The sequence below is a fragment of the Caballeronia sp. LZ028 genome (genome assembly GCF_031451415.1).
GTDB classification, from domain to species: domain Bacteria; phylum Pseudomonadota; class Gammaproteobacteria; order Burkholderiales; family Burkholderiaceae; genus Caballeronia; species Caballeronia zhejiangensis.
The window spans coordinates 1342537-1453538 of sequence record NZ_JARUXN010000001.1; the positions used below are offsets into that span (position 1 = coordinate 1342537).

General features: G+C 63.5%; 115 protein-coding genes and 4 tRNA genes (2 of these 119 only partly in view). 67 read left to right on the forward strand and 52 right to left on the reverse strand.

Annotated elements, in window-relative coordinates; all coding sequences use genetic code 11:
* Positions 1-599: the 5' portion of an IclR family transcriptional regulator gene (locus tag QCE58_RS06250; protein WP_008350464.1), read on the reverse strand. Its footprint begins 211 nt before the window's first position; only the first 599 of its 810 coding nucleotides appear in the window; the start codon lies at positions 597-599; its stop codon lies beyond the left edge, outside the window.
* A 190-nt stretch (positions 600-789) separates the two neighbouring features.
* On the opposite strand from QCE58_RS06250, the gene QCE58_RS06255 reads away from it, so the two are divergent.
* Complete coding sequence (locus QCE58_RS06255; RefSeq protein ID WP_034472139.1) at positions 790-1524, forward strand: (Fe-S)-binding protein; 735 nt, start codon at positions 790-792, stop codon at positions 1522-1524.
* A 13-nt stretch (positions 1525-1537) separates the two neighbouring features.
* Positions 1538-2950, forward strand: a complete 1413-nt coding sequence (locus tag QCE58_RS06260) for a lactate utilization protein B (protein ID WP_250521044.1) — start codon at positions 1538-1540, stop codon at positions 2948-2950.
* 55 nt (positions 2951-3005) lie between these two features.
* On the opposite strand, the gene QCE58_RS06265 is transcribed toward QCE58_RS06260, so the two are convergent.
* A complete protein-coding gene (locus tag QCE58_RS06265) occupies positions 3006-3536 on the reverse strand; it encodes a hypothetical protein (RefSeq protein ID WP_309779305.1) in 531 nt (176 codons plus the stop codon).
* Positions 3537-3809: 273 nt separating this feature from the next.
* On the opposite strand from QCE58_RS06265, the gene QCE58_RS06270 reads away from it, so the two are divergent.
* Positions 3810-4028: a hypothetical protein gene (locus QCE58_RS06270; protein ID WP_244807888.1), complete on the forward strand. Its 219-nt coding sequence runs from the start codon at positions 3810-3812 to the stop codon at positions 4026-4028.
* Positions 4029-4103: 75 nt separating this feature from the next.
* Here QCE58_RS06270 and QCE58_RS06275 read toward each other — a convergent pair whose 3' ends face one another.
* Positions 4104-5303, reverse strand: coding sequence for an amino acid aminotransferase (locus QCE58_RS06275; RefSeq protein WP_250521045.1), 1200 nt, complete (start codon positions 5301-5303; stop codon positions 4104-4106).
* Positions 5304-5635: 332 nt separating this feature from the next.
* Here QCE58_RS06275 and uvrB point away from each other — a divergent pair, with 332 nt between their 5' ends.
* From uvrB to QCE58_RS06305, 6 genes are all read left to right on the forward strand, one after another.
* Positions 5636-7732 carry an excinuclease ABC subunit UvrB gene (gene uvrB / locus QCE58_RS06280; protein ID WP_008350451.1) on the forward strand — a complete coding sequence of 699 codons (2097 nt, stop codon included), beginning with the start codon at positions 5636-5638 and terminating at the stop codon, positions 7730-7732.
* Between the two features lie 302 nt (positions 7733-8034).
* Positions 8035-8580: an iron transporter gene (locus QCE58_RS06285; protein ID WP_372492533.1), complete on the forward strand. Its 546-nt coding sequence runs from the start codon at positions 8035-8037 to the stop codon at positions 8578-8580.
* Positions 8581-8668: 88 nt separating this feature from the next.
* A complete protein-coding gene (locus tag QCE58_RS06290) occupies positions 8669-8977 on the forward strand; it encodes a cupredoxin domain-containing protein (protein ID WP_372492535.1) in 309 nt (102 codons plus the stop codon).
* Positions 8978-9043: 66 nt separating this feature from the next.
* A complete protein-coding gene (locus tag QCE58_RS06295; protein ID WP_008350446.1) occupies positions 9044-9895 on the forward strand; it encodes an FTR1 family protein in 852 nt (283 codons plus the stop codon).
* Complete coding sequence (locus QCE58_RS06300) at positions 9892-11295, forward strand: 4Fe-4S binding protein (protein ID WP_174447730.1); 1404 nt, start codon at positions 9892-9894, stop codon at positions 11293-11295. Before QCE58_RS06295 ends, QCE58_RS06300 begins: the two co-directional genes overlap by 4 nt.
* A gap of 38 nt (positions 11296-11333) precedes the next feature.
* Positions 11334-11747: a heme-binding protein gene (locus tag QCE58_RS06305; RefSeq protein ID WP_008350442.1), complete on the forward strand. Its 414-nt coding sequence runs from the start codon at positions 11334-11336 to the stop codon at positions 11745-11747.
* Between the two features lie 260 nt (positions 11748-12007).
* Here the strand turns inward: QCE58_RS06305 and hemP are convergent, their stop codons facing one another.
* From hemP to QCE58_RS06325, 4 genes are all read right to left on the reverse strand, one after another.
* Positions 12008-12256, reverse strand: coding sequence for a hemin uptake protein HemP (hemP, locus tag QCE58_RS06310; RefSeq protein ID WP_008350441.1), 249 nt, complete (start codon positions 12254-12256; stop codon positions 12008-12010).
* Positions 12257-12404: 148 nt separating this feature from the next.
* The gene (locus QCE58_RS06315; protein WP_008350440.1) at positions 12405-12893 is read right to left on the reverse strand and encodes an SRPBCC family protein; all 489 of its coding nucleotides are present in this window, start codon (positions 12891-12893) and stop codon (positions 12405-12407) included.
* A 40-nt stretch (positions 12894-12933) separates the two neighbouring features.
* Entirely contained in the window at positions 12934-13332 is a 399-nt protein-coding gene (locus QCE58_RS06320; RefSeq protein WP_034472128.1) for an OsmC family protein, read from the reverse strand.
* A 128-nt stretch (positions 13333-13460) separates the two neighbouring features.
* Positions 13461-14333: a pirin family protein gene (locus QCE58_RS06325; protein WP_008350438.1), complete on the reverse strand. Its 873-nt coding sequence runs from the start codon at positions 14331-14333 to the stop codon at positions 13461-13463.
* A gap of 172 nt (positions 14334-14505) precedes the next feature.
* Here QCE58_RS06325 and QCE58_RS06330 point away from each other — a divergent pair, with 172 nt between their 5' ends.
* Positions 14506-15468, forward strand: coding sequence for a LysR family transcriptional regulator (locus tag QCE58_RS06330; protein WP_008350437.1), 963 nt, complete (start codon positions 14506-14508; stop codon positions 15466-15468).
* A gap of 338 nt (positions 15469-15806) precedes the next feature.
* Here the strand turns inward: QCE58_RS06330 and QCE58_RS06335 are convergent, their stop codons facing one another.
* From QCE58_RS06335 to QCE58_RS06375, 9 genes are all read right to left on the reverse strand, one after another.
* A complete protein-coding gene (locus QCE58_RS06335) occupies positions 15807-16229 on the reverse strand; it encodes a biopolymer transporter ExbD (RefSeq protein ID WP_008350436.1) in 423 nt (140 codons plus the stop codon).
* Positions 16230-16247: 18 nt separating this feature from the next.
* Positions 16248-16994 carry a MotA/TolQ/ExbB proton channel family protein gene (locus tag QCE58_RS06340; RefSeq protein ID WP_008350435.1) on the reverse strand — a complete coding sequence of 249 codons (747 nt, stop codon included), beginning with the start codon at positions 16992-16994 and terminating at the stop codon, positions 16248-16250.
* Positions 16995-17026: 32 nt separating this feature from the next.
* On the reverse strand, positions 17027-17758 hold the full coding sequence (locus tag QCE58_RS06345) for an energy transducer TonB (protein WP_034472124.1): 732 nt from the start codon (positions 17756-17758) through the stop codon (positions 17027-17029).
* Positions 17759-18078: 320 nt separating this feature from the next.
* Positions 18079-18315 (reverse strand): bacterioferritin-associated ferredoxin, encoded by a 237-nt coding sequence (locus tag QCE58_RS06350; RefSeq protein ID WP_008350432.1) that lies wholly within the window; start codon positions 18313-18315, stop codon positions 18079-18081.
* A 175-nt stretch (positions 18316-18490) separates the two neighbouring features.
* On the reverse strand, positions 18491-19372 hold the full coding sequence (gene murI / locus QCE58_RS06355; protein ID WP_250521046.1) for a glutamate racemase: 882 nt from the start codon (positions 19370-19372) through the stop codon (positions 18491-18493).
* Positions 19373-19376: 4 nt separating this feature from the next.
* Positions 19377-19853, reverse strand: coding sequence for a bacterioferritin (gene bfr, locus QCE58_RS06360; RefSeq protein WP_008350427.1), 477 nt, complete (start codon positions 19851-19853; stop codon positions 19377-19379).
* 205 nt (positions 19854-20058) lie between these two features.
* A complete protein-coding gene (locus tag QCE58_RS06365; protein WP_008350426.1) occupies positions 20059-21582 on the reverse strand; it encodes a fumarate hydratase in 1524 nt (507 codons plus the stop codon).
* A gap of 54 nt (positions 21583-21636) precedes the next feature.
* Positions 21637-22227 (reverse strand): TIGR00645 family protein, encoded by a 591-nt coding sequence (locus tag QCE58_RS06370; RefSeq protein WP_033537207.1) that lies wholly within the window; start codon positions 22225-22227, stop codon positions 21637-21639.
* Between the two features lie 203 nt (positions 22228-22430).
* Positions 22431-23330, reverse strand: a complete 900-nt coding sequence (locus tag QCE58_RS06375) for a DMT family transporter (RefSeq protein ID WP_033537208.1) — start codon at positions 23328-23330, stop codon at positions 22431-22433.
* 333 nt (positions 23331-23663) lie between these two features.
* Here QCE58_RS06375 and acs point away from each other — a divergent pair, with 333 nt between their 5' ends.
* The 4 genes from acs to QCE58_RS06395 all read left to right on the forward strand — a co-directional run bounded on the left by acs (position 23664) and on the right by QCE58_RS06395 (position 28203).
* Positions 23664-25646, forward strand: a complete 1983-nt coding sequence (acs, locus tag QCE58_RS06380) for an acetate--CoA ligase (protein ID WP_250521047.1) — start codon at positions 23664-23666, stop codon at positions 25644-25646.
* Positions 25647-25722: 76 nt separating this feature from the next.
* Positions 25723-26049 carry a DUF4212 domain-containing protein gene (locus tag QCE58_RS06385; RefSeq protein WP_008350418.1) on the forward strand — a complete coding sequence of 109 codons (327 nt, stop codon included), beginning with the start codon at positions 25723-25725 and terminating at the stop codon, positions 26047-26049.
* Positions 26046-28070 carry a sodium:solute symporter family protein gene (locus QCE58_RS06390; RefSeq protein ID WP_250496785.1) on the forward strand — a complete coding sequence of 675 codons (2025 nt, stop codon included), beginning with the start codon at positions 26046-26048 and terminating at the stop codon, positions 28068-28070. The genes QCE58_RS06385 and QCE58_RS06390 overlap by 4 nt, the downstream gene beginning before the upstream one ends.
* Positions 28071-28113: 43 nt before the next feature.
* Positions 28114-28203: transfer RNA gene (locus QCE58_RS06395), tRNA-Ser, on the forward strand.
* Between the two features lie 635 nt (positions 28204-28838).
* Here the strand turns inward: QCE58_RS06395 and QCE58_RS06400 are convergent.
* Together QCE58_RS06400 and QCE58_RS06405 are read right to left on the reverse strand one after the other, a co-directional pair.
* Positions 28839-29213, reverse strand: a complete 375-nt coding sequence (locus QCE58_RS06400) for a hypothetical protein (protein ID WP_144403848.1) — start codon at positions 29211-29213, stop codon at positions 28839-28841.
* A gap of 121 nt (positions 29214-29334) precedes the next feature.
* Complete coding sequence (locus tag QCE58_RS06405; RefSeq protein ID WP_160172896.1) at positions 29335-29475, reverse strand: hypothetical protein; 141 nt, start codon at positions 29473-29475, stop codon at positions 29335-29337.
* 262 nt (positions 29476-29737) lie between these two features.
* Between QCE58_RS06405 and QCE58_RS06410 the strand changes: the two genes are divergently transcribed.
* Positions 29738-31324: an inorganic phosphate transporter gene (locus tag QCE58_RS06410; protein ID WP_250521048.1), complete on the forward strand. Its 1587-nt coding sequence runs from the start codon at positions 29738-29740 to the stop codon at positions 31322-31324.
* A gap of 11 nt (positions 31325-31335) precedes the next feature.
* Here the strand turns inward: QCE58_RS06410 and QCE58_RS06415 are convergent, their stop codons facing one another.
* The 3 genes from QCE58_RS06415 to QCE58_RS06425 all read right to left on the reverse strand — a co-directional run bounded on the left by QCE58_RS06415 (position 31336) and on the right by QCE58_RS06425 (position 33935).
* The gene (locus QCE58_RS06415; RefSeq protein ID WP_250521049.1) at positions 31336-31860 is read right to left on the reverse strand and encodes a hypothetical protein; all 525 of its coding nucleotides are present in this window, start codon (positions 31858-31860) and stop codon (positions 31336-31338) included.
* Between the two features lie 172 nt (positions 31861-32032).
* Entirely contained in the window at positions 32033-33490 is a 1458-nt protein-coding gene (locus QCE58_RS06420) for an esterase-like activity of phytase family protein (RefSeq protein ID WP_250521050.1), read from the reverse strand.
* 169 nt (positions 33491-33659) lie between these two features.
* The gene (locus tag QCE58_RS06425; protein ID WP_008350405.1) at positions 33660-33935 is read right to left on the reverse strand and encodes a hypothetical protein; all 276 of its coding nucleotides are present in this window, start codon (positions 33933-33935) and stop codon (positions 33660-33662) included.
* A 237-nt stretch (positions 33936-34172) separates the two neighbouring features.
* Here QCE58_RS06425 and QCE58_RS06430 point away from each other — a divergent pair, with 237 nt between their 5' ends.
* Both QCE58_RS06430 and QCE58_RS06435 read left to right on the forward strand, forming a co-directional pair.
* A complete protein-coding gene (locus tag QCE58_RS06430; RefSeq protein WP_175979936.1) occupies positions 34173-34748 on the forward strand; it encodes a hypothetical protein in 576 nt (191 codons plus the stop codon).
* A gap of 328 nt (positions 34749-35076) precedes the next feature.
* Positions 35077-35784, forward strand: coding sequence for a DUF2968 domain-containing protein (locus tag QCE58_RS06435; protein ID WP_250521051.1), 708 nt, complete (start codon positions 35077-35079; stop codon positions 35782-35784).
* A gap of 62 nt (positions 35785-35846) precedes the next feature.
* On the opposite strand, the gene QCE58_RS06440 is transcribed toward QCE58_RS06435, so the two are convergent.
* Entirely contained in the window at positions 35847-36158 is a 312-nt protein-coding gene (locus QCE58_RS06440; RefSeq protein WP_372492530.1) for a hypothetical protein, read from the reverse strand.
* Between QCE58_RS06440 and QCE58_RS06445 the strand changes: the two genes are divergently transcribed.
* Complete coding sequence (locus QCE58_RS06445; protein ID WP_008350396.1) at positions 36157-36399, forward strand: hypothetical protein; 243 nt, start codon at positions 36157-36159, stop codon at positions 36397-36399. The genes QCE58_RS06440 and QCE58_RS06445 overlap by 2 nt on opposite strands.
* A 51-nt stretch (positions 36400-36450) precedes the next feature.
* On the opposite strand, the gene QCE58_RS06450 is transcribed toward QCE58_RS06445, so the two are convergent.
* Complete coding sequence (locus QCE58_RS06450; protein ID WP_008350394.1) at positions 36451-36957, reverse strand: PRC-barrel domain-containing protein; 507 nt, start codon at positions 36955-36957, stop codon at positions 36451-36453.
* 110 nt (positions 36958-37067) lie between these two features.
* Between QCE58_RS06450 and QCE58_RS06455 the strand changes: the two genes are divergently transcribed.
* A complete protein-coding gene (locus QCE58_RS06455; protein ID WP_250521052.1) occupies positions 37068-37739 on the forward strand; it encodes a reverse transcriptase-like protein in 672 nt (223 codons plus the stop codon).
* A gap of 12 nt (positions 37740-37751) precedes the next feature.
* On the opposite strand, the gene QCE58_RS06460 is transcribed toward QCE58_RS06455, so the two are convergent.
* Positions 37752-38492 (reverse strand): SDR family oxidoreductase, encoded by a 741-nt coding sequence (locus tag QCE58_RS06460; RefSeq protein ID WP_250521053.1) that lies wholly within the window; start codon positions 38490-38492, stop codon positions 37752-37754.
* 217 nt (positions 38493-38709) lie between these two features.
* Here QCE58_RS06460 and QCE58_RS06465 point away from each other — a divergent pair, with 217 nt between their 5' ends.
* From QCE58_RS06465 to QCE58_RS06480, 4 genes are all read left to right on the forward strand, one after another.
* Positions 38710-39879 (forward strand): porin, encoded by a 1170-nt coding sequence (locus tag QCE58_RS06465; RefSeq protein WP_241484860.1) that lies wholly within the window; start codon positions 38710-38712, stop codon positions 39877-39879.
* A 66-nt stretch (positions 39880-39945) separates the two neighbouring features.
* Complete coding sequence (locus QCE58_RS06470) at positions 39946-40578, forward strand: LysE family translocator (protein WP_250521054.1); 633 nt, start codon at positions 39946-39948, stop codon at positions 40576-40578.
* A 421-nt stretch (positions 40579-40999) separates the two neighbouring features.
* A complete protein-coding gene (locus tag QCE58_RS06475) occupies positions 41000-42544 on the forward strand; it encodes a peptide MFS transporter (RefSeq protein ID WP_008350387.1) in 1545 nt (514 codons plus the stop codon).
* 39 nt (positions 42545-42583) lie between these two features.
* Positions 42584-42660 (forward strand) — tRNA-Met (locus QCE58_RS06480).
* 329 nt (positions 42661-42989) lie between these two features.
* On the opposite strand, the gene rpsU is transcribed toward QCE58_RS06480, so the two are convergent.
* From rpsU to QCE58_RS06500, 4 genes are all read right to left on the reverse strand, one after another.
* A complete protein-coding gene (rpsU, locus tag QCE58_RS06485; protein WP_006999077.1) occupies positions 42990-43202 on the reverse strand; it encodes a 30S ribosomal protein S21 in 213 nt (70 codons plus the stop codon).
* Between the two features lie 164 nt (positions 43203-43366).
* Positions 43367-43675 (reverse strand): 2Fe-2S iron-sulfur cluster-binding protein, encoded by a 309-nt coding sequence (locus QCE58_RS06490; protein WP_033537218.1) that lies wholly within the window; start codon positions 43673-43675, stop codon positions 43367-43369.
* A 26-nt stretch (positions 43676-43701) separates the two neighbouring features.
* Complete coding sequence (locus tag QCE58_RS06495; RefSeq protein ID WP_250501926.1) at positions 43702-44295, reverse strand: YigZ family protein; 594 nt, start codon at positions 44293-44295, stop codon at positions 43702-43704.
* 54 nt (positions 44296-44349) lie between these two features.
* A complete protein-coding gene (locus QCE58_RS06500; protein WP_250521055.1) occupies positions 44350-44889 on the reverse strand; it encodes a GNAT family N-acetyltransferase in 540 nt (179 codons plus the stop codon).
* Between the two features lie 270 nt (positions 44890-45159).
* Between QCE58_RS06500 and QCE58_RS06505 the strand changes: the two genes are divergently transcribed.
* The 13 genes from QCE58_RS06505 to QCE58_RS06565 all read left to right on the forward strand — a co-directional run bounded on the left by QCE58_RS06505 (position 45160) and on the right by QCE58_RS06565 (position 58992).
* Positions 45160-46746 (forward strand): EAL domain-containing protein, encoded by a 1587-nt coding sequence (locus QCE58_RS06505; protein ID WP_008350376.1) that lies wholly within the window; start codon positions 45160-45162, stop codon positions 46744-46746.
* A 61-nt stretch (positions 46747-46807) separates the two neighbouring features.
* Positions 46808-47206, forward strand: a complete 399-nt coding sequence (locus QCE58_RS06510) for a hypothetical protein (RefSeq protein ID WP_033537211.1) — start codon at positions 46808-46810, stop codon at positions 47204-47206.
* 281 nt (positions 47207-47487) lie between these two features.
* On the forward strand, positions 47488-48177 hold the full coding sequence (locus QCE58_RS06515; protein ID WP_309779310.1) for a histidine ABC transporter permease HisQ: 690 nt from the start codon (positions 47488-47490) through the stop codon (positions 48175-48177).
* Positions 48178-48200: 23 nt separating this feature from the next.
* Positions 48201-48932: an ABC transporter permease gene (locus tag QCE58_RS06520; protein ID WP_008350370.1), complete on the forward strand. Its 732-nt coding sequence runs from the start codon at positions 48201-48203 to the stop codon at positions 48930-48932.
* Positions 48933-48953: 21 nt separating this feature from the next.
* Positions 48954-49781, forward strand: a complete 828-nt coding sequence (locus tag QCE58_RS06525; RefSeq protein WP_250521056.1) for an ATP-binding cassette domain-containing protein — start codon at positions 48954-48956, stop codon at positions 49779-49781.
* Between the two features lie 43 nt (positions 49782-49824).
* Complete coding sequence (locus QCE58_RS06530) at positions 49825-50796, forward strand: GlxA family transcriptional regulator (RefSeq protein ID WP_235366349.1); 972 nt, start codon at positions 49825-49827, stop codon at positions 50794-50796.
* A gap of 110 nt (positions 50797-50906) precedes the next feature.
* A complete protein-coding gene (locus tag QCE58_RS06535) occupies positions 50907-52133 on the forward strand; it encodes an aspartate aminotransferase family protein (RefSeq protein ID WP_250434487.1) in 1227 nt (408 codons plus the stop codon).
* A gap of 16 nt (positions 52134-52149) precedes the next feature.
* Positions 52150-53196, forward strand: a complete 1047-nt coding sequence (gene aruF, locus QCE58_RS06540) for an arginine/ornithine succinyltransferase subunit alpha (RefSeq protein WP_250521079.1) — start codon at positions 52150-52152, stop codon at positions 53194-53196.
* Entirely contained in the window at positions 53193-54224 is a 1032-nt protein-coding gene (gene astA / locus QCE58_RS06545) for an arginine N-succinyltransferase (RefSeq protein WP_250507348.1), read from the forward strand. Before aruF ends, astA begins: the two co-directional genes overlap by 4 nt.
* 12 nt (positions 54225-54236) lie before the next feature.
* Positions 54237-55709 carry a succinylglutamate-semialdehyde dehydrogenase gene (gene astD / locus QCE58_RS06550; RefSeq protein WP_250521057.1) on the forward strand — a complete coding sequence of 491 codons (1473 nt, stop codon included), beginning with the start codon at positions 54237-54239 and terminating at the stop codon, positions 55707-55709.
* Positions 55710-55724: 15 nt separating this feature from the next.
* Positions 55725-57065, forward strand: coding sequence for an N-succinylarginine dihydrolase (gene astB, locus QCE58_RS06555; RefSeq protein WP_250521058.1), 1341 nt, complete (start codon positions 55725-55727; stop codon positions 57063-57065).
* Positions 57049-58065, forward strand: a complete 1017-nt coding sequence (gene astE / locus QCE58_RS06560) for a succinylglutamate desuccinylase (protein ID WP_175979944.1) — start codon at positions 57049-57051, stop codon at positions 58063-58065. The genes astB and astE overlap by 17 nt, the downstream gene beginning before the upstream one ends.
* Before the next feature lie 123 nt (positions 58066-58188).
* Positions 58189-58992, forward strand: a complete 804-nt coding sequence (locus tag QCE58_RS06565) for an ABC transporter substrate-binding protein (protein ID WP_250519392.1) — start codon at positions 58189-58191, stop codon at positions 58990-58992.
* Between the two features lie 65 nt (positions 58993-59057).
* On the opposite strand, the gene QCE58_RS06570 is transcribed toward QCE58_RS06565, so the two are convergent.
* The 4 genes from QCE58_RS06570 to QCE58_RS06585 are packed head-to-tail and all read right to left on the reverse strand — an operon-like array spanning position 59058 to position 63868.
* Positions 59058-59921 (reverse strand): HlyD family secretion protein, encoded by an 864-nt coding sequence (locus QCE58_RS06570; protein WP_008350358.1) that lies wholly within the window; start codon positions 59919-59921, stop codon positions 59058-59060.
* Between the two features lie 41 nt (positions 59922-59962).
* Positions 59963-60166: a DUF1656 domain-containing protein gene (locus tag QCE58_RS06575; RefSeq protein ID WP_008350357.1), complete on the reverse strand. Its 204-nt coding sequence runs from the start codon at positions 60164-60166 to the stop codon at positions 59963-59965.
* On the reverse strand, positions 60153-62354 hold the full coding sequence (locus tag QCE58_RS06580) for an FUSC family protein (protein WP_239294952.1): 2202 nt from the start codon (positions 62352-62354) through the stop codon (positions 60153-60155). Before QCE58_RS06580 ends, QCE58_RS06575 begins: the two co-directional genes overlap by 14 nt.
* 2 nt (positions 62355-62356) lie before the next feature.
* The gene (locus QCE58_RS06585) at positions 62357-63868 is read right to left on the reverse strand and encodes an efflux transporter outer membrane subunit (RefSeq protein ID WP_008350355.1); all 1512 of its coding nucleotides are present in this window, start codon (positions 63866-63868) and stop codon (positions 62357-62359) included.
* A gap of 167 nt (positions 63869-64035) precedes the next feature.
* On the opposite strand from QCE58_RS06585, the gene QCE58_RS06590 reads away from it, so the two are divergent.
* Positions 64036-64974: a LysR family transcriptional regulator gene (locus QCE58_RS06590; RefSeq protein WP_008350353.1), complete on the forward strand. Its 939-nt coding sequence runs from the start codon at positions 64036-64038 to the stop codon at positions 64972-64974.
* Positions 64975-65099: 125 nt separating this feature from the next.
* The gene (locus QCE58_RS06595; protein ID WP_244807928.1) at positions 65100-65258 is read left to right on the forward strand and encodes a hypothetical protein; all 159 of its coding nucleotides are present in this window, start codon (positions 65100-65102) and stop codon (positions 65256-65258) included.
* 18 nt (positions 65259-65276) lie between these two features.
* On the opposite strand, the gene QCE58_RS06600 is transcribed toward QCE58_RS06595, so the two are convergent.
* From QCE58_RS06600 to wrbA, 5 genes are all read right to left on the reverse strand, one after another.
* Entirely contained in the window at positions 65277-65987 is a 711-nt protein-coding gene (locus tag QCE58_RS06600) for an SOS response-associated peptidase (RefSeq protein WP_034472073.1), read from the reverse strand.
* 28 nt (positions 65988-66015) lie between these two features.
* Positions 66016-66819: a metallophosphoesterase gene (locus QCE58_RS06605; RefSeq protein ID WP_008350349.1), complete on the reverse strand. Its 804-nt coding sequence runs from the start codon at positions 66817-66819 to the stop codon at positions 66016-66018.
* Complete coding sequence (locus tag QCE58_RS06610) at positions 66816-68270, reverse strand: FAD-binding oxidoreductase (RefSeq protein ID WP_008350347.1); 1455 nt, start codon at positions 68268-68270, stop codon at positions 66816-66818. The genes QCE58_RS06605 and QCE58_RS06610 overlap by 4 nt, the downstream gene beginning before the upstream one ends.
* A gap of 160 nt (positions 68271-68430) precedes the next feature.
* The gene (locus tag QCE58_RS06615; protein WP_008350344.1) at positions 68431-68826 is read right to left on the reverse strand and encodes a DUF2069 domain-containing protein; all 396 of its coding nucleotides are present in this window, start codon (positions 68824-68826) and stop codon (positions 68431-68433) included.
* Positions 68823-69443 (reverse strand): NAD(P)H:quinone oxidoreductase, encoded by a 621-nt coding sequence (gene wrbA, locus QCE58_RS06620; protein WP_008350342.1) that lies wholly within the window; start codon positions 69441-69443, stop codon positions 68823-68825. The genes QCE58_RS06615 and wrbA overlap by 4 nt, the downstream gene beginning before the upstream one ends.
* A 94-nt stretch (positions 69444-69537) precedes the next feature.
* Here wrbA and QCE58_RS06625 point away from each other — a divergent pair, with 94 nt between their 5' ends.
* Positions 69538-70845, forward strand: coding sequence for a YihY family inner membrane protein (locus QCE58_RS06625; RefSeq protein ID WP_175979951.1), 1308 nt, complete (start codon positions 69538-69540; stop codon positions 70843-70845).
* A gap of 18 nt (positions 70846-70863) precedes the next feature.
* Here QCE58_RS06625 and QCE58_RS06630 read toward each other — a convergent pair whose 3' ends face one another.
* From QCE58_RS06630 to QCE58_RS06640, 3 genes are all read right to left on the reverse strand, one after another.
* Complete coding sequence (locus tag QCE58_RS06630; protein ID WP_008350338.1) at positions 70864-71184, reverse strand: Mpo1-like protein; 321 nt, start codon at positions 71182-71184, stop codon at positions 70864-70866.
* 123 nt (positions 71185-71307) lie between these two features.
* On the reverse strand, positions 71308-72150 hold the full coding sequence (locus QCE58_RS06635) for an alpha/beta fold hydrolase (protein WP_250521059.1): 843 nt from the start codon (positions 72148-72150) through the stop codon (positions 71308-71310).
* Entirely contained in the window at positions 72147-73484 is a 1338-nt protein-coding gene (locus QCE58_RS06640) for an O-acetylhomoserine aminocarboxypropyltransferase (protein WP_033537221.1), read from the reverse strand. Before QCE58_RS06640 ends, QCE58_RS06635 begins: the two co-directional genes overlap by 4 nt.
* Positions 73485-73733: 249 nt before the next feature.
* On the opposite strand from QCE58_RS06640, the gene QCE58_RS06645 reads away from it, so the two are divergent.
* From QCE58_RS06645 to aroC, 3 genes are all read left to right on the forward strand, one after another.
* On the forward strand, positions 73734-74186 hold the full coding sequence (locus tag QCE58_RS06645) for a CBS domain-containing protein (protein ID WP_008350333.1): 453 nt from the start codon (positions 73734-73736) through the stop codon (positions 74184-74186).
* Between the two features lie 183 nt (positions 74187-74369).
* Positions 74370-76310: an MFS transporter gene (locus tag QCE58_RS06650; RefSeq protein ID WP_250439579.1), complete on the forward strand. Its 1941-nt coding sequence runs from the start codon at positions 74370-74372 to the stop codon at positions 76308-76310.
* Positions 76311-76363: 53 nt separating this feature from the next.
* Positions 76364-77470 (forward strand): chorismate synthase, encoded by a 1107-nt coding sequence (gene aroC / locus QCE58_RS06655; RefSeq protein WP_250521060.1) that lies wholly within the window; start codon positions 76364-76366, stop codon positions 77468-77470.
* Positions 77471-77512: 42 nt separating this feature from the next.
* Here the strand turns inward: aroC and QCE58_RS06660 are convergent, their stop codons facing one another.
* Positions 77513-79186, reverse strand: a complete 1674-nt coding sequence (locus tag QCE58_RS06660; protein ID WP_250456430.1) for an electron transfer flavoprotein-ubiquinone oxidoreductase — start codon at positions 79184-79186, stop codon at positions 77513-77515.
* Between the two features lie 203 nt (positions 79187-79389).
* Between QCE58_RS06660 and QCE58_RS06665 the strand changes: the two genes are divergently transcribed.
* Positions 79390-80169 (forward strand): SDR family oxidoreductase, encoded by a 780-nt coding sequence (locus QCE58_RS06665; protein WP_008350325.1) that lies wholly within the window; start codon positions 79390-79392, stop codon positions 80167-80169.
* Positions 80170-80186: 17 nt separating this feature from the next.
* A complete protein-coding gene (locus QCE58_RS06670) occupies positions 80187-80624 on the forward strand; it encodes a thioesterase family protein (RefSeq protein ID WP_008350323.1) in 438 nt (145 codons plus the stop codon).
* A 10-nt stretch (positions 80625-80634) separates the two neighbouring features.
* Here the strand turns inward: QCE58_RS06670 and QCE58_RS06675 are convergent, their stop codons facing one another.
* Complete coding sequence (locus QCE58_RS06675) at positions 80635-81180, reverse strand: LuxR C-terminal-related transcriptional regulator (RefSeq protein WP_250521061.1); 546 nt, start codon at positions 81178-81180, stop codon at positions 80635-80637.
* 217 nt (positions 81181-81397) lie between these two features.
* On the opposite strand from QCE58_RS06675, the gene QCE58_RS06680 reads away from it, so the two are divergent.
* The 14 genes from QCE58_RS06680 (at position 81398) to QCE58_RS06745 (ending at position 94988) form a co-directional block, all read left to right on the forward strand.
* Complete coding sequence (locus QCE58_RS06680; protein WP_008350318.1) at positions 81398-82102, forward strand: CoA transferase subunit A; 705 nt, start codon at positions 81398-81400, stop codon at positions 82100-82102.
* 2 nt (positions 82103-82104) lie between these two features.
* The gene (locus tag QCE58_RS06685) at positions 82105-82746 is read left to right on the forward strand and encodes a CoA transferase subunit B (RefSeq protein WP_250521062.1); all 642 of its coding nucleotides are present in this window, start codon (positions 82105-82107) and stop codon (positions 82744-82746) included.
* A 202-nt stretch (positions 82747-82948) separates the two neighbouring features.
* Complete coding sequence (locus QCE58_RS06690) at positions 82949-83869, forward strand: alpha/beta fold hydrolase (RefSeq protein WP_250507355.1); 921 nt, start codon at positions 82949-82951, stop codon at positions 83867-83869.
* 73 nt (positions 83870-83942) lie between these two features.
* A complete protein-coding gene (locus QCE58_RS06695) occupies positions 83943-84296 on the forward strand; it encodes a RidA family protein (protein WP_008350311.1) in 354 nt (117 codons plus the stop codon).
* A gap of 32 nt (positions 84297-84328) precedes the next feature.
* Positions 84329-86551: a bifunctional (p)ppGpp synthetase/guanosine-3',5'-bis(diphosphate) 3'-pyrophosphohydrolase gene (locus QCE58_RS06700; RefSeq protein WP_034472050.1), complete on the forward strand. Its 2223-nt coding sequence runs from the start codon at positions 84329-84331 to the stop codon at positions 86549-86551.
* A gap of 99 nt (positions 86552-86650) precedes the next feature.
* Positions 86651-86727 (forward strand) — tRNA-Val (locus QCE58_RS06705).
* A gap of 294 nt (positions 86728-87021) precedes the next feature.
* On the forward strand, positions 87022-88929 hold the full coding sequence (thrS, locus tag QCE58_RS06710; RefSeq protein ID WP_008350308.1) for a threonine--tRNA ligase: 1908 nt from the start codon (positions 87022-87024) through the stop codon (positions 88927-88929).
* Between the two features lie 47 nt (positions 88930-88976).
* The gene (gene infC / locus QCE58_RS06715; RefSeq protein ID WP_075583511.1) at positions 88977-89504 is read left to right on the forward strand and encodes a translation initiation factor IF-3; all 528 of its coding nucleotides are present in this window, start codon (positions 88977-88979) and stop codon (positions 89502-89504) included.
* A gap of 234 nt (positions 89505-89738) precedes the next feature.
* Positions 89739-89936, forward strand: coding sequence for a 50S ribosomal protein L35 (rpmI, locus tag QCE58_RS06720; protein ID WP_004191477.1), 198 nt, complete (start codon positions 89739-89741; stop codon positions 89934-89936).
* A gap of 25 nt (positions 89937-89961) precedes the next feature.
* A complete protein-coding gene (rplT, locus tag QCE58_RS06725) occupies positions 89962-90321 on the forward strand; it encodes a 50S ribosomal protein L20 (protein ID WP_008350196.1) in 360 nt (119 codons plus the stop codon).
* A gap of 203 nt (positions 90322-90524) precedes the next feature.
* Positions 90525-91538 carry a phenylalanine--tRNA ligase subunit alpha gene (gene pheS / locus QCE58_RS06730; RefSeq protein ID WP_033537244.1) on the forward strand — a complete coding sequence of 338 codons (1014 nt, stop codon included), beginning with the start codon at positions 90525-90527 and terminating at the stop codon, positions 91536-91538.
* A gap of 77 nt (positions 91539-91615) precedes the next feature.
* Complete coding sequence (gene pheT, locus QCE58_RS06735) at positions 91616-94048, forward strand: phenylalanine--tRNA ligase subunit beta (protein ID WP_250521063.1); 2433 nt, start codon at positions 91616-91618, stop codon at positions 94046-94048.
* A gap of 65 nt (positions 94049-94113) precedes the next feature.
* On the forward strand, positions 94114-94518 hold the full coding sequence (locus QCE58_RS06740; RefSeq protein WP_008350190.1) for an integration host factor subunit alpha: 405 nt from the start codon (positions 94114-94116) through the stop codon (positions 94516-94518).
* A gap of 89 nt (positions 94519-94607) precedes the next feature.
* Positions 94608-94988 (forward strand): MerR family transcriptional regulator, encoded by a 381-nt coding sequence (locus QCE58_RS06745; protein WP_008350188.1) that lies wholly within the window; start codon positions 94608-94610, stop codon positions 94986-94988.
* 166 nt (positions 94989-95154) lie between these two features.
* Here QCE58_RS06745 and QCE58_RS06750 read toward each other — a convergent pair whose 3' ends face one another.
* The 4 genes from QCE58_RS06750 to QCE58_RS06765 all read right to left on the reverse strand — a co-directional run bounded on the left by QCE58_RS06750 (position 95155) and on the right by QCE58_RS06765 (position 97454).
* Positions 95155-95502 (reverse strand): hypothetical protein, encoded by a 348-nt coding sequence (locus tag QCE58_RS06750; protein WP_034472044.1) that lies wholly within the window; start codon positions 95500-95502, stop codon positions 95155-95157.
* 343 nt (positions 95503-95845) lie between these two features.
* Positions 95846-95922 (reverse strand) — tRNA-Pro (locus QCE58_RS06755).
* An 89-nt stretch (positions 95923-96011) separates the two neighbouring features.
* On the reverse strand, positions 96012-96422 hold the full coding sequence (locus QCE58_RS06760; protein WP_008350183.1) for a hypothetical protein: 411 nt from the start codon (positions 96420-96422) through the stop codon (positions 96012-96014).
* A 141-nt stretch (positions 96423-96563) separates the two neighbouring features.
* Positions 96564-97454, reverse strand: a complete 891-nt coding sequence (locus QCE58_RS06765) for a LysR family transcriptional regulator (protein WP_250434526.1) — start codon at positions 97452-97454, stop codon at positions 96564-96566.
* Positions 97455-97557: 103 nt separating this feature from the next.
* On the opposite strand from QCE58_RS06765, the gene QCE58_RS06770 reads away from it, so the two are divergent.
* Positions 97558-97974 (forward strand): DoxX family protein, encoded by a 417-nt coding sequence (locus QCE58_RS06770; RefSeq protein ID WP_250521064.1) that lies wholly within the window; start codon positions 97558-97560, stop codon positions 97972-97974.
* A 3-nt stretch (positions 97975-97977) separates the two neighbouring features.
* Here QCE58_RS06770 and QCE58_RS06775 read toward each other — a convergent pair whose 3' ends face one another.
* Together QCE58_RS06775 and QCE58_RS06780 are read right to left on the reverse strand one after the other, a co-directional pair.
* Positions 97978-98901: a LysR family transcriptional regulator gene (locus QCE58_RS06775; protein ID WP_250456421.1), complete on the reverse strand. Its 924-nt coding sequence runs from the start codon at positions 98899-98901 to the stop codon at positions 97978-97980.
* A gap of 34 nt (positions 98902-98935) precedes the next feature.
* Positions 98936-99754, reverse strand: coding sequence for an IclR family transcriptional regulator (locus tag QCE58_RS06780; RefSeq protein ID WP_250519401.1), 819 nt, complete (start codon positions 99752-99754; stop codon positions 98936-98938).
* 211 nt (positions 99755-99965) lie between these two features.
* On the opposite strand from QCE58_RS06780, the gene QCE58_RS06785 reads away from it, so the two are divergent.
* From QCE58_RS06785 to pcaC, 6 genes are read left to right on the forward strand one after another with little or no spacing between them, the layout of a single operon-like run.
* On the forward strand, positions 99966-100658 hold the full coding sequence (locus tag QCE58_RS06785) for a 3-oxoacid CoA-transferase subunit A (protein ID WP_008350174.1): 693 nt from the start codon (positions 99966-99968) through the stop codon (positions 100656-100658).
* A gap of 16 nt (positions 100659-100674) precedes the next feature.
* Entirely contained in the window at positions 100675-101331 is a 657-nt protein-coding gene (locus QCE58_RS06790; protein WP_008350173.1) for a 3-oxoacid CoA-transferase subunit B, read from the forward strand.
* 22 nt (positions 101332-101353) lie between these two features.
* Positions 101354-102556 carry a 3-oxoadipyl-CoA thiolase gene (gene pcaF, locus QCE58_RS06795; RefSeq protein ID WP_175979962.1) on the forward strand — a complete coding sequence of 401 codons (1203 nt, stop codon included), beginning with the start codon at positions 101354-101356 and terminating at the stop codon, positions 102554-102556.
* A gap of 4 nt (positions 102557-102560) precedes the next feature.
* A complete protein-coding gene (locus QCE58_RS06800; RefSeq protein WP_250521065.1) occupies positions 102561-103916 on the forward strand; it encodes a 3-carboxy-cis,cis-muconate cycloisomerase in 1356 nt (451 codons plus the stop codon).
* Positions 103917-103943: 27 nt separating this feature from the next.
* Positions 103944-104732 (forward strand): 3-oxoadipate enol-lactonase, encoded by a 789-nt coding sequence (pcaD, locus tag QCE58_RS06805; RefSeq protein WP_034472027.1) that lies wholly within the window; start codon positions 103944-103946, stop codon positions 104730-104732.
* Between the two features lie 2 nt (positions 104733-104734).
* Positions 104735-105118, forward strand: a complete 384-nt coding sequence (pcaC, locus tag QCE58_RS06810; protein ID WP_008350165.1) for a 4-carboxymuconolactone decarboxylase — start codon at positions 104735-104737, stop codon at positions 105116-105118.
* Between the two features lie 64 nt (positions 105119-105182).
* Here the strand turns inward: pcaC and QCE58_RS06815 are convergent, their stop codons facing one another.
* Entirely contained in the window at positions 105183-106469 is a 1287-nt protein-coding gene (locus tag QCE58_RS06815; RefSeq protein ID WP_250521066.1) for a DUF3443 domain-containing protein, read from the reverse strand.
* 10 nt (positions 106470-106479) lie between these two features.
* The gene (locus QCE58_RS06820; protein ID WP_008350161.1) at positions 106480-106941 is read right to left on the reverse strand and encodes a DUF2844 domain-containing protein; all 462 of its coding nucleotides are present in this window, start codon (positions 106939-106941) and stop codon (positions 106480-106482) included.
* Positions 106942-107356: 415 nt separating this feature from the next.
* On the opposite strand from QCE58_RS06820, the gene bamC reads away from it, so the two are divergent.
* Both bamC and QCE58_RS06830 read left to right on the forward strand, forming a co-directional pair.
* Positions 107357-108565: an outer membrane protein assembly factor BamC gene (gene bamC, locus QCE58_RS06825; RefSeq protein WP_034472024.1), complete on the forward strand. Its 1209-nt coding sequence runs from the start codon at positions 107357-107359 to the stop codon at positions 108563-108565.
* Positions 108566-109025: 460 nt separating this feature from the next.
* Entirely contained in the window at positions 109026-109316 is a 291-nt protein-coding gene (locus QCE58_RS06830; RefSeq protein WP_008350158.1) for a putative quinol monooxygenase, read from the forward strand.
* A gap of 17 nt (positions 109317-109333) precedes the next feature.
* Here QCE58_RS06830 and QCE58_RS06835 read toward each other — a convergent pair whose 3' ends face one another.
* Both QCE58_RS06835 and aceB read right to left on the reverse strand, forming a co-directional pair.
* A complete protein-coding gene (locus QCE58_RS06835; RefSeq protein WP_008350156.1) occupies positions 109334-109594 on the reverse strand; it encodes a hypothetical protein in 261 nt (86 codons plus the stop codon).
* A gap of 153 nt (positions 109595-109747) precedes the next feature.
* A protein-coding gene (aceB, locus tag QCE58_RS06840; protein ID WP_034472023.1) for a malate synthase A crosses the window boundary here: on the reverse strand, positions 109748-111002 show its 3' portion. Its footprint extends 356 nt past the window's final position; 1255 of the gene's 1611 nt are visible here — the last part of the coding sequence; its start codon lies off the right edge, out of view; it ends in the stop codon at positions 109748-109750.

Sequence of the window (111002 nt, forward strand, 5' to 3'; positions counted from 1 at the left end):
TCGTTGTCGCGCGCGCACGCCTGCTGGCGCACCAGCGACAGTTCGCGCTCGAGTTTCGAGAGATCGGTGATGCTGTTCTGCGTGTGGCCGGAGAGACCGGTTCGCATCGCATACGCGCGTACGCGCGCGGCTTCGTCGGCGGCGAGAAACAGCTTTCCGACCGAAGTCAGATGCAACGGCGCGCGGCCGCCGATCGCACGCACGACCTGCATGCCCGAGCGCTCCGAGTACGCGCGCTCGATATAGACGATCTCGTCGCCTTGCCGCACGGAAAGATTGACGGTCTGCCCGGTCTGCCGATGCAACTCGCGCATCGGCGGCATCGCGGCTTCACGCACCGAAAGACGCGCCTTGACGAGATTGCCGAGCTCCAGCAAGCGCATGCCGAGGCGATACGTGCCGGGGTCCGACCGGTCCACGAGCCGGCATAGCACCATGTCGTTCAGAATGCGATGCGCCGTGGATGGGTGCAGATCGGTGCTCTGGGCGAGTTCTTTCAGGCTGACGGGGTCAGTGTGATCGGCGAGGGCGTCGAGAAGACGCATCATGCGCTCGATCACCTGAATGGAGGTTTTGGATTCCGGGTTCGTATCGCTCATCGTGAAAAATCGGTTGATGCGTCAAACAGCGGAATGGGGATTGTATCTCATAATGTGAAAAAAGCGAACGCTTCGCCAAAACAATGCGCTCGTCGATGACATCGATGGCCAGCGAGAAGCCCGTCGCGCGGGACTTATCAAGGATAATCGGCGCTGCGTTCACATCACTCCACGAACAGGAAACGCCCCAATGCGAGTCGGATTATTCGTGACATGTCTCATCGACATGATGCGCCCGGAAATCGGCTTCTCGGTCATCAAGCTGATCGAGCAGGCTGGTTTCGAAGTCGTCGTGCCGCCGTCGCAGACCTGTTGCGGCCAGCCTGCCTACAACTCGGGCGATCGGCCGCTCGCCCGCGATCTCGCCGAAAAAACGCTGCGCGAATTCGAGCAGTTCGACTATGTCGTGGTGCCGTCCGGTTCGTGCGGCGGCATGATCCGCGCGCACTACGGCGATCTCTTTCGCGACGATCCGCAATTGATGAGCCGCTTCGCGCGCCTTCAGCCGCGCGTGTTCGAACTGACCGATTTTCTCGTGAACGTCGCGAAGGCGCGCATGGAGCCGGGCGTGTTCGACGGCATGGTGACGTATCACGATTCCTGCTCGGGTCTGCGCGAACTCGGCGTGAAATCGCAGCCGCGCGAGCTGCTCGCCCAGGCAGGCGTGCCCGTGACCGAGATGGCCGGATGCGAGCATTGCTGCGGCTTCGGCGGCACCTTCGCGGTGAAGTACGGCGACATTTCGACGGCGATCGTCGATGAGAAATGCGCGAACATCAAGGCGAGCGGCGCGGATACCGTCGTGCTCGGCGACCTCGGCTGCATGCTGAACATCGAAGGGCGCCTGCGCCGCACCGGCGATACGTCGACGCGCGTGCTGCATATCGCGCAAGTGCTCGCGGGCGACGCGGCGCGTCGCGCCTGAAGGAGACAAACGGATGCAAGTCCAGACGATGCACTTTAAGGCGCGCGCGGGAAGCAAGCTCGCCGACGAGCGCCTGCAGCAGAATCTCACCAAGCTCTCGACCAAGTTCGTCAGCGCGCGTGCGAGCGCGGTGCGCGACATCGACTTCGAGGCAACGCGCGCCGCGTTGAAGGAGCGCCGCAATCGCGCGCTCGAGAATCTCGACGTGTGGCTCGAAACCTTCGAGCGCGAGGCGACGCGTCGCGGCGCGACCGTGCTTTACGCCGAAACGACGCAGGCCGCGGCGAAGCTCGTCGCGGACATCGCGCGCAAACACGATGTCAAGAAGGTCATCAAGACCAAGTCGATGGTCTCGGAAGAGATGCAGCTGAATCGCGTGCTCGGCGAGATGGGCGTGCAGTCGATCGAGACCGATCTCGGCGAATACATTCTGCAGATCAACGACAACGAGCCGCCGAGCCATATCATCGCGCCGGTCGTGCATAAGGATAAGGAGCAGATCGCGGATCTCTTCGCGAAGACGCACAACAAGCCACGCCTCACCGACATCCCGGAGATGACGCGCGAGGCGCGGGAAGTGTTGCGGCCGCATTTCATGTCGGCGGACATGGGCGTGACGGGCGGCAATTTCCTGATCGCGGAGACGGGGTCGGTGGCGGTCGTCACGAACGAGGGCAACGAAGGCATGTGCACCGTGATGCCCCGCGTGCATGTCGCGGTGACGGGCATCGAAAAAGTGCTGCCGACGCTCGAAGATCTCGCGACCGCGATGCGCCTCCTGCCGCGCTCGGCGACCGGCCAGACGATCTCGAATTACTTTTCGCTCTTGACCGGACCGCGCTCGGCCGACGAGACGGACGGGCCCGATCATATGTACTTCGTGCTCGTCGATGGCGGCCGCACCGGGCTTATCGGCGGCGAGTTTCAGGAGATGCTGCGCTGTATCCGCTGCGGCGCGTGCATGAATCATTGCCCGGTCTATCAGAAGATCGGCGGACATGCGTATGGATGGGTGTATCCGGGACCGATGGGCTCGGTGCTGACGCCGGCTTATGTCGGCATCGACAAGGCGCTCGATCTGCCGCAAGCCGCAACGCTTTGCGGCGAGTGCAACAGTGTTTGTCCGGTCGGCATTCCGTTGTCGGATCTGCTGCGCAAGCTGCGCGAGAAGCAGATGGAGCGTCGGCTGCGTCCGTGGAACGAGCGCGCCGCGCTCGCGGCGTGGGGCTATCTCGCGAAGCGGCCGCTCGCCTATGCCCTTTTCACGAAGCTCGCGGTGCGCGTGCTCGAACGCATCGGCGGCAACAAGAAGACGATTTCACGACTGCCGTTCGGCGCCGGATGGACCGACACGCGTGACATGCCCGCGCCAGTCGGGCGCACATTCCGGGAGCTGTACAAGGCGCAGCATTCGCATCTCGGATAAAACAAGGCCGCGCCGGATCTTTCGATCGGGCGCGGCCTTTGTCGTCGAAGCGCTTTTATCCGCCGTACCGTCCCAGGAAGCCGCGCGAATTGCCGCCCTGCGAATTGCCCCGACCGCCATTCGCGGATGGTGGCGGGGCGCGATTCGGTCCCGGCGGCCGACCGCCCACGGACTGAGGCGCCGGCGAGTTGCCTGCTTGCGGGGGCTGCGCTGCCGGAGGACGGCCGCCGCCTGCTTGCGGTGGCGGACCGTTCGGATGTCCGCCGCCCGCCTGCGGAGGCGGGCCGCCCGGACCCCGGTCGCGCGGCGGATGCCCGCCGCGCCATCCGCCCGGCGGCGGACGACGCCAGCCGGGACCATCGTCCCAATATCGGTTAGGCGGACCGTAGTAAATCGGGCCCGGCCCGGAGTAGTAACCGCCGCCTACGACGACGCCCGGCGGCGGGCCACCGTAGTATCCGTAGCCCGGGTCGTCGTAGACAGCAGGGTAGCCGCCGCCATAGGCCGACGCATCGGGATACGCCGCGCAACCACCGAGAAGTGCGGCAGACGAAGCAAGCAAGACACCAGCGACTGCGGATTTCATGATCGTGGGAAATTCTGTAGAACCATTACTGAATAAGACATCATCGGCGCGTGGATGTCGCGAACAACTTTGTAAGCCTTTATGACGGCAAGCTGTCATAAAGGCGCGAGCGGTCGCGACCGTTCATCAAAACGGCTTGTTGTCCCGGGCGCAACAATCCTTTGCTTTTCAACGGCTTTTTAAGGTCGGGACAAGTCCGTAAAATTCGAAATGTCCATCAGTGGGTTCCCTTGATCCGATGCCCACTGCGACACATCGACCAAAGGCAGTCCCATGAGAAAGACAATATCGACCTACTGGCCCGTCGCCATCCTGCTTCCGATCGCGCTCGCGTTCTGCATGCACGCCGGCGAGGGCAGCGACGCGGCAATGCGCCATGAAGAAACCAGCGTCGCGGGCGTGAGCGCAGAACTGGCGCGCGCGATTTCGCTCGGCTTCGTCGACGACGAAGACGCACAACCCGCTGCCGTCTCGGCGGAAAAGACGCTCTGATTCGCCGGTTTTCGACGCACACAAAAAATGGCGCCCGCAAAGGGCGCCATTTTCATTTGGACGCGGCCGAACTGCTTACTTGAGCACGGCGGCGACCGCGTTCGCGACGGCGTCGAGGTTGCGCATGTTCAGCGCGGCCACGCAGATGCGGCCCGTGCTCACGGCGTAGATGCCGAATTCTTCACGCAGACGATCGACTTGCGCAGCCGTCAGACCCGAGTACGAGAACATGCCGCGCTGCTTGTTGACGAACGAGAAGTCCCGATCGACGCCGCTCGCCTTCAGTCGCTCGACGAGACCGTTGCGCATTGCGCGGATACGATCGCGCATTTCGCCCAGCTCCTGCTCCCAGGTCGCGCGCAGTTCCGGCGACGCCAGCACGGCCGCGACGATCGAGCCGCCGTGCGTCGGCGGGTTCGAATAGTTCGTGCGGATCACGCGCTTCAGTTGCGAGAGCACGCGTGCCGATTCTTCCTTGCTCGTCGTGATGATCGACAGTGCACCGACGCGCTCGCCGTACAGCGAGAACGACTTCGAGAACGACGACGACACGAACACGTTCAGTTCCGATGCCGCGAAGAGACGCACGGCGGCGGAGTCCGCGTCGATGTTCTCCGCGAAGCCTTGATACGCCATATCGAGGAACGGCACGAGGTTCTTCGCCTTCACGACCTCGACGATCTGCTTCCACTGCTCGTCCGACAGATCGACGCCCGTCGGGTTATGGCAGCACGCGTGCAGCACGACGACGGTGCCCGCCGCGTAGCTGTTCAGCGCGGCGAGCATGCCGTCGAAGTTCACGCCGTGCGTGGAGGCTTCGTAGTACGGGTAGTGGACCACTTCGAAACCGGCGCCTTCGAAGAGCGCGCGATGGTTTTCCCAGCTCGGATCGCTGATCGCGACGACTGCGTTCGGGTTCAGGCGCTTCAAAAAGTCCGCGCCGATCTTGAGCGCGCCCGTGCCGCCAAGCGCCTGCGCCGTCACGACGCGGCCCGCGGCGATCAGCGGCGAATCGTTGCCGAGGAGCAGCTTCTGCACGGCGGCGTCGTAGGCGGCGATGCCGTCGATCGGCAGATAACCGCGCGGCAGCGCGGCATCGACGCGCGCTTTCTCGGCTTCGCGCACGGCGCGCAGGAGCGGAATCTTGCCTTCTTCGTTCGTGTACACACCGACGCCCAGATTGACTTTGGTCGTGCGCGTATCGGCGTTGAAGGCTTCGTTGAGGCCCAGGATCGGGTCGCGGGGAGCGAGTTCGACGGCAGAGAAAAGAGACATGATCTATCGGCAGTGGAGGAAAGACGTGCGGCGGGGAAGCGTGGCGACGACGGCATCATGCCGTCGAGCCCAGTCGCACATTGTAGCGAATCCGGCGCGGCTTTTCGGCCGAATATGGCGCGAATGCGCGTGCTTTTTGGCCCTTAATTCCGCGAACACGCCAAAAGCGCGCGATAAAAAAGGGCGTGAGCCGGTGCGCTTGAGATCGGCGAACCATGCCCAATCTGATGGAGACTACGCTTCCACATCCCGGTCACGTCCAGGCGAGCGCGCGCATCGCGTACGACGCTAGAATGATTGTTTGCCTCAGGCGCTGACTTTCTCGATTTCTCATGTCCGACACTCTCATCGCATCCCCGGAAGAACTGGACGAATCGAAGTTCGTCACGTTCGAAGGCTCGCCGTTTCAGTTGTATCAGCCGTATCCGCCCGCGGGCGATCAGCCCGATGCCATCGCGAAGCTCGTCGAAGGCGTCGAGGACGGTCTCTCGTTTCAGACGCTGCTCGGCGTGACCGGCTCGGGCAAGACCTTCACGATGGCGAACGTCATCGCGCGGCTCGGCCGTCCGGCGATCGTCTTCGCGCCGAACAAGACGCTCGCCGCGCAGCTCTACGCGGAATTCCGCGAGTTCTTTCCGCGCAACGCCGTCGAGTATTTCGTCTCGTACTACGACTATTACCAGCCGGAAGCGTACGTGCCGCAGCGCGATCTCTTCATCGAGAAGGACTCGTCGATCAACGAGCACATCGAGCAGATGCGGCTTTCGGCCACGAAAAGCCTGCTCGAACGGCGCGACGTGGTGATCGTCGCGACGGTGTCCGCGATTTACGGTATCGGCAATCCGTCCGAATATCACAAGATGATTCTCACGCTGCGCACGGGTGACAAGCTCGGCCAGCGCGACGTCATCGCGCGCCTGATCGCGATGCAGTACACGCGCAACGAAGCCGATTTTCAGCGCGGTTCGTTTCGCGTGCGCGGCGACACCATCGATATCTTTCCGGCCGAGCACGCGGAAATGGCGGTGCGCGTCGAGCTCTTCGACGACGAAATCGAATCGATGATGCTCTTCGATCCGCTCACCGGACGCGTGCGCAACAAGATTCCGCGCTTCACCGTGTATCCGTCGTCGCATTACGTGACGCCGCGCGACACCGTCATGCGCGCGATCGAAACCATCAAGCTCGAATTGCGCGAGCGGCTCGAATTCTTCCACAGCGAGGGCAAGCTCGTCGAAGCACAGCGGCTGGAGCAGCGCACGCGCTTCGATCTGGAAATGCTGCAGGAGCTCGGTTTCTGCAAGGGCATCGAGAACTACTCGCGGCACTTCTCGGGCGCGGCGCCTGGCGAGCCGCCGCCGACGCTCGTCGACTATCTGCCGCCCGATGCGCTGATGTTGCTCGACGAGTCGCACGTATTGATCGGCCAGTTGAACGGCATGTACAACGGCGACCGCGCGCGCAAGGAAAATCTCGTCGACTACGGTTTCCGGATGCCGTCCGCGCTCGATAACCGGCCGCTCAAGTTCAACGAGTTCGAGCGCAAGATGCGCCAGGCGATCTTCGTTTCCGCGACGCCCGCCGACTACGAGCAGCAGAAGGCAGGGCAGGTGGCCGAGCAGCTCGTGCGGCCGACGGGTCTCGTCGATCCGGAAATCGAAGTGCGTCCGGCGCGCTCGCAGGTCGACGACGTGCTCTCGGAAATCAACGCGCGCGTGGCGGTGCAGGAGCGCGTGCTTGTCACGACGCTGACCAAGCGCATGGCCGAGCAGCTGACCGAGTTTCTCGCCGATCACGGCGTGAAGGTGCGCTATCTGCACAGCGATATCGACACGGTCGAGCGCGTGGAAATCATCCGCGATCTGCGGCTCGGCACGTTCGACGTGCTCGTCGGCATCAACTTGCTGCGCGAGGGTCTCGATATTCCCGAAGTCTCGCTCGTCGCGATTCTCGACGCCGACAAGGAAGGCTTCCTGCGCGCCGAGCGCTCGCTGATCCAGACCATCGGGCGCGCGGCGCGTAATGTGAACGGCAAGGCGATTCTCTACGCCGACAACATGACCGACTCGATGAAGCGCGCCATCGGCGAAACCGAGCGGCGCCGCGCCAAGCAGATGGCGCACAACGAGAAGATGGGCATCACGCCGCGCGGGGTGGAGAAGCGCATCAAGGACATCATCGATGGCGTCTACAACGCCGACGACGCCCGCGCCGAGCTGAAGGAAGCGCAGGCGCGCGCGAAGTTCGAAGACATGTCCGAGAAGCAGATCGCGAAGGAAATCAAGCGCCTCGAGAAGCAGATGATGGATCACGCCAAGAATCTCGAATTCGAAAAAGCGGCGCAGACCCGCGACCAATTGGCGCTCCTGCGGCAGCGCGTGTTCGGGGCGAACGTGGGCGATCACGTGAGCGGAATCGGCGGTAAGTAAGCAATATGTAAGTGATTTTCAAGGCTTAATTCGAAAGGCGCGGCGAATCGGACGGTTCGCCGCGCCTTTTTTATGCCCGCCGCGATCGTGCGAGTCGGCGAAAAGCCTTACTGCGCCTAGGTCTGTAAGCTCGCTCAAATTGTTGCGGGAATCGAACGATGCTAAACTGACGAACATTGAGAATGGTTCGTATTAACGTTCACAGAGTTGTGCTAACGCCGCCGACCGAGCGGCGCTCCGGTATCTCAGTGGCAAGGCTCGCGTGGCACGCGTGCCAATCGATAACAACAAGGAGTTTTCTGATGGGTTCAACGTTGATGCGCGGCCTTGTCGCCGCCGCAGGTCTCACGGCGGTGATGGCAGCGTCGGCAGCCGAATATCCGATCGGCAAGCAGCACATCGAGGCGGGCATGGAAACGGGCGCCGTGTATCTGCAGCCGATCACGATGTCGCCGGAAGGCATGATGCGCAAGGCGTCGGATTCGGATATCCACCTGGAGGCGGATATCCACGCGGTCAAGAACAACCCGACCGGTTTCGCCGAAGGCGACTGGATGCCGTATCTGCAAGTCACGTATGAACTCACGAAGGTCGGCACGACGCAGACCATCAAGGGCGACCTGATGCCGATGGTCGCGAGCGACGGCCCGCACTACGGCGACAACGTCAAGCTCTTCGGGCCGGGCAAGTATCACCTGAAGCTGCATATTTCGCCGCCGTCGCAGGAAGGCCACATGGCGTTCGGCCGTCACACCGACAAGGAAACGGGCGTCGGTCCGTGGTTCAAGCCGTTCACGATCGAGTACGACTTCCCGTTCGCGGGCATCGGAAAGAAGGGCGGTTACTGATCGTCCGTGGCGCCCGGCATCCCGGACCGGGCGCATTCACTCTCAGGAAGTACGCATGAAGCTGAAAAATCAGGTGGCCGCGCTCGCGATGTCCGCGTTTGCCTTTGCCGGGATGAACATGGCGCACGCCGCCGACCTGCCGACGTTCAAGCTCGAAATGAACGACGGCAAGCTCAATCCGGCGCGCATCGAAGTGCCGGCGGGGCAGCGCATCAAGATCGAAGTGCATAACGTCGGCAAGGGCGCCGCCGAGTTCGAAAGCGTGCAGTTGCGCAAGGAAAAAGTGCTCGCGCCGGGGGCGGATTCGTTCGTGGTGATCGCACCGCTGGATCCGGGTGAATACAAGTTCTTCGACGATTTTCATCAGTCCGCGCAAGGCGTGATCGTCGCGAAGTAACGGAATGTGCCGCGCAATGTTCGCACCGCGCGCGGCCGCTTGAAGTGGAATTGCTGGAGGTCGGGTATGGGGCAGGTACTTTTCATCGTGTGGCGAGAGAGCGTCGAGGCGTTGCTCGTCGTCGGCATTCTCTACGCGTGGCTGAAGAACGGCGATCATCAGGCGCGCCGGGGCCTGCCTTATCTGTGGGCCGGCGTCGTCATCGGCCTGCTTGCGGCGGTGGCGCTGGGCGCCGCGCTCATCGGCTTCACGGAAGTGCTGTCGGGCGATGCACAGGATTACTTCCAGACCGCGATGGTGCTGATCGCCTGCGTGCTGATCGTGCAGATGGTCCTGTGGATGAAGCGCCACGGACGCACGCTCAAGCGCGACATGGAAACATCGCTGCAAAAGAGCACGCAGGACGGACACTGGTGGGGCATCGCGGTGCTCGTCGCGCTGGCGATCGCGCGCGAAGGCAGCGAGACGGCCGTGTTTCTCTACGGCGTCGGCTTCGGTCAGTCGGGGCACGTCGACGCGTCGCAGTACATCGCGATCATTCTCGGCTTCGGTCTCGCGCTGCTGACGTTCTATATCCTGCAGCTCGGCGGCAAGATCTTCTCGTGGCGCTCGTTCTTTCGCGTCACCGAAATCATGCTGCTGTTCCTGGCGGCCGGCCTCTTCGAAACGGGCGTCGACAAGCTGATCGACATGGAAGTGCTGCCGGTCATCGTCAATCAGGTGTGGAACACGTCGTGGCTGCTCGATGATTCGAGTACGTTCGGATCGCTCGTTGCTACGCTCACCGGTTATCGCGCGCATCCCGCGGGCATGAATCTCGTCGCGTATGCGGTGTACTGGGTCGTCATCTATCTTCTGCTGCGCCGTTCGAACACCCAGATGGCGCAAAAACAAAAGGCGGCAAGCCGTCCAGCATGAGTTCCGTAATGCGTAGACCGGGCCGGCTTCAACAAGCCGGCCACTGGATGCAACGTCACGGCAGCACGATCCGCATGATTCAGTGGGTCGTCGTTGCCGTGTATGCATTTCTGATCATCGTTCCCGCCGTGATGCCGCTGCCGGACGGCGCCGCGCATCTGTGGAGCAATCTCACGCTCGCCGCGCAGTTCGTGTTCTGGGGCATCTGGTGGCCATTCGTGCTGCTGTCGATGGTCATGCTCGGGCGCGTCTGGTGCGGCGTGTTGTGTCCCGAAGGCGCGCTGTCGGAGTTCGCGAGCAAGTTCGGCCGCGGCTGGGCGATTCCGCGCTGGATGCGCTGGGGCGGCTGGCCCTTCGTCGCATTCGGGCTCACGACGATCTACGGGCAGATGGTCAGCGTCTATCAGTATCCGAAGGCGGTGCTGCTCGTGCTCGGCGGCTCGACCGTCGGCGCGATGATCATCGGCGTGCTGTATGGCCGCGAGAAGCGCGTGTGGTGCAAGTATCTGTGCCCGGTCAACGGCGTGTTCTCGCTGCTCGCGCGCCTCGCGCCGTTTCACTACAAGGTCGACGAAGAAGCGTGGCGCCGTTCGTACACGAAGGGCGAGCACGGCCATCGCGTGATTCCGATCAACTGCGCGCCGCTCGTCCCGCTGCGCAACATGAAGGGCGCACAGGACTGCCACATGTGTGGCCGATGCAGCGGCCATCGCGACGCCATCGCGCTCACGTGGCGCTCGCCGTCCGAGGAAGTCGTGAAGCTCGGCGACAAGGCCGCGAATCCGTGGGACACCGCGCTCATTCTCTACGGCCTGCTCGGCATCGCGATCGGCGCGTTCCACTGGACCGTGAGCACCTGGTTCGTCGATCTGAAGCAATTTCTCGCCGCCTGGCTGATCGATCACGACATCCTCTGGCCGCTCGACACCAACGCGCCGTGGTTCCTGTTCACGCATTACCCGGAACAGAACGACGTCTTCTCGTGGCTCGACGGCACCATGGTCATCGGCTATATCGTCGCGACTGGGCTCGTGTACGGCACGGCGCTGCTCGGGCTGCTCGCCATCGGCACGCGCATGCTCGGCAAGATGAACGCGACGCGCCTGCATCACCTGACGCTCGCCCTGATCCCGATTGCGGGCGTCGGCGTGTTCCTGGGCCTGTCCGCGACGACGGTATCGCTGCTGCGCGCCGAGCATCTGCCGTTGTGGTGGGTGCCGGGTCTGCGGCTCGGCTTGCTCGCGGCCGCGAATCTCTGGAGCGCGTGGCTTGCGTGGCGCGTGACGGGGCGCCATGCATCGTCACTTGTTCCGCGCCTTCTTGCGATGGTATGGTTTGTCGCTGCGCTGGCCGTTGCGGACAGCGCGTGGTACCTGATGTTCTGGGGCTTCAGCCGATAAACCGTCCACGCCGTCAAGCGCGGCAACGAGAGCGAGAAGTGAGAACCAAACCCGTACTGACCGACGAAGACGTCAAGGCGATGGCCGCGGCCGCCGAGACGCATGCGAGAGAACACAACTGGAACGTGACGATTGCGATCGTCGACGATGGCGGACATCTGCTGCATCTGCATCGTCTCGACGGCGCAGGCGCGAGCACCGCCGAAATGGCGACGGGCAAGGCGCGCACCGCCGTGCTCGGCCGTCGCGAAACCAAGGTCTACGAAGACACCATCAAGCAGGGCCGCACGGCGTTCCTCTCCGCGCCGATGACCGCAATGCTCGAAGGCGGCGTGCCGATCTTCGTGGGCACGGACATCGTCGGTGCCGTCGGCGTGTCGGGCGTGAAATCGGATCAGGATGCGCAGATCGCGAAGGCGGGCATCGCGGCGCTCGGCATCGAGAACGTCTGAAGCATTCGCGCAATAAAAATGGCACGTCCTCGTAACGAAGACGTGCCATTCTGTTTTCGGATGCAGCGCTCGTCGGCGCGCATCGTGACCCAAGCAGGAACCAAAAAAAAGCGGCTTCGCTTGCTATCGACGACTGGCTGGTGTTTGCACGAAGGGGTCTAATTTCTCGCGTGCAAGTCGTCCTCGCTGGCTAAGGCCAAACACCTCTTGGCGAGGTGGTCCCCACAATACCCGGTACTACGGCTGTTCTTGCCTGCGCGTCATTTCGTCAGGATCAGTTTGCCCAAACGCGTCGCACGCAACTGGTACGTCTCTCCGTTATGCACGATGCTCACGTGACTGCGTCCCTGCAGCAGCGCGTCGCTTTTCAGCGATCGCTCGCCGGTGCTGTCCCCCGCGTGCGCGACGTGAACCGTGGTCACGGTCGTCGCCTTCGGGCGGGTGATCGCGGCGTCGCGGACAGCCGGGCGGCGCAGCCTGAGCGTGGAGGATCGCGGCGTATCGGTCATGTCGGAAAATGTGCGTTCGTTGATTCGATGGGTCTATAGTAAATGATAACTATTCCTATTTGCAACTAGACTTTCCGATTGAAGCGCCTCTTTCGATAGCCAGTCTCGATGCGGCCGCGAAACATTCGCCACCGCATCCGTCAGAGGCTCAATGCAGCGGACTCTCGTCCCTGCGGCCGTGCGCGAACTGGCGAATGAGCCGCACGGTGTCGATGTCCGACTCGCGATACGCCGACTTCACGATTTCCTGCGTCTGACGCTCATCGGGCGTGGCGTTTTCGTTCTCGGGCAGCGTCGTGGCGTAAGTGAAGCGCAGGAAGAGCTGGACCGCATCGGGCTGCTCGATCGCCATCGTGAGCGAGCCGCCGACGTAATCGGCGGTCGGCAGAATGTCGTAGCGCACGCTGGTGCCGGGCGTGAGCGTCACGCGGTCGCGCACGGTCGCCTGGCCGTAGTGGAGTTCGCGTTCCATCGTGTCGCCATCGCGCGCGAGGATGTCGCAGCTATCCAGGCCGATCACGAATAGTTGCGGCTGCTCGGCGCGCAGGACGAGGCCTTCCCAGAGCTGCTCGCGCGTCAGCGATTCGAGAAGCGGATTGAGCGGATCGTTGATCTGGATCAGGTGTTCGAAATTCAAGACGACGTTTCCCTTGGACGTTCGTGGTGCCCGCGATGCGTCACTGCGGCGCGAGTCCGGATTCGATGCGAATCGCGCCGGACAGGACCTTGTGCATCGGGCACGCATTGGCAATTTGCAAGAGCCGTTCCCGCTGCTCATCGGACAGCGCGCCCGTGAGCGCGATGCGCCGGTCGATGTTCGTGCCGTCGGCGGTGCTTGTCATCGACAACTCGACGTGTACGCCTTCGAGCGGCCACTCCTTGCGCTTCGCGTACATCTTCAACGTGATCGACGTGCATGCGCCGAGGCTCGCGAGCAGCAGCGACGCGGGTTCCGGTCCGGTATCGCCGCCGCCGATGCCCGCCGGCTCGTCCGCGACCCACGAATGCGTCCCGTCGCCGAGACGGACCTGATAGTCGATGTTGCCGATGCTGGCGGTCACGGAAGGTCCGGCCATGCGTGCTCCTGGTTGAAGTTGAGACTGCAAGATTGACGACAAAGCCGAAACGGCGCGGCAAGAACGGTCATTGTGACGCAATGTGTCCGTTCGTGCCGCACCGTTTCGCGGTTTTCGCTGTGACCAGATCAATGCGCGATGGCGCCCATCCGGCCCGCCTGATAGTCGATCACGGCCTGGCGGATCTCGTCCTCGGTGTTCATCACGAACGGGCCGTAGCGCACGACCGGCTCCTTCAGCGGCACGCCGCCGATCAGCAGCAGCTCGACGGGCTCATCGCCGGCGGCGAGCGCGATCGTATCGCTGTCGTCGCGGAAAATCACCATCTGCTGCGCGCGCACCGGCTGGCTTTGCGGACCGTACAGCGCGGTGCCCGACAGCGGATAGGCGAACACGCGGTAATCGCGCGGCACGGCGAGTTCGATCTTCGCGCCCGGCTTGAGCGAAAAGTGCTGATACAGAATCGGCGTGCGCGTCTCGATCGCGGCCTTCACGCCGAGCGCCTCGCCCGCGATGACCTTCACGCTGACCTTGCCGTCCTCGCTCGTCGCGACCGGAATCTGCACGGACGGAATCTCCTGATAGTGCGGCGCGATCATCTTGTCGCGCTGCGGCAGGTTGACCCAAAGCTGCAGGCCGTGCACGCGGCCGCCGCGTTGCGTGAATTCCTCGGCGGGCATCTCGCTATGCACGACGCCCGCGCCCGCGGTCATCCATTGCACGTCGCCGGGACGCAGCGTGCCGGAATGCCCGGCCGAATCCTTGTGACCGAACTCGCCTTCGAGCATGTACGTGACGGTTTCGAAGCCGCGATGCGGATGGTCCGGCGCGCCTTTAGCCTCGCCGGGTGCGTAGTCGGCTGGGCCCATCTCGTCGAGAAGGAGGAACGGATCGAAATCCATCAGAAGACGGGTCGGGAAAGGGCGATGCACGACGAATCCGCCGCCTTCGACAGTGCGGGTCGCCGGAATGATGCGTTCGATGCTGCGGCTGGTGGACATTATTGCCTCGCGTCGGGAATACGGAAAAGAGGGGAATAGCGATAAATTTGAAACACAGAGCTATTATATGGGCCGCATTTCGCGGTAAAAGCCGTCGCGGCGCAATGGATTGTCCCGCTGGGGATAACGAACCGCGTCGATGTTCATCTCTTCCAGTCCCACCGGGCGACTCATGAAAGCCGACTCGCATGACCTGAACGATCTGATGTACTTCTCGCACGTCGTCGAGCACGGCGGGTTTTCCGCCGCCGAGCGCGTGCTCGGCATCTCGAAGTCGCGGCTGTCGCGGCGCGTGTCGGAGCTGGAAGCGTCGCTCGGCGTGCGTCTGTTGCAGCGCTCGACGCGCAAGCTCGCGCTGACCGAGGCCGGGCAGCTTTTCTATCAGCATTGTCAGGCGATGCTCGCCGAGGCACAGGCGGCCGTCAACGTCGTGCAAAGCCTGCGCGATTCGCCGCGCGGCACGGTGCGCGTGAGCGTTCCGGTCACGATCGCGCAGACGTTCCTGTCCGCCGTGATGCCGGATTTCATGCACCGCTATCCGGAAGTGCGCGTCGTCATGCGCGTGACGAACCGTGTCGTCGATCTGTTCGAAGATGCCGTCGATGTCGCGCTGCGCGTGCGCTCGGAGCCGCCCGCGAGCTCGAACGTCGTCGCGCGGCCGCTGTGGCGCACGGAGCAGATGCTGGTCGCGGCGCCATCGCTGCTGAAGTCGAATGCGCCGCCGATGACACCCGCCGAACTCGCCCAGTACGACACGATCGACACGCCGTCGGCGGACGGCCGCCACGTCTACCGCCTGATCGCGCCGGACGGCACGCGCCATGAGTTCGAGCACGAGCCGCGCCTCGTCACAGCCGATCTGTCGATGATCCGCGAGGCCGTCATGCGCGGCGTCGGCATCGCGGCGCTGCCCGAGATGATGTACGGCGCGCCGCTGCGCTCCGGGCAGCTATCGCCGGTGATGCCCGGCTGGACGTTTCCGTCGCCGCAACTCTACGCGGTGTTTTTGTCGCGTCAGGGCATGGTCCCGGCCGTCCGCGCATTCGTCGATTTTCTCGTCGAGTCGATCGGTAGCGGCCAGCGCTTTCCGGGAGAATGTCCTGTTCACGAACAGCCGGAACGGGAAACAGTTTGACCGCATCGGCGTTTGTCATTGGTTTATGGCATTGAAGCGCGCGCTTGCGATGGACAGATTCAATTGATCGTCACAATTTGTGGCGGTATATTGAAGCCTCCTTCGCTAAGGAGCTCCTTATGCGAAAACTGACGGCTGCTCTGATAGTTAGCCTGATAGGGTTGATTGCACTGTCCGTGTCGACCACGGCTGCTGCATGCGACGGAACTTCCGGTTCTGGCTATTCGAACCCAAAGTGACCGCCTCACCCGAATGCGCCGAGCGCGCACGAAAAAAGGCCTTCATCCGACGATGAAGGCCTTTTACTTTGTGCGCCCGGAAGAGGGCGCGTCGAGCTGTTACTTGCCGCTCTTCGGCTCGGTGACGAAACCGATCTTCGTCAATCCGCCTGCCTGCGCCGCCGACATCAGATCGGCGACCTTTTCGTACGCCACCTGACGATCGGCGCGCAGATGAATCTCCGGCTGCGGGTTCTGCTGCGCCGCCTGCGCGATGCGCGCGTTGAGCGCCGCTTCGTCGATCGGCTGATCGTCCCACAGCGTGGTGCCGTCAGCCTTGATCGCGATGTTCACGTGCGCGGGCTTTTCGTCCTGCGGCTGGCTGCTCGCGTGCGGCAGGTCGATCTTGACCGCGTGATGCATGGCCGGAATCGTGACGAGGAAGATGATCAGCAGAACCAGCATGACGTCGACGAGCGGCGTCATGTTGATCTCGCTCATCATGCCGTCGTCTTCGTCTCCGGCGAAAGGGCTCATGGCCATGATGCGGACCTCCCCGGCTTACGACGCGCGCGTCGCGAGACGCAGGTTGTCCGACGCGGCGTTCGTCGCGCGCTTGGTCGACGAAAGCTTCGAGCCCGTGACGAAGAACGCGTGCAGGCCGTGCGCGAAGCGGTTCAGCTTCGTGACGATGCCCTTGTTCGCGCGGGTGAGCGCGTTATAGCCGAGCACGGCGGGAATCGCGACGAACAGGCCGAACGCGGTCATGATGAGCGATTCGCCGACCGGACCGGCGACCTGATCGATCGACGTCTGTCCCGTCGCGCCGATGGTCAAGAGCGCGTGATAGATGCCCCAGACCGTACCGAAGAGGCCGACGAACGGCGACGTGGAACCGATCGACGCGAGGATCGCGAGGCCCGCCTGCATGCGGCCGACGCCTTCGTCCATGACGTCTTTCAGGCAGCGCGTGATCCAGTCGGACACGTCCATGCGGTCGTGCAGATGCGGCTGCGTCTGATGATGATGGTCGGCGGCTTCCTGGCCGGCGAGCGCGAGCGCGAGAAACGGGTTGTCCGCCGGGCTCGACGACTGGCTGCCGAGCTTCTTGATGCCGTCGTTGAAGTCGTCGGAGTGCCAGAACGCCTGTTCGGCGTTCTTGGTGAGGCGCTTCAGGCGCACGACGTTCCACGCCTTTACGACGATCACCGTCCACGAAAGCACCGACATGATGACGAGCGCGAGCGCGATGCCCCGCGTCACGAAGTCGCCTTGCGCCCAGACGTGCGCAATCCCGTAGTTTTCCATTTCTGTTTCCTTCCTTGTATCTAAATAAACGATCAGTCGTTCAGACTGAAAACGAATGGCACCGTGGCGCTAGCACGAATCGCTTCGCCATTTTCCTTGTAAGGGCTGCACGCGCTGCCGCGCACCGCGTCGAGCGCCGCGTCATCGAGGCGCGACGAGCCGCTGCTCTTTTGCAGCGTGACGTTTTCGATCTTGCCCGACAGGCCTACCGTCAGACGGATGACGGCCGTGCCCGTTTCGCCGCGGCGCTTGGACATCGCCGGATAGTCGGGCTGCGCGATGTTGCAACTCAGGTGCGCGACGTTCTTCGGCGCGGCGAGATCCATGCTCGGCTTGCCGATCGCGGGCGCGGCCGGCGGCGGCGCAGGCTGAGCCGGAGCGGGCGGCGTGGGTTCCGGCGCGGGCGCGGCGATCTGCGAAGGCGCTTCCGTGACCGGCATCGGCGTCGGCTTCGGCTCGACTTTCGGTTTCACCTTCGGCTTGGGCTGCGGCTTCGGAACGGGCTGCGGCACGGGCTTGGGCGGCGGCGGCGTTTCGACGGCGACCGGCTGCGGCGCGGGCTGCGGTGTCTCGCTGATCAGTTGCGCGGTGATGGATTTGGCTTCGATCGGGCGGGGCGGCGGCTCGTTCTTCATCGTCAGCGCGACGCCCAGCAACGCAGCGTGAATGGCGACGACGGCGACGCACGCCGCGATCACGCGCGGATTCGCATTTGCTGTCGGCGCGGTCTGGAATGCGGCGGGAGAAGTGGTCGGGGACTGCATCGTTATTGGCTGCTTGTGATGCTGCGTGAATGCTTGCTGATAACGCTGCCTTCGAGTTCGCTGTCCAACGAGCGCACAGGCACGGTGCGGAAGAAACCAGACGACGTCATTTTCGGAAAATCAGCAGGGAGATGAACAAGGTAGTCACGAAACCAATCAGCAATTCCATCTTTCCCTCCAGGGGTAAGGGTTGCGCGGCTGGCTGAAAGTGACCGGAAATACGAAGGTAACCTGGCTTGCTGGAGGCGATAAAACGACTGGGCGGCGCATCCGGAGCATCGGCGTCGCCGGTTGAGCGCGGCGACGCCGCGCGAATTGCTTCAGGCAGCCTGGCGCTCGTAGAACGTCAGCGGCGCAACGTGCTCGCGCTGCTGAACGCCGCATCGCGACGCGCAGACGCCGCTTTGTGCCATTACGTCGCGAACGCTTTCTTCACACTTGCCGCAGCACAGCGCGACGCCGAGTTCGAACTGCAGTTCATCAAAGGAGTCCACCCCTTCGGCGATGGCGCTTCGAATCTTTCGGTCGGACACTGATTTGCAGACGCAGACAATCATGATCGTTCGCAATAGTTAGCGTTAATGCGAATTATTATCATTCGGTATTGGCGCCTTTGCAAGCGCAGGACCGTGTTTTTTGTAACAGCGGGCGAAAGTTAGCGGGTTTATTGCTAGGAGCCTTGTCTGACGGGGCAAAGCGCGCGATGGAACTGCCAACGCGCGTGAGAAACCCTCAGACGATGTCGGGTTCGGCGAGGCGCGTTCGGCGCGAGGGGATGTCGACGTGCTCGACTTTGGCATCGAGCTGAAGGAGCGCGGCGGCGAGTTGACGCTGCGATTCGCCGTCGGCGGTGGAGCAGAAGCGCGGCATATCGTCGGACGGCGCGCCGAGATTTTTGAGCGCGTGCGCGTCGAGCAGACGATCGAGCTGCCGCGCGATGGCGACGCTCGTGTCGACGATCTGCAGCCGCTCGCCCGCGATGTCGCGGATCGCGCGATCGAGAAAAGGGTAGTGCGTGCAGCCGAGCACGAGCGTGTCGGCGCCGGCATCGAGCATCGGTGCGATATAGCTTTCGAGCAGCGCCATCAGCGTGGGCGACGAGGTGTCGCAGCGCTCGACAGCCTGCACCAGCCCATGTCCCGCCTGACAAATGAAGCGGCAGTCGCCGGCGTAGCGGTCGAGCAGCGACTGAAAGCGCGCGGAGCGCAGCGTGACGGCGGTCGCCAGCACCCCGACCACGCGCGACTTCGAGACCGCCGCCGCCGGCTTCACGCCCGGTTCCACGCCGACGAGCGGAATCGGCAGACGCTCGCGCACGAGCGCGATCGACTGCGCGGTGGCCGTGTTGCACGCGACGACGAGCGCCTTCGCGCCCTGACCGACGAGCCACTCGCCGATTGCCATCGTGCGGTCGACGATGAAATCGTCGTCGCGTTCGCCGTAGGGCGCATGCAGTGAATCGGCGACGTAGATCAGACGCTCGTGCGGCAGAATCGCGCGCACGGCGCGCAGCACCGACAATCCGCCGAGGCCGGAATCGAAAATGCCGACCGGCGCGCTCGCGTCAGACGCGGCACGCTCGTTCGGCATCGGGAAGGGCGCTACGCGGGACATCCGATTATTCGTGATCGCCCATCATGGTCTGCTGGTAATTCTGGATGCCGACCTTGTCGATCAGATCCAGCTGCGTTTCCAGCCAGTCGATGTGCTCTTCGGTGTCGTGCAGGATCTTTTCGAAGATTTCGCGCGAGACGAAATCACGCACCGACTCGCAATACGCGATGGCTTCCTTGCAGGTCGACTGGGAAATCTGCTCGAGCTTCAGGTCACATTCGAGGATTTCCTTGGTCTCTTCGCCGATCAGCAGCTTGTGCAGGTCTTGCAGGTTCGGCAGGCCGTCGAGCATGAACACGCGCTGAATGAGCCAGTCGGCGTGCTTCATCTCACCGATGGATTCGTCGTATTCGTGCTTGTTGAGCTTTTCGAGGCCCCAGTGCTGGTACATCCGCGCGTGCAGGAAGTATTGGTTGATCGCGGTCAGTTCGTTTTTCAACTGCGCGTTCAGATATTCGATGACTTTCGCGTCGCCTTGCATGATTTTGTTTCCTGTTCGTAACGTGGGGCTGTTGGAAAGATAAACCTTGAGTGTGCCGATGCCAAGGTTAGGTAGAAATTTTTTGTTTCAGACGAAACTGAGAATGAAAACGCTTCTCGACTGGCGGCGGTTCAAAGAAAAGAGCCGGGCGCATCGCCCGGCTCTCGTCGTTCAGTCACGGTGATAAACCGCCATTAAGCGGCGATCAAGCCGTCGCGACCGGAATCTTGCCGATTTTCGCCTGCCATTCGGCCGGGCCCGTCTTGTGAACCGACGTGCCGCTCGAATCGACTGCCACCGTCACGGGCATGTCCTGCACATCGAACTCGTAGATCGCTTCCATGCCGAGGTCTTCGAACGCGAGCACCTTCGCCTCGCGGATCGCCTTCGACACGAGATACGCCGCGCCGCCGACCGCCATCAGATACGCCGCCTTGTGGTTCTTGATCGCCTCGATCGCGACCGGGCCGCGCTCGGCCTTGCCGATCATCGAGATGAGGCCGGTTTGCGCGAGCATCATCTCGGTGAACTTGTCCATGCGCGTGGCCGTGGTCGGGCCAGCCGGACCGACCGCTTCGTCGCGAACCGGATCGACCGGGCCGACGTAATAGATCACGCGATTGGTGAAATCGACCGGCAGCTTCTCGCCCTTCGCCAGCATGTCGGCAATGCGCTTGTGCGCGGCGTCGCGGCCCGTCAGCATCTTGCCCGACAAGAGCAGCGTCTGGCCCGGCTTCCACGATGCGACTTCTTCCGGCGTCAACGTGTTCAGGTCGACGCGCTTGCTCGTCTCCGTGTTCGGCTGCCATGTGACCTTCGGCCATGCGTCGAGCGGCGGGGCTTCGAGCTTCGCCGCGCCCGAGCCGTCGAGCGTGAAGTGCGCGTGGCGCGTCGCCGCGCAATTCGGGATGATCGCGACCGGCTTCGATGCCGCGTGCGTCGGCGCGGCCATGATTTTCACGTCGAGCACGGTCGAAAGACCGCCGAGACCTTGCGCGCCGATGCCGAGCGCGTTCACCTTCTCGTGCAGTTCCACGCGCAGTTCTTCGATCCAGTCCTGCGGGCCGCGCGCGATGACATCCTGAATGTCGATCGGGTCCATCAGCGATTCCTTCGCCATGACCATCGCCTTTTCGGCCGTGCCCCCGATGCCGATGCCGAGCATGCCCGGCGGACACCAGCCCGCGCCCATCGTCGGGACGGTCTTGAGAATCCAGTCGACGATCGAATCGGACGGGTTCAGCATCGCGAACTTCGACTTGTTTTCCGAGCCGCCGCCCTTGGCCGCGACCTGAACGTCGACCTTGTCGCCCGGCACGATCTCGTAGTGGATCACGGCCGGCGTGTTGTCCTTCGTGTTCTTGCGGCCGCCTTCGGGCGGGCTCACGATCGATGCGCGCAATACGTTGTCCGGGTTCAGATAACCGCGGCGCACGCCTTCGTTGATCATGTCGGTGACCGACATCGTCGCGCCGTCCCAGCGCACGTCCATGCCGACCTTCACGAACACCGTGACGATGCCCGTGTCCTGGCAGATCGGACGCTTGCCTTCCGCGCACATGCGGCTGTTGGTCAGGATCTGCGCGATCGCGTCCTTCGCGGCCGGGCTTTCTTCCAGCTCGTAGGCGCGGCCGAGCGCCTGGATATAGTCGAGCGGATGGTAGTAGCTGATGTACTGCAGCGAATCAGCGATGCTCTGAATCAGGTCTTCCTGCTTGATGACTGTCATGGCTTTGGGCTCTGGGGGACTGAATTTTTTCCTGCGGGCGTTCTGAAGGACGCTTCACTCGACTGCGTTTTTCGGCGGCGCAAAGGACTCGTCGTGGAAATGGCGCGGATGCGTATGCGTGGTCAGCCGGTCGACATACGCCATGATGAGCGCGGAAACGAGGAACGCGACGTGGATGATCACCTGCCACAACACGGTGTGAAACGTGTGCTGGTCGGGGTTGATGAAGGTTTTCAGCAGATGGATCGACGAGATGCTGATGAGCGCCATCGACAGCTTCACCTTCAGCACGCCCGCGTTGACGTGATCGAGCCACTCGGGCTCGTCGGGATGGCCTTCCACGCCGAGCTTCGACACGAACGTCTCGTATCCGCCGACGATCACCATGATGAGCAGATTCGAGATCATCACCACGTCGATCAGGCCGAGTACGACGAGCATGATATTGGTTTCGTCGAGCGTCATCGCGTGCGTGACGAGATGCCAGACTTCCTTCAGAAACAGGACGACGTACACGGCTTGCGCGACGATCAGGCCCAGATAGAGCGGCACCTGGAGCCAGCGGCTCATGAAGATGACTTTCGGCAGCAGTTTCATCGAGCCGGGCTGCTTGGGCGAGGCGGGAGAATGCTTGGGAGCGGACATGGGCGGCTTTTCAGTCGGGGCGGGTCGAACCGGAATGATGACTGGCGAATATGACGAACCGGAACGTTCAAAGTGCGTGCGGAGCGTTTGCAATCCGCCGGCGAGCGGCGGGTATTGGCGCATTCGCGGTGTCGGGAAGCCCGCTATTGTAGCGTGTCGTCGCGCGGACTTCCCAAATGCTTTCAGAATCCGCTGAACCCGTCCTAGGCGCCGGTTTCGCCCGAAACGGAAGCCCGGGCGCGCGCCTTCAAGCTTGCGAGCGCGATGCCCGTCACGACGCACGCGAGCGCGATGCCGTGCGCGAGCGTCGGACGTTCGTCGAGAAAGGCGATGCCGTAGAGCGCCGCCGCGACCGGCAGCACGGCGCAGAAGACGCCGGCGAGACTGCCGTCGACGTGACGGATGCCCTTCATCCACAGCCAGAACGAGAAGATGCTCGCCGAAAGCCCGTACCACAGGACGAGCGCCCACGTGTTCCAGGCGACGCTCGTCCAGTCGAAGTGCGCGAGCGATGTTGCGCCGAGCGGGAGCATGAGCAACAGGCCGATCGCGTGCGTGTACGCGCAGATGTCGATGGCGGGCAGCGTCTGCGTGAGACGGCGCGAGAGGATCACATAGAGCGATTCGCAGCACACGGCGCCGAGCACCATCAGATTGCCGGGCAGGGAGCTCGCGCCCGCATCCCCGGCCTGCGCGACGTTGATGACGAGCACGCCCGCGATCGCCAGTCCGATCGACGCGAGCGCGCGCGGACCCGGCTTCTCCTTGAGCAAGATCCACGCGAAGAGCGCGACCACGGCCGGAATGGTGCTCGTGATGACGCCCGCCGCGACGGCGCTCGTGCGCGCGACGCCGTTCAACATCAGCAAGGTGAAGCCGAACGTGCCGAAGAATGCCTGCAGGAAAAGGTTGAGCCATTCACCGCGCGCGACGCGCTTCATCTTCGACCAGCGCAAGAGCGGCCAGAGCACCGCGAGCGCGATCACGAAGCGCAGCAGCGCGAAGAGCGGAACGGGAACGAATGCGACGATCGATTTGCCGATGCCGACGTTGCTTCCGACGAGCAGCATCGCTGCAATCAAAAGAAGGGCGTAGCGATTCAAGCTGGATACCGCGCTGGGAGTTCAGTTACGATTGTGGGGACGCATTGTAGAAGCCGCGCGGACTCCGTGTATACCCCGTGCCTGTTGGCCCGGCCACGTAAGAAGCGGGTAAGTTGAGCGGCTTATCTTGAATTCAATGCAGGATGTCGCCGGCATGCGAATGTGCCGTGACATTGTTCCGTGCCGCTCCGGTACGGTAGAAAGGAGACAAGGTCGAAGCCGGGAACGCCGCGCGTTCTCCGCTTTCGAACCTCATAAACATGCGGCGCGCGCAACCCATTCAGCGATGCGCGCGCCGCCGGATTTCGGAAACACCATCAGGAGAGGTTGTCGATGTCTGCGATCGAATCGGTTCTTCAGGAAAAACGTGTGTTCCCGCCGTCAGCCAAGGCAAGCGCGGGTGCGGCAATCTCCGGCATGGACGCCTACAAGGCGCTTGTAGCGGAAGCGGAACGTGACTACGAAGGCTTCTGGGCGCGCATTGCGCGCGAGACGCTCACGTGGCACAAGCCCTTCACGCAGGTGCTGGACGAATCGAAGGCGCCTTTCTACAAGTGGTTCGAGGACGGCGAGCTCAACGCGTCGTACAACTGTCTCGACCGTCATGTGGAAGCGGGCCGCGGCAACGACAACGCGATCATCTTCGAAGCCGACGACGGCACCGTCACCAACGTCACCTATCAGGATCTGCTGGACCGCGTCTCGCGTCTCGCCAATGCGCTCAAGAAGCGCGGCGTGAAAAAGGGCGACCGCGTCGTGATCTATCTGCCGATGTCGGTGGAAGGCGTCGTCGCGATGCAGGCGTGCGTGCGTATCGGCGCGACGCATTCGGTCGTGTTCGGCGGCTTCTCGTCGAAGTCGCTCAACGAACGTCTCGTCGATGTCGGCGCGGTCGCGCTCATCACCGCCGACGAACAGATGCGCGGCGGCAAGGCGCTGCCGCTGAAAAGCATCGCCGATGAAGCGCTCGCCGCGGGCGGCTGCGAGAAGGTGAAGAACGTCATCGTGTATCGGCGCACGGGCGGCAAGGTCGCATGGACCGAAGGCCGCGACGCGTGGCTGCATGAAATCGTCGAGAACGAATCGGCGAAGTGCGAGCCGGAATGGGTGAGCGCGGAGCATCCGCTTTTCATCCTTTACACGTCCGGCTCGACGGGCAAGCCGAAGGGCGTGCAGCACAGCACGGCCGGCACGCTGCTGTGGGCCGCGCAGACCATGAAGTGGACCTTCGACATGAAGCCGGGCGACATCTTCTGGTGCACGGCGGATATCGGCTGGATCACGGGGCATAGCTATATCGCGTACGGGCCGCTCGCCATCGGCGCGACGCAGGTCATGTTCGAAGGCGTGCCGACGTATCCGCACGCGGGCCGCTTCTGGGAGATGATCGCGCGCCACAAGGTCACGATCTTCTACACGGCGCCCACGGCGATCCGCTCGCTCATCAAGGCATCGGAAGCGGACGCGAAGGTTCATCCGAAGAGTTTCGATCTGTCGACGCTGCGCATCCTCGGCACGGTCGGCGAACCGATCAATCCGGAAGCGTGGATGTGGTATCACGAGAACGTCGGCCGTGGGCAATGTCCGATCGTCGATACGTGGTGGCAGACCGAAACCGGCGGCCACATGATCACGCCGCTGCCGGGCGCGACGCCGCTCGTGCCGGGTTCCTGCACGCTGCCGCTGCCGGGCATCATGGCCGCGATCGTCGATGAAACCGGCCAGGACGTGCCGAACGGGCAAGGCGGCATTCTGGTCGTGAAGCGCCCGTGGCCGTCGATGCTGCGCAACGTCTGGGGCGACCCCAAGCGCTATCAGACGAGCTATTTCCCGGAAGAACTCGGCGGCAAGCTGTATCTCGCCGGCGACGGCGCGGTGCGCGACAAGGAAACCGGCTACTTCACGATCATGGGCCGCATCGACGACGTGCTGAATGTCTCCGGCCACCGCCTCGGCACGATGGAAATCGAGTCGGCGCTGGTCGCGAATCCGATCGTCGCGGAAGCCGCGGTCGTCGGCCGTCCGGACGATACGACGGGTGAAGCCGTGGTCGCGTTCGTCGTGCTGAAGCGCGCGCGCCCGGAAGGCGACGAAGCGAAGCAGATCGCCACCGAACTGCGCAACTGGGTCGGCAAGGAAATCGGTCCGATCGCGAAGCCGAAGGACATCCGTTTCGGCGAGAACCTGCCGAAGACGCGCTCCGGCAAGATCATGCGGCGGCTCTTGCGCTCGCTCGCGAAGGGCGAGGAGATCACGCAGGACGTCTCCACGCTGGAAAATCCCGCGATTCTGGATCAGCTCGGCGAAGCGCGCTGATCGTCCGCGACCGCTGCCTCGCGCGGCAGCGGTCGATCCTTATTGCCGATGACATGCGGTTTTGTTAAAAAACCGCATGTCCGATTCTTCCAACCCGACGCCTGCCTCGCCGCCGCCCGTATCGGCGGCGATGGCGCGCGCGCATCGGCGCTACTGGCGCTTCAATATCGCGCTGATCGGCGTGCTGATGACCATCGGCTTCGTCGTCTCCTTCGGCCTGCCGCTCTTCGCGCAACGCTTCCAACATGCCCGCGTCGCCGGCTTTCCGCTGCCGTTCTACTTCGGCGCGCAGGGCGCGATTCTCGTCTACATCGCGCTGATCCTCATCTATATCGTGCTGATGCAGATGGCCGATGCGCGTCTTGCCCGCGCCGCCCGCGCCGAACAGGGCGACGCCGCATGAAGCTCACGAACCGGCTGATCCTCTCCTACGCGCTCTATACGGCCGGCTTCCTGCTGTTCATCTTTCTGATGGAGCGCATCGAGCGCACGACGGGGCCGGGAACGTGGATCGGCTATGTGTTCCTGTTCGTGCCCATCGCGGTGTACGCGGTGATCGGTCTTTTGTCGCGCACGTCGGATCTCGTCGAATACTACGTGGCAGGACGGCGCGTGCCGTCCGCGTTCAACGGCATGGCGACGGCCGCCGACTGGCTTTCGGCGGCATCGTTCATCGGGCTTGCCGGGTCGATCTACGCAAGTGGTTACGACGGCCTCGCGTACGTGATGGGTTGGACCGGCGGCTATTGCCTCGTCGCGTTCCTGCTCGCGCCGTACGTGCGCAAACTCGCGCGCTACACGATTCCGGATTTTCTCGGCACGCGCTTCTCCAGCAACCTCGTGCGCGGGCTCGCGGCGTTCGCGGCGATCCTCTGTTCGTTCGTCTATCTCGTCGCGCAGATCCAGGGCATCGGGCTGATCGCGTCGAGGTTCATCGGCATCGAGTTTTCGATCGGCATCTTCTGCGGTCTCGCGGGCATTCTCGTGTGCTCGTTTCTCGGCGGCATGCGCGCGGTGACGTGGACGCAGGTCGCGCAATACATCATCCTCATCAGCGCGATGCTGATTCCCGTGTCGATGATCGCGCATCGCGAAGGGCTCGGGTGGTTCCCGCAATTCAACTACGGGCGCGTGATGGAGCGCGTCGAATCGCTCGAACGCGCGGTCGCCGTGTCGCCCGACGAAGCGCGCGTGCGCGCCGATTATCAGCGGCAGGCCGCGCTGATTCAGCAACGCATCGACGCGCTGCCGCAGTCGTTCCATGCCGAGCACGCGCGCCTCGCCGCGGAGATCGCGGAACTGCGCCGGCACAACGGGCCGCTGCGCGAGATCAACGAGCGCGAGCGCGAACTCGCGGCTTTTCCACGCGATGCCGCCGATGCGCACGCCAAATGGTCGCGCGAACGCGATGCGTTGATCGAGCGCGTCGCCGCGCCCGTGCCGATGGCCGAAGCGTTCGCTCCCGGCTCGGCCGGGGACGAGAGCCCGCGCGTGCATCAGATCAACTTTCTGTCGCTGCTCCTGTGCCTGTCGATCGGCACGGCGAGCCTGCCGCACATCCTCACGCGCTACAACACGACGACGTCGGTGTCGTCGGCGCGGCGCTCGGTCGGCTGGACGCTGTTCTTCGTCGCGTTGTTCTATTTGACGGTGCCGGTGCTCGCGGTGCTCATCAAGCATGAAATATTGACGGGGCTCGTCGGGCATCGCTTTGCCGATCTGCCGCAGTGGGTCACGCAATGGCGGCGCGTGGAGCCGTATCTGATCCGCATCGGCGATGTGAACGGCGACGGCATCGTGCGCTGGGCCGGCATTCAGATGCAGCCCGACATGGTCGTGCTGGCGGCGCCTGAAATCGCGGGATTGCCGTATGTGATTTCCGGGCTGATTGCCGCCGGCGCGCTCGCGGCGGCTTTGTCGACGGCGGACGGGCTCCTGCTGACGATCGCGAATGCGCTCTCGCACGACGTGTATTACTGCATGGTCGATCGCCGCGCGACGAGCCAGCGGCGCGTGACGATCTCGAAGATTCTGTTGCTCGGCGTGGCGCTGCTCGCGTCGTATGTGGCGTCGCTGAATGCGGGCAACATTCTGTTTCTGGTCGGCGCGGCGTTTTCGCTTGCAGCGTCGAGTCTCTTTCCGGCGCTCGTACTCGGCGTGTTCTGGAAGCGCACGACGCAGCGGGGTGTCGTCGCGGGCATGATCGCGGGGCTCGTCGTGTGCGTGTATTACATCGTGTCGACGTATCCGTTCTTCGTGCAGTTGACGGGTTTCGCCGGGCCGCGCTGGTTCGGCATCGAGCCGATCAGCTCGGGCGTGTTCGGGGTGCCGGCCGGATTCGCGGTGGCGATCGTTGTGAGTCTGTTCGATCGGAAGCCGGATGCGTACACGCGCGCGCTCGTCGATTACATTCGCCATCCGTAGGGGCTGGCGCAGGCGCGGGAACTTGGTATAATCGCGGTCTTCCGGAGAGATGGATGAGTGGTTTAAGTCGCACGCCTGGAAAGCGTGTATAGGGTAAAACCTATCGGGGGTTCGAATCCCCCTCTCTCCGCCAGAACCTCAAGCCCTTGATCTTCAAGGGCTTTTCTTTTTTGTTCTCAGAATTGACGCGGGCGCTGTAAAAGGCCCGTATGCCGAAAAAATCCGAAACGCGGCCCGTCGTTGTTTCGAATCTCAAGTGGTTCAAACCGAAAATGAGGAAGCTTCGTCCTTTTCCTCGCGCTTCGACATCATAGATTCGGATAACTGATTGAACATGGCCGCGCGCAATCGATCGAGCGTCGAGCATGCGGACAACAAGTGGAGGGGAGCGAGAAGAGTTGTCGTAAGAGTCATGAGCGCTGGTACGGTTGCGCCTCTAATAATGCTCGATGAACTCTCGCACATGGCAGGGCGCAGCGGCCCATGCAGCCCATCTCTTACGACATTCAGAAGGATAGACGATGCGGCCAGGAAAGAAATCGGATTAATCGCGTTATGTAAGCGGCAATCGTTCAACGATGCGCCGGCTTGCCGGCAAACGCTGCAATTCGATCCGTTTCCGTCGTGGTGACTGCGGATTGTGCCGCCGCTTCGCGCGTCGCCTTCTTGCTTTGCGGCGGTGCAACGGACTTTGGACGGTTGCGCGCGGCGGCCGATCCGCCGAGAAAGAAACGCCCCGAGTAAGACACGGGGCATCGCATTGCAAGCTCAGTGCGTGAGAATCATCTGAGCGGCGTGATTCTCGGCGTCGTAGTGCAGCGCCGAGTTCGCCGCCTGCTGTTCCTGAATGAGCACTTCGCGCGCCGCCTGAGCACCTCGCTCATAACCGGCCTTCGTCGCGTGCTCCTCGAGTGCGGCGATAAGCGGCAATTGCTCCTCTGCCACCGAGCGCAGCAAATTCAGGATGTCGCGCCGCATCGCTTCGGGATAAGCGCAGAAGTGCTCGAAGCCACCCGGCGCAGCGACGATGTTCACGAGCGACGTAAGCAGTCGCGCGCGATTGTTGCAATGTTCGCTGATCTGCACCGACTGCGAGAGCGTCGCGTGGCCGTTCGGATCGACGGAAATATGCAGGTCATTCATCTTGAAAAGCCTCTTGTAATAACGGAAGGCCTGCATTTAAGCCGCTCCGGCGCTTGGAAACGCTCGGACGAATCCTATTACCTCGGGTGCGCGACGATCCTTTACTTTCGGATGTTTCCGCTCACGCGAAGCATCGTGCGAGCCAGCGCCAGAACGCGCGGCAACGGCCGGCCGTGACGACGCGCGATGCATCCATGTCGCGCTGCCAGGTCGCATTTTCCTGATCGTCGCGCGACCGAGCGACGAGTGTCCCGAAGTACATGGCAGCCCCCTTTGCGGATATCGATGGCGAACGGCGTCACGTGAGCGACTCCGATGCGTTCAGGATGCCGATGCTTCCGCGAGCGCAAAACCCGCATGACGCGGGGAGCGCGCTTTGCATGCGGACATGGGCGAAAGGAGGGGCACGCGCGTCAGCATGCGCGCAGCGAAAGTTTTACATGAACTGTTGACACAAAAGATTCACAGTCGGAAAGGTCTACGGACCGTATCCTTTGCTCCGCTACGGTGAACGCGAGGCAACCATGCCGGACATCGCATTTCCTCAGCAGGGCGGCGTGAGCGAACGCACACGCCGGACCGGTCTCATCGTTTTCGGTCTCATACTTCTCGGCGGTATCGGTTATGTCGGATTGCATCTGGCTAACGATCTCGAATCCGTCCGGCTGAGTTCCGCACTGCCTTATTTCCTGCTCGCCGTCGCGCTGCTGATCGCACTCGGATTCGAGTTCGTCAACGGCTTCCACGACACCGCCAACGCGGTCGCGACCGTCATCTACACGCACTCGCTGACGCCGAACCTCGCGGTGGTCTGGTCCGGGACGTGGAATTTCATCGGCGTGCTGGTTTCGAGCGGCGCGGTCGCGTTCGGCATCCTGCAACTGCTGCCCGTCGAGCTGATACTTCAGGTCGGCAGCAGCGCAGGCTTCGCGATGGTCTTCGCGTTGCTCATCGCCGCGATCATCTGGAACCTCGCGACATGGTATTTCGGCCTGCCGTCGTCGAGCTCGCATACGCTGATCGGCTCGATCATCGGCGTCGGTCTCATGAATCAGCTATTGCGCGGGCCGAACGGCACGAGCGGCGTCGACTGGTCGCAGGCGGCGGGCGTCGGCAAGTCGCTGCTGTTTTCGCCGATCGTCGGCTTCATCTGCGCGGGACTCCTCTTGCTTTTGCTGAAGGCGCTCGTGCGCGTGCCGGCGCTCTATAAGGAACCGAAGAAAAATCATCCGCCGCCATTCTGGATTCGCGCACTGCTGATTCTGACGTGCACCGGCGTATCTTTCGCGCACGGCTCAAACGACGGGCAGAAAGGCATGGGTCTCATCATGCTGATTCTGATCGGCACGGTGCCGACTGCCTACGCGCTCAACAAGGCGGTGAGCCCCGCCGAAACGCAGAACTTCGTAGCCGTGGCGCACGAGGCATCGGCGAGCTTCGCGAAATATCTGAACGATGCGCCACCATCCGCCGATGCACGCGAAGACGTTCAATCCTACGTGCGTACGCGCCAGCTTTCGCCCGCGACGCTGCCCGCGCTGAAGCAACTGACCGACATCATCGCGAACCAGGTCGGCGCGTCCGGATCGCTCGCGGCGGTGCCACGGAACCTTGTCGATAACGTGCGCAACAACATGTATCTCGCGTCCGAAGCGATCCGCCTGATGGAGAAGGCGAACGCGCCCGCGTTCGCGCCCGCGGACCGCGCCGTGATCGACAACTACAAGAAGCAGCTCGATCACGCGACGAAGTTTATCCCGACGTGGGTGAAGGTCGCGGTGGCGATCGCGCTCGGGCTCGGCACGATGGTCGGCTGGAAGCGCATCGTCGTGACCGTGGGCGAGAAGATCGGCAAGCAGCATCTGACGTACGGGCAGGGCGCGTCGGCGGAGCTGATCGCGATGCTGACCATCGGTGCGGCGGATGCCTACGGCCTGCCGGTCTCGACGACGCACGTGCTGTCTTCGGGCGTCGCCGGAACGATGGCCGCCAACGGCTCGGGGCTGCAATGGAACACCGTGCGCAGCCTCGTGCTCGCGTGGGTGCTGACGTTGCCGGCGTCGATCGCGCTCGCCGCCGGTCTCTACTGGGCGTTCAGAAATCTCTTCTGAGTGCGTGACGTTCAGGCGTTCGCCGGGCGGCCGGTCTTGACCGTTTCGAGCGCCTTGATCGCTTCGACGAGGCGTTTCTCGGGCGCGGCGTCGAGCATCGCGAGCGCGGCCCGCAGCAGTTCGCTCTTCTTCACGCGCACGCCGTTCTTCTGGCACTTCTCCTTGAGCGCGGCGATCTTCGCGTAGTCGGACTTGGGCATCGTGAAGCTGTCGCGCACGACTTTTTCCTTCTTCACGCGGCGGGCTTTCGCGTCGGCGTTCGGCTGGCTCGCGACGGTCTTTTCCGTTTTCTTCGCGGCAGCGGCTTCGACTGTCGGCGTCTTCCCGGCTTTCTTTGCGACGGGCGCTTTCGCGGCCGGCTTCTTCGCGGTCTTCGGCGTCGTGGCCGCGGCCTTGGTCTGCTCTGCTGGTTTAGCCGTCTTCTTGCTGGCCTTGGCCCCGCGCTTCGCGGGAGCGGGCGCGGGCGCGGCTTCCGTTGCGCCCTTGGGGAAATGAAACGCCTTCTTCGTCGGCGCCTTGACTTGCGGTGTGCTCATCCCGTTCTCTCCCGTCGTATGTGGAGAAAACAGTATATACGGTTTAAGGAGGCGCGCGTTCGCCGGACGCATCCGCGAAACGCGTGTCGCATCAACGGGATAGACGCGCGGCCCTCGACTTATCTACACGCTTGTCCACCGAAACTGTGGATAAGCGCGCGAAGGGGCCGCGTCAATCGTCATGACGGCGATGGCCGTGATCGTCGTCGTGGCGGGAGCGGCAAGCCTTGTCGTCGAGACGTTGCGCGACATAGCCCGGCAGATCGGCATCGTCGATCGCGAAGACGAAGAACTGGTTCGGATTATCGATGCCGTCCGGATGGTTCGTGTCCGTCACGGTGCCGACGAAGTCGTTGTCGTTCGCGATGAACAACGTGTGCTTGAGCGCGCCGCCGACGCGCACGTCCGGCCCGAACGCGAGGCTTTCGAGCTTCGCCGGAATGTCGGTCGACGCGATGCCGTGCGCGTTCAGCGCCTTGACGACATCGAGGAACAGCGTCTTCTGCAGCGCGAAAGGCGCGAGGCCGCTCGCGCCGCTCGTCTGGCTCACGTCCTGCGCGCCCGAAATATCGACGTGATACACGCGCTTGACGGCCGCGCTCGAATCGTCGCCGAGGCCCTTGCCGTCGCGCTCGTCGAGCAGAAGCTCGTGGTCGTTCACGGCGACGATATCGCTGATCGTCGGATAGTTCGGTTTGTCGGCCGTGCCCATGTTGGTGAGCGGATAGGCGAACTGCGTCGACTTGCCGGTGCGCAGATCGATGCGCAGGATGCGCGTGTACGCGCCATTGGTGCCGCCGTCCTGCAGCAGCGGACTTTGCATCGCGCCGAAGAGCGCGTCGCCGTCCGGCGAGATCGCGAGGCCTTCCATGCCTTTGTTCGCGACGCGGCCCGACGCGTTCGCGCCGATCTCGTCGCTGCCGACGGGCGAGAGCGCCGTCACGGCGAACGACGCCGGCACCGCGTACGCCGCGATGCGCTCGCCGCTCTGCCGGTCGAAGCGATAGATGTACGGGCCGTATTCGTCGGAGATGAAGACGCTCGCGCCGTCGCGCGCCACGCGGATGCTTTCCGGATCGAAGCGCGCGTCGCGCGGATACGTCGACGGCCGCGTCGGCGCGAAGTTGTCGGAGCGGCCGGTGAAGTAGTGCGTGTGCTTCTTCGCGTTGAACGCGGGCGCGCCGTTGCCGACGTTCGCCGCGGCGCCGTCGCCGTACACGAGCGGCTCGCGCGTATGGAGGAGCGTCGTGTCGACGAGTGTCGGATCGAGCGTGTAGGGCAACGTGCCGCCTTTCCCGCCGGCTTGGAGGCGCAGGATCAGCGTCTGGAAACGGTTGATGTACGACGCGGTGTCGTCGATGGCCTTGTTGTACGAGATCGCGTTCGGGCCGCGATCGGGCACGGCGAGAAACGTGTCGCAGCCGGCATACGCGAGTCCGGAGCCGAGCCCGCCGAGCAGATTGCCCGGCGCGCCGTTTTCGAGCGGCGCGGCCGTCGCCTTCGAGCGATCGACGGCGTTGCCGCTCAACTGACCGATCGCGATGAGATCGACGCTCGCCCACGCGGACGAACCCGCGATGGTCAACGCTAAAAAACCGAACGACAAGGCACATGCACGCGCTAGAACCATGAACGTCTCCTTTCTATGGAATTGCCCGCGCATTATTACGAGCGGCAAGTGACGTTCGTATGACTAAGGAAGCGATCCTTTACTTTGAGCCTTATCCGACCGATGCGAGCGCGCGATCCCGAAACGACAACGCCGGCGCAAGGCCGGCGTCGTGGACGAAAGTGCGCGGCTACTGCTTGATCGTCCCGGTCGATTTGGAGTCACCCGGCTGAGCCGGCGACATCCCTTGCTCGCGCTGCTGCATCAGCGTGCCGCCGCCGGAGGTGCCGGACTGCACGCCGCCTTGCGACGAGTCGCCCGTGCGCGGGGCGGGCATCGGTTCATTCTTGCCCGGCTGCATCTGCTGCTGACGCTGCATCAACTGATCGCGCGACATTTCCTCCGAAAGCGCGCTGGTGCTGGCCAGCGCGAGGAGCGCGCCAGCGATCGCGGTAGTGGTTTTCATATCTGTCTCCTTGAGCCGGCGCCAGGCGCGCCGCTTACAGAACCGTCAGCATCGAACGTGCCGCGTGCGCCGCGATTAGGACTGTCCTTATTTATGTCTTAAGCGACGCTAAATGGCCGATAAACGGATAGGATATTTGACAGGCGATCCAGGGCGCGGGGCTATTACAATTCGCGATCCAAACAATATCGAATTGCCTGTTTCCCGTTCGAAAGTCTGCACGCCACGGAGTACTTCATGTCGATCATCGCACTGAGCGAATTATTGAAATGGCGCGATCAATTGCCCGAGGAGTCGGGCGAGGAAGCGCACATGCTGAACGCATTGATTGCGCGTCGCGAAGCGGAAATGCGCGCGCGTATCGCGGATTCGATCGCGGCAGTCAGTCAGCGCGAAAACTGGAAACTGCAACGCTGCGCGGCGATTGCACGGCGTGTCGAAGAAACGCCGGTTCGTTATTTGGAATCGATTGACGAATTTTTTCAGAATCGAAACGAAGGCGCGCCTCATGTCGAAACGCCAGAGGTTCTGTCAGATTTCTTCGCGGACGATCGGCGCGAAGCCGCACTGACGCACGCGCCGCTGCACAGGCCCGCGACGCAGATCGGCATGCCCGACTTGCCGACGCCTGTCGTCAATCTGCATGGCGTCATGGGTTCGCTCGAGTCGCGCGTCGCTGAGACGCCGGGCATTGCGTGCGGTCTTCAGGGCATCAGGATCATGCGTATGGTCGCCTTGATGTCGAAAGCGCGCTCCGCTCAAATCGCCAGGATGAGGATGAACGGGACGCAAGCGTTTTATCGCCACTCTTGATTTTCGATCGTTGCATTCGGCGCATTCCGATTTTTTCATCGCGTTACATTTTTATCCTCTTTCTCACGGAATCCGCGCACTGCGTCGGCGGCATTTTCTGCATCGTTTGAATCGCCGGACGTCTCGCCTATACTTGATCCGATAGCTTATTCGAGCGAAAGAAAGCAGATTCCGTTCGTCATGCAGAATGGTTGCGCCGGTATTCATTCGAATCGAATAACGCGTGTCGCGGTACCGAATTTAAACCAACCTCAATGCATGACGGCCAGTGCTGGAAAAGACTGGCCAGGGAGCCATCGTGAAAAGCCTGCTGAGCAGAAGAGGGAGCTTGCTCGACAACGCACCATCGTTTCTCGTGCGTCAAAAAGCCAACATTCCACGCGGCTTCACCGCGCCGGAGATCCACGCCGAAGACCTGTCCGAGGGGGAGTCCGTCCCGGTTCAGCTTTCGACGCGCGTCACGCCGCTGCGGCCCGGGGTCGTTCCCGCCACCCAGCAATCCGGCAAGGAAGCCGTGCAGGCCGCGCATCTCGCGGAAGTCGAATGGCTCGTTCAGCAAGGCGCGCTCTCGACGTTTCGCACGTTTCAGAGCTTCGCCTATTCCGCGACCCTGCTGTTTTATCCGCGCGATCTGATCTATTACGCCGTGCTCCATCATGAGGATGCGGTCTGGCGCGTGCTCAAGGCCGGCGACCTCGGCGCGGCGGAATCGGCGTTCCGTCATTTCGTCGAACAGGCGATGCGGCTTGCCGACGCCGAAATGCGGCGCGCGCATCTCGAAGCGCAGAACGAGCAGATCGAACGTCTCACCGCGGAATCGGACGCCCAGATCGAGCGCGTGCGCGTCGATTTGCAGCGAGGCGGGCGGCACGATCAGGAGGTTGCGCTCAAGCAGCAGGAAATCCGCAAGGAGCTGGCGCAACTCGAAGGACGGCGCGCCGCGGCCCAGGCGCAACTCAACAAGCTGCAGCGCCAGCTTCACCAACTCAACACGGCGGTCAACGAGAACGTGCCGAATCTGCCTGTCGTTCGATGACGCCACATTCAATCGTCCGAAGAAAACTTCCCGATCTCGCGTAGAATCGCCCCTTCGGGCAGCTAGTCGATTCTTTCGGCATACTCCCCACCGAACTTCGCAATGTATGTGCTGAGCCCGCGTCCGGCGCGGGCCAGTTGCTTCATTTCCTCGACGCGCGCGCGACCGGGCACGCGATAGTCATACAGGTATGTCCCGCCGTTGACGAAGCGCACTTTGATGCCGTCGTGCAGGATGTCGAATGCTTCGACGCCCGAATTGCCGGCAATATTTCGATAAGGCTGCATGGTGTCTTCAAACTCGAACGTACGCAAACGATTGCGCGCTCGTAGCAGGCCTAAAGTTTCGTCGGCGGGGACCGTTAAGGATGTCATGGATAAAGACCAATTCCCGTTCCTCGACTCGGACGATCCGCACTTTCAGCACGCTCGCGCGCTGAGCCTCTCGGTCGGTGCGATTCGCCGTGCACAAGGCAAGTGCAGCCCCAACGACTTCCCGGTCGGCTCGCTCGAATGGCACTTCGCCATCGAGGATTTCGCAGGCGATGTCCTGCGCGCGCTGATGGGCGAAACCGAAGGCGTCAACATTCAGGTCGGAGAGCGGCCGCTCGACTGACCGCGCGCCGCGCGTCTTCAATGCCGCCCATCGGCGGCGATTTCCCCTTTGCTATAGCTTCACGCCGCCCGCTTCGGGCGCATCCACGCCGCCGGGCGGGATCGCGCCGCCCGGGCCGACGTCGCTCGTCCGGTCGCTCGACCAGTACGGCTCGCGTCCGTAGTGCTGATGCACGGTGCTCGCCCAGACGCGATCCGCCATCGAAGGCCAGGAATCCTTGTCGAAGCCCGGCGAGTTGCGCACCTGCTCGGCCGTCGCGTCGATCCGGAAGCAGTGGTTGTCCGTATCGAGCGTGAGTGCGCTCCACGGCACAGCGAGCAGTTTGTCGCCGATGCCCAGAAAGCCGCCGCTCGACAGCACCGCATAAGCGATCCGTCCGCTCGTCACGTCGAGCATGATTTCCTTCAGCGATCCGACATCCTGGCCGTCGCTGCTTCTGACCGAATTGCCGTCGAGCGTGCTCGCCGCCATGACATCGGGTCCGGGGCCGGCGGCCGTCGCCGCGCCCTTGCCGACGATCTTCGCGCCCGCGGAAGCCGGTTCCATCGATTGACTCATGATCCGCTCCTTTGACCATCGTGAGACACGTTATGGTGAGCAACGGCCGTACCCATGGCGTGTCATCGCGCTCTGCTAAGCTCGGAATTCGTTCATTCCGTCCGCTGCCCATGATCGCTTTCGAGGAATTGCTGGCCGTCGCCTACAAGAAGGAGCGCATGCAGAGCCGCCGTCTCGCCAAAGGCGCGGCGCTCACCGAGCACGCGGCGCTCGTCAGGACGTTGCAGAAGGCGGCGGGCGAGCAATCCTTGCGAGATTTCGTCGATGCGCGCCGCGCCGAGCAAATCCGAAACGCCGATGCGCTGCGCTCACGCGACGCCCGGCGCGCCGAACGGAGCAGGCCGCGTAGGACCGAGCCCGAAGCGACAGGATGGCGCGGCTGGTTCGACGGCTCCGCGCTGCCGAATCCCGGGCGGCTGGGAATGGGAGGGGTGCTCGTCGGTCCGCTCGGGGAGACGGTCGAGATCAGCATCGCCGCGGGCATCGGCGACAGCAGCGCGGCGGAATATCTCGCGCTGATCGCGCTTCTCGAAGCGGCGCTGCGCGAAGGTGCAGCGGAAGTGGTGATCTACGGCGACAGCCGCGTCGTCATCGACGACGTCAGCGCATCGGAGAACGCCGGCATCCGCTCGCTCGCGCATCACGCCGCGCGCGTGCGCTCGCTCATCGCGCAGATCGGCGATGTGCGTCTGCAGTGGATTCCGCGTGCGCGCAACGCCCGCGCCGATGCGCTGTCGCGTCAGGCGCGCGACGCGGCGCGCGCGTCGGTCGAAGCGGCCTGACTTGCGGAATCATTACAAATCGCGGACGTCCGCCGTCGGGGTGTCGCCGAATGCGTCGCTCAGGAGATAATCGACGACCTTGCGCGCCGACGCCTCGGGCGTTGCGAGATGGCCGTCGCGCTTGAGCGCGTCGAAGCGCTCGCGCATCGGGAAGCGTTCGAGCGCGGTGCCGCGGATTTCGGCCTGCATGTCGGTGTCGACGACGCCCGGCGCGACGCTGCAGATGCGCAGCGCGCGATTGCCGTCGAGCGCGACCGCGCGCGCGTGATGATCGAGCGCCGCCTTGGTCGCGCAGTAGATGCTCCAGCCGGGGTAAGCGTTGCGCGCCGCGCCGCTCGAAATATGCACGATGCGCGTGTCGATCGATGGCCCGGCCGCCTGCGCCACCGCCGACGCAAGCATCAGCGGTGCGGCGACGTTCACACTGACCGCGCGCGCGACGTCGGCCGGCTTCTGATCCGCGAGACTGCCGACCGGCGCGAGCAGGCCCGCGTTGTTGACGAGCACCACGCGTTGCGCGCCGGACACGAAGCGGGACAGGGCGTCGCCCGACAGCCATTCGGTGAGCTTCGGGAGATCGGCGAGATCGAGCTCGACTTCGTGCAACTGACCGGGATGGCGCACGGCGAGTTCGTCGTTGCGCTTTCGGGAAATCGCGAGCACTTGCGCGCCTTGCTCGAGCAGCAGCGAAGCGAGCGCGGCGCCGAGTCCGCGGGTGTGGCCGGTGAGGATGACGCGAATCGGTTCGGACATGAGCGTGGTCGGGTTGGCTGAAGTCGTCCGATTCTATCGACAAGCGCGGCGGGGCGCCGGCTACGCCAAAACGCGTCATCCCCGCAACAGGAGCGAGCGGGGAATACGGTCGTTCGTTGGTTCCTGGACACAGATGCGATCGGGCATCTTCTTTTGACTGACAAGCTTCTTCACAAAATTGACAATCGATCTCAAACAAGAATCATCGGAGCCTGCCATGCCGAATCGCCGCAAAGCATCCCGAGCTGCGTCGTCGATCTCCGAGTCCGATCGCCTTGCCGCGCGCAACAATCGCTCGCTGACTTGCTGCATCGCGGCTTGCGCGACCTTCATCGGCTTGCCTGCGGCGTCGTGGGCTCAGAGCTCGGTGCAGCTCTACGGTGAACTCGACGCGGGCATCGCTTATACGAACAACGTCGGCGGCCACTCGCAATATCGCCTGACGAGCGGCACCATCGACGGCAGTTACTGGGGACTGCAAGGCACCGAGGATCTCGGTGGCGGCGCGCGCGCGATCTTCCGGCTCGAGCGCGGCTTGTCCGTCGCGACGGGCGAGGGGCTGAACGATCATCCGATGTATGTCGGCATCGGCACCGATACGCTCGGCACGCTCACCTTCGGCCATCAATACGACTCGATCCACGATTACTTCCAGACCTTCACGCTGACCGGCAACACGGGCGGCACGGCGTTCGCGCATCTGCTCGACAACGACAACGCGAACAACTCGTTCCTCGCGGCGAACTCCGTCAAATACACCAGTGGAAACTATGGCGGCCTGAGTTTCGGCGGTCTCTACGCGTTCTCGAATCAAGCGGGCGGATTTTCGGACAATCGCGCGTACAGCGTCGGGGCCAACTATTCGGCGGGCTCCTTCAACGCGGGCGCCGCCTATCTGCACAACAACGGGCGCGGCAACACGACGAGCGGCGCATACGATTCGCTCGCGCTGCCCGGCCCGGGCAACACGATATTCAACGCCAACGTGCAGCGGCAGAACACGTTCGGCGTCGGCATGAGCTACGAGATCGGCGAATTCACGTTGGGCGGCGCATTTTCCCGCGCGATCAATTCCGGCGTCACCGATGCCGACACCGGCGAGCTGATGCCATCGCTCGCGCTCAACAATTACGAGATCAACGGCATCTACAAGCTGACGCCGGCGATTCAGATCTCCGGAATGTACGTGTACACCAACGGCGGCGGCGCGCACTGGCACGAGGGCGCGCTGCAGGTGGACTATCTGCTCTCCAAGCGCACGGACGTGTATCTGGAGTCGATCTATCAGCGCGCTTCGTCGGGCGCGCCGGCGGTGATCAACACCAACGATCCGTCGAGCGGCCGCAATCAGCTGATGTTGAGCACGGGCATCCGTCATCGTTTCTGACCATTCTGCGGGCGTCGCGCGCGTGCTAATTTTGCGGTTTAGTTTGCGCCGATCCGCAGGTGTCCCATGTCGCTCCAGACTTTCTCGCTGTTCCTGCCCGCGTGCTTCGCCATCAACATGGCCTTCGGGCCGAACAACGTGCTGTCGCTGTCGAACGGCGCGCGCGATGGCGTTCGCGCGTCGGTGCTGGCGTCGTCCGGGCGGATCGTCGCTTTCGCGATCATGATCGCCATCGCCGGGCTCGGGCTCGGCGCGCTTTTGCTCGCATCGCAGACGCTCTTCACGGCGATCAAGTTCGCCGGCGCGGCGTACCTCGTGTGGATCGGCGTGAAGCTGATCCGCTCCGGACCGTCGCTCGTCGTCAAGGAAGAGGGCGCGGCGCGCGGTCCGATGAATCTCGCGCGGCTTACCAAACAGGAATTCTGGGTCGCGGCGGGCAATCCGAAGGCGATCCTCGTATTCACGGCCTTCTTCCCGCAATTCGTCGATCGCAGCGCGTACGCGACGAGCTTCGCCATTCTCGGCGCGACGTTCCTGCTGCTCGAACTGGTGGCGATCTTTATTTACGCCGCGCTGGGCGCGCGCCTTGGCTCGCTTTCGCGCGGCGCGCGCGGTTTCACATGGTTCAATCGCGTGAGCGGGGCGCTGATGATCGGCTTCGGCGTGATGCTCGCGTTCGTGCGGCGGCCCGCGACCTGATTCAGCGACTTTCGGGATCGAATTAATCGCGCGAATTATTACATTGAGTCATAGTCGATAACTGCGCATTAATTCTCGCGACAAATTACGCCAATCGCAGAATCCGAGAACTTTGCGTTTCGCTTGATTTACCCGCCATGCGAGAAAGCGGCGACGAAACGTCGCGCGCCCGGATTTTGCCGATTACCCGATACTTCCTTGCCTCGCGCGTCGAGGAAAGCGAACGCCGCGCGTGCGCCGCTGATTCAGGATTCGATAGCAATCGAATGTCTCCGATTTGCGATAATCGCGTGTTTGCCGCGGATAATCGCCCAGCTATTCATCTGACCATTTCGCGGACTATTCGCTCGTTTCGTCATTACGTGCAATCGGTATCTCGAAATGCGCCGATTCGCTCACGCCGTTTGAAGGATTTTTTCCGATGCTAACTCACTCGTCCCGCGCCTCGCAGACGCGCTCGTTCACGACCGTCTTTCTGATCGAAATGTGGGAGCGCTTCGGCTATTACGGCATGGCTGCGCTGCTCGTGCTGTTCATGGTCGACAAGATCGGTTTCGCCGATGAGCAGGCCAATCTCACTTGGGGCGCGTTCACCGCGCTCGTGTTTTCGGCGCCGTCGATCGGCGGCTGGATCGGCGACAAGATACTCGGCGCGCGCCGCACCATGACCGCGGGCGCTTTCGTGCTGGCGCTCGGCTATCTGATGCTCGCGCTTCCGGTCGACACGCTCGGCTTCATGTATGCGTCCCTCGGCGTGATCGTCGTCGGCAACGGGCTCTTCAAGTCCAACGCGGCGAATCTCGTGCGCCGCATCTACGAGGGCGATGACGCGCGCATCGACAGCGCGTTCACGATCTATTACATGGCGGTCAACATCGGCTCGACGTTTTCGATGCTCGCGACGCCGTGGATCAAGGATCATTGGGGCTGGCACGCGGCGTTCGCCGTGTGCTGCGGCGGCATGGTGCTCGGCCTGCTGAATTTCGCGGTGATGCGCCGCACGCTCGCGCACATCGGTTCCGCTCCGGACGACCAGCCGATTCGCTGGAAGCACGCGTTCGCGGTGGCGGCGGGGAGCATCGCGCTGGCGGCATCGACCGTATTCATCCTGCAGCACAAGACCGTGGCGGTCGCGTGTGTCTACGCGGCGGGCGTGGCCATTCTGGCGATCTTCGGCTACATGTTGATCAAGTGCGACCGCAGCGAGCGCGCGGGCCTCGTCGCCGCGCTGATCCTCACGTTGCAGGTCATTCTCTTCTTCGTGTTTTACCAGCAGATGTCGACATCGCTCACGCTGTTCGCGCTGCGCAACGTCGATCCGTCGTTCTCGATCGGCAACGCAGAGCTGTTCACGTGGAGCGCGGCGCAGTTTCAGGCGCTCAACCCGATCTGGATCATGCTCCTGAGCCCGATTCTCGCGTTCCTTTACACGCGACAGGCACAGCGCGGCCGCGGCATGTCGGTGGCCTTGAAGTACGCTCTCGGCTTCGTCGTCGTGGCGATCGGATTCTTCGTGTTCGGTCTGAGCGGGCGTTACGCGGTGGATGGGCGTGTGTCGTCGTGGTTCATGGTGGCGGGTTACGGTCTCTATTCGCTCGGCGAACTGCTGGTGTCGGGCCTCGGCCTCGCGATGATCGCGCGCTACGTCCCGGCGCGCATGAGCGGCTTCATGATGGGCGCGTATTTCGTCGCGACGGGCGTGTCGCAGTATCTCGGCAGCGTCGTCGCCAATTTTGCGCGCATGCCGTCCGGCAACCTCGAACCGGTGCAATCGCTGCCGCTTTATACGCATCTCTTTTTCGGGCTCGGCTGGCTGGCCGCGGGCGGCGCGGCGGTCGCCATGGCGCTCCTGCCGGTGCTCGGCAGACTGTCGCGGGCGCATCAGCAGGCGGTGGAGCAGGCCGTCAACGCCGCCGCGAACGAACGCGCGACGCCGGCAGCAACGTTGAGTACAAACAACGTTTGACTTCGGGGAATGCTTCGGTCTATAATTTAATTCTTCAGACGCGGGGTGGAGCAGTCTGGCAGCTCGTCGGGCTCATAACCCGAAGGTCGTAGGTTCAAATCCTACCCCCGCAACCAGTTTCAAAAAGCGAAGAGCCCGGTTCAGCCGGGCTCTTCGCTTTTGTGCGTTCGTTTCTTCTTCGTTCTCAATGGCGCAGGTCCGGCAGCGAAAAAGCGCGACCGCTCATCCGACCGAAAATTTCCTTCCCAAGCACGAAAAGCCTGCATGAGCTTTGTGCTCATGCAGGCTTTGTGCGATCTTGCCAGCTTTAATCGATTGGGGCGCTACGATAGTGCGCGAATCCGCGAGCTTTCACGCGACCTGCGCGTGAAACCGCGACCCGATCGATCTCAGGTTGCGATGCCGATCTTGCCTAAGCAGACGAGGGCGCGATGCCCTGCGTCGATCAATAGAACTTCTTCGGCAGTTGCGCGCGACGGATCTGCTTGCGCAGACGAGCGACAGCAGCAGCTTTCTTGCGCTTGCGCTCGGTGGTGGGCTTTTCATAAGCCATGCGCGACTTGAGCTCTTGAATCAGGCCCGTGCGTTCGACGGTACGGCGAAAACGACGCATGGCGACGTCGAAAGGCTCGTTCTCTTTCAACAGTACTTTAGTCATTGAAATCTCGGTTGATCTGGCCCTGCCAGAATTTAGGGCAAAACGCAATTGTACACTTTTTGAGCGTGACCCTGCACGCACTTTGTACGAAAGCATGCATATGCGGACTCGGGAATCACATCGTAGGTCGTTGAATCGAGACGACAATCCCGGAATACCCGCGCTCAGAATCCGCGCGAGCGAGGAGGCCTTCGATCGGGCTCGGCTCGGCGCGCGTCCGGCTGCTCGATCGTCACGTCGGACAGGGCGAGCGCGACGCACGGCAGAATCCAGCGTTCGGCTTTTTCCTCCGCGGTGAGTCCCGGCCATTCCACGCGATACGCGATCTCGCCTTCGACGATCCGGCAGATGCACGCACGGCAGGTGCCGTTGCGGCACGATCGCGGCAGCGACAGATTCGCCCGCAGCGCGGCTTCGAGCAGCGTCTCGCCGCCTTTCACTGCGACGAAGTGTCCGGCAGGCTCGATGACCATCGCGAAGGCGCGCGGCTCGTCGTCATTCACGCCTGTACCTCGACGTTCGCGCGGCCGTTGGTGAGATCGCGCAATTCGGCGACGGCCGGCTCGCGCGCGATCGCGGCCATCCGCACGACGAGGCGCACGGTCATCCCATATTCGCTTTGCACGAGTTCGGCGTCGTGCTGCTCGATCCATCGGCGCACGCGCGCTTCGTCGGCATAGTCGATGTCGATGCCGATCAGCCCGCGCTCGATGCGCTCGACGCGCTCGGCCAACTGCATCGCGCTTGCGATCGCATCTGTGTAGGCGCGCACGAGGCCGCCCGCGCCGAGCTTGATGCCGCCGTAATAGCGCACGACCGCGGCCAGCACGCCATCGACTTCGTGATGCCGCAGCACTTCGAGAATCGGCCGTCCGGCGGTGCCGGAAGGCTCGCCGTCGTCGGACATGCCCGACTGGCCGCCCGCTAGCAGCGCCCAGCAGACATGCGTCGCGCCCGGATGCTCGGCGCGCAGGCGCTCGAGCTCGCGCATGGCTTCGTCGCGATCCGCGACGGGTATCGCGAGCGCGATGAAGCGGCTCTTGCGGATGTCGATTTCAGCGCTGACGGAAGCGGCGAGAGTGTACGTTGGCAAAGCGGAAAACGCGCGGGAGGCAAATATCGAATCATAGCCGCTCGACGCGGCCGGTCATGCCGCCACGTCCGAGCCGTCTTTCAGCGCGCGCTGCATGAGCACTGTATCGACCCATCGTCCGTGCTTGAAGCCGACGTCGCGCAGCACGCCGACATGTTCGAACCCGAGCCGCGCATGCAGCGCGATCGAGCCGGCGTTGCCGCTGTTGCCGATCACCGCGATCATCTGCCGCCACGGTCCGCGCTCGCATCGTTCGATGAGCGCCGTGAGCAGCGCGAGGCCGACGCCGCGGCGACCGAAACCATCGGCGACGTAGACCGAATCTTCGATCGTATGCCGGTAAGCCGAGCGCGGCCGGTATGCCGACGCATACGCATAGCCCGCCAGCCGTCCGTCCAGCTCCGCGACGAGATACGGCAAGCCCGCCGCCGCGATGGCCGCGTGACGCGCGCGCATGTCGTCGACCGACGGCGCGATCTCTTCGAAAGTCGCGAGCGCGTTTTCGACGTAGTGCGAGTAAATGTGCGCGATGGCGTCGAAGTCGCCTTGCGCGGCGTCGCGCACGAGCGGTCGGGAGGAAACGTCGGAGGCCATGTCTGTCGTTCGATGCAAGGAAAACGCGGTTTCTGGTCTGGCCATTTTCGCACGGTGCATCGGCGGCAAAAAAAGCTTGCGCGGGCCGTGCGGAAGACCACCAAAAGGCAGCGTTTTCGGGCAAAGAAAACGTTGAATCGAGCGATGCGCGACCCCTACACTAAGTCGTTTGTCCGAGACTCGGGCGCGGCGCAACGCACGCCGGCCACGTCGGGCAGGAAATACACAACGCGCGCGCGACAGTCTTTGCGCCGCGGTCCATAAGACGCAATGAACAAAATTCAACGTGGGGCGCTGGCGGCGCTTCTGATCGTCATCGTGGGAATCGCGGCGCTGGCGCCGGCGGGGATCGGCTTTTTGTTCGCGCAGCGCAGTCAGCGGCATGACGAGACCGCGCGCCTGAACACGGTCGCGGCCGCCGCGCTCTTTCGCGCCGAAGATGTCACGCGGCGGCTGTCGGGCGCGCTCGGGGAAATCGGCAAAGTGGCGGCCGTGCCGTGTTCGACGCCGTATCTGCAGGAGTTGCGACGCATCGCGCTCACGCACGAGCAGGTGCGCGACGCCGGCGCTTACGATCGCGACGGCCGCTGGCAATGTTCGTCGCTCCTGGGCGCGGTGTCGGCGGGCGTGCTCGACGGCCTCACGCTGCCGCCGCCCGACTGGCGCTCCCGCGACGGTGTGATGGCGTGGTACGGGCTGTCGCGTCTGCCGGGCGGCAAGTCTTCGCTCGTGATGGGGCGCAACGGCTTCTACGTCGCCGCCGATCCATCGCTTTACGTCGACACGCTCGACGCGAACGACGAGGTCGCGAGCGGCGTCGCCGTCATCAACACGGAAGTGAGCCGCGTGATCGCGACCACGCCCGCCACCGACGCCAACGCGATCCTCGCCGTCTATCGCACCGAGCCGCCCGTGCGCGACGACTCGCCGTACGTCGTGCGCCGTTCCGTGTCGATGCCGCTCGCGGTGGTCGTGAGCGCGCCGCATCAGACGCTGCGCCAGCGCCTGCGCACGCTGCCGTGGGGCTGGCTGCTCGGCGGCGTCGTGGTCGGGCTCGCGCTCGCGAGCTGGGCGGCGTTCTTCTTCGTGCGACGGCTCTCGCCGCGCGGCCAGTTGAGCGATGCGGTGCGGCGGCATCAGTTCATCGTCGCGTATCAGCCGATCGTCGATCTCGCCACGCGGCGCTGCGTCGGCGCGGAGGCGCTCGTGCGCTGGAAGTATCACGATCGCATCGTGCGGCCCGATCATTTCATCCCGCTCGCGGAGCATCAGGGGCTGATCCAGGCGATCACCGATCAGGTGCTCGACACGATCCTGCTCGAACTCGGCGACTTTCTTAAGCGCTACCCGGAGTACTACGTGTCGGTGAATCTGTCCGCGCCGGATCTCACCACGCATCGCTTTCTCGACGTGCTCGGCCCCGCGATCGCGCAGCAGGGCGTGCGGCCGGAGCAGATTCACATCGAGGCCACCGAGCGCAGCTTTCTCGACGCCGATGCCGCCAAGGAAGTCATCGGCGCGTTTCGCGAAGCGGGCCATGCCGTCTATCTCGACGATTTCGGCACCGGTTATTCGAGCCTCTCGCACTTGCAAAACTTTCGCATCGACGGCCTGAAGATCGACAAGTCGTTCGTCGATACCGTCGGGCAGGACGCGGCGTCGAGCAGCGTCGCGTCGCACATCATCGACATGGCCGCGACGCTCGACGTGCAGGTGATCGCCGAAGGCATCGAGCGTGAGGAACAGGCTGCGTATCTGCTCGCGCGCGGCGCGCGGTTCGGGCAGGGCTGGCTGTTTTCGGCGCCGCTCACGGCCGCGGAATTCATCCGCTACGCGGGCAAGACGCGCGCCGCTTGATCGGCCTCGATTCGTCCTTATCTACGATGTTTCCTGACGAGGCCCGATCATGACCACTCCGATGAACGACCCGACCGCCACCGCTTTCCTGCGCGACGTGCGGCATCCGCTGCTCGTGCTTCATCGCAGCGTGCTTGCGCATTTGCGCGCGCGCCACGAGGCCGAGTTCGGGCCGACGTCGCCGGGCGAATTCCTGCAGATCGTGATCAACGGATCGGCGTATCGCTGGCTTACGCCGTTCTCGACGCTCATCGCCGCCATCGACGACGTCCTCGACGACGAGGAAGCCACCGCCGACGCGCGCATCGCGCACGCGCAAGCCGTCGTCGACATGTTCAGCGCCGGCACGCGCGACCCGGCATTCGCCGAGCAATTCCTGCCTTTGCTGCAGGACAGCCCGGAGATCGCCGTGGCGAACGGGCAGGTCGCGCAACGCGTGCGGGACGTCGCGCGCGCGTAAATGGCGTGATCGACGGGCGCGCGGTCTATCGAAAATGCGACCTGAAAACCGCAATTTCCGGATTCCGCGCGCATCGGGGTTTTCCTGTCTGTCGCGTGCGAACAGCGTTGCGCGGCGGGCCCGTGGCCGCGTGACGGCTCACCGCGTCGTCGTGCTGCATCGCAGCAAAGACGTTTCATCACAATTGAGCGATTAATTTTCGCTTGCGAGTATCGCCGCCAATCGCCGGAGCGCTCGTAGTCGCGCTCCGCTTCTTTCAACGAAGACGATGGAGGCGACTCTTGATCCTGTACGGCTTCGGCCCGCTCCTCTGGGCGGGCGCCAAAGAGACGCTCGCGCTCGCGGTGCTGTCTCTCGCGGTATCGGTGCTGCTCGGCTTGGCCGGCGCATCCGCGAAACTTTCGCGTCACGCGCCTTTGCGCGCCGTCGCGACCGCATCCACGACGCTCATCCGCTCGGTTCCCGACCTCGTGTTGATGCTGCTGCTCTTCTACAGCATTCAGATCGCGATCAACAATGTCACCGATGCCTTCGGCTGGAGTCAGTTCGACATCGATCCGTTCACGGCCGGCGTGCTCACGCTCGGCTTCATCTACGGCGCGTATTTCACCGAGACGTTTCGCGGCGCGTTTCTGGCGGTGCCGCGCGGGCAACTCGAAGCGGGCAGTGCGTACGGCATGAGCGGCATGCGCGTGTTCGGCCGCATTCTCTTTCCGCAGATGATGCGTTTCGCGCTGCCGGGCATCGGCAACAACTGGCAGGTGCTCGTGAAGGCGACGGCGCTCGTGTCGATCATCGGTCTCGCGGATGTCGTCAAGGCGGCGCAGGACGCGGGCAAGAGCACGTTCAACATGTTCTTCTTCATGCTCATCGCGGCGCTGATCTATCTCGCGATCACGAGCGCATCGAACCTCGTGTTGATGGCGCTCGAGCGCCGCTATTCGATCGGCGTGCGGCACGCCGAACTCTGACTCCTGCCAGCGAGCAAAAAGCCATGATCCAGATCTTCGCCGAATGGTGGCGTCCGTTCCTGTATTCCGACGGCATGCGCGCGTCGGGCCTCGTCGTCACGTTGTGGCTGCTCGCGGCGTCGATCGCACTCGGCTTCTGCGCGGCGGTGCCGCTCGCCTGCGCGCGCGTATCGCGCAACCGCTGGCTTTCGACGCCCGTGCGCCTCTACACGTACGTGTTTCGCGGCACGCCGCTTTACGTGCAACTGCTGCTGCTCTACACCGGCATGTACAGCCTGGAATTCGTGCGTACGCAGTCCCTGCTCGAAGCGTTTTTCAAAAGCGGCTTCAATTGCGCGATCCTCGCGTTCGCGCTCAACACCTGCGCCTATACCACCGAAATCTTCGCCGGCGCGATTCGCGGCATCGCGCACGGCGAAGTGGAAGCGGCGCGCGCTTACGGCATGAGCACCTTCACGATGTATCGCCGCATCATCCTGCCGTCCGCGCTGCGGCGCGCCTTGCCTTTGTACAGCAACGAAGTGATCCTGATGCTGCACGCGACGACCGTCGCCTTCACCGCGACCGTGCCGGACATCCTGAAGGTCGCGCGCGATGCGAATTCGGCGACCTATCAGTCGTTCGAATCGTTCGGCATCGCGGCGCTGCTGTATGTCGCGATCTCGTTCGCGCTGGTCGCGGCATTCCGGCGCGCCGAGCGGCGCTGGCTCGCGTATCTGCGGCCGGCGGGCGCGGTGCGCGCTGTGCGTCATTAACGAGCGGTAAAATTCGAAGCCATGCGTCATACCCTGTCATCACCCGAGGAGAAAGCGTTGCAGCCAACCGCCAAAGACGTCGCGACCAAGCTCGTCGCCGAGGACATTCACAAGCGCTACGGCGACAACGAAGTGCTGAAGGGCGTCTCGCTCGCGGCCAAAGCGGGCGATGTGATCAGCATCATCGGCGCGAGCGGCTCGGGCAAGAGCACGTTTCTGCGCTGCATCAACTTTCTGGAGCGGCCGAACGCGGGGCAGATCATCGTCGATGGCGAAGCCGTTCGCACCAAGATCGATAAATCCGGCAATCTCGAAGTCGCGGATCACAAGCAGTTGCAGCGCGTACGCACGAAGCTCGCGATGGTCTTCCAGCACTTCAACCTGTGGTCGCACATGACGGCCATCGAGAACGTGATGGAAGCGCCGCTGCATGTGCTCGGCATATCGAAGAAGGAAGCCGAGGATCGTGCGCGCGAATATCTCGAGAAAGTGGGCCTGCCGCCGCGCGTCGAGAAGCAGTATCCGTCGCATCTGTCGGGCGGTCAGCAGCAGCGCGTCGCGATTGCGCGCGCGCTCGCGATGCATCCGGATGTCATGCTCTTCGACGAACCCACGTCCGCGCTCGATCCCGAGCTCGTCGGCGAAGTGCTGAAGGTGATGCAGCGTCTCGCCGAAGAAGGCCGCACGATGATCGTCGTTACGCATGAAATGGGCTTCGCGCGCAACGTGTCGAATCACGTCATGTTCCTGCATCAGGGACGCACGGAAGAAGAGGGCGCGCCGTCCGAAGTGCTGAGCGCGCCGAAGAGCGAGCGTCTGCGCCAGTTCCTGTCGGGCAGCCTCAAGTAACGTGACGCTGCAAGTTGCGATCGTCGCGCTGCCGCCGGTGTCGATGAGCGGCATTGGGCCGATCATCGACAGTCTTTCGCTCGCCAATGAAATCGACGGGCATCGTCTCTACGAATGGCGCATCTGTTCGTGGGACGGCCGTCCGGTGCCGCTTTCGGGCGGCGCACAGCTTCCGGCCGATTGCGCGTTCAACGACGCCGTGCGTTGCGACTGGCTCATCGTCGTGTCGGAGCGCTATCAGCAGTTCGCCGATTACCGGCTCTTTCTCGCGAGCCTCGCGCGCGTCGCGCCGCGCACGCCGCTCGTTTCCGGCATTCATCACGGCGTATGGTGGCTCGCGATGGCCGGGCAGCTTTCGCAATATCGCGTCGCGGTGAACTGGGAAACGTATCAGCAGTTCACCGAGCAGTTCGAGCGCGCGATCGTCAGCCAGCAGATTTTCGAAATCGACCGCGATCGCGCTACTTGTTCCGGCGGGCAAGCGGCCATCGATTTCATGCTCGCGATGATCGCGCGCGATCACGGCCCGGACCTCGCGGAGCGCATCGCGGATTCGCTCGGCATCGGCACCTTGCGCGCGGGCACGGAGCGTCAGCGCATTCCGTTCGTCACGGCGCCGGGCGAGCGGCATCCGCGCCTGAACGACGCGCTTCAACTGATGGAAGCGAATATCGAAGACCCGCTCGCCACCGATGAAATCGCGAATCTCGTCGGCATTTCGCGCCGGCAGCTGGAGCGGCTCTTTCGTCAGTATCTCGGCGCGATGCCGTCGAAGTATTACCTCAATCTGCGTCTCACGAAGGCGCGCACGCAACTGCAGCGCACGAGCAAATCGGTGGTGCAGATCAGTCTCGCGTGCGGGTTTTCATCGGCGGCGCATTTTTCCAATGCGTATCGCGACCGTTTCGGCGTGACGCCGCGCGAGGAGCGCCGTAACTGGATCGAAAAGCAGCGCGGCGGCGCGATCGACGAACCGCGCGGCGGCGCGCTGATCGAGCCGCCCGGCGCGGCATAGAAGCTGCACGGTATCTGCGGAAAAGCTCATCGAAGCATGTCGCGAACGCGCAAGACGGAACGCGGGCGATTGCCTAATATCGACGTAATGCTCAAACCGAGGAGTGGCTCATGACCGACATCAATGTCAATCGCGGTACGTTCGACGAAGTAATGGTTCCGGTGTTCGCGCCGGCCAATTTCGTGCCCGACCGGGGCCGCGGCTCGCGCGTCTGGGACACCGAAGGCCGCGATTATGTCGATTTCGCCGGCGGTATCGCGGTGACGGCGCTGGGCCACGGTCATCCGGAACTGCTGAAAGTGCTGCACGAGCAGGGCGAGAAGCTCTGGCACATCGGCAACGGTTACACGAACGCGCCGGTGTTGCGCCTCGCGAAACGCCTGACCGATCTCACCTTCGCCGACCGCGCTTTCTTCGCGAATTCGGGCGCGGAAGCCAACGAAGCGGCGCTGAAGCTCGCGCGCCGTTACGCAATCGACAATCACGGCGACGACAAGATCGAAATCATCTCGTTCACCCAGTCGTTCCACGGGCGCACGTTCTTCACGGTGAGCGTCGGCGGACAGCCGAAGTATGCGGAAGGCTTCGGTCCGCAGCCGGCGGGCATCCGTCATCTGCCGTACAACGATTTGCCGAAGGCGCTGGAAGCCATCGGGCCGAAGACGTGCGCGGTCATCGTCGAGCCGGTGCAAGGCGAAGGCGGCGTGCTGCCCGCCGATCCCGCGTTTTTGAAGGGCTTGCGCGAAGCCTGCGACAAGCACGGCGCGCTGCTGATTTTCGATGAAGTGCAGACCGGCGTCGGCCGCACCGGCACGTTTTACGCGTACATGCAGTACGGCGTGACGCCGGACATCCTGACGAGCGCGAAGGCGCTGGGCAACGGCTTTCCGATCGGCGTGATGCTGACCACGAACGACATCGCCGCGCACTTCAAGGTCGGCGTGCACGGCACGACTTACGGCGGCAATCCGCTCGGCGCGTCGATCGCGGAGAAAGTCGTCGAACTCATCAGCGATCCGAAGCTGCTCGAAGGTGTCGCCGAACGCAGCAAAGCGATCAAGGCGCATCTGGCGCGCATCAACGAGCGCTTCGGCATGTTCAGCGAGATACGCGGACGCGGCCTGCTGATCGGCGCGGAACTGAACGACAGCTACAAAGACCGCGCGAAGGACGTGCTCAACGCGGCGGCCGCGAACGGTGTCATCATGCTGATCGCGGGGCCGAACGTGCTGCGCTTCGCGCCGTCGCTCATCATGCCGATGGCCGATCTCGACGAAGGCTTCGCGCGCATCGAAAAGGCGATCGAGCAGGTCGTCGGCACGGTTGCGGTCAAGTGACCAACGGAATCCGATGATGCTCTTCGTCCGCCCCGCAAGACTCTCCGATCTCGACGAGCTCGAACGCATGGCGCGCGCCGCGCTGCCCGTGCTGCACTCGTTGCCGCGCGACCGGCGCGCGCTCGAAACGCGCGTCGCGCTCTCGGAAGACTCGTTTCGCGCCGAAGTGGAATTTCCCGGCGAGGAGTTCTATCTCTTCGTGCTCGAAGACTCGCAGACAGGCAAGTTGCTCGGCACGTCGAGCATCGTCGCGTCGGCGGGGTATTCCGAGCCGTTCTACGCGTTTCGCAACGATGCGCTGATTCACGCCTCGCGCGAACTCAAGGTGAACCGAAAAATCCACGCGCTCACGATGTCGCACGAACTGACGGGCAAGAGCCGTCTGACGGGCTTTTATATCGATCCGTCGTTGCGCGACGAAGCGAACGAAGCGGCCGCGCATCTCTTGTCGCGCGCACGCATGATCTACATCGCGACGAACCGCAAGCGCTTCTCCAGCGAAGTCTTCTCGCTGATGCTGGGCGTCAGCGACGAATCAGGCGCGTCGCCGTTCTGGGACGCGGTCGGACGCAAGTTCTTCGGCCGCGACTTCGAACAGGTCGAATCGGAATCGGGCGGACGCAGCCGCACGTTCATCGCGGAAGTGATGCCGAGCTATCCGCTCTATGTGCCGCTGCTGCCCGGCGATGCGCAGCGCGTGCTCGGCGAGCCGAACGAAAGCACGCTGCTCGCCTACGACATTCATCTCGAGGAAGGCTTCGAGCCGGATCGTTACGTCGATATTTTCGATGCCGGTCCGGTGCTGACGATCGCCGTCGACAAAAGCGCGTCGGCGAGTTCGGGCGAATTGCGCGTCGTGCGCGATGCCGCCGTCGAAAGCGGCGCGCCGTATCTCGTCGCGGCGGGCGGCGCGCATGCGTTCCGTTGCATCGTCGCGGGACTCGCGGGCACGCGCGCGGACGGCGCCGAATTGACCGCACAGGCGCGCGATGCGCTCGGCGTCGAAGACAAGGACACGGTGCGTTGCGTGCCGTTGCATCAGGCATCGGGAGAATTGCAATGATCGTCGTGCGATGCACGCAGCCAGGCGATGTCGACGCGCTCGTCGCGCTCGCCCAGGAAACGGGCCCGGGCCTCACCACGTTCAAGCCGGATCGCGGCGCGCTCGCGGCACGCGTCGAACGCGCGCGCCGCACGCTGACCGGTGAAGCGCAAGCCTTCGAAGCAGGCTATTTCTTCGTGATGGAAGACACCGCGACCGGCGATGTCGCGGGCGTGTGCGGCATCGAAACGGAAGTCGGGCTGGAGCAGCCGTTCTACAACTATCGCGTATCGACGGTCGTGCACGCGAGCCAGGACATGCGTGTGTGGACACGCATGTCGCTGCTCAATATCTCGCACGATCTGACGGGTTATGCGGAAGTCTGTTCGCTCTTTCTCAGCCCGCGCTATCGCACGGCGGGCGTGGGCGGCCTGTTGTCGCGCTCGCGCTTCATGTTCATCGCGCAGTTCGCGGATCGCTTTCCGCAGCGTTTGTGCGCGGAATTGCGCGGCCACTTCGACGAAAACGGCGAGTCGCCGTTCTGGAACGCGGTCGGCTCGCATTTCTATCAGATCGATTTCAACGAAGCGGATTATCTGAGCTCGCACGGCAAGAAGTCGTTCGTCGCCGAACTGATGCCGCGCTATCCGGTGTATCTGGACTTGCTGCCGGAGACCGCGCAACAGGCGGTCGGCGTCACGCACAGGGACACCGCGCCCGCACGCAAGATGCTCGAGGCGGAAGGGCTGCGTTACGAGAATCACGTCGATATCTTCGATGCCGGTCCGGTGCTCGAATGCCACATCGCGGACTTGCGCACGGTGCGCGAGAGCGTGATCGCGAGCGTGCGTATCGGCGATCGAAGCGACACGGGCAGCGATGCCAGAAGCCTCGTATCGAACACCTTGCTCGAAGATTTCCGCTGCGGCGCGACGACGGGCGCGATCGAGGACGGCGCGTTCCTGCTGACGGCGGAAGAAGCCGCGGCGTTGCGCGTGAAGGAAGGCGATCAGGTGCGCGTGCTGACTTCTCATCCGCGCGCCAAGTAAATGAGACACGACATGGATATTTCGAACCAGTTGTATATCGGCGGTGAGTGGCAGGACGGCAAGGGCGCGGCGTTTGCATCGCGCAATCCCGGCACCGATGAAACCGTGTGGCAGGGCAAGAGCGCATCCGCGCAAGACGTGGATCGCGCGGTGTCGTCGGCGCGGCGCGCGTTCGCGTCGTGGTCGGCGCTGTCGTTCGACGAGCGCGTCGCGGTCGCCAAACGCTTCGCCGCCTTGCTCAACGAGAACAAGGAAGCGCTCGCAAACGCGATCGGCCGCGAAACCGGCAAGCCGCTGTGGGAAGCGCGCACGGAAGTGGCGTCGATGGCCGCGAAGGTCGATATCTCCGTGCAGGCGTATCACGAGCGCACCGGCGAAAAGCGCGCGCCGATGGCCGATGGCGTCGCGGTGCTGCGGCATCGTCCGCATGGCGTCGTCGCCGTGTTCGGGCCGTACAACTTTCCGGGGCATCTGCCGAACGGACATATCGTGCCGGCGCTCATCGCGGGCAATACGGTCGTGTTCAAGCCGTCCGAACTCGCGCCCGGCGTCGCGGCCGCAACCGTCGCGCTGTGGATTCAGGCTGGCTTGCCCGAAGGCGCGCTCAATCTCGTGCAAGGCGAAAAGGACACGGGCGTCGCGCTTGCGAATCATCGGCAGATCGACGGGCTTTTCTTCACCGGCAGCTCGGATACCGGCACGCTCTTGCACAAGCAGTTCGGCGGACGTCCCGAAATCGTGCTCGCACTGGAGATGGGCGGCAACAATCCGCTCGTCGTCGCGAACGTCGAGGATGTCGATGCCGCCGTGCATCACGCGATTCAATCGGCGTTTCTGTCGGCGGGCCAGCGCTGCACCTGCGCACGCCGTCTCTTCGTCCCCGACGATGCCGTCGGCGAGCGCTTCATGCAGCGCTTCATCGAAGTGAGCGCGAACATTCGCGTCGGGAAATACGACGATGAGCCGCAGCCGTACATGGGCGCCGTGATCTCGGCGCGCGCGGCGGCGCGTCTCGTCGATGCGCAGACGCGTCTGATCGAAGCCGGCGCGAAGCCCGCGCTCGAAATGAAGCAGCGCGCGGCGCATCTCGGCTTTGTCTCGCCCGCGATCCTGGACGTGACGAACGCGCGCGACGTCCCCGACGAAGAGCACTTCGGCCCGATGGTGCAGGTCACGCGCTACAAGACGTTCGACGAAGCCATCGAGCGCGCGAACGACACCGCTTACGGCTTGTCCGCGGGCCTGCTCGCCGACGACGAATCCGCGTGGAAGCATTTCCAGCGCACGATCCGCGCGGGCATCGTCAACTGGAACCGGCCGACCAACGGCGCATCGTCGGCGGCGCCGTTCGGCGGCATCGGACGTTCGGGCAATCAGCGGCCGAGCGCGTACTACGCGGCGGACTATTGCTCGTATCCGATGGCGTCGGTGGAAAGCGCGCAATTGCAAATGCCGGCGAGCGTATCGCCGGGACTTACGTTCTAAGCGGCGGAAATGAACATGCTTGCAACCGAAGCGAACTTCGACGGGCTCGTCGGCCCGACGCACAACTACGCGGGACTCTCGTTCGGCAACGTCGCGTCGCGCAACAACGAGAAGTCGGTGGCCAATCCGAAGGCCGCCGCGAAGCAGGGCTTGCGCAAGATGAAGCGGCTCGCCGATCTCGGCTTTCGGCAGGGCGTGTTGCCGCCGCTCGAACGCCCGTCGATCAGGCTGTTGCGCGCCGTCGGCTTTTCCGGCGACGACGCCAGCGTGATCGCCCGCGCCGCGCGTGAAGCGCCGGAACTGCTGGCGGCGGCGAGCTCCGCATCGGCGATGTGGACCGCGAATGCGGCGACCGTGAGTCCGTCCGCGGATACGGAAGACGGGCGCGTCCACTTCACGCCGGCGAATCTCGCGGCCAAGCTGCATCGCGCGATCGAGCATGGCGAAACGCGCCGCTCGCTTGGCGCGATCTTCGCCGACGAAGCGCGCTTTCGCATTCATCACGCGCTGCCCGGCACGCCCGCGCTCGGCGACGAAGGCGCGGCGAACCATACGCGTTTTGCGCGCGAGTACGGCGAGAAGGGCGTCGAGTTCTTCGTGTACGGGCGCAGCGAGTACGGCCAGGGTTCGCAGCCGCAGCGCTATCCCGCGCGTCAGACGCTCGAAGCGAGCCGCGCGGTCGCGCGCCTGCACGGTTTATCCGCCGATGCGACCGTGTTCGCGCAGCAATCGCCCGATGTGATCGATGCGGGCGTGTTCCACAACGACGTCATCGCGGTCGGCAATCGCACGACGCTCTTTTGCCATGAGCGCGCGTTCGTCGATCAGCACAAGGTCTACGACGAGCTACGCGAGAAGCTCGGCGCGCAAGGCACGCCGTTTCACGCGCTCGAAGTGCCGGACAGCGAAGTCAGCGTGGAGGATGCGGTTTCGTCGTATCTCTTCAATAGCCAGTTGTTGTCGCGCGAGGACGGCAGGCAAGTGCTCGTCGTGCCGCAGGAATGCCGCGAGAACGCGCGCGTGGCGGCGTATCTCGATTCCCTCGGCGGCCGCAAGACGCCGATCGACGAAGTGCTCGTCTTCGATCTGCGCGAAAGCATGAAGAACGGCGGCGGGCCGGCTTGTTTGCGTCTGCGCGTCGTGCTGAACGACGCCGAGCGCGCCGCGGTGAACCCGCGCGTGTGGATGAACGACGGGCTTTTCACGCAACTCGACGCGTGGATCGACAGGCATTACCGCGATTGCCTCGCGCCCGCCGATCTCGCCGATCCGAAACTGCTCGCCGAATCGCGCGGCGCGCTCGACGAACTGACGACCATCCTCGGACTCGGTGCCGTCTATGACTTTCAGCGCTGATTCGTCCTTGCTCGAAGACTTCCTCGCCTTCACGCTCAACGGCGGGCGCCCTTCCGTCGCACAGGGCGTCGCGCCTTCGGGCGTGCGCTGGACCTGGCAGGGCGAGGGCGTGTTGCTGCTGGAACCCGCGACAGAACCGACGCATAGCGTGCTCGCGTCGGCGGGCATTCACGGCGACGAAACCGCGCCGATCGAAATGCTGTGCTCGCTTGTCGCGGATATCGCGAACGGCCGCGCGCCGCTCGTCGCGCGCATGCTCGTGATCCTCGGCAACATCGACGCGATGCGTGCCGCCGACCGCTATCTCGACGACGACCTGAATCGCCTGTTCAGCGGCCGTCATGCGGATTTGCGCGACAGCCGCGAAGCACCGCGCGCCGCTGAACTGGAAGACGCCGCGTTGAAGTTCTTCGATGGCGTCACGCATCGGAAATGGCACATCGACATGCATACGGCGATTCGCGCGTCGGTGTTCGAGCAGTTCGCGTTACTGCCGCACACCGGCGCGCCGCTCGCCCGCGCGATGTTCGACTGGCTGCGCGATGCGCGTCTGCAGGCGGTGCTCCTGCATCGCGAGAAGGGCAACACGTTCACGCACTTCACGGCGCAGCACGCGGGCGCGCTCGCCTGCACGCTCGAACTCGGCAAGGTGCGCCCGTTCGGTCAGAACGATCTCGCGCGTTTTGCCGCATCGGATGCGGCGTTGCGTCGCCTGATTGCGGGCGAGGCGGCGAAGGAAAGCGCGCCGCTGCGCGTGTTCACGGTCGTCGCGCAAATCGACAAGCAGAGCGAGCAATTCGTGCTGAACGTGGCGAGCGACGTGCCCAACTTCACCGCGTTCGCCGCCGGCACCGAGCTCGCGCGCGACGGCGATTATCGTTATCGCGTGTCGCACGACGAAGAGCGCATCGTGTTTCCGAATCCGAAGGTCAAGCCGGGCCTGCGCGCCGGCTTGATGGTCGTCGATACGACCGATTCGACGCTCGCCTCTCTCGATTGACCGGCAACGGTTCATCGATTCACTTCCCGATGTTTATCCGACGCACCGCGGGTGCGCGCTACAATCGCGCCCCGGTGTCGGATCATCACACCTGTATCGAACCGCAATGGAAGGAGATGGAAGTTGAAGAAATCGCATCTGATCGGTCGCAAGCTCGCCGCGCTGGCGGTGCTGGGCGCCGCCGTCGTCACGTCGAACGCGCAAGCGGCCGATGACATGAAGCAACTGCGCTTCGGCGTCGAAGCGTCTTACGCCCCGTTCGAATCGAAGTCGCCGAGCGGCGAGCTGCAGGGCTTCGATATCGACATCGGCAACGCGGTGTGCGCGAAGCTGAAGATGAAGTGCGTGTGGGTCGAGAATTCGTTCGACGGTCTCATTCCCGCGTTGCAGGCGCGCAAGTTCGACGGCATCAACTCGGACATGACGATCACCGACAAGCGCAAGCTCGCCATCGACTTCACCGATCCGATCTACACGATCCCGAATCAGCTGATCGCGAAGAAGGGCAGCGCGATTCAGCCCACGGTCGAGGGTTTGAAGGGCAAACGCGTCGGCGTGCTCCAGGGCTCGATCCAGGAAACCTACGCGAAGGCGAAGTGGGCGACGGCGGGCATCGATGTCGAGTCGTATCAGGCGCAGGACCAGATTTATGCCGATCTGGCGTCGGGCCGACTCGATGCGGCGTTCCAGGATGCCGAAGCGGCGTCGAAGGGCTTTCTGAAGCAGCCGCAGGGCGCGGGCTTCGCGTTCGCTGGCCCGGCCGTGGCGGATGACAAGCTGCTGGGTTCGGGCGTCGGCTTCGGCGTGCGCAAGAACGACAAGGCGCTCAAAGATGCGCTCAATCGCGCGCTGAAGGAGCTGAAGGACGACGGGACGATCGATCGCTTCGCGCAGAAGTATTTCGATGTGAAGGTGGTGTTGAAGTAAGGCTTCGGTTTGCCGGATGTGAGAAGCCCGCTTCGGGAGTGGTCCCGGAGCGGGCTTTTTTTACGTCACATCGACGGCGTGACGATCACCGTCGCCGTCGTCCCCGCACTCAGCAGCACCCCATCCGGCACTTCATCGATATGCACGCGCACCGGCACGCGCTGCGCGAGCCGCACCCAGTTGAACGTCGGGTTCACGTCGGCGAGCAGCTCGCGGCTTTGCGGATTGTCGCGATCATAGATGCCGCGCGAAATGCTCTCGACGTGCCCCTTCAGCTCGCCGCCGCTCATCAGGCGAATCGATGCCTTGTCGCCGATACGCACATGCGGCAGCTTCGTTTCCTCGAAGTATCCATAGACCCAGAATGAATGACTGTCGACGATCGCGAGCTTGGCGGCGCCCGCCGTCGCGTAGTCGCCGCGAAACACGTTCAGGTTGGTGACGTAGCCGTCGACCGGCGAGAACACTTTGGTGCGTTCGAGATTGAGCTTCGCGGCATCGAGCGCGGCCTGCGCCTGCTGCAACTGCGCTTCGGCGGTCGATGCGGTCTGCATCGCGTTTTCGCGCGCTTCCTTCGATACGACGAGGCTGTCCATGTCGGCGCGGCGCGCGGCGTCCGCACGGCGCATGCGCAATTCGGCCGCGCGCGCGGTGACGTTCGCCTGCGCCTGCTCGACCGCGATCCGGTAATGCGACGGATCGATCTCCATCAGCAGATCGCCCTTCTTCACGAACTGATTGTCACGAACCGGCAACTGCACGACCGCGCCCGACACGTCCGGCGCCACGTTGACGACATCCGCGCGCACGCGGCCATCGCGCGTCCACGGCTCGTCCATGTAATGCACCCACAGCACGCGCCCGATGACGAGCGCGACCGCGAAAATGGCGATCGTCAAAACCAGCCCGATGATTTTCCTGAGAATCATGATGCGAACTCTTTTTCAGCTTGTATGAAGGTGATGTCGATTCAGCGATACGCGATGAGCCCGAGCGTCCCGCAAATGCAGACGAGCAGACTCGCGCGAAACAGCGCCGGATGCCAGACCACGCGATAAAGGCCCGTCAGCGCGAGCGCGCGGTCGACGACCCATGTGATCATCGCGCCGGCGATGAAGAGCAGCAGGATCGTCGGCACATAGGCTTCGAGGATCGCGACGTTACGCGGGAACATGGTCCGCTCCTTCTGGCGTGTGTTTCCGAACCGGCGCACCGTGCACGAAGGGCGCGAACGGCGATTCGTGATCGAGCAGCGCGGTCCGGACAAAATGAAGATGACTGGCGATGCGCTGCAGCCGATGCTTTTCCTCGCGCGGCAGATCGAACCGCGCGAGCACATCCCGCGTATCGTCGATCGCGCGTTCGGTCGCGGCGAGCGTGGCGTCGAAGCGCTGCGCATTCGGGCGATCGAAAAGGCGCGCGATGGCGTCGAGCGTCGCGTCGATCGAGCGGCGCCACGGCATCGACGCCGCGTACTGCGGCGCGTTCGACAGCCCTGCGATCTCGCGTCGCAGATCGATCACCGCGTTGCCGAATTCGAGCACGGCGAAGAGCCATTGCAACGCATCGCGCTGCAAGTCGGGACGTCCGGTCGCGAGCGCGTTGATTTGCGCGAGCAGATCGCGCGTGCGGCTTTCGAAGTGCGTCGTGAGACGCGTGAGACGCCCATGGCGCGCGCTCACGACTTCGCGCCGCAGATCGCCGAGCAGGAGACGCCGCAGCCACGGCGCATCGGTCGGCAGCAGGACGGCGAAGGCGACCGCCGCGACGATCATCGACAGCACGAGCGCGAGGGCATCGTTCATATAGCCGGTCGGATCGTAGTGCACGAGATTGTCCGGCCCCGCGAGAAAGCAGAAGAAGATGCAATAGCCGATGCCCACGCCGGCGAGCGCGCGCCGCGTGCTCAGATACGCGCCGAGCAAAAGCGCGGGCGCGAGCGCGGCGCACATCATCGCGAAGCCCTCGATATGCGGAAACACGCCGAACACGACGATCATCCCGGCGACGGCCGCGAGCATCGTGCCGAGCGCCATTTGCGCGGACATGAGCGTCGGACGCGGCGACGACGACGCGAGCGCGCACACGGCCGCCGCGTTGAGCACCATCGTGCCGCCGCTCGGCCACGCCGTCGCGATCCAGAACGCGGACAGGACGAACATCACGATCGCGCCGCGCAGGCCCGAAATCGCCGCGGCGAGCAGGTTCGTCTTCGGCACGTAGCGCGCGATCCAGCGCTCGCGTTCGTGCGACGGCGAGCTCAGCGACGCATACGTTTCGGCATAGGCGAGCATGTCGTCGACGAAGCGATACAGCAGTTCCGTCGCGGTATCGAACTCCAGTTGCGCGAAGTCCGGATCCGCTTCGAGCGCGGCACGCGTCGCGCGCACGCGCCGGGGCAATGCGGCCTTGTAGTCGCGCAGTTGCGCGGCGGCGTGCGCGGCATCGGCGGCATTCTTCACCGGTTCGCCCGATACCGAGAAGAGCGGCGGCACTTCGCGAAAGAATGGCTCCAGCGCGGCGATCGTCGTCGCCGATGCGTTCTCGCGCAGCCGGTTCATCAACTGATGCAGCGCGTGAAAGCGCGTTGACGCGCTCATGAACTCGCTGTTGAGACGTGCGAGCCGCCCGCCGCGCATCCGCGATTCGGGATTCTCGAACACGGCGACGCTGCGCGCGGCCTCGAAGCCGACGATATCCGACACGAACGCGAGATTGGTTCGCTCGATCTGCGCGCGTTCCATGTTGCCCGACAGCGCGCGGCACACGTAATCGACGAACTGCGCGAAGCGGCGGCGCACCGTCGTGCGAACCTGCTCGCCCGCGTGCTGCGGAAAGACGAGCGCGCTCACCGCGCCGGAACACACGATGCCGAGCGTCACTTCGCCGACGCGCGTGAGCGCCGACAGATACGCGGCCTCCGGATGCTGCGCCGCCGGAATGCCGATCAGCGCGGCCGTGTAACCGGCGAGCACGAAGCCGTACGAGCGGAAGTTGCGATTGCGCGCCGCGCCCGCCGTGCAGACGCCGACCCACAGCGCCGTCGCCGAGAGGAACAGCACCGGCTGCTGAGAGAACAGGCTGATGAAGATCATCATCACGACGAGACCGACCATCGTTCCGCAGAAACGATAGAAGCTCTTTGCGAGCACCATGCCGCTTTGCGGCTGCATCACGACGAACACGGTGGTCATCGCGGTGCGCGGCTGCGCCATGTCGAGGCGCATCGCGATCCACAGCGACAGCAGCGCCGCGAGCACCGCCTTGAAGATGTAGATCCACGCGAGGCCGTCGGTGCGCGCCCAGTCGAGCACGACCTCCTTGAGCGGCTGTCGTCCGATGAGAGAAGCGGGCGTCGACATGCTCAATCCCGTGCCTTGCTGAACGGCCCGATATGCTTCGACGGCGCGAGCGCGGTCTGCTGCGGCCCGTTCGACGGATCGTCGATGCCGCCGCCGAGCGCCGACGTCAACGTCGCGTAGGACGCGAGGCGTTGCGCGCGCACGCGCGCCTCGCCGTCCTGCGCCTTGAGCAATTGCGTCTGCGCGATCAGCACGTTCAGATAATCGGTGAGGCCGCGCTTGTAGCCTTCGTTCGCGAGATCGTAGTTCTTGCGCGCGGCGGCGACGGAGCGGCCCGACGCTTCGAGCTGCGTATCGAGCGAATGCACGCGCACGACCTGATCGGCGATGTCCTTGAGCGCGGCGACGAGCGTCGCGTTGTAATGATCGACGGCCTGATCGTATTGCGCCGATGCCGCGCCGAGCTGCGCGCGCAGGCGTCCGCCTTCGAAGATCGGCAGCGAGATCGCGGGGCCGAAGCTGTAGCCCGATGCGTCGCGCGTCAGGAACGAGAGCAGCGCGCCGCCCGCGAACGCCTGCGTCAGCGACGCAGCGAGATTGATGTTCGGATAGAACCCGGCCTTCGCGACATCGATGCCACGCGCTTGCGCGGCCACCATCCAGCGCGCCGCGACGATATCCGGCCGATGTCCGACGAGTTCCGCCGGCAGCGCGGAGGGCAGGGGGAGCGGCGTGGCGAGCGACAGGTCGGGACGCGTGAGCGCTTCGCCCGCGCCGGGGCCGTCGCCAGCGAGCGCCGCCAACTGGTTGCGCGCCAGTTGGATCTCTTCCTTGTAGACATCGACCTGACGTTCGTACTCGGGCAAGGGCGCTTCGGCCTGGCTGACTTCGAGCTGCGTGCCGAGACCGCCTTTCAAACGTCGCCGCGCGAGATCCGCGATGCGCTCCTGCTGCGCGAGCGTCTGCTCCGCGATATCGAGCAGCGCGAACGACTGCGAAAAGCCGATGTACGCGCGCACGACGTTCGTTTCGAGTTCGAGTTGCGCGGCGCGGGCATCGGCGGCGCGAACGTGTGCGACGTCCAGCGCGCGCTCGGCGTTGTTGTCGTCGCGATGCCAGAGATCGAGGTTGTACGACAGCGACAGGCCCGCGGTGTTGTCCCAGGTGGTCGTGTCGGCGTACGTGCCCGGGCCGTAGAAATCGTTGTTGGGCCAGTTCTTGCGAGCGATGCTCATCGAGCCGTCGACGTGCGGCAGCAACTCGGAGTGCGCGACGCCCGCCTGTTGCTGCGCTTCGCGCACGCGCGCCGCGGCCATCGCGAGCGTGGGGCTGCCGGCGGTCGCGCGTGCGATCCACGCGTCGAGTTGCGGGTCGCGATAGGCGCGCCACCATTGCTCGGCGGGCCATTGGGCGTCTGCGTTGGCGGCGCGAATGGCGCTGCCGGCATCGAGCGTCGCCGCGTCCGTGAGGGAATCCTGCGGCGCGATTTTGCCCGTGCTTGCGCATCCACCGATTGTTAATAGTGCTGCAAGAACGGCCGCGCCTGCAGCGCTTCTGGACAGTCGTCCCCGCACGATTCACTCCTAAAATGAATTAGATGCCAAGAAGTGATTATATTTTTGCGAAGATTGTCGAATAACCCGTAAGGATGCAAAGCATTTTTACGAGGGATGTGATAATCGTTGTTGTTACGCGTGTAACAATCCGAGTCACGAACGATTTTTAAGACGGAATTAGCGGCATGGACACGCTCCAGAACATGCGCGTATTCGTGCGGGTCGTGGAAGCGGGCAGCTTCACCGCGGCCGCGCAGCATCTGAATACGACGACGGCTTACGCATCGCGCGCCGTATCCGACCTCGAGGCGCACTTGCGCGCGCGCTTGCTGAACCGGACGACGCGGCGCATCGCGCTCACCGAAGCGGGCGAGCGCTATCTGCAACGCTGCGAGCAAATCCTCGCCTATGTCGATCAGGCGGAAGCCGAGGCCGGCGATGCGCACGCGCGTCCGTCCGGCAAGCTCAAGGTCCATTCGATGACGAGCTTCGGCCAGCACTACGTCGTGCCGATGATTTCGCGCTATCAGCAGCGGCATCCTTCGGTGCAGGTCGATCTGACGCTCGCGCAGCGCGTGCCCGATCTGCTCGACGAAGGCTACGACGTGTCGATCGTGCTCGCTTCCGATCTGCCGGATTCGGGTCTCGTGTCGGCGCGTCTCGGCTCGGTGTACAGCATCGCGTGCGCGTCGCCGGCGTACATCGAGAAGAACGGCGCGCCGCACGTGCTCTCCGATCTCGTGCGCCATACCTGCCTGCATCTGATGACGCCGGTGTTTCCGGCCGACCGCTGGGTTTTCGACGGCCCGAACGGTCAGGAGACGGTGAGTCTCGGGCCGTCCACGTTCACGGTCAACGTCGCCGAGGCGATGGTCGCCGCGATCCGCGAAAGCATGGGCATTGGCGTGCTGCCGACGTCGTCCGCGCTGCCGGGCTTGCGCGCGGGCACGCTCGTGCGCGTGCTGCCGCAATACACGATGCAGGAGTTGAACGTGTACGCGCTCTATCCGTCGCGGCAGTATCTCGATGCCAAGATCCGCACGTGGGTCGAGTTCCTGCGCGAGGCGCTGCCCGACACGCTCGCGGCCGACGCGGAATCGCTCAAGGAATTCGTCGTCGCCTGAACACCGGATGAAGCTGCGTTCAGTTACGAAAAAAGCCGCGGCGCAACACTTGCTTACTCACGATTTGTCCGCAGCTTGATATTTTCTGCACTGGTTCTCACGCATCTTTGACCGGGATAAGTCACATGAGTACGCCTCTTTTGCTCGCACTCGCCGCGCTTCTCGTCCTGATCGCCGTTCCGGCGTCGCGCGATCTGTTCAACGCCATGCGCGCGCAGTCGGAGCGCGAGGCGAAGCGGCGCCTGGTGCCGATCCGTATCGACGACGATCGGCCGCGGCGCTAAACGAACTTCACACAGCCTTCACAGCGAGGCTTCGAGCGGCTCGATGAGTCGCGGCTCATCATTGGTCGCGCGATTCACATCGGCCGATACGCGGTGCCAGACGAAGTGCGACGCCGGCACGCCGTCCGACTCGACGAGCGCCGCGAGATCGTCGGGCGACGCGTCCGGATCGAGCCAGCGGCGCGCGTTTGCCGGCGCGAACACGAGCGGACGCCGGTCATGCACGTCGACGAGTCCTTCGTCCGCCGCCGCCGTCACGATGACGAAGCCCGCGCCGGGCGCGGCAGCGTCGTCGTCGCGCATGATGCTCGTCAGCGCGGCGAGGTACATCGGCTCGCCGTCCGCGCGCTGAATGAAGTAGGGCTGCTTGAAAGGCTTCGCGGCGGGGTCTCCCGGGCGTGGCTCGATACGCCATTCGAACCAGCCATCGGCCGGCACGAGAATGCGCGCCTTCTTCCATAAATGCTTGAAATACGCGCTCGTCGCCGCCGTCTCGACGCGCGCGTTGATGGTCTGCGGCAGCTTCTTCTGAATCGCCCACGGCGGGCAATAGCCCCAATGCACCGCGCGGATGGTTTCGTCGGGATAGACGGCGAGCGGATGCGTGCCGGGCGACAGGTTATAGCCGGGACGCCTGTCGGCGGCATCGACCAGCACGAACGGATTTCTCAGATGCAGACGCTGCGCGTAATGCATCGGCAGTCGGTACTGGCTGATTCGGCCGCACATGGCGTTCCTCCACAAAGTCCGCGACGTTTCAAATTTCGACGACCTTGTCCCACGCGAAATCCGGATTCTCCCACCGTTGCTCGCGGCGGCTGAAGTAGCCGCGCGGATTGCACACGACGCGCGTGCCGTCCACTTCGTAATCGAACGACGTATGCGTGTGGCCGTGAATCCACAACGACGCGGGCGCGCGCGCGAGCGACGGCAGATGATTCACGAAGCCCGCGGACACGAGATCTTCCGCGTAACGCGGCGCGAGGCTCTGGCGCATCGGCGCGTGGTGCGTGACGACGATCGTTTGCCCTGCGAACGGCTTCGCGAGTTCGCTCTCGAGCCATGCGCGCGACTGTTCGTGCAGCGCGAGGGAATCGTCCGGTGCGAATTCGCGCGGTTCGCCGTCCGGCTCGGGCCACGCGAGTTGAATGAGGCCCTTATAGTCGAGCATCACTTTCGTGCACGCGGCCTTGGCGTTTTCGATTTGCGCATCGCCGGAGCCGAACAGCGCGAAGTCGGTCCACAGCGTCGTGCCAAGCACGCGCCACGCGCCGCGCCGATCCACCAGCGACGCGTTGTTCAGATAGTGCACGTTGTCGACGCTGCGCGCGGCGTCCTGCATTGCCGCTTCCATCGCGCCGAACTCGGCGTCGTAGTATTCGTGATTGCCGGGCACGTAGACGACGGGCACGTCGGAATCGAAATTTTCCGCGGCCCAGCGCAAACCTTCGGCGTGGTTGTGAATGTCGCCAGCCAGCACGACGAGATCGGCCTCTGCATACGGAATCGCCAGCGGCTCGTCGCATTCGAGATGCAGGTCCGACAGCACGCGAATCTTCATGCGATGTTCTCCTTCGCGAGCGTCGCGTTCCAGCGCACGACCTTGCCGGGATTCATCAGGTTGTCCGGATCGAGCGCGGCCTTGATCGTCTGCATGAGACGGACTTCGACCGGCGACTTGTAGTGCATCGCTTCATCCACCTTCAACTGGCCGATGCCGTGCTCCGCGCTGATGCTGCCGCGGTGCCGGTGCACCTGGTCATACACGAGCGCGTTGATCGGCGTCTGGAATTCGCCGAGGAAGCGCTTTGGGTCGACGCCTTCGGGCGCCTGCACGTTGTAGTGCAGGTTGCCGTCGCCGAGATGGCCGAACGTCACCATGCGCACGCCGGGCACTGTCTTCGCGATGATCGCATCGGTTTCCTCGATGAACCGCCCGATGCTCGAAATGGGCACGGCGATGTCATGTTTGATGTTCAGACCTTCCTCGGCCTGCGCGAGCGGAATATGCTCGCGCAGATCCCAGAAAGCCTGCGACTGCGCGAGGTTTTCCGCGACGACGGCATCTTCCACGATGCCCTTCTCGAGCGCTTCTTCCATCAGCCGCTCGAAGAGGGCGCGGGCGTGCTCGTCGCTTTCGCTGTCGGAAAGTTCGAGCAGCACGGTTTGCGCGTGCGGTTCGCCGAACGGATAGCGCAGTTGCGGGAAATGCTTGCCGACGAGGCGCATCGAGAAATCGGACATCAGCTCGAAGCCGGTCAGAAGCGCGCCCGCGTGATGCTGCGCCAGCGAGAGAAAGTCGAGCGCGGCATGCGGCGAAGCGAGCCCGGCCAGCGCCGTGACCTTCGCGACCGGCGCGGGATGCAGCTTCATGACCGCCGCCGTGATGATGCCTAGCGTGCCTTCCGCCCCGATGAAGAGATCGCGCAGATCGTAGCCGGTGTTGTCCTTGCGCAGCCCGCGCAGGCCGTCCCAGATTTCGCCCTGCGGCGTCACGACTTCGAGGCCGAGACACAGCTCGCGAGTGTTGCCATAGCGCAGCACACCAGTGCCGCCCGCGTTCGTCGAGAGATTGCCGCCGATGGTGCAGCTGCCTTCGGCGGCGAGACTCAACGGGAACAGCCGTTGCGCTTCTTCGGCGCGCGCCTGGATTTCGGCGAGCACGACGCCCGCTTCGACGGTGATCGTGTTGTTATGCGGATCGACGCCGCGCACGCGATTGAGCCGCTTCAGGCTGATGACGGCTTGCGCCCCGCTCGAATCTGGCGTTGCGCCGCCTGCGAGACCGGTGTTGCCGCCCTGCGGCACGATCGCGACGCGATGCTCGCGAGCGATCCGGACCACGGCCGCGACCTGCGCGGTATCGGCGGGCAGCAGCACGGCGCACGCAGTGCCGCGATAGCGCTTGCGCCAGTCGATGAGGTACGGCTCGGTATCGTAGGCGTCGGTCAGGACATGCGATGCACCGAGAATGTCGGCGCACGCGGCGATGAAAGCTTGAGTGGCGGTCATGGGCAGATGGGCAAAGGATCCGGTAGAGCGTAGTGCACAGTATCGCGCAGGCGAGCGGCGCGCGACCCTCGTCCGAATGGCATAGGCACGCGCGCACGGTGAGGTTTCATGCTACAAAGCATCACGTCCGGGCAGAACGCGGGCGAAAAAAGCGAACGTTTCAGATTTTTTCCGCACGAGCGTTCAACCGGGCCGCGCGTTTGAAGGGCGCGACGTACGCGAGCGCGCAGACGAAGAACGCGAGGGCGAGCGCTGCTTCCAGCCAGGCGAGCGACGCGGGGAGGCGCGCATCGGTCATGCCGCGCACGATGCCTTCGGCGAAATACAGCAGCACGAGCATCGACGCCCATTGCAGCGTGTAGAGATTTTTGCGCGCGACGCCCGGCAGCGCGCACGCGAGCGGTAGCGCCTTCAGCGCAAGCGCCCATGCGCCCGGACGCAGCGGCGCGAGCCAGAGCTCCCAGACGAGCGCGAGCACGACGAGCGCCACGAGGCTCGCAAGCGCGCCCGATGCGAGCGCGCCGTTGGGACGTGCTGTGGAGATCGGCGTGGTCATGCGGAACGGGCGCCGCGCACGAGATTGAGCGCGGTGCGTGAGAGCCGTGCGCCGAGCGCGATTGCGAGCGCCTTCTCGTCGGCGGAAATGCCGTGCCGCTGATTTTCGTCGCCGCCCGCGCGGGCGTGATGAGACGCGCCGTAGGGCGTGCCGCCGCTTTGCGTCGTGGTGAGCCGCGATTCGGTGTACGGGATGCCGACGATCATCATGCCGTGGTGCAGCAGCGGCAGCATCATCGAAAGAAGCGTGCTTTCCTGGCCGCCGTGCAGGCTGCCGGTGGACGTGAACACGCTGGCAGGCTTGCCCGAAAGCGCGCCGGACAGCCATTGCGGCGTGGTGCCGTCGAGGAAGTACTTGAGCGGCGCGGCCATGTTGCCGAAGCGCGTAGGCGAGCCGAGCGCGAGGCCGGCGCATTCTTCGAGATCGCGCAATTCGGCGTAGGGCGGTCCGTCGGCGGGAATGTCGGGCTGGGTCGCTTCGCAGACCGTGGAAACCGGCGGCACGGTTCGCACACGCGCCTGCATGCCGGCCACGCTATCGACGCCCTGCGCGATTGCGAGTGCGAGCTCGCGCGTCGCGCCGTGGCGGCTGTAGTAAAGCACGAGGATGTCGTTCATAAGGCTTTTTTAGTGAACGGCTATTATAGGTATTGGGTGATTTTCGTGGCGAGAAGCGGCTTTGCACGCGGGACGCCATGACGGGAGAACGCGTTTGCAGCACGTTTTTATCGATCTCGCGGCGGTCAGGCGTCTCGCCAGTTTTGTCGCGCGGCGCATCGGCGAAGACCGCGTCGCGCAAGTGGCGGGCAGCCTCACGTTCACGAGCGTGTTGTCGCTCGTGCCGCTCGCCACGGTCGCGTTCGCGCTCTTCACCGCGTTCCCGATCTTCGGCTCCTTCCAGGCGTCGCTTCAGGACTTCCTCGCGGTGCACCTGATGCCGCCGCAGATCAACGATCAGATCTTCAAGTATCTGAACCAGTTCGCGTCGAAGGCGAAGGGGCTGACGACCGTCGGCATGATCATTCTGTTCGTGACCTCCGTCATGACGATGATGACGGTCGAGTCCGCGTTCAACGTGATCTGGCGCGTGAAGAAGGCGCGCCCGATCGCGCAGCGCGTGCTCGTCTACTGGTCGATCATCACGCTCGGGCCGATTCTCTTCGGCTGCAGCCTGTCGATCTCCTCGTACGTGTTCGCGCATTCGGTCGCGTTCGCGGGCTCGCACAACCTGATGCCGCCGATCGTCGAATGGGCGCTCACAGGCGTCTCGCTGCCGCTGACGGCGCTCGCCTTCACGTTCATCTACGTCTATATGCCGAACTGCAAGGTCGAATGGCGCGATGCGATCGTCGGCGGGCTGATCGCGGCCGTCGCGTTCGAACTCGGCAAGCGCGGCTTCGGCTATTACGTACGGCGCATTCCGACCTACACCGCCGTCTACGGCGCGTTCGCGGCGCTGCCGGTCTTTCTGCTGTGGGTGTATCTGTGCTGGATGTTCGCGCTCATCGGCGCGATGGTCACATCCGCGCTGCCTGCGATTCGCACGGGGCAATATCATCGGCGCGATTTTCCGGGTAGCGATCTGCTCGATGCACTCGAGATCCTCGCGCGGCTCGTCGAGGCGCGGGACGAGGGCAAGCCCGGCTACACGTCCTTGCAGCTTTCGACCCTGGCGCGCTGCGATCTCGATACGTCGACGAGGCTGATCGCGCGGCTCGACGCGCTCGGCTGGATCGGCAGGCTGGAGGATTCGCGCATGCCGCGTTATGTGCTGATCGCCAATCCGAATCAGATCACGGTGACGATGCTCTTCGAGCAGTTCGTGATCGATCGCGCGGAACTCGAATATCAACTGAAGCTGGATGCGGCGCAGGTCGACTGCGGCGCGCTGATGAACGCGCTGGATAACGAGAAGCTGGAAATCACGCTCGGCTCGCTGATCGCGGCACGCGCGTCTGCGCTGACGAGCGCGCGTCTGCGCGAGGTGCCGCGCTCGTCCATGCCGGAGCAGCCGGCCTGAGCCTTCGTTCGACGCATATCAAAGCGAGATTCTGCCGACGCAGATGTCCTTGAACATCACCCAGTCGCCCATCAGGCTGTAGATCGGGTGGCGAAACGTCGCGGGGCGGTTCTTCTCGAAAAAGAAATGGCCGATCCACGCGAAGCCGTAACCGCAGACGACGGCCGCGGGCAGCCAGAGCCAGTCGCCGGTTGCGATCGCCATCGCGAGACAGCCGATCACGCCCAGCGATCCGATGAAGTGCAGCCTGCGCGACACCAGGTTGCGATGCTCTTCGAGGTAATAGGGATAAAACTCGGCGAAATTCGCGAAATGTTCACCATGTGCGGTGTGCGCCATGACGGCCTCCCTGATGATGCGTGCCGGTGTCTGAAGATTAGCCAGCAAGAATCATTCTGCGACTGCCAGTCGCGCCATGCAAGCAGCCACGGCGGGCTTGCGCGGCCCGCCGCACGCGCGTTTTCAGGCCGACGGCGCTTTCGCGCTGGCGCACGCGAGCGCGAAAGCGAACAGCGCATCGAGCGTCGCGTCGGGCTGCTCGGTCATGATCGCGTGGCCCGCATCGAGTTCCACGGTCTTCAAGGACGCGCCGGCTTTCCTGAAGGCATCGACGAGCGGACGGGCAGCGCGCGGCGGCGTCATCAGGTCGCGCTTGCCGCTCACGATGCACACCGGGCAACGCACGGCGGCCGCGCGTTCGAGCGCGTCGGCGTAGGTGTTGCAGGCGCTGAAATCGGTGTGAAAAAGCAGCGCTTCGCCGCGCAGGCTCACGCGTTCCATGAGCCGCTGATTCACGCCTTGCAGCCAGAAGCCCGGCGCGGGACTCGACGGCTTCGCGGCGATCGTCGAATGCGACCATTGGTTGACCATCGCGATGGCTTCGGGCTCGTGCTCGCGTGCGGCGTCGAGCAGCGTATCGGAGACGGCCATCGGCGCGGCCGTCGCGAGCAGGGCGAGACCCGCCGCGCGGTCGGGATAGCGGCCAGCGGCATCGAGTGCGATCAGCGAGCCCATGCTGTGGCCGACGAAGAGCGCTTGCTGCACGCCGGCCGCGTCGAGCACGGCGATGACCCAGTCGGCGAACTCGCCGATGGTCGAAAGCGCGGGACCGGCGCTTCTTTCGTGACTCGGCAGATCGAGCGCCAGCACGCCGAAACCGTGATGCGCGAAATAGCGCGTCTGCAAGGCCCAGACGCTGTGATCGTGTTCCGCGCCGTGAATGAACACGACGGCGGGGCGCGTCGCGTCGAAAGGCTTGCCGCCGGTGTAGGCATAGGCCGCGCGGCCGTGGACGTCGAGGATCATGCGCGGCTCCCGAGCGGCGCGGCGGCGCTCGCGTCCGGAGCGCTTTCTGCCGCTTTCTGCGCGGCTTTCAGCGCGCGCTTGAGATCGTCGATGAGATCGTCGGGATCTTCCAGTCCGATCGACAGACGGATGCGCCCCGGCCCGATGCCCGCAGCTTCGAGCGCGGCGGCATCCATGCGGAAGTGCGTCGTCGATGCGGGATGAATCACGAGCGAGCGCGCATCGCCGACGTTCGCGAGATGCGAAAACAGCGTGAGCGTTTCGATGAACTTGCGCGCCGCCGGCACGCCGCCCTTCAGATCGAAGCTGAAGACCGCGCCGGCGCCGCGCGGCAAGAGACGTCCGGCGAGCGCGTGATCGCGATGCGTCGGCAGTTCGGGATAGGCCACGCCTTCCACTGCCGGCGAACTCAGCAGGAACTCGATCACCTTGCGCGTATTCGCGACATGCCGATCCATGCGTAGCGGCAAGGTTTCGATGCCTTGCAGCAGTTGCCACGCCGCCTGCGGATGCAGACACGCGCCGAAATCGCGCAAGCCTTCGCGCCGCGCGCGCAACAGGAACGGCGCGACGGTGCTCTCTTCGGCGAACACCATGCCGTGAAAGCCGTCGTAAGGCTCGGTGAACTCGGGGAAGCGTCCGCTCGCGGTGAAATCGAACGTGCCGCCGTCGACGAGCACGCCGCCGATCGTCGTCCCATGTCCGCCGAGAAACTTGGTCGCGGAGTGATAGACGAGATCCGCGCCGTGCTCGAACGGACGCAGCAGATACGGCGTCGTGAACGTGGAATCGACGAGCAGCGGCACGGCGTGCTCGTGCGCGATTTCCGCGACGCCCGCAATGTCGAGCACGTCGAGCCCCGGATTGCCGAGCGTTTCGCCGAAGAAAAGCCGCGTGTTCGGCCGTGCCGCCGCGCGCCATGCATCGAGATCGTGCGGCTTCACGAATGTCGTCTCGATGCCGAAGCGCCGCAGCGTGTAATGCAGCAGATTGTGCGAGCCGCCGTAGAGCGCGCTGGACGCGACGATGTGCGAGCCCGCGCCCATCAGCGTCGCGATCGCGAGATGCAGCGCGGCCTGGCCGCTTGCCGTGCCGATGGCGCCGACGCCGCCTTCGAGCGCCGCGACGCGCTCCTCGAACACCGCGACGGTCGGATTCGAGATGCGCGAGTACACGTGCCCCGAGCGCTCCATATTGAAGAGCGCGGCGGCGTGATCGCTGTCGCGAAAGGTGAACGACGTCGTCTGATAAATCGGCGTCGCGCGCGCGCCGGTGACGGGATCGGGCGCGGCGCCCGCGTGCAGCGCGAGCGTGTCGAAACGGTTGGCTGGCATCATAGGCGGCCGGCGCGCGAGACGGCCGGCGTGCGGCGAAAATGAGGGTCAATCATCCTAACATCGGATGCGCGCGCCCAAACCTAGGGCGAACGCGCGGCCTTCGATCGCGCAAAGCCTTGTCCGTTCGGCCAATGCGGGCGAACCGTCGTCCCGTTCGCTTTCCTTTTGCGGGCCTTTCCGATAGCATCGGCCTATGGTTTCATCATCGTTCGGCCAATCGAACAGGCATTTCGCTAGGAGACAGTCATGCGAGTCAGCGACATTCTGAAAGTTAAGGGCAACACGCTGTTCACCGTGACACCGGACACGCCGCTCTCCGACGCAATCGACACGATGGCCGCGCACGATATCGGCTCGCTCGTCGTCATGGAGTACGGCGATCTGGTCGGCATGCTGACTTTCCGCGAAATCATCCTGACGTTGCACAACAATGGCGGCTCGGTCGGCGCGACGACCATCCGCAAGGTCATGGACGACCATCCGCTCACCTGCACGCCCGAAACGGACGTAAACGAAGTGCGCCGCATGATGCTCGAACATCACGTGCGCTATCTGCCGGTCATGGAAAAGCGTCAGTTGATGGGCGTCATCTCGTTTTATGACGTCGCCAAGGCGGTCGTCGAAGAGCAGGGTTTCGAAAATCGCATGCTGAAGGCGTATATCCGCGACTGGCCGGAGCAGCAGGAAGAAGCACGCTGAGCATGTCGATGTCGCGAGGCGTCGCGCTTCGCGTGCATCGGATCCACCGAAGCGCGCCCTCATGGCGCGCTTTTTTACGTCTGGCCCAAGTGGGAGGGTTAGCATTTCGCCCGGTTTCCCTTCCATTCGGATTCGACCGCGGACATTGCGCGATCAACGCCGAACTCAACTATTGCGCAAGACATGAGTGACAAACCGCTGCGCGCCTCGCCGCGCGCTTCCCGACGTTCCCAAGCCGAAGGCGACGGGCAGTTTCGCCTGTTGCGCGAGCGCCGTTTCGCGCCGTTCTTCTGGACGCAGTTCCTCGGCGCAATGAACGACAACGTCTTCAAGGTCGGCTTCACGTCGCTCGTGACGTTTCAGGCCGCGCGCTTCTCCGGCGTCGATCCGAAGACCGCCGCGTTTCTCATTTCCGCGATTTTCATCGTGCCGTTCTTGCTGTTCTCCGCGACGTCCGGCCAGATCGCCGACAAGTACGACAAGGCCGTGCTCGCGCGGCTCGTGAAGAGCTTCGAGATCGTCGTGATGCTGATCGGCGGCGCGGGTTTTCTGCTGCACAGCGCGCCGCTGCTTTACGCGTGCACGTTTTTGATGGGCGTGCATTCGACCGTCTTCGGCCCCGTCAAATACGCGTATCTGCCGCAGCATCTCGATTCGCATGAACTCGTCGGCGGCAACGGACTCGTCGAGATGGGCACCTTCGTCGCGATCCTGATCGGCACGATCATCGGCGGGGCGGCGGCGGGCGCGTCGGAACACGGCGCGATGCTCCTCGCGATCGCGTGCATCGCGTTCGCGATCGTCGGGCGCGTGGCGTCGGCGTTCGTGCCGAAGTCGGACGCATCGCAGCCGGACTTGCGCATCAACTGGAATCCGGTCTCGGAGACATGGCGCAATTTGAAGCTCGCGAAGCAGGACCGCACGGTGTTTCTGAGCCTGCTCGGCATTTCGTGGCTGTGGTTCGTCGGCGCAACCTTTCTCACATCGTTCTTCAATTTCGCGAAGGACGTGCTTTCCGCCGATCCCGACGTCGTGACCATCCTTCTCGCGACGTTTTCCATCGGCATCGGCACGGGATCGCTACTCTGCGAGCGGCTTTCGAAGCGGCGCGTCGAGATCGGGCTCGTGCCGCTCGGCTCGATCGGCATCAGCGTGTTCGCGATCGATTTGTTCTTCGCGAGCCATCGCATCGCGCCGGCCGGGCATCTGCTCAACGTCGGCGAATTCCTGATGACGCTGCCGCACTGGCGCATTCTCGCGGACCTCTTTCTGCTCGCCATGTTCGGCGGCTTCTACAGCGTGCCGCTCTACGCGCTGATCCAGGCGCGCAGTCAGCCGACTCATCGCGCGCGCATCATCGCGGCGAACAACATCCTCAATTCGTTTTTCATGATCGTGTCGGCGCTGATGGCGCTCGCGCTTACGTCGTTGGGCGTCGGCATTCCGGGACTCTTTCTGACGACCGCGCTGCTCAATGTCGTCGTCGCGGTCTATATCTATTCGCTGGTGCCGGAGTTTTTGCTGCGCTTCATCGCGTGGATTCTGGTGCACACGTTCTATCGGATCCGTCTCGTCGACGCCGAGCGCATCCCGGCGCATGGCGCGGCCGTGCTCGTGTGCAATCACGTGAGCTTCGTCGATGCGGTCGTCATCATGGCCGAAAGTCCGCGGCCGATTCGCTTCGTGATGGATCACCGCATCTTTCGCACGCCGTTCGTCGGCTGGATGTTCCGGCATGTGAAGGCGATTCCGATCGCGCCCGCACACGAAGACGCCGACATGCTCGAACGCGCGTACGCCGCCTGCACGCGGGCTTTGGATGACGGCGATCTCGTCTGCATCTTTCCCGAAGGCAAGCTGACGCGCACGGGGGATATCAATCCGTTCCGGCACGGCATCTCGGAGATTCTGCGGCGCCATCCGGCGCCCGTCGTGCCGATGGCGCTGCGCGGTCTGTGGGGCAGCGTGTTCTCGCGCCACGAAGATGCGCAATGGCCGCGTCCGATCCAGCGTGGGGCGATGACGCGGCTGACGCTCGCGGTCGGCGAACCGATCGCGCCAGAGGACGCGACGCCCGCGCATCTGCAGGAAGCCGTGTCGGTCTTGCGCGGCGCGCGGCGGTAGACGGCGCTGGCATAATAGCGGTTTCCCCGACACTTTTTTTCAGGTCGACGCTCATGTCCGGCAATACCCTTGGCACGCTCTTCACCGTCACGAATTTCGGCGAGTCGCACGGTCCGGCGATCGGCTGCGTGATCGATGGTTGCCCGCCGGGCATGGCGCTCAGCGAAGCCGATATTCAGATCGAACTCGACCGGCGCCGCCCCGGCACGTCACGTCACGTCACGCAGCGGCAGGAAGCGGATCAGGTCGAGATTCTTTCCGGCGTGTTCGAGGGCGTGACGACCGGCACGCCGATCGCGCTCCTGATCCGCAATACCGATCAGCGCAGCAAGGACTACGGCAACATCGCGCAGACCTTCCGTCCCGGTCACGCGGACTACACCTATTGGCAGAAGTACGGCGTGCGCGACTATCGCGGCGGTGGCCGGTCATCGGCGCGTCTGACCGCGCCGACCGTCGCCGCCGGCGCGGTTGCGAAGAAGTGGTTGCGTGAGAAGTTCGGTCTCGAAACGCACGGCCGCATGAGCGCGCTCGGGGAAATCGACATTCCGTTCGTCGACTGGCGCCACGTGCCCGAGAATCCGTTTTTCTCGGCGAACGAAGCAATCGTGCCGCAGCTCGAGGAATACATGGACAACCTGCGTCGCGACGGCGATTCGGTCGGTGCGCGCATCGAAGTCGTCGCGGCGGGCGTGCCGGTCGGTCTCGGCGAGCCGCTTTACGATCGCCTGGACGCCGATATCGCCCACGCGATGATGGGCCTGAACGCCGTGAAGGCCGTCGAGATCGGCGCGGGCTTCGCGAGCGTCGCGCAACGCGGCTCGCAGCACGGCGACGAAATGACGCCCGAAGGCTTCGCGACGAACAATGCGGGCGGCATCCTCGGCGGCATTTCGAGCGGGCAGGACATCACGGTGTCGATCGCCATCAAGCCGACGTCGAGCATCCGCACGCCGCGTCAGTCGATCGACAAGGACGGCGCCAGTGCGACGGTCGAGACCTTCGGCCGTCACGATCCGTGCGTCGGCATCCGCGCGACGCCGATCGCCGAAGCGCTGCTCGCGCTGGTGCTGATGGATCACGCGCTGCGGCATCGTGCGCAATGCGGCGATGTGGTCGTCGGAACGCCGAAGATCGCGGCTCAAGCGCCGTCGAAATAAAAGAAAAGGGCGCCGATTTGGCGCCCTTTGTCGTTTCAGACCTTACATGTTCGGATAATTCGGCCCGCCGCCGCCTTCCGGCGTAACCCAGACGATGTTCTGCGTCGGGTCCTTGATGTCGCAGGTCTTGCAATGCACGCAGTTCTGCGCGTTGATCTGCAGGCGCTCGTTGCCGTCGTCCGACTTGACGAACTCGTACACGGCGGCGGGGCAGTAGCGGCTTTCAGGACCGGCATACGTGCGCAGGTTCACGTTGACCGGCACGCTCGGATCCTTGAGCGTCAGATGCGGGGGCTGATTCTCTTCGTGGTTCGTGTTCGAGATGAACACCGACGAGAGACGGTCGAACGTGAGCTTGCCGTCCGGCTTCGGATAGACGATCGGCTTGCATTGCGACGCCGGCTTCAGCATCTCGTGATCCCAGTGCTGATGATGCAGCGTCCACGGCACGTTGCCGCCCATCACCTTTTGCTCCAGACCGACCATGAACGTGCCGAGGTACAGACCCTTGCTCATCCACTGCTTGAAGTTGCGCGCGCGGTAGAGTTCGGTCTTGAGCCACGAACTGTCGAACGCTTCGGGATAGGCCGTGAGTTCGTCGTTCTGGCGGCCCGCCTGAACGGCTTCGAACGCGGCTTCGGCGGCCATCTTGCCGGACTTGATCGCCGCGTGGCTGCCCTTGATGCGCGATACGTTGAGGAAACCCGCGTCGTCGCCGGCAAGCGCGCCGCCCGGGAACGCGAGCTTCGGCAGCGACATCAGGCCGCCGGCGGTGATCGCGCGCGCGCCGTAGGAAATGCGCTTGCCGCCTTCGAGGAACGCGCGGATCGACGGATGCGTCTTGTAGCGCTGGAATTCCTCGAATGGCGACAGATACGGATTCGAATACCCGAGCCCGACGACGAAGCCGACCACCACCTGATTGTTGTCCATGTGGTAGAGGAACGAACCGCCGTAGGTGTCGGGTTCCAGCGGCCAGCCGGCCGTGTGGATCACGAGACCGGGCTTGTGCTTGACGGGGTCGATTTCCCACAATTCCTTGATGCCGATGCCGTACACCTGCGGATCGGCATTCTTGTTGAGCTTGAATTTCTCGATGAGCTGACGGCCCAGATGCCCGCGCGCGCCTTCGCAGAAAAGCGTGTATTTCGCGTGCAGTTCCATGCCGAGCTGAAAATTCTCCGTCGGCTCGCCGTCCTTGCCGACACCCATGTTGCCGGTGACGACGCCGCGCACCGAACCGTCGTCCGCATACAAGACTTCGGCGGCCGGAAAGCCCGGGAAGATCTCGACGCCCACGGCCTCGGCCTGCTGGCCGAGCCAGCGCGTGACGTTGGCGAGCGATATGACGTAATTGCCGTGATTCTTGAAATTGTCGGGGAGAAGCCAGTTCGGCACCTGCTTCGCGTCGTTTTGCGACAGGAACAGGAACCGGTCTTCGGTCACTTCGACGTCGAGCGGCGCGCCTTTTTCCTTCCAGTCGGGAATGAGCTCGGACAGGCCGCGCGGATCCATGACCGCGCCGGACAGGATGTGCGCGCCGATTTCGGAGCCTTTCTCCAGGACGCACACGCCGATTTCGACGCCTTTTTCTTCCGCCAGTTGCTTCAACCGGATGGCCGCCGACAAACCGGCTGGTCCGCCGCCGACGATCACGACGTCGTATTCCATCGATTCGCGGGGACCGTATTGCTCGATGAGGCTCGCCGGGGTCATCAATGCTCCTATGTGCCGTTAGAATGCCCTTTCGGGATCGCGTATTTTCAGGGAAGGTGAAGCGGGCCGCAACCAAAGCTCGCTAATTTAGCACGATCGTACTATTATTCACGACACCCGCGCTATCGGTGTTGACGCTTATTGCCCGCATCGGCGCGCCGCGTGCCTGCCCGGGCTGAGCCAACCATAAAAAGGGAAGCACAATGGGCCGTTCGATCAACCTGGAAGGCAAGGTCGCGCTGATTACCGGCGCGTCCAGCGGTTTGGGCAAGCGTTTCGCGCAAGTGCTGTCGCAGGCGGGCGCCAAAGTGGTGCTCGCCAGCCGGCGCACGGAGCGCCTGAAGGAGCTGCGCGCCGAAATCGAGGCGTCGGGCGGCGCCGCGCACGTCGTTTCGCTCGACGTCACCGATTACCAGAGCATCAAAGCGGCGATCGCGCATGCGGAGACCGAAGCGGGTACCATCGACATCCTCGTGAATAACTCGGGCGTGTCGACCACGCAAAAGCTGACGGAGGTCACGCCCGCGGACTACGAATTCGTGTTCGGCACGAACGTGCGCGGCGCGTTTTTCGTCGCGCAAGAGGTCGCCAAGCGCATGATCATGCGCGGCAACAGCAACAGCGCGGCCAAGCCGGCCTATCGCATCATCAACGTGGCGTCGGTGGCAGGCTTGCGGGTGTTTCCGCAGATCGGCCTCTACTCGATGAGCAAGGCCGCCGTCGTGCAGATGACAAAGGCGATGGCGCTCGAGTGGGGCCGACACGGCATCAACGTCAACGCGATCTGCCCGGGTTATATCGATACCGAGATCAACCACCACCACTGGAAGACCGAGCAGGGGCAAAAGCTCATTTCGTTGCTGCCGCGCCGCCGCGTGGGCTCGCCAAACGATCTCGACGGTCTCTTGCTGCTGCTCGCCGCCGACGAATCGCAGTTCATGAACGGCTCGGTCATCTCGGCGGACGACGGTTTTTCGCTTTGAACTTTTTAGCGCACGCAATGACCACGCATAACGATTTCCACACCGTCTTCGAACTTTCCATGCCGATCCGCTGGGGCGACATGGACGCCTTCGGGCATGTCAATAACACCGTCTATTTCCGCTACATGGAGCAGGTGCGTATCTCGTGGTTCGAAGAGATCGGTCTCGTCGGCGGCAATGGCGACGGGCAAGGGCCGGTGATCGTAAACGCGTCGATGGAGTTTCTGAAGCAGCTTCAGTATCCCGGCGACGTGATCGGGCGCATGTCCGTCGGCAAGCCGGGGCGCAGCAGTCTCGATACGCGCTTCGAGCTGTATCGCGCCGATGAACCCGCCGCACTGTATGCGCGCGGCGCAGCGAAAATCGTCTGGATCGACTACGCGGCGGGCAAGTCCGTGCCGCTGCCGGACATGTTGCGGCAGATCATCGAGACCGCCGCGCCCGTCGCGCCGTAAAGCGCGCAGGTCAGGTGCCGAGCAGCCGTTGCAGCAGTTCGGTCGCATTGCCCGTGTCGTACTTTCTCATGAGCCGCGCGCGGTAGATATCAACCGTCCGCGGGCTGATATCGAGCACGCGGCCGATCTGCTTGCTCGTCTTGCCCGTCACGAGCTGCGCGGCGATCTCGCGCTCGCGCGGCGTCAATTCGATCGCGACCCGCCGCGTCGCGCTCAAGTCCTCGAATGTCCAGACGCCCGCCGCGTGAGGCGCGGTCCGGTCGAGCGCGCGGCCGGTGACGTGACACCAGAACAGTTCGCCGTTCTTGCGCTTCATGATGCGGTCGTCGCTGTACGTGCCTTCCTTGCTGATATGCGCGGCGATGCGCTCGCCGATGCGCGCGAACTCGTCCGGCGAGGGATACAGCACCTCGAACGACTTGCCGATGAGCGCCTCGCGCGTGGAACCGAAGATCGCGCAAAGCTGCTCGTTGCAGTCTTCGATGGTGCGCTCGCGCGAAAGCACGAGCCCGACGGGCGCAAGTTGAAACGCGGTTAGATAATCCAGTGCACGCATGTGAGATCGGGCGCGCGGCGCCTTGCGTTTCGCGGCGAAAAGCGCCGGGAACCAACGCGCGCGGGCAAAGACTTATGTATTTTTGCGTATTGTGCCGGATCATCGGCACAAAGTACGCTTGTGCCACGTCAAAAGGCCGCGCGATGCGCTCGAACAGTGCATCGGCGGCATCAAAAAACCGATTTTCAGTTGGTTTCAACATGGAAGGGACACACAGATGAACAAGGTCTATCCCAGCGCGAAAGCCGCGCTCGAGGACATCGTCAAGGACGGGCAGACGTTCGCCGTCGGCGGTTTCGGGCTGTGCGGCATTCCCGAAGCGCTCATCGCCGCGCTGCGCGATACGGGCGTCAAGGGCATCACCTGCATCAGCAATAACGCGGGCGTCGACGGCTTTGGCCTCGGTCTCTTGCTCGAGACGCGCCAGATCAAGAAGATGATTTCGTCGTACGTCGGCGAAAACAAGGAGTTCGAGCGCCAATACCTCGCCGGCGAACTCGAGCTCGAATTCACGCCGCAGGGCACGCTCGCCGAGAAGCTGCGCGCGGGCGGCGCGGGCATTCCGGCGTTCTTCACGAACACCGGTTTCGGCACGGTGATCGCGGAAGGCAAGGAAACGCGCCAGTTCGGCGAGAACCATTACGTGCTCGAGCATTCGCTCACGGCCGACGTCGGTCTCGTCAAGGCATGGAAGGCCGATAAATCCGGCAACCTGATCTTCCGGCGCACCGCGCGCAACTTCAACCCGATGTGCGCGATGGCCGGCAAGATCACCGTGGCCGAAGTGGAAGAAATCGTCGAGACGGGCGAACTCGATCCGGACGCGATCCATCTGCCCGGCATCTACGTGCAGCGCCTCGTGCTGAATGCGCAGCCGGAAAAGCGCATCGAACAGCGCATCGTCCGCGCGAAAGGAGAGTAATCATGGCTTGGACTCGTGACCAGATGGCCGCGCGCGCGGCGCAGGAACTGCAGGACGGCTTCTACGTGAACCTGGGCATCGGCTTGCCGACGCTCGTCGCCAATCACGTTCCGGACGGCATGGAAGTGTGGCTGCAGTCGGAAAACGGTCTGCTCGGCATCGGGCCGTCGCCGTATGAAGACGAAGTCGACGCCGATCTCATCAACGCCGGCAAGCAGACCGTGACGACGCTGCCGGGCTCGTCGATCTTTTCATCGGCGGATTCGTTCGCGATGATCCGCGGCGGCCACATCAACCTGGCGATCCTCGGCGCAATGCAGATCAGCAAGAAGGGCGATCTGGCCAACTGGATGATCCCCGGCAAGATGATCAAGGGCATGGGCGGCGCGATGGACCTCGTCGCCGGCGTGAAGAAAGTCGTCGTGCTGATGGAACACGTCGCGAAGGGCGACCTGCACAAGATCCTCGAAGAGTGCTCGCTGCCGCTGACGGGCGTGGGCGTCGTGGATCGCATCATCACCGATCTCGGCGTGATCGACGTCACCGACAATGGCCTCAAGCTCGTCGAGCTGGCCGACGGCGTGACGGTCGAGGAAATTCAGAAGAAGACGGGCGCGCCGCTCGATGTCACGAGCGTGAAGTGATAGCGGCGTGACACGAACGCCGGTTCTCTCGGCGTGAGCGCGAACACGGGCGGGCGAAGCTTTCGGAGCTTCGCCCGCTTTGCTTTTGCGGGTTTCGCCCGCATCTGTGCACGCGGGAAGGGGTCGTCCGTTCGGCATAGGCCCGCTCGATCCGGTGAGATGCGCTTTACAATCGTTTCGACACTTCCACGAGGACCTCTCCATGACCGCATCCATCGTCGCCGAAGCCGTGCATTCCGATCTGAGCGAGCCGCGCCAGCGCTTCGTGCAATGCGCGAGCCCGGCGGGTCTGCATCGCATCGCCTATACGGAGTGGGGCGATCCGGCCAATCCGCGCGTGCTGCTGTGCGTGCACGGCCTGACGCGCTCGGGACGCGACTTCGACAAGCTCGCGCAAGCGTTCGCGCGGGACTATCGCGTGGTGTGTCCGGACGTGGTCGGGCGAGGACTGTCCGACTGGCTCGCGGATCCGCGTTACTACGGCGTGCCGCAGTATGTCGCGGACATGGTAACGCTGATCGCGCGGTTGAACGTCGAGACGGTGGACTGGTTCGGCACGTCGATGGGCGGTCTCATCGGCATGGCGCTCGGCGGCTTGCCGAACACGCCGATCCGAAAGATGCTGCTCAACGATGTCGGGCCGCATATCGAACCGGTCGCGCTGCAGCGTATCGGCGAGTATCTCGGCAAGCCGGCGCGTTTCGCATCGCTCGACGAAGGCGTGCGGCACGCGGCGGCGCTCGCGTCGTCGTTCGGGCCGCTGACCGACGAGGAGTGGGCGAGCATCAACACGCCGCTCCTGCACGAGCGCGACGGTGCGTGGGGCTTTCGCTACGACCCGGGCATCGCGACGCCGTTCACGTCGGCCACCGATGAGCAGAATGCGGCCGGCGAGGCGTTTCTTTGGCGCTCGCTCGCGTCGATCAGGACGCCGGTGCTCGTCGTGCGCGGCGAGAGCTCGGATTTGCTGTCGCGCGAGACGGTCGCGCAAATGGTCGAGAAAGGTCAGGCCGTGACGAGCGCCGAGATCCCGGGCGCGGGTCACGCGCCGGCCTTTCTTGTCGAAGATCAAATCGCCATCGCCAGGGGGTTCTTTCTCGGCGATGACGCGAGCGGGGCATAATATTGGGCTGAACATAAGGTGCTTGCGCGCCGCTTGCGCTTCTTTTCTCACCATCACCGATCAGGAACAAACAATGGCAGTCATTCGTCATCACGTCGGGCCGCGCCTTTCCGAAACCGCGATCCACAACGGCACGGTGTATCTCGCCGGCCAGATCGCCGAGGACACGGACCAGGACATCACCGGTCAGACGCGCGAAGTGCTCGGTCACATCGACCGCCTGCTCGAAGAGGCGAACAGCGACAAGTCGCACTTGCTGTCGGTGCAGATCTATATCTCGGACATGATCCATTTCCCCGGCATGAACGCCGTGTGGGACTCGTGGGTCGCGGAAGGCAACACGCCGCCCCGCGCCACCGTCGAGGCGAAGCTCGCCAATCCGGCGTGCCTCGTGGAAATCGTCGTGATCGCCGCACAGCGCAACTGAATCGAGTCGTCTGAAGTATTGGCATCGCCCGAATGACCGAGACCGCCGTCCCCACCGAAACGTTGCCCGAGCCGTCCATCGACGACGCGCTCGCGTTCGTGCGCGAGCACGCGAAGGACGCGCGCGTCTCGACGGGCGAACTGCTCGCGGACCACGCTGCCGGCACCGCGCGCATCATGCAGACGCTCAACGTCGATTCGCACGCGGTCGCCGCCGCGGCGCTCTTCGTGCTGGCGCCGCATCTCGACGATCCGGAGAAGGTGATCGCGGAGCGCTTCGGCCCGGAAGTGCAGCGGCTCGTCGGCGATGTGCGCAAGCTGTTGCGGCTTGGTTCGGTCAGCTCGCGCGCGACGCTCGCGGAACTGCCTGAAAACACGCGCGACGCGCAGGCCGCGCGCCGTGCGCAGGTCGAAGCGTTGCGCAAGATGTTGCTTGCGTTCGCGCAGGACATTCGCGTGGTGCTGATCCGGCTCGCCTCGCGCGTGCAGACGCTGCGCTACTACGCCGCGCACAAGATCGAACCGTCGCCCGACGTGCCGCGCGAGACGCTGGAGATTTACGCGCCGCTCGCCAACCGGCTCGGCATCTGGCAACTGAAGTGGGAACTCGAAGACCTGTCGTTTCGCTTCGAAGATCCGGTCACGTACAAACGCATCGCGAAGCTGCTCGACGAGAAGCGCGTCGAGCGCGAGACCTATGTGACCGAGGCCATCGCTCGTCTGCAGAAGGAACTGGAAACCGCGCACATCAAGGCGGACGTCAGCGGACGGCCGAAGCACATCTACAGCATTTGGAAGAAGATGCGCGGCAAGCAGCTGGATTTCGCCGAACTGAACGACGTGCGCGCATTTCGCGTGATCGTCGGCGACATCAAGGATTGCTACACCGTGCTCGGCATCGTGCACAACCTGTGGCAGCCGGTGCCGCGTGAGTTCGACGATTACATCTCGCGTCCCAAGCCCAACGGCTACAAGTCGCTGCATACGGTCGTGATCGGCGACGACGGGCGCGCATTCGAAGTCCAGATTCGCACGTACGAGATGCATCAGTTCGCCGAGTACGGCGTGGCCGCGCACTGGCGGTACAAGGAAGCGGGCGCGCGTGGCTATGCGGGGCAGGTGACCGCGAGCGAGAAATACGACGAGAAGATCGCATGGTTGCGTCAGCTTCTCGCGTGGAAGGACGACGTCGAAGGCGAGCATCCCGGCTGGCAGCATCTGCGCGACGCGACGCTCGACGACGACCATATCTACGTGCTGACGCCGCAGGCGCGCGTGATCGCGTTGCCGCAAGGCGCGACAGCCGTCGATTTCGCATATCACCTGCACAGCGAGCTCGGACATCGTTGTCGGGGCGCTCGCGTCGATGGCGCGATGGTGCCGCTCAACACGCCGCTGCAAAACGGACAGACGGTCGAGATCGTCGCGGTGAAGGAGGGCGGTCCGTCGCGCGACTGGCTCAATCCGCAGCTCGGCTATCTGCATAGCGCCCGCGCGCGGCAGAAAGTGCGCTCGTGGTTCCTCGCGGCGGATGCGGCGGAGAACATCGCGGCCGGACGGAGCATCGTCGAGAAGACCTTGCAGCGCGAGGGAAAGACGTCGGTCAGTCTCGAACAACTCGCGGCCAAACTCGGCTTCAAGGCGCCCGAGGAGCTTTACGCACTCGTCGCGAAGGACGAGTTCAGTCTGCGCAACATCGAGCAGGCGCTCTCCGATGCGCCGCCGCCCGAGCCCGAACCCGAAGCGCCCGAGCAGTTCGAGAAGCGCAGCAGCGGGCAAAGCGTGGCGCACGGAGCGTCGACGGGCGTGCTCGTCGTCGGTGTCGATGCGCTGCTCACGCAACTCGCGCGTTGCTGCCGCCCGGCGCCACCCGATCCGATCGCGGGATTCGTCACGCGCGGCAAAGGCATGTCGGTCCACCGCACCGATTGCGAGACGTTCAAGCGCATGGCCGAGCGCTCGCCCGAACGCGTGCTGCACACGACTTGGTCCGCCGAGGTGATGAACGGGCGTGGCTCGTCCGTTTATCCGGTGGACCTTTCGGTTGAATCGGCGGATCGCCAGGGCTTGCTGCGCGACATCTCCGAAGTGTTCGCGCGCGAGAAGATCAACGTGATCGGCGTGAAGAGCCAGAGCCGCAGGAATGTCGCGTATATGCAGTTCACCGTGGAAGTGTCGAGTGCAGCGCAGATTCAACGCGCATGCACGCTGCTCGGCGAAGTGCAGGGCGTGATTCGCGCTTCGCGTCGCGCGTAGCATTTAGAAGGGATTGAACGGATTGGCGAATATTTTCGATTTTTCTGAAGATAAGCACTTGCCAACATCTGAAACACTCCATATAATCTCACTTCTTTCAGGCTCGTAGCTCAGCTGGTTAGAGCACCACCTTGACATGGTGGGGGTCGTTGGTTCGAGTCCAATCGAGCCTACCAACGAAAACAAAATTCAGCGGACTTCGGTTCGCGGGGTTTCAAACCGCAAGAAGCGCGCAGCGCAAAAGGCGAAAAAACATGGCACGTCGAACGTTGACCGAAACAACTTCGGAGCGACGCTAGTCGAGGACCATATTCGCCTTCTGCCAAATTGTTTCGCGGTATGTGTGAAAAGTGAATGCGGCCCCTCGATAGCGGGGCCGCATTTTTTTTTGTCTTGCGATTTTCAAAACGAAATCGCGCGGCAATGCTTAATCGAATCGCCCGGCATGTGCCGGCGTCTTGGAGAACGATATGGTTTCGGTACGTTTGCCTGATGGGTCGGTCCGACAATACGACCACCCGGTGACCGTCGCGGAAGTTGCGGCATCGATCGGCGCGGGCCTCGCCAAGGCGGCGCTCGCCGGCAAGCTCAACGGCGAACTCGTCGACACCTCGTTTCTGATCGACAAGGATTCGTCGCTCGCGATCGTCACCGACAAAGACCCGGAAGGCGTCGATGTCGTGCGTCACTCGACCGCGCACTTGCTGGCCTATGCCGTGAAGGATCTGTTCCCCGAGGCGCAAGTAACCATCGGGCCGGTCATCGACAACGGCTTCTACTACGATTTCTCGTACAGCCGTCCGTTCACGCCCGAAGATCTCGAAAAGATCGAGAAGCGCATGCAGGAGCTCGCGAAGAAGGACGAGCCGGTGTCGCGCCGCGTCGTCTCGCGCAACGAGGCCGTCGAGTACTTCAAGAGCATCGGCGAGGCGTACAAGGCCGAGATCATCGAATCGATTCCGGAAAGCGACGAGATCCGGCTTTACGCGCACGGCAATTTCATCGACCTGTGCCGAGGCCCGCACGTGCCGTCCACCGGCAAGCTCAAGGTTTTCAAGCTGATGAAAGTCGCGGGCGCATACTGGCGCGGCGATTCGAAGAACGAGCAACTGCAGCGCATCTACGGCACCGCGTGGACCAAGAAGGAAGACCAGGAGCAGTATCTCCACATGCTGGAAGAAGCCGAGAAGCGCGATCACCGAAAGCTCGGCAAGCAGCTCGACCTGTTCCATCTGCAGGACGAAGCGCCGGGCATGGTGTTCTGGCATCCGAAGGGCTGGTCGCTATGGCAGCAGGTCGAGCAGTACATGCGTCGCCGCGTGAACGAAGCCGGCTATCTCGAAATCAAGACTCCCATGGTGATGGACCGTTCGCTGTGGGAAGCATCGGGGCACTGGCAGAACTATCGTGAAAACATGTTCACGACCGAGTCGGAAAAGCGCGACTACGCGATCAAGCCGATGAACTGCCCGGGCCACGTCCAGGTGTTCAATCACGGCTTGCGCTCGTACCGCGACTTGCCGCTGCGTTACGCGGAGTTCGGTTCGTGCCATCGCAACGAGCCGTCGGGCGCGCTGCACGGTCTGATGCGCGTGCGGGGCTTCGTTCAGGACGATGCACATATCTTCTGTACCGAAGATCAGTTCATCGCGGAATCGATCGCGTTCAACACGCTCGCGATGAGCGTGTATAAGGATTTCGGCTTCGATCACATCGACATCAAGCTGTCGCTGCGTCCGGAACAGCGCGCCGGCACCGATGAAACCTGGGATCGCGCGGAGCAGGGCCTGCGCGAAGCGCTGACCGCGTGCGGCCTGCAGTGGGAAGAGCTCGCGGGCGAGGGCGCGTTTTACGGTCCGAAGATCGAGTATCACATCAAGGATGCGCTCGGCCGCTCGTGGCAATGCGGCACGCTGCAGCTCGACATGGTGCTGCCGGAGCGTCTCGGCGCGGAGTACGTGGCGGAAGACAACAGCCGCCGCCGTCCGGTGATGCTTCATCGCGCAATCGTCGGATCAATGGAGCGTTTCCTCGGCATTCTGATCGAGCATCATGCCGGCGCAATGCCGCCGTGGCTCGCGCCGATCCAGGCCGTTGTGCTGAATATTGCTGAAAGTCAGGCCGAATATGCCGGAAATCTGGCTCAATCGTTGCAAAAACAAGGGCTTAGAGTAGAGTCCGATTTGCGCAATGAGAAGATTAGCTATAAAATACGCGAGCACACGCTGCAAAAGGTGCCGTATTTGCTGGTCGTCGGCGACAAGGAGCGTGATGCACAAACCGTAGCCGTGCGTGCTCGTGGCGGTGTCGATCTGGGCGTGATGCCGGTCGACGCATTCCTCGAACGTCTGCAGCAGGAAGTGCGGGCGTTCAAGTAAGTCACTCGCAGCGCGGCTTGTTTTTTCATTTTTAGAGGAAACGTAACATCGCTACTGATAAGTCGTCACATCGCATCAACGGTGAGATTACCGCGCCGGAAGTGCGTTTGGTCGGAGTGGACAACGAGCCGCTCGGAATCGTGAAACTGGCCGAGGCGTTCCGTCAATCGGAGCAACTCGACGTGGATCTCGTCGAAATCGCGCCGCAGGCTTCGCCGCCTGTCTGCCGTTTGATGGATTACGGCAAGTTCAAGTATTCGGAAGCGAAGAAGCAGCACGAAGCGAAGTTGAAGCAGAAGATCGTGCAGGTGAAGGAAGTCAAATTCCGCCCCGGCACGGATGACGGTGACTACAACGTCAAGCTGCGCAACCTCACGCGCTTCCTCGAAGACGGCGACAAGACGAAAATCACGTTGCGTTTCCGCGGTCGCGAAATGGCGCACCAGGAAATCGGCATGCGTATGCTCGAGCGCCTGAAGTCCGATCTGGACGAATATGGCCAGGTCGAGCAGATGCCGAAGATGGAAGGGCGTCAGATGATCATGGTGCTTGCCCCGAAGAAGAAGGGCAAGTAACCGAACAGCAGTAGGGCGATGGATCGCGCGCCGTCGAAAGGCGGTCGGCGCGGCATTGCCGGCGGTTTCAGGCCGGCGTCATTTCGGTGACGCCGGTCATGAAAAGCGGCGGTTCTTCACCGAACCGTTTGCACACAAGTGGAGCGTGGGTTTCGAAGGGCGGGAAGGGGTTCGCGGGCAGTATCGGCGGATCATCCGCACACCCATGACCATCTAATAAACTGGAGTTGTTTCATGCCGAAGATGAAGACCAAGAAGAGTGCTGCAAAGCGCTTCGTGGTGCGTCCGGGCGGTACCGTCAAGCGCGGTCAGGCCTTCAAGCGCCACATTCTTACCAAGAAAACCACCAAGAACAAACGCCATCTGCGTGGCGCCACGGCCGTTCATGATTCCGATCTGAACTCCGTCCGCGCAATGCTGCCGTTCGCCTAACCTCATCTAACTTAAGGAGAGCAACATGCCTCGAGTAAAACGTGGGGTTACCGCACGGGCCCGTCACAAGAAGATCATCCGTCTGGCCAAGGGTTACCGCGGCCGTCGCAATAACGTCTATCGCATCGCCAAGCAGGCGGTCATGCGCGCAGGCCAATACGCCTACCGCGATCGCCGCAACAAGAAGCGTGTGTTCCGCGCACTGTGGATCACGCGTATCAACGCGGCGGTGCGTCAGCACGACATGACCTACAGCGTGTTCATCAACGGCCTGAAGAAGGCTTCGATCGAACTCGACCGCAAGGTTCTGGCTGACATGGCTGTGTTCGACAAGGCTGCTTTTGCTGCGATCGTGAAGCAGGTGAAAGCCGCCGTTGCAGCCTAATTGCGAAATTAGTACTGCGTGGTTCGCCTCCTCGTCGCCGCATCGTAGAAATACGTTGACGGCGGCGCGAAGGCAGAAAACGGGGCTCTCACCGAGCCCCGTTTTTGTTGGTCGGACGGTTTTGCGCATCTCATGCCCATCGTGGAGCGTGGATGAGCAAAACCGAACCTCAGATTGAATTTCGACGCTAAAAGATGGGATCAATGGATCTGGACCAGATTGTCGCCGACGCGAAAAGCGCCTTTGAACACGCCGCCGATACCACCACGCTCGAAAACGAGAAGGCACGGTTCCTCGGCAAGTCCGGCGCGCTGACCGAATTGCTGAAGGGATTGGGCAAACTCGATCCGGAAGCGAAGAAGACAGAAGGCGCGCGCATCAATCAGGCAAAGCAGCAGGTTGAAGCCGCGCTGAACGCGCGCCGTCAGGCGCTGGCCGACGCGCTGCTGAATCAGCGTCTCGCGTCGGAAGCCATCGACGTCACGCTACCGGGACGCGGCGCGGGTGCGGGCACGCTGCATCCGGTGATGCGTACGTGGGAGCGCGTCGAACAAATCTTCCGCACGATCGGTTTCGATGTCGCCGACGGTCCGGAAATCGAGACCGACTGGTACAACTTCACGGCGCTGAACAGCCCGGAGAACCATCCGGCGCGCTCGATGCAGGACACGTTCTACGTCGACGGCAAGGACGCGGATGGCCGTCCGCTTTTGCTTCGCACGCATACGAGCCCGATGCAGGTGCGCTACGCGCGCATGAACAAGCCGCCGATCAAGGTGATCGTGCCGGGCCGCACGTATCGCGTGGACAGCGACGCCACTCATTCGCCGATGTTCAACCAGGTCGAAGGCCTGTGGATCGAAGAGAACATCAGCTTTGCGGATCTGAAGGGCGTCTACACCGATTTTCTGAAGAAGTTCTTCGAGCGCGACGACATTCTCGTGCGCTTCCGTCCGTCGTATTTTCCGTTCACGGAGCCGTCCGCCGAGATCGACATGATGTTCGAACACGGCAAGAACGCGGGCAAATGGCTGGAAATCTCAGGCTCGGGGCAGGTGCATCCGACCGTCATCCGCAACATGGGCCTCGATCCGGAGCGCTATATCGGCTTCGCGTTCGGCAGCGGCCTCGAGCGCCTGACGATGCTGCGCTACGGCGTGCAGGATCTGCGTCTGTTCTTCGAGAACGATCTGCGTTTCCTGCGCCAGTTCGCGTAAAGCACTTAGCGCCCGCGGCGATCGCTTCTCGATAAGCGGCGATCGTGAGACTCCAAACATTTCGAACGTAGACACACATGCAATTCCCAGAATCCTGGCTCCGCAGTTTCGTCGATCCCAAGCTCTCCGCCGACGAACTCGCGCACGCGCTGACGATGGCCGGCCTCGAAGTCGAAGACCTGCGCCCGGTCGCGCCGCCGACCACGAAGATCGTCGTGGGCCAAGTGCTCGAAGTCGCCAAGCATCCGAACGCCGACAAGCTCAACGTCTGTCAGGTCGATGCGGGCACGGGCGAGACGCTCAATATCGTGTGCGGCGCGCCGAACGTGTCGCCGGGCATCAAGGTGCCGGTCGCGCTGATCGGCGCCGTGCTGCCGCCGGCCGAAGCGGGCGGCGAGCCTTTCGCGATCAAGCCGACGAAGCTGCGCGGCGTCGACAGTCAAGGCATGCTGTGCTCCGCACGTGAGCTCAAGCTGTCGGAAGATCACAGCGGTCTCTTGATCCTGCCGACCGATGCGAAGGTCGGCCAGGACATTCGCGAGGCGCTCAATCTCGACGACACCGTCTTCGAAATCAAGCTCACGCCGAACAAGGCAGACTGCCTGTCGGTGTTCGGCGTTGCGCGCGAGACGGCAGCGATCACCGGCGCGCCGCTCAAGCAACCGGACATGCCGGCCGTCGAAACGAAGCTCGACGAAAAGCTGCCGGTCAAGGTGCTCGCGCCCGATCTGTGCGGGCGCTTCTCGGGCCGCGTGATTCGCGGCGTGAACGCCCGCGCGAAGACGCCCCAATGGATGGTCGAGCGTCTGGAACGTGCGGGCCAGCGCAGCATCTCCGCGCTCGTCGACATCTCCAATTACGTGATGCTCGAACTCGGCCGTCCGACGCACGTGTTCGATCTCGACAAGATTCACGGCGCGATCGAAGTGCGCTGGGGCAAGAAGGGCGAGTCGCTGAAGCTCCTGAACGGCAACACCGTCGAGCTCGATGAAACCGTCGGCGTGATCGCCGACGATCGTCACGTCGAAAGTCTCGCGGGCATCATGGGCGGCGACAGCACGGCCGTCTCGCTCGACACCACCAACATCTATCTCGAAGCCGCGTTCTGGTGGCCGGACGCGATCCGCGGCCGCGCGCGCAAGTACAACTTCTCGACCGATGCGGCGCATCGCTTCGAGCGCGGCGTCGATTATTCGACGACCGTCGAGCATATCGAACGCATCTCGCGCCTGATCCTCGACATCTGCGGCGGCGAAGCGGGTCCGGTCGACGATCAGATCGTCAACGTGCCGGATCGCAATCCGGTGTCGATGCGCGTGTCGCGCGCGCATCGGATCATCGGCGTCGAGATCGGCGCGGAAGAGATCGCGCAGATCTTCACGCGTCTGAACCTCGCGTTCGAGCGCGACGGCGACACCTTCAAGGTCACGCCGCCGCCGTATCGCTTCGATATCGAGATCGAGGAAGACCTGATCGAGGAAGTCGCGCGCATCTACGGTTTCGAGAAGATTCCGGCGCGCCCGCCGGTCGCGCGCAGCGAGATGCGCATCACGAACGAAACGAAGCGCTCGATCCATACGCTGCGCCACGAAGTCGCCGCGCGCGACTACTCGGAGACGGTGAACTTCAGCTTTGTCGATGCCGAGTGGGAGAAGGACTTCGCCGGCAACGATAATCCGATCAAGCTGCTGAACCCGATCGCGAGCCAGCTCTCGGTCATGCGTTCGACCATGTTCGGCAGCCTCATCGAAGTGCTGCGTCATAACCTGAATCGCCGCGCAGACCGCGTGCGCGTGTTCGAAGCGGGGCGCGTGTTCCATCGCGACGCAACGGTTAAAGCGGGCGAACTGACGGTCGAAGGCTTCGCGCAACCGAAGATGATCGGCGGGCTCGCGTATGGTCCGGTGGTCGAGGAACAGTGGGGCGTGGCCACGCGCAACGTCGACTTCTTCGACGTGAAGGGCGATGTCGAAGCGCTCTTCGCGCCCGTCGTGCCGCGCTTCGTTAAGGCGGAGCATCCGGCGTTGCATCCGGGACGCAGCGCGCGCATCGAGGTGGCGGGGCGCGCGGTCGGCTGGATCGGCGAACTGCATCCGCGCTGGCTGCAAAAGTACGACTTGCCGAACGCGCCGATCCTCTTCGAAATCGACGCCGACGCGTTGATGGATCGCGCATTGCCGGCGCCGTCCGAAGTGTCGAAATTTCCGCCGGTGCGTCGCGATATCGCGATTGTCGTGGATCAAAACGTGGCGGTTCAGGCGCTGCTCGACGAGCTCGAAAGCGCGCGCGCGGAAGCGGCGTGCAGGTACGTCACGAAGGTTGCCCTTTTCGATGAATTTCGTCCAAAATCAAATACTTCCGGTGGCTTGGGAGCGCATGAGAAAAGTCTTGCCTTCCGTGTAACGTTGCAAGATACTGGCGGCACGCTTCAGGACGAAACGGTCGATACGGCTATCAAAACGCTGGTGGATCGCCTGGCTCGAGTACACGGCGCGCGGTTGCGCGGATAGCCTTCAGTTGGCCCTTTCCGTCTTAATCGCCAAGTCTTAAATATGGCAAGCGCCGTTTTACCGATATGAACCAAATGAACTCGAGTGATTTCGAAGCCCTTCTTTCGGCGCAGCGTAGCGCCATGACCCGAGATATTCCGACCTCGAGCGCGCCCGGCGATACGCCGACGCTCACCAAAGCCGAGTTGGCGGAGATGCTGTTCGACCATGTCGGTCTGAACAAGCGCGAAGCCAAGGACATGGTCGAAGCCTTCTTCGAAGTCATCCGCGATGCGCTGGAGAGCGGCGAGAGCGTCAAGCTTTCCGGCTTCGGCAATTTCCAGTTGCGCGACAAGCCTCAGCGTCCCGGCCGCAATCCGAAGACGGGCGAGGCCATTCCTATCGCCGCGCGGCGGGTCGTCACGTTTCATGCAAGTCAGAAGCTGAAGGCGCTGGTCGAAACGGGAGCGGAGACCGATCTCACTCGCTGATTTCCCGGTGGCGCGCGAATGACTCGCGCGTCGCGTTGCTTGGCCACCGCGCTTCAATCGACATCACTTATAACGATGGTTGATCGACGATGGAAAAAGTCGTCTTGCCTCCGATCCCCGCCAAGCGATACTTCACGATTGGCGAAGTCAGCGAGTTGTGCGGCGTCAAGCCTCACGTGCTGCGCTATTGGGAGCAGGAGTTCACGCAGTTGAGGCCGGTCAAGCGGCGTGGCAATCGCCGCTACTATCAGCATCACGAAGTCTTGTTGATCCGGCGCATCCGCGAGTTGCTGTACGAGCAGGGCTTCACGATCAACGGGGCGCGTAACCGGCTCGATTCGCAGGGACGTGCAATCGACGACGATGCGGACATGGCCGAGACGCAAGTGTCGGCGCAAGCGCAACCGGGCGTCGATGTCGAGCAGTTGCGCAAGGATATTCTTCAGGTGATCGATCTTCTCGGCGGATGAACGCCGTCCGATTCAAAGTCCCGATGCCGCGAGTTCTCGCGGCATTTTTTTTGTCCGTCCCACGCTGTGATTGCCGGATGCGTCGCAAGGCATCGTGGCCGCCGATGTAGCGAAGGTGTACCAGCCGCCGTCGAGGAGTCGATGACCGGACAGGCCCCGCCCGCGGTTAAGACTTGACGCCTACGCGGAAGCGCTTTTTCGGACCGGCTGCTTGCGAGGCCGGCAACTTGGTCTTGACCGACCAATAGACGATGCTCGGTCCGACGCCCCATGGCGGATAGATGCGCCAGTCATCGACGCCATGGTGGAAGAAGTAAAGCGCGAAGCATCGGCCTGGTCTCGACGCGCGAACGGAGACATAGCGGCTGCCGCCGGGATAGATGCGCCCGAAGCGCGTGACGCGCGCGCCGCTTCCCGGACCGAACCATCTCGCGACTTCCGCGCGCAGGGCGGAGCAGGTTTGGCCGCATCGGCTGCGCCGCGCTCTGGCGGACGCTGGGACAGACAAAGGCATGGGGCGCCGTTCCTTATGTGTCACCTTAAGATTAGGGCTTAAATTACTGACACACAAGTGTTTTTTAGGCTTTTATGTCTGAATATTCGCGGACGGCGCCGCGTTTTTACGCGCGTGTCGTCCATGACGAACGGCTTCGGACGGTCATGCCCATCGTCGCGGCCGTTTTGGTCAGCGCTTCTTCATCGGCGCCGACTTTAAGCATTGCATCGGCGAGGTGGTAGTCGAGCTGCGCACGCCCTTGGAGAAACGCGGGCGATGCGTCGTCTGGAATTCGATCGATGACCCGCGACGGGCCAAAGAAAAAAGGCTCTCCGGCAGAAGCCGGAGAGCCTTCAATTTCTGGTCGGGGCGAGAGGATTTGAACCTCCGACCACCTGCACCCCATGCAGGTACGCTACCAGGCTGCGCTACGCCCCGAAAGAGCGAAAGTATATCAGAGAGAAACGAATAGTAGAACTGCTTCCAACAATTTCGCTGTTGCACTCACAAAATTCACTCGCAATGCGTCAGAGCGTCAGTTCCGACTGCGTGTACGGCGACGTCTGGATCTTCACCGAATCCTCGCGCTCGGCCGACGCCCGCTCAGGCGAGACTTCCAGCGCGAAGCGCTGACGCCTGCGGAACCTCAAAGCCAGAAGCAACGAAATCGCGCATGGAATCAGATAGGTGGCGATGCGCTCCGTCCACGCGATGCGCGATCCGAAACTGTCGTACGGCGTGCGCTCATCGAAGCCGGCGGACGCAAAGATCATCGTCAACGTGAAGTCCAGCACCATGGCCGCGCCGCACAGACACAGAAAGATCAACGCGCCGTTCCACTTCAGAGCGCGTTCGCTCGCATTCAACGTGCGGCAGACGAAGAGCGTCACGCCCAGCAAACTCAGGATAAAAATCAAGGGAAGCCACGGAAAATGCATGTCGCGCGCCTCGCGTATGGGTAGAAGGGACGATCCCGGCGGCGCGCAAGATGGATTTATGTTGCGTCTGGAGCGCCCGCTTCCGGAAGCGAGCGCGATGATTACACGCAAGTCTCGACGCAAAAATAAGAGTAATCCTAATCAGATTGGCCGATCGGCCAGCGACTCCGACAGGAAATCGATGAACGTCCGCACCTTCGTCGTCATGTATTTGCGGCTCGTGTACACCGCATACACGGACGGCGCGAACGCCGAATAGCTCGGCAGCACGCGCACGAGCGAGCCCGACGCCAATTCCGGCTCGACGATCCACGCCGGAAAGTATGCGAGCCCGAGTCCGGCGCGCACGAGCTGTAGCGCCATCGACGTATCGTTGGTCTTGAGCACCGCCTGGTTCTTCACGGTAAACGCGCCGTCCGGACCGGTCAACGTGACGGAATCGATATTCGTGTAGGTCGGCAACACGAAGCGATGACGCGCGACATCATCCGGATGACGCAGCTTGCCGTGCTGTTCGAGATACGCGCGCGAACCCGCGAGCACGAACGGCATCTTGCACAGCGGCCTGACGATCAGCGAGGGCGAAGGCTCCGACGTGGCGCGAATCGCCATGTCGTAGCCTTCCTCGACGAGATCGACGAAGCGATTCTCCAGCCGCAGATCGACGAGCACGCCCGGATAGCGCGCCTGATACGCGACAAGCAGATCCGCGAAGGTACGATTGGCGAACCAGCCTGGCGCGGTGACCTTGAGCACGCCTTGCGGCTCCGCCGTCTGCACGCCGACGGCGGCTTGCGCGGCCTGCAGGATGTCGAGCGCCTCGCTGCATTGCTCGTAGTAGACGTTGCCGGCTTCCGTGAGACTCAGGTGACGCGTCGTGCGGTTCAGGAGACGCACGCCGAGCTGGCGCTCCAGATTGGCGACGTGCTTGCTCGTCATCGCGGTCGAAATGTCGAGCCGTTCTGCAGCCTTCACGAAGCTGCCGGCCTCGACGACTTCGCGGAACACGCGCAAGCTGGTGAGAGCATCCATCGATCATTTCCTGCCGGGAAACAAAACGCTAATGTTAGCCGGATTTATCGACCGACGATGTCTGCCTAAACTGCAGGCAACCTACCTTCACTGGAGTTTTGCGATGTCTGCGACACACACTCGACCATCCGCGGCCAACGCGTCGGCGCTCGCCGTCTACGCTCACGCGCTGCTGCGCATCGTCGCTTCGTATCTGCTGCTCACGCATGCGAGCGCGAAGCTGTTCCATGTTCCGCACATCGCGATGTTCGACGGTCTGCCGCTCGTCTCGCTGCTCGGCGTGGCGGGCGTCATCGAATTGATCGGCGGCGTGCTCGTGCTGATCGGCCTGTTCACGCGGGCGGCGGCGTTCGTGTTGTCGGGCGAACTGGCGTTCGCGTACTTCATCGGGCACGCGCCGAAAGGAAACTTCCTGCTGCCGCTATTGAATCAGGGCGAGCCGGCCGTGCTGCTGTCGTTCATCTATTTGTTCATCGCGGCGGCGGGGCCGGGCGCGTGGAGCATCGACGGGCGACGTTGAGCATTACTTCGGCCACTCGTCTAGCTCGTCGTTGAAGAGCGAAGCGACGATGCCGCGCAGCCACATCGTGCGCGCATCGTTGTGAAACTTGCGATGCCAGTGCTGCTTCAGATCGAAGCGGGGCAACGCGAGCGGCGGCTCGGCGAGCGTGATCGACGCATGCTCGGCGACATACGCGAAGCCGATCGCATGCGGCACCGTCGCGATCAGATCGGTGCGCGACAGGATGAACGGCAGGCTCATGAAGTGCGGCGTTTCGAGCACCGCGCGCCGGCGCACGCGTTCCTTGTCGAGATAATTCTCCAGCACTTCCTGGCTGCGGCCTTCCGCGCGCACGACCGCGTGGCCGCATTCCATGAAGCGTTCGAGCGTGAGCGGCTGGTTCGCGAACGGATGATCGCGCCGCATCAGACAGATGAACCGGTGCGAGAAAAGCCGCTGCTGAAAGAAGTTGTTGCCGCGCAAGTCCGGAAAGTAGCCGACCGCCAGATCGATATCGCCGGCTTCAAGCCCGCGCTCCACATCGCCATGCGACGCCGACACCGAGCGCAGATTCGCGTTCGGCGCTTCCTTCGCGAAGGCCTGCAAGAGGCGCGGCAGAAAGACGATCTCGCCGACATCGGAAAGCGCGATCGAAAACGTCTCCGTGCTCGTCGAAGGATCGAAGTGCTGCCGGTCGAGCAGGCCGCGTTCGATGCGCGCCAGCGCCTCGCGCGCCGCGGGCACGAGCGCGATGGTGCGCGGCGTCGGCTCCATGCCGCGCGAGGTGCGCACGAAGAGCGGATCGTTGAAGTACTCGCGTAGACGTGCGAGCGCGGTCGACACGCGCGGCTGACTCACCCCGAGCCGCTCGGCGGCGCGGCTCACGTTGCGCGTCTCCTCGATGGCGACGAGGTACGGAATCAGGTTGAGATCGAGATCGTTCATTTCGGAACCGCCGTCTCCTCGCGTCGATACGGCGTCATCCGCGCCGCGCGACCATGTCCGACACGCGCTGCGCCGCTTCCTGCAGCGGTTCGAGAAACGCCTTCACCATCTGCTTTGCGTTCTTGCGCTGCGCGTTGCCGCTGATGTTCAGCGCCGCGATCACGCGGCCTTGCCGGTCGCGGATCGGCGCGGACATCGAAATCAGTCCTTCCTCCAGTTCCTGATCGACGATTGCCCAGCCCTGGCGGCGCACCGCGGCGATGGCTTCCTTGAGCGCGCCCTTGTCGACGATCGTGCGCGGCGTGCGCGCGACGAGCGAACTCGCATCGAGCGCTTCGTCGAGGCGCACTTCGTCGAGCGCGGCGAGCAGGACGCGGCCCATCGACGTGCAGAACGCAGGCAGACGGCTGCCGATCGACAGATTCTGCGTGATGATCTTGTGCGTCGGCACGCGCAGCACATAGACGATTTCCGCGCCGTTCAGCACGGCCGCCGAGCAGCTTTCGTGCACTTGCTCGACGAGATCTTCCATTACCGGTTCGGCCAGATTCCAGAAGGGCATCGACGTCAGATAGGCGAAGCCGAGGTCGAGAATCTTCGGCGTCAACTGAAAGAGACGCCCGTCGGCCTCGACATACCCGAGCGCCTGCAGCGTCAGAAGGATGCGGCGCGCGCCGGCGCGCGTAAGGCCGGTGGCCGCCGCGACATCCGTCAGCGTCTGCGCGGGGCGGTTCGCATCGAACGAGCGGATGACAGCGAGCCCGCGCGCGAACGACTGCACGTAAGCATCGCCGGGGCGCGCCTGCGCGTCTTGCGGCTCGGCATCCGGATTGAGCGTGGCTGAATTCTTCATAAGGCCTGTGATGAAAGCGCGAACGGGCGGTCGAGGCGAAGTTCGAGCTCGGTGAAAACCCCCACTTCGCGCATGCTTCGTTGACACGACAACGAATGCGGGACTAACATGCCGATGTTCGCTAAACGAATCCATGTTCGCATGACGAACATTTCAGCGCAAGTGTGCTGACGAGCAGGTAAACCCCAGTTCGAGACAGACAGGAACGGCAATGATCAACAAGATTTTCGATTCGCTCGCCTCGGCCGTCGCCGACGTCCACGACGGCGCGACCATCATGATCGGCGGTTTCGGCACGGCGGGCATGCCGTCCGAGCTGATCGACGCGCTCATCGAGCAGGGCGCGCGCGGGCTCACGATCGTCAACAACAACGCCGGCAACGGCGACACGGGACTGGCCGCGCTGCTGAAGGCGAAGCGCGTGCGCAAGATCATCTGCTCGTTCCCGCGTCAGACGGACTCGCATGTGTTCGACGCGCTCTATCGCGCGGGCGAAATCGAGCTGGAACTCGTGCCGCAGGGCAATCTGGCGGAACGCATCCGCGCGGCGGGCGCGGGCATCGGCGGATTTTTCACGCCGACGGGCTACGGCACGAAGCTCGCCGAAGGCAAGGAAACGCGCGTGATCGACGGCCGGCACTACGTGCTCGAAGCGCCGCTGCACGCGGATTTCGCGCTCGTGAAGGCATATAAGGGCGATCGCTGGGGCAATCTGGTCTATCGTAAAACTGCGCGCAACTTCGGTCCGATCATGGCGAGCGCCGCGAAAACGGCCATCGTGCAGGTCTCGAAGGTCGTCGCGCTCGGCGAGCTGGACCCCGAAAACATCGTGACGCCGGGCATTTTCGTGCAGCGCGTCGTCGAAGTACCGCAAGCCGTGCATCAAGCCGAACTCGCCGCTTAAGGAAGGACGAAAAGCCATGAAGAAACTCACTCGTGACGAAATGGCCAAGCGCGTGGCCGCGGACATTCCCGAAGGCGCGTACGTGAACCTGGGCATCGGCGTGCCGACGCTCGTCGCCAATCATCTCGCGGCGGACCGCGAGATCTTCCTGCACAGCGAAAACGGCCTGCTCGGCATGGGCCCGGCGCCCGCCAAAGGCGAGGAAGACGACGAACTCATCAACGCAGGCAAGCAGCACGTCACGTTGCTGACCGGCGGCGCGTTTTTCCATCACGCCGATTCGTTCGCGATGATGCGCGGCGGCCATCTCGACTTCTGCGTGCTCGGCGCCTTCCAGGTTTCCGCGACGGGCGATCTCGCGAACTGGCACACCGGCGCGCCCGACGCGATTCCGGCTGTCGGCGGCGCGATGGATCTCGCGATCGGCGCGAAGCAGGTCTACGTGATGATGGAACTGCTCACCAAGCAGGGCGAGAGCAAGCTGGTCGACGCCTGCACGTATCCGGTGACGGGCGTGGCATGCGTGAATCGCGTGTACACGGATCTCGCCGTGTTCGACGTGACGCCGGAAGGCTTCGTCGTGCGCGAAATCGTCGACGGACTGGCGTTCGAAGAGTTGCAGAAGCTGGCCCAGGTGCCGCTGCAATACGCGCCGCTGACCGAAGCAGCCTGAGAGAATTCTGGAGACATTGAAGATGAAAGAAGCTTTCGTATGTGATGCCATCCGCACGCCGATCGGTCGTTACGGCGGTTCGCTGTCCTCCGTGCGCGCCGACGATCTCGGCGCCGTGCCGCTGCGCGCGCTGGTCGAGCGCAACAAGGAAGTGGACTGGGAAGCCATCGACGAAGTGATCTACGGCTGCGCGAATCAGGCGGGCGAAGACAACCGCAACGTCGCGCGCATGTCGGCGCTGCTGGCCGGTTTGCCGGTCGGCACGCCGGGATCGACGGTCAATCGCCTGTGCGGCTCGGGCATGGACGCGATCGGCGTCGCGGCCCGCGCGATCAAGGCGGGCGAGACGAGCCTGATGATCGCGGGCGGCGTCGAAAGCATGAGCCGCGCGCCGTTCGTGATGGGCAAGGCGACGAGCGCGTTCTCGCGTTCCGCAGAAATCCACGATACGACCATCGGCTGGCGCTTCATCAATCCGCTGATGAAGAAGCAGTACGGCGTCGATTCGATGCCGGAAACCGCCGAAAACGTCGCGGACGACTACAAGATCAGCCGCGCCGATCAGGACGCGTTCGCGCTGCGCTCGCAGCAGAAGGCGGCGCGCGCGCAAAAGGACGGCACGCTGGCGCAGGAAATCGTCGCGGTGACGATTCCGCAGAAAAAGGGCGATGCGCTCGTCGTCGACAAGGACGAGCATCCGCGCGAAACGAGCCTCGAAGCGCTCGCGAAACTGAAGGGCGTCGTGCGTCCGGACGGCTCGGTGACAGCGGGCAACGCGTCGGGCGTGAACGACGGCGCGGTCGCGATGCTGATAGCCGACGAGGAAAGCGCGAAGCGCAACGGCCTCACGCCGCGCGCGCGCATTCTGGGCTTGGCCACGGCCGGCGTGCCGCCGCGCGTGATGGGCATCGGTCCAGGTCCGGCCTCGCAGAAGCTGCTTGCGCGTCTCGGCATGACCATCGACCAGATGGACGTGATCGAGCTGAACGAAGCGTTCGCGTCCCAAGGTTTGGCGACGCTGCGCATGCTCGGCGTCGCCGATGACGATCCCCGCGTCAATCCGAACGGCGGTGCGATCGCGCTCGGCCATCCGCTGGGCGCGTCCGGCGCGCGGCTCGTCACGACCGCGAGCTACCAGTTGCATCGCACGGGCGGACGTTACGCGCTTTGCACGATGTGCATTGGCGTCGGCCAAGGCATCGCGATGATCATCGAGCGCGTCTGATCACATGTTTTCATCGACCGGACGTTTGACCGATCTCATTTGCGGCAACGCCGCCGCGAACGAGATCTGGTCGCCGCGCGCGACCGTGCAGGCCATGCTCGATGTCGAAGCCGCGCTCGCGCGCGCATCCGCGCGGCATGGCGTGATTCCGTCGGGCGCGGTGGATGCGATCGTCGCCGCCTGCGATGCCGATAACATCGACGCCGATGCGCTGATGACCGGCGCCGCGGCGGGCGGCAATCTCGCGATTCCGCTCGTCAAGCAACTGACGGCCGTCGTGAAGGCGCGCGACGCCGAAGCAGCCAAGTACGTGCATTGGGGCGCGACGAGTCAGGACATCATCGATACGGGCGTCGTGCTGCAATTGCGCGCGTTTCTCGATCTGATCGATGCGGATCTGCGCTCGCTCTCCGATGCGCTCGCCACGCAGGCGCAAGCCCACAAAAACACGCCGATGATCGGCCGCACCTGGCTTCAGCAGGCCCTGCCGATCACGCTCGGCCTGAAGTTCGCGCAATGGCTCGATGCAGTGACGCGTCATCGCGAGCGCCTCGGCGAACTGAGGTCGCGCGCGCTCGTGCTGCAATTCGGCGGCGCGGCGGGCACGCTCGCGAGTCTGCGCGACAAGGCCTTGCCGGTCGCGGCATCGCTTGCGCAGGACCTGAAGCTGGCGCTTCCCGCGTTGCCGTGGCACACGCAGCGCGATCGCATCGCGGAAACCGCGTCGTTTCTCGGCATGCTGACGGGCACGCTGGGCAAGATCGCGCGCGATGTCTCGCTGATGATGCAGACCGAGCTCGGAGAAGTCGCCGAACCGGCGGCCGCAGGCAAGGGCGGATCATCGACGATGCCGCACAAGCGCAATCCAGTCGGCTGCGCGGCCGTTCTGACCGCCGCGACGCGCGCGCCGAATCTCGTCGCGACGATCTTCGCGGGCATGGTCCAGGAGCACGAGCGCGCGCTCGGCGGCTGGCAGGCCGAATGGGAAGCGCTGCCCGATCTCGCGCGTCTGACGGCGGGCGCGTTGTCGAACATCGTGGGCATCGTTCCGTCGATGGAAGTCAATGTCGAACGGCTCGCACGCAATCTCGACGTGACCAACGGACTGATTCTCGGCGAAGCGGTGATGCTCGCGCTCGGCGACGCAATCGGCAGGCTCGACGCGCACAAGCTCGTCGAAGGCGCGTCGAAGGCGTCGGTGGCGAACGGCACGTCGCTCTTCGACGAACTCTGCTCGAACGAAACCGTCACGCGTCATGTTTCGCAGGATCAACTGAAATCGCTGCTCGATCCGGCGAATTACGTCGGACAGGCGCAGGCGTTCGTCGATGCCGCCATCGCGAACGCTCACTCGAAATAAGCAGGAACACACAGGAGCGGTAAAAACATGCCTCTTGCCGAAGTCAACGGAACACGGATTCACTATCGCATCGACGCGACGGCGGGCGACAACGCGCCGTGGCTCGTGCTGTCGAATTCGCTCGGCGCCGATGTCTCGATGTGGACGCCGAACATCGAGGCGTTCGCCGCGCGCTATCGCGTCGTGCGCTACGACACGCGCGGCCACGGTCATTCGGACGTGCCGCCGGGCCCGTACACGATCGATCAGCTGATCGGCGACGTGATCGGCCTGATGGATCATCTGAAAATCGAGCGCGCGAACTACTGCGGCCTGTCGATGGGCGGGCTGACCGGCATCGGGCTGGCGGCGCGTCATCCGGAGCGCTTCTCGCGCGTGGTGTTGTCGAACACCGCCGCGCTGATCGGCTCGGACGCCGTGTGGACGCCGCGCGCCGCGAAAGCGCGCGAGCCGGGCGGCATGCCCGCGCTGACCGACGCCGTGATCGCGCGCTGGTTTACCGCGCCCTTCATCGAGCGTGAGCAGCTCGAACTCGCGAATATCCGCGACGTGTTTCGCCACACCAACGGCGAAGGCTACGCGTCGAACTGCGAGGCGATCCGCGACGCCGACCTGCGCGACGAAGCGAAGACCATCGCATTGCCCGTGCTTGTGATTGCGGGCACGCACGATCTGTCGACGACGGCCGAGCAGGGCCGCGAGCTCGCGGGTTATATCGGCGGCTCGCGCTACGTCGAACTGGACGCGGCGCATCTGTCGAACATCGAAAAGCGCGACGACTACACGCGCGCCGTCCTCGACTTCCTCGGAGAATAAAGATGACCGACGACGAACGTTACGAAGCCGGGATGAAAGTGCGCCGCGCGGTGCTGTCCGACGCGCACGTCGACCGCTCGCTTGCAAACCGCACCGAGCTGACGACCGAATTCCAGAACTTCATCACGCGCTATGCGTGGGGCGAAATCTGGACGCGCGACGGCCTGCCGCGTCACACGCGCAGCCTCATCACGATCGCGATGATGGTCGCGCTCAACCGCAGCGAAGAACTCGCACTGCACTTGCGCGCCGCGAAGAACAACGGCGTCACGCAAGACGAGATCAAGGAAGTGCTGTTGCAAACGGCGGTCTACTGCGGCGTGCCGGCGGCGAATTCGGCGTTCCACCTCGCGCAGAAAATCTTCGACGAAGAGAGCAAGGCGTAGTCGCGACGCGGAACCGATAAAAACCGTCTCCGGGAAACCGGAGACGGTTTTTTCGTTTGCGGACTCAGAACGCGTAGAACGGTCCCGGTCCTGCGGGCGTCGGGCGTCCTGCGAGCGCCGTGAACACGCGCCGTCCGTAGAAGAAAGGCAAGCCCCAGTCGAAGAAGCCGCTCGCGGAGCCGGCGAGATTGTCGAAGGCGAAGTGGCCGGTGCCGAACAAGGCCGTCGATTGCGCGATGGTGAAGCTCACCGCGCTCTGCGCGCCGCTCGACGAACGGATCGTCGCGGCGATCGTCGTCGGCGTCGACGGGCAATACCACGCGCCGCACTTCGCGAGCGTCGCCGACGGGAAGAAGACGCCGTTCGATCCGCTATCGATGAAGCTCGAACCGTACTGGCTGCCGCCGAAATCCGTCGTGACGTAGCCGGACAGCGAACTCGCCTTGAGCACCGTGGCCGAGCCGAGCAAGTTGTTCGACTGCGAGCCGATGCCGAAGGTCATCGTCCCCGTGACCGCCGATGCGCCGCTATCCGGCAGGTCGGGCAGCTCGATCAGCACACCGTTGTTGTCCGACGCGAAGTTCGCGACCGGATTGGTCACCTGCTGCGCGACCGCCAGCTTGCTCGCGGTGCAGTTGCCCGAGATGCAGCTGTAGTACCAGCGCGGCATCGCCGAGGTCGCGCATCCCGCGCCGCAGTCGGCGGTGAACGGTCCGACGCCGAGTATGCCGTTGCCGCGCAGGCTCGACGCGGAGAGCATCGGCAGGCCGGACTGGCTGCAGTCCTGCGCCGCGTTGCCTGCGGCGGAGTCGGCGATCAGTTGCACGGAAGTCGAGCGCGCGACCTGGCTCGCGAGCCGGATATCGGCCGTGCGGACCGCGCCCCACGTATAGCCTGAGCCGAACACGGCGCATTCCGCGATGATCGCGCTCTGGCTGCCGCCCGCGACGAGCGGCAACGCGATCGACGGACTGAGTGCGGACGCCAGCACTCTCAAGCCGTGCGAGCCGGTATCGACCTGAATGTCGTCGATGGTCTGGCATGTGTCCGTGCCCGGCACGCAGATCGTCACGCTGGTTTGCAGCATGTTGCGCGTGTTGGTCGGCGTGCTGGAAACATGGATGATCTGGACGTTGGGCGTCGTCGATTGCGCGACGGTCGTGCCGGTGGATGGGGACGACGCCGCGCTCGCGGGCGTCGCGGCGCTGGCCGTCTGGGGCGCGCTGGCCTGGTGAGGCGACGCGGCGGCGCTGCCGTTCGAGCCGCCGTCCGAACCTCCGCCGCCGCCGCAGGCGTGAAGCAGAACGCAAGTGCCGAGTGCGGCGATCGAGAGAAGGGCGCGTGGGTTCATGGCGGGCCTCTTACTGAATGTCCGTTGCGCTCACGCCCGGCGGCAGGGCGCTCGCAAGCCATGCGCGGCCGATGAATTCGCGCAGCCGCATGCGATTTTCGACGACGAGATCGCCCGCGGCGACGTGCGCCGCATGCAGGCCCGCATCGCCGACCGACGCGCTCGCGCCTTGCCTGAACGTCTCGAAATGGCTGCCGAGCAGCGTGCGGACGTCCGGCATCGCCGGGCCGCGCCAGGACACCGCGTACACCGTGCCGCTCGAATCGACATACTCACGCACGACGATGCCGTCGGCATCGGTCGTTTCGTGGAATTTCACGAGGCCGCTCTGCGCCTGATGCACGACATCGCCCTGCGATGCGCTCGACGCGCGCCCGGCGGCACCGAGCTGCGCGTGCGCATTAGCCGACGCGCCGATCGCCAGAATGGTCAGGCATGCCGTCGCGTAGTGAGGAATTCTGATTTTTCTCATGACGTTCTCTCCGTTAATTAGGACTCTTCTTATTTTCGAGATGCGATTTTAGGAGGAAGTCAGAAAAAACTGATACACGTCGATGTTTCCGCGCGAAACGGGCGGATGCGCGTCGGAGAAAAAGAAGTTTCTATGAATCAAAAGGTTACGCAGATCGAAAAGCCGAATTGCCGCTTTTCGCGATTGTCATAAATTGTCAATTCGATGCGGAGCGGCTTAAATGGAAGTTTGAGGCGCGCCTTTTGGCTGCGCGTAGTCTGCTTTCGTCATTGAAAGGCAACGTTTAATGGGCGCGCTGCGCAGCCTTGCCGGAAGCCGTCGTGACCTCTTTTTTGTCACGGCGCACGGCGGACCGGTAAAATAACGGGTTGATCCACGGAAGAACGCCCGTGGCGTAGCGGAAGGACTTCTCCAAATGACAGATTTTCGTGTAACGAAGCGGATGGCTGCGCTTTTCGCGGTGGCCGGAATCGTGGCGGGATGTGGCTCGTCCAATCCCAACGCGTTCAACTACAAGAGCGATCAGCGTTCGAAACAGGTGTCTCTCGCCGTGCCGCCGAACCTGCTCGACGAAGCGGCCGATCAGCGTTCATTGCCGCCGCAGGGCGGGCAGGCATCGCTGTCCGATCTGCAGCAGATTCAGAAAGTCGCACCGAACGCGCCCACGGTGGTTCCGCCGGTGTCGGGCATGCGCGTTCAGCGCGACGGCACCGAGCGCTGGCTCGTCGTCGATGGCAAGACGCCCGATCAGGTGTGGCCGCAGGTCCGCCGTTTCTGGCAGGAGCAGGGCTTTCTGCTCGTCGTCGATCAGCGCGACAAGGGCGTGATGGAAACGGACTGGAACGAAACCCATCCGCAGATTTCCGACGGCCTGATCCGCGACACGCTCGCCAAGGCAACCGGCAACTCGTATGTCACGGCCGAGCGCAACAAGTACCGCACGCGTCTCGAAGCGGCGCCGAACGGCGGCACGTATGTGTTCATCAGCCAGAAGGGCATGCGCGAGGCGCTGACCGGCGTGAACAATGACACGAGCCAGTGGCAGGCCCGCCCGAACGATCCCGCGCTCGAGAACGAATACCTCAAGCGCCTGATGTCCTCGCTCTCGCTGGCCGACCAGCGGGCGGCTTCCGGCGGCGCAACGCCGCTCGACGCCCCGGCCGCCGGTGCTGCGGGCGCGCAAGCCGCGAAGGGCGGCGATGCGAAGGCGGCGTCGGTCGCGGCGCAGAACGCCGCGTACGCGGGCAATTCGCCGATCCGCAACGAAGTCGTGCCCGAGGCCGCATCGTCGCAACTGACCTTGCCGGAAGCGTACGACCGCGCGTGGTTGCGCGTGGGCATCGCGCTCGATCGCGCCAACTTCACGGTGGACGACCGCGACCGCAGCAAGGGCGTCTATTACGTGCGCTACGTCGATCCGACGGACAAGTCGTCGGCGGAACAAGGCTTCTGGAGCCAGGTGTTCCACGGCCGCAAGGAAATGAAGGCGAAGCAGTATCAGGTCAACGTGCGCGCCGTCACCGAGCAGCAAACGCGCGTGGCGATCGTCGACGACAAGGGCGAAGTCGATTCGTCGCCGCAAGCTCGCCAGATCATGGCGCTGCTCGCCGACCAGATCAGCTGATCGTTTTCCGCGCCGATCCGCAGAAACCGCCTCCTTCGCGAGGCGGTTTTTTTGCGCCGTCGATGCCGCCGCCGGGCGCGCAAACGATTTTTTCAGCGCGCACGGAAATGCGAGCGACGCGTAAATATTGCGCAGACAATTCTTTCTATCGGGAAATGTGCGCAAAAGCTTATAGAAATGAACGCCCGGACAGTACATTGCATCAGTGGCGTAAATCACCCGCCGGAAGTTCCACGAAGCGCGCGTATCACGCACGTTGTACCTGACAAACAGACGATTGGTTCGCGCTGCGCGAACCCCGATGGCCCCGTCGCCTATCCTCGTAGGGCGACGGTTTTTGCCCGCGTTTCTCTTGGAACGCGGGCTTTTTCTTTGGCTTGCAGATCGGGCGTTTTCGGCGACATGCGCGATGCGCGGTTATGCTCGTGCTTCCATCGTTCAAGTAAGAAAGGAGAAGCTCATGTCGGAAGTTGCCGTCGTCGCGATCTTTGTTGCCAAACCGGGCAAGGAAGAGGAACTGAGGGAAGTGCTGGAAGCGAACGTCGAGCCGACGCGCAAGGAGGCGGGTGCGCTGCAATACGACTTGCACCGCGACCTGAAGGAGCCGCGGCGCTTTATCTTCGTCGAGCGCTGGGAGAGCGAGGCCGCGCTCGCGAAGCACGGCGAAACGGCGCACATCCAGACGTTCCGCGCCAAATCGCCGGACTTGTGCGAGCACGGCGAAGTCCGTGTCGCGAGCAAGATTCTCTGACGGACCGGACAGCGCTTTTAATGCGTTTCTTGCGGGACGTCGAGGATCAGGATGATGGTCCAGTCGGCGTCGCCGTCGTGATGATACTGGCGCTCCGCGACGATGAACGGCTGCTGCTTGCCGGACGGTCCGAGGAACAGCACGTCGCCTTCCATCGGCAGGCATTCGACGGGCGGCAGCGCCAGATACGAGTCCTTGTTCGCGTTGCGCGGCATCAGTTTTTCGATCTTGCGCGATGCCGCTTCGGTCCATTCGATATCGAGCTGGATATTGCTCATGCTGTCGTTCGCACGATGAGTGCGCTCCACGGTTGAATCGTTGAAAAGACGATGCGCAATGTAGCACACGCCGTGCGCGATCCATGCGGCGTGCCAGACGAAAAAACGGCCCGAAGGCCGTTTTCCGTTCGTGCGCGAGACGACGCGAAACGCTCAAATTTCCTCGTACAGCGGCAGCGTCAGAAACTCGGTGAAGTGCGCCGAAGTCGACATTTCCTCGAAGATTTTCGCCGCGCGTTCGTAGGGCTTCGTGTCCGCGCCCGACGCGCTGACCGCCTGCTTCACCTTCTCCAGTTCGTCGATGGTGATCTCGCGCACCATCGATGCCGTGACCTTGCGGCCGTCGTCGAGCTTGCCCTTCGGCGAGCGGATCCATTGCCACACCTGCGAGCGCGAGATTTCGGCGGTCGCGGCGTCTTCCATCAGATTGTGGATCGGCACGCAGCCATTGCCCGCGAGCCACGAACCGAGATAGTGGACGCCGACGTTCACGTTGTTGCGCAAGCCCGCTTCGGTGATCGGCTCTTCCGGACGGAAGTCGAGCAGATCGTGCGCCGTCACCTGCACGTCGGTGCGCTGCTTATCGATCTGGTTGGGCTTGTCGCCGAGCACCTTCACGAACTCTTCCATCGCGACCGGCACGAGGCCCGGATGCGCGACCCAGCCACCGTCGTAGCCGTCAGAGGCGTCGCGCGCCTTGTCGGAGCGCACGCCGCCCATCGCTTTGTCGTTCGCGGCCGGATCGTTCTTGATCGGAATCAGCGCCGACATGCCGCCGATCGCCGGCGCATTGCGTTTGTGGCATGTCTTCAAAAGTTCGAGTGCATAGGCGCGCATGAAGGGCGACGTCATCGTGATCTTCGCGCGGTCGGCGAGGCAGAAGTCCGTGTCGTTCTTGAACTTCTTGATCGCCGAGAAGATGTAATCCCAGCGGCCCGCGTTGAGCCCCGAGCTATGCTCGCGCAGCTCGTACAGGATTTCGTCCATCTCGAACGCGGCGAGAATCGTTTCGACGAGCACCGTCGCGCGAATCGTGCCGCGCGGGATGCCGATGGCCTCCTGCGCCGCGACGAAAATGTCGTTCCACAGACGCGCTTCGAGATGGCTTTCCATCTTCGGCAGATAGAAGTACGGACCGCTGCCGCGCGCGATCAACTCCTTCGCGTTGTGAAACAGGAAGAGCGCGAAATCGAAGATGCCGCCCGACACGCGCTCGCCATCGACGGTGACGTGCTTTTCGTCGAGATGCCAGCCGCGCGGACGCACGATCAGCGTCGCGATCTTGTCGTTGAGCTTGTACGACTTGCCGTTCTGTTCGAGCGAAATCGTACGGCGCACGGCTTCCTTCAGATTGACCTGGCCGACGATCTGGTTGTCCCAGTTCGGCGCATTCGAATCCTCGAAGTCG

Excerpts from the sequence above, each read along its gene's own strand:
- QCE58_RS06255 (WP_034472139.1), top strand. The coding sequence starts at position 790 with ATGCGAGTCGGATTATTCGTGACATGTCTCATCGACATGATGCGCCCG.
- QCE58_RS06260 (WP_250521044.1), top strand. The coding sequence starts at position 1,538 with ATGCAAGTCCAGACGATGCACTTTAAGGCGCGCGCGGGAAGCAAGCTC.
- QCE58_RS06265 (WP_309779305.1), bottom strand. The coding sequence starts at position 3,536 with ATGAAATCCGCAGTCGCTGGTGTCTTGCTTGCTTCGTCTGCCGCACTT.
- QCE58_RS06270 (WP_244807888.1), top strand. The coding sequence starts at position 3,810 with ATGAGAAAGACAATATCGACCTACTGGCCCGTCGCCATCCTGCTTCCG.
- QCE58_RS06275 (WP_250521045.1), bottom strand. The coding sequence starts at position 5,303 with ATGTCTCTTTTCTCTGCCGTCGAACTCGCTCCCCGCGACCCGATCCTG.
- uvrB (WP_008350451.1), top strand. The coding sequence starts at position 5,636 with ATGTCCGACACTCTCATCGCATCCCCGGAAGAACTGGACGAATCGAAG.
- QCE58_RS06285 (WP_372492533.1), top strand. The coding sequence starts at position 8,035 with ATGGGTTCAACGTTGATGCGCGGCCTTGTCGCCGCCGCAGGTCTCACG.
- QCE58_RS06290 (WP_372492535.1), top strand. The coding sequence starts at position 8,669 with ATGTCCGCGTTTGCCTTTGCCGGGATGAACATGGCGCACGCCGCCGAC.
- QCE58_RS06295 (WP_008350446.1), top strand. The coding sequence starts at position 9,044 with ATGGGGCAGGTACTTTTCATCGTGTGGCGAGAGAGCGTCGAGGCGTTG.
- QCE58_RS06300 (WP_174447730.1), top strand. The coding sequence starts at position 9,892 with ATGAGTTCCGTAATGCGTAGACCGGGCCGGCTTCAACAAGCCGGCCAC.
- hemP (WP_008350441.1), bottom strand. The coding sequence starts at position 12,256 with ATGACCGATACGCCGCGATCCTCCACGCTCAGGCTGCGCCGCCCGGCT.
- QCE58_RS06320 (WP_034472128.1), bottom strand. The coding sequence starts at position 13,332 with ATGGCCGGACCTTCCGTGACCGCCAGCATCGGCAACATCGACTATCAG.
- QCE58_RS06325 (WP_008350438.1), bottom strand. The coding sequence starts at position 14,333 with ATGTCCACCAGCCGCAGCATCGAACGCATCATTCCGGCGACCCGCACT.
- QCE58_RS06330 (WP_008350437.1), top strand. The coding sequence starts at position 14,506 with ATGAAAGCCGACTCGCATGACCTGAACGATCTGATGTACTTCTCGCAC.
- QCE58_RS06335 (WP_008350436.1), bottom strand. The coding sequence starts at position 16,229 with ATGGCCATGAGCCCTTTCGCCGGAGACGAAGACGACGGCATGATGAGC.
- QCE58_RS06340 (WP_008350435.1), bottom strand. The coding sequence starts at position 16,994 with ATGGAAAACTACGGGATTGCGCACGTCTGGGCGCAAGGCGACTTCGTG.
- QCE58_RS06345 (WP_034472124.1), bottom strand. The coding sequence starts at position 17,758 with ATGCAGTCCCCGACCACTTCTCCCGCCGCATTCCAGACCGCGCCGACA.
- QCE58_RS06350 (WP_008350432.1), bottom strand. The coding sequence starts at position 18,315 with ATGATTGTCTGCGTCTGCAAATCAGTGTCCGACCGAAAGATTCGAAGC.
- murI (WP_250521046.1), bottom strand. The coding sequence starts at position 19,372 with ATGTCCCGCGTAGCGCCCTTCCCGATGCCGAACGAGCGTGCCGCGTCT.
- bfr (WP_008350427.1), bottom strand. The coding sequence starts at position 19,853 with ATGCAAGGCGACGCGAAAGTCATCGAATATCTGAACGCGCAGTTGAAA.
- QCE58_RS06365 (WP_008350426.1), bottom strand. The coding sequence starts at position 21,582 with ATGACAGTCATCAAGCAGGAAGACCTGATTCAGAGCATCGCTGATTCG.
- QCE58_RS06370 (WP_033537207.1), bottom strand. The coding sequence starts at position 22,227 with ATGTCCGCTCCCAAGCATTCTCCCGCCTCGCCCAAGCAGCCCGGCTCG.
- acs (WP_250521047.1), top strand. The coding sequence starts at position 23,664 with ATGTCTGCGATCGAATCGGTTCTTCAGGAAAAACGTGTGTTCCCGCCG.
- QCE58_RS06385 (WP_008350418.1), top strand. The coding sequence starts at position 25,723 with ATGTCCGATTCTTCCAACCCGACGCCTGCCTCGCCGCCGCCCGTATCG.
- QCE58_RS06390 (WP_250496785.1), top strand. The coding sequence starts at position 26,046 with ATGAAGCTCACGAACCGGCTGATCCTCTCCTACGCGCTCTATACGGCC.
- QCE58_RS06400 (WP_144403848.1), bottom strand. The coding sequence starts at position 29,213 with ATGAATGACCTGCATATTTCCGTCGATCCGAACGGCCACGCGACGCTC.
- QCE58_RS06405 (WP_160172896.1), bottom strand. The coding sequence starts at position 29,475 with ATGTACTTCGGGACACTCGTCGCTCGGTCGCGCGACGATCAGGAAAAT.
- QCE58_RS06410 (WP_250521048.1), top strand. The coding sequence starts at position 29,738 with ATGCCGGACATCGCATTTCCTCAGCAGGGCGGCGTGAGCGAACGCACA.
- QCE58_RS06415 (WP_250521049.1), bottom strand. The coding sequence starts at position 31,860 with ATGAGCACACCGCAAGTCAAGGCGCCGACGAAGAAGGCGTTTCATTTC.
- QCE58_RS06420 (WP_250521050.1), bottom strand. The coding sequence starts at position 33,490 with ATGGTTCTAGCGCGTGCATGTGCCTTGTCGTTCGGTTTTTTAGCGTTG.
- QCE58_RS06425 (WP_008350405.1), bottom strand. The coding sequence starts at position 33,935 with ATGAAAACCACTACCGCGATCGCTGGCGCGCTCCTCGCGCTGGCCAGC.
- QCE58_RS06430 (WP_175979936.1), top strand. The coding sequence starts at position 34,173 with ATGTCGATCATCGCACTGAGCGAATTATTGAAATGGCGCGATCAATTG.
- QCE58_RS06445 (WP_008350396.1), top strand. The coding sequence starts at position 36,157 with ATGGATAAAGACCAATTCCCGTTCCTCGACTCGGACGATCCGCACTTT.
- QCE58_RS06440 (WP_372492530.1), bottom strand. The coding sequence starts at position 36,158 with ATGACATCCTTAACGGTCCCCGCCGACGAAACTTTAGGCCTGCTACGA.
- QCE58_RS06450 (WP_008350394.1), bottom strand. The coding sequence starts at position 36,957 with ATGAGTCAATCGATGGAACCGGCTTCCGCGGGCGCGAAGATCGTCGGC.
- QCE58_RS06455 (WP_250521052.1), top strand. The coding sequence starts at position 37,068 with ATGATCGCTTTCGAGGAATTGCTGGCCGTCGCCTACAAGAAGGAGCGC.
- QCE58_RS06460 (WP_250521053.1), bottom strand. The coding sequence starts at position 38,492 with ATGTCCGAACCGATTCGCGTCATCCTCACCGGCCACACCCGCGGACTC.
- QCE58_RS06465 (WP_241484860.1), top strand. The coding sequence starts at position 38,710 with ATGCCGAATCGCCGCAAAGCATCCCGAGCTGCGTCGTCGATCTCCGAG.
- QCE58_RS06470 (WP_250521054.1), top strand. The coding sequence starts at position 39,946 with ATGTCGCTCCAGACTTTCTCGCTGTTCCTGCCCGCGTGCTTCGCCATC.
- QCE58_RS06475 (WP_008350387.1), top strand. The coding sequence starts at position 41,000 with ATGCTAACTCACTCGTCCCGCGCCTCGCAGACGCGCTCGTTCACGACC.
- rpsU (WP_006999077.1), bottom strand. The coding sequence starts at position 43,202 with ATGACTAAAGTACTGTTGAAAGAGAACGAGCCTTTCGACGTCGCCATG.
- QCE58_RS06490 (WP_033537218.1), bottom strand. The coding sequence starts at position 43,675 with ATGGTCATCGAGCCTGCCGGACACTTCGTCGCAGTGAAAGGCGGCGAG.
- QCE58_RS06500 (WP_250521055.1), bottom strand. The coding sequence starts at position 44,889 with ATGGCCTCCGACGTTTCCTCCCGACCGCTCGTGCGCGACGCCGCGCAA.
- QCE58_RS06505 (WP_008350376.1), top strand. The coding sequence starts at position 45,160 with ATGAACAAAATTCAACGTGGGGCGCTGGCGGCGCTTCTGATCGTCATC.
- QCE58_RS06510 (WP_033537211.1), top strand. The coding sequence starts at position 46,808 with ATGAACGACCCGACCGCCACCGCTTTCCTGCGCGACGTGCGGCATCCG.
- QCE58_RS06520 (WP_008350370.1), top strand. The coding sequence starts at position 48,201 with ATGATCCAGATCTTCGCCGAATGGTGGCGTCCGTTCCTGTATTCCGAC.
- QCE58_RS06525 (WP_250521056.1), top strand. The coding sequence starts at position 48,954 with ATGCGTCATACCCTGTCATCACCCGAGGAGAAAGCGTTGCAGCCAACC.
- QCE58_RS06530 (WP_235366349.1), top strand. The coding sequence starts at position 49,825 with ATGAGCGGCATTGGGCCGATCATCGACAGTCTTTCGCTCGCCAATGAA.
- QCE58_RS06535 (WP_250434487.1), top strand. The coding sequence starts at position 50,907 with ATGACCGACATCAATGTCAATCGCGGTACGTTCGACGAAGTAATGGTT.
- aruF (WP_250521079.1), top strand. The coding sequence starts at position 52,150 with ATGCTCTTCGTCCGCCCCGCAAGACTCTCCGATCTCGACGAGCTCGAA.
- astA (WP_250507348.1), top strand. The coding sequence starts at position 53,193 with ATGATCGTCGTGCGATGCACGCAGCCAGGCGATGTCGACGCGCTCGTC.
- astD (WP_250521057.1), top strand. The coding sequence starts at position 54,237 with ATGGATATTTCGAACCAGTTGTATATCGGCGGTGAGTGGCAGGACGGC.
- astB (WP_250521058.1), top strand. The coding sequence starts at position 55,725 with ATGCTTGCAACCGAAGCGAACTTCGACGGGCTCGTCGGCCCGACGCAC.
- astE (WP_175979944.1), top strand. The coding sequence starts at position 57,049 with ATGACTTTCAGCGCTGATTCGTCCTTGCTCGAAGACTTCCTCGCCTTC.
- QCE58_RS06570 (WP_008350358.1), bottom strand. The coding sequence starts at position 59,921 with ATGATTCTCAGGAAAATCATCGGGCTGGTTTTGACGATCGCCATTTTC.
- QCE58_RS06575 (WP_008350357.1), bottom strand. The coding sequence starts at position 60,166 with ATGTTCCCGCGTAACGTCGCGATCCTCGAAGCCTATGTGCCGACGATC.
- QCE58_RS06580 (WP_239294952.1), bottom strand. The coding sequence starts at position 62,354 with ATGTCGACGCCCGCTTCTCTCATCGGACGACAGCCGCTCAAGGAGGTC.
- QCE58_RS06590 (WP_008350353.1), top strand. The coding sequence starts at position 64,036 with ATGGACACGCTCCAGAACATGCGCGTATTCGTGCGGGTCGTGGAAGCG.
- QCE58_RS06595 (WP_244807928.1), top strand. The coding sequence starts at position 65,100 with ATGAGTACGCCTCTTTTGCTCGCACTCGCCGCGCTTCTCGTCCTGATC.
- QCE58_RS06600 (WP_034472073.1), bottom strand. The coding sequence starts at position 65,987 with ATGTGCGGCCGAATCAGCCAGTACCGACTGCCGATGCATTACGCGCAG.
- QCE58_RS06605 (WP_008350349.1), bottom strand. The coding sequence starts at position 66,819 with ATGAAGATTCGCGTGCTGTCGGACCTGCATCTCGAATGCGACGAGCCG.
- QCE58_RS06610 (WP_008350347.1), bottom strand. The coding sequence starts at position 68,270 with ATGACCGCCACTCAAGCTTTCATCGCCGCGTGCGCCGACATTCTCGGT.
- QCE58_RS06615 (WP_008350344.1), bottom strand. The coding sequence starts at position 68,826 with ATGACCACGCCGATCTCCACAGCACGTCCCAACGGCGCGCTCGCATCG.
- wrbA (WP_008350342.1), bottom strand. The coding sequence starts at position 69,443 with ATGAACGACATCCTCGTGCTTTACTACAGCCGCCACGGCGCGACGCGC.
- QCE58_RS06630 (WP_008350338.1), bottom strand. The coding sequence starts at position 71,184 with ATGGCGCACACCGCACATGGTGAACATTTCGCGAATTTCGCCGAGTTT.
- QCE58_RS06635 (WP_250521059.1), bottom strand. The coding sequence starts at position 72,150 with ATGATCCTCGACGTCCACGGCCGCGCGGCCTATGCCTACACCGGCGGC.
- QCE58_RS06640 (WP_033537221.1), bottom strand. The coding sequence starts at position 73,484 with ATGCCAGCCAACCGTTTCGACACGCTCGCGCTGCACGCGGGCGCCGCG.
- QCE58_RS06645 (WP_008350333.1), top strand. The coding sequence starts at position 73,734 with ATGCGAGTCAGCGACATTCTGAAAGTTAAGGGCAACACGCTGTTCACC.
- QCE58_RS06650 (WP_250439579.1), top strand. The coding sequence starts at position 74,370 with ATGAGTGACAAACCGCTGCGCGCCTCGCCGCGCGCTTCCCGACGTTCC.
- aroC (WP_250521060.1), top strand. The coding sequence starts at position 76,364 with ATGTCCGGCAATACCCTTGGCACGCTCTTCACCGTCACGAATTTCGGC.
- QCE58_RS06660 (WP_250456430.1), bottom strand. The coding sequence starts at position 79,186 with ATGACCCCGGCGAGCCTCATCGAGCAATACGGTCCCCGCGAATCGATG.
- QCE58_RS06665 (WP_008350325.1), top strand. The coding sequence starts at position 79,390 with ATGGGCCGTTCGATCAACCTGGAAGGCAAGGTCGCGCTGATTACCGGC.
- QCE58_RS06670 (WP_008350323.1), top strand. The coding sequence starts at position 80,187 with ATGACCACGCATAACGATTTCCACACCGTCTTCGAACTTTCCATGCCG.
- QCE58_RS06675 (WP_250521061.1), bottom strand. The coding sequence starts at position 81,180 with ATGCGTGCACTGGATTATCTAACCGCGTTTCAACTTGCGCCCGTCGGG.
- QCE58_RS06680 (WP_008350318.1), top strand. The coding sequence starts at position 81,398 with ATGAACAAGGTCTATCCCAGCGCGAAAGCCGCGCTCGAGGACATCGTC.
- QCE58_RS06685 (WP_250521062.1), top strand. The coding sequence starts at position 82,105 with ATGGCTTGGACTCGTGACCAGATGGCCGCGCGCGCGGCGCAGGAACTG.
- QCE58_RS06690 (WP_250507355.1), top strand. The coding sequence starts at position 82,949 with ATGACCGCATCCATCGTCGCCGAAGCCGTGCATTCCGATCTGAGCGAG.
- QCE58_RS06695 (WP_008350311.1), top strand. The coding sequence starts at position 83,943 with ATGGCAGTCATTCGTCATCACGTCGGGCCGCGCCTTTCCGAAACCGCG.
- QCE58_RS06700 (WP_034472050.1), top strand. The coding sequence starts at position 84,329 with ATGACCGAGACCGCCGTCCCCACCGAAACGTTGCCCGAGCCGTCCATC.
- thrS (WP_008350308.1), top strand. The coding sequence starts at position 87,022 with ATGGTTTCGGTACGTTTGCCTGATGGGTCGGTCCGACAATACGACCAC.
- rpmI (WP_004191477.1), top strand. The coding sequence starts at position 89,739 with ATGCCGAAGATGAAGACCAAGAAGAGTGCTGCAAAGCGCTTCGTGGTG.
- rplT (WP_008350196.1), top strand. The coding sequence starts at position 89,962 with ATGCCTCGAGTAAAACGTGGGGTTACCGCACGGGCCCGTCACAAGAAG.
- pheS (WP_033537244.1), top strand. The coding sequence starts at position 90,525 with ATGGATCTGGACCAGATTGTCGCCGACGCGAAAAGCGCCTTTGAACAC.
- pheT (WP_250521063.1), top strand. The coding sequence starts at position 91,616 with ATGCAATTCCCAGAATCCTGGCTCCGCAGTTTCGTCGATCCCAAGCTC.
- QCE58_RS06740 (WP_008350190.1), top strand. The coding sequence starts at position 94,114 with ATGAACCAAATGAACTCGAGTGATTTCGAAGCCCTTCTTTCGGCGCAG.
- QCE58_RS06745 (WP_008350188.1), top strand. The coding sequence starts at position 94,608 with ATGGAAAAAGTCGTCTTGCCTCCGATCCCCGCCAAGCGATACTTCACG.
- QCE58_RS06750 (WP_034472044.1), bottom strand. The coding sequence starts at position 95,502 with ATGCCTTTGTCTGTCCCAGCGTCCGCCAGAGCGCGGCGCAGCCGATGC.
- QCE58_RS06760 (WP_008350183.1), bottom strand. The coding sequence starts at position 96,422 with ATGCATTTTCCGTGGCTTCCCTTGATTTTTATCCTGAGTTTGCTGGGC.
- QCE58_RS06765 (WP_250434526.1), bottom strand. The coding sequence starts at position 97,454 with ATGGATGCTCTCACCAGCTTGCGCGTGTTCCGCGAAGTCGTCGAGGCC.
- QCE58_RS06770 (WP_250521064.1), top strand. The coding sequence starts at position 97,558 with ATGTCTGCGACACACACTCGACCATCCGCGGCCAACGCGTCGGCGCTC.
- QCE58_RS06775 (WP_250456421.1), bottom strand. The coding sequence starts at position 98,901 with ATGAACGATCTCGATCTCAACCTGATTCCGTACCTCGTCGCCATCGAG.
- QCE58_RS06780 (WP_250519401.1), bottom strand. The coding sequence starts at position 99,754 with ATGAAGAATTCAGCCACGCTCAATCCGGATGCCGAGCCGCAAGACGCG.
- QCE58_RS06785 (WP_008350174.1), top strand. The coding sequence starts at position 99,966 with ATGATCAACAAGATTTTCGATTCGCTCGCCTCGGCCGTCGCCGACGTC.
- QCE58_RS06790 (WP_008350173.1), top strand. The coding sequence starts at position 100,675 with ATGAAGAAACTCACTCGTGACGAAATGGCCAAGCGCGTGGCCGCGGAC.
- pcaF (WP_175979962.1), top strand. The coding sequence starts at position 101,354 with ATGAAAGAAGCTTTCGTATGTGATGCCATCCGCACGCCGATCGGTCGT.
- QCE58_RS06800 (WP_250521065.1), top strand. The coding sequence starts at position 102,561 with ATGTTTTCATCGACCGGACGTTTGACCGATCTCATTTGCGGCAACGCC.
- pcaD (WP_034472027.1), top strand. The coding sequence starts at position 103,944 with ATGCCTCTTGCCGAAGTCAACGGAACACGGATTCACTATCGCATCGAC.
- pcaC (WP_008350165.1), top strand. The coding sequence starts at position 104,735 with ATGACCGACGACGAACGTTACGAAGCCGGGATGAAAGTGCGCCGCGCG.
- QCE58_RS06815 (WP_250521066.1), bottom strand. The coding sequence starts at position 106,469 with ATGAACCCACGCGCCCTTCTCTCGATCGCCGCACTCGGCACTTGCGTT.
- QCE58_RS06820 (WP_008350161.1), bottom strand. The coding sequence starts at position 106,941 with ATGAGAAAAATCAGAATTCCTCACTACGCGACGGCATGCCTGACCATT.
- bamC (WP_034472024.1), top strand. The coding sequence starts at position 107,357 with ATGACAGATTTTCGTGTAACGAAGCGGATGGCTGCGCTTTTCGCGGTG.
- QCE58_RS06830 (WP_008350158.1), top strand. The coding sequence starts at position 109,026 with ATGTCGGAAGTTGCCGTCGTCGCGATCTTTGTTGCCAAACCGGGCAAG.
- QCE58_RS06835 (WP_008350156.1), bottom strand. The coding sequence starts at position 109,594 with ATGAGCAATATCCAGCTCGATATCGAATGGACCGAAGCGGCATCGCGC.